Genomic DNA, 93,597 nt, shown 5'->3' on the forward strand with positions numbered 1-93,597 from the left:
ATCGCGCTCTCGCCGACCTTGGCGGTCGAACCCAGCGGCAGACCGGCGACGGCCCGCAGGTGGTTTTCGAACTGGCTGCACTCGGCGCCTTCGGTGGTCCAGTGCCCGGAGTTGTGCACGCGCGGGGCGATTTCGTTGGCCTTGAGGCCACCGTCGACTTCAAAGAACTCGAACGCCATCACACCGACATATTCCAGCTGCTTGAGCACACGGCTGGAATAATCTTCGGCCAAAGCCTGCAGCGGGTGATCGGAGCTGGCGACCGACAGCTTGAGGATGCCGCTGTCGTGGGTGTTGTGCACCAGCGGGTAGAATTTCGTCTCGCCATCGCGGGCGCGCACGGCGATCAGCGACACTTCGCCAGTGAATGGCACGAAGCCTTCCAGCAGGCAAGGCACGCTGCCCAGCTCGGCGAACGTTCCGACCACGTCCTGCGGCTTGCGCAGGACCTTCTGGCCCTTGCCGTCGTAACCCAGAGTGCGGGTTTTCAGCACGGCCGGCAGACCGATCGACGCGACGGCGGCGTCCAGGTCGGCTTGCGACTGGATGTCGGCGAATGCCGGGGTCGGAATCCCCAGGTCCTTGAACATGCTCTTTTCGAACCAGCGATCGCGAGCGATGCGCAGGGCTTCGGCGCTCGGATAGACCGGCACGAATTGCGAAAGGAAGGCTACGGTTTCCGCCGGGACGCTTTCGAACTCGAAGGTCACCAGATCGACCTCATCGGCCAACTGGCGCAGATGATCCTGATCGCCGTAATCGGCCTGCAGGTGTTCGCCCAGCGCAGCGGCGCAAGCGTCCGGCGCAGGGTCGAGGAAAGCGAAGTTCATGCCCAGCGGGGTGCCCGCCAGGGCCAACATGCGACCCAACTGGCCGCCACCGATTACACCGATCTTCATCTCAACAACCTCAGGCAATACGTGGGTCTGGATTGTCCAGGACGCTGTCTGTCTGCTCGGCACGGAAGGTTTTCAGTACCGCGTGGAATTGTGGATGCTTGGCGCCCAGGATGCTCGCCGACAACAGCGCGGCGTTGATCGCGCCGGCCTTGCCGATGGCCAGGGTGGCAACCGGAATGCCGGCCGGCATCTGCACGATCGACAGCAGCGAGTCGACGCCCGAGAGCATGGCCGACTGCACCGGCACGCCCAGCACCGGCAGGTGGGTCTTGGCTGCACACATGCCTGGCAGATGGGCTGCGCCACCGGCACCGGCGATGATCACCTCGATGCCGCGGCCTTCAGCCTCTTCGGCGTACTGGAACAGCAGATCCGGGGTGCGGTGGGCAGAGACCACCTTGACCTCGTACGGGATGCCGAGCCTTTCCAGCATATCGGCGGTGTGGCTAAGGGTGGACCAATCGGACTTGGAGCCCATGATCACGCCAACCAGTGCACTCATCGTCGCGCCTCTTCTCTCTGGGCGCCCGCAGGCGCGTCAAAAACAACAAGCCACGCAGAGTGCGTGGCTTGTTGTAGGAAAAATGGCCGGACGAACCGGCCGAAGGCCGCGCAGTATACCGCAAAGAAAGCAATAAACAGCCCCCGTAGCGACCATCTGTCATCTGCCCAGAACCACACATTTTACTGACTCGCCGTTCAAGAAAATCGCTTCGATTTTTCAGGCGAGAAGCAGGGTCAACGGGGTGAATCGAGAACGTATTCAAACCTCCGAATAACTTCATGCAATGAAATTCAAAACTTCTCTCAAAGCCATAATAAAAATCAAATGATATACAACCCACCACAGACTTAAAAACAGCAAACCGACCAAACAACAAAAATACTTATATCGCACAACAACAGACATCTATTAAAAACACTTCCGAAAAAACCCATTGGCAGGACAGTCGACAGCTTCACACCTGCCTGCTATCAACCCGTAAATTTAAAAGGATTTAAAGATGTCAGAACAACCTCTAACATTGAATGTCTTCATCCATGAAGACCTAGCGAACCACAGCAGGCTTGGCTTGTACAAAACTCATTTCTCCTGGTTCGCCGATGAAATCCAGAAACTCTCCGGCCGCAAGATATCAATCAATATGTTCACCCCTTCAGAAGCAAAGGCCTTGAGTGATTTTGATTACAAGAACGTATCTTCCGACCATTCTTTGGGCGGTTGGATAGGAAAATTAATAAACCATCTCGGCCCCGAACGACTGGGAGGCTTGCACACAAAATTCAACAAGTATTTATTGCTAACCCGCGACAATATAAACAGTGATGTAGCTGGAGTTGCCCAACCCGGGGGGTTCGCGGCTATTGCCTCGACAAGAGGTGACGGGACCGCTGCTCACGAAGCAGGCCACATGTTCGGCGCGACCCATGAAGACAGTGAAGTCCTGTACAACGGCTGGTGGAGCGAAACAATCATGAATAATGATGGGTTCTCACCGCTTCGAAGCGAAGCCAAGCGCTTCAGTGATAAAAACAGAGAGAACATTCGCAACTATCTGGACAATTGGGTTCCATTTTTTCTCGAGTTGCCGCCCCCCGAAGAAGAAGCGGACTGATGCAAACCTCCCGCCCCCACAAACGCTCGCATTTGACCATATAGGGATCATCTAAAAAAGGACTAACAAATGACGACAGTCAATAGCAAACGAAACATCAATATCTTCGCCATCGTTCACGATGACTTACCGGCGAGTACGATGAAAACCATTTATGCCGATCACTTCCATCCTTTTGTGCAGGAACTGGAAAGTTTTATCGATCGAAAATTCAACGCTGTTTTTGGCAGGGGCGCCCCCTATAGCCAGTTCAACTACAAAGGTAATGACCCGCTCCGGACCTTGAGAAGCTGGGAAACGCTGGGGCGTAAATACCTGGAAGAGGCCAAGGCTGAAGGCTTCCCGATTGGCCCCCTGGATAAGGTCGTTCTGCTGACGAAGGACAACCTGAATGGGAATACCGCAGGCGCCGCACTGCTGTGGCCTCCACTCAACACCGGTAACTTTGCAATTGCCTCACTGACCAGCCGGCTTAATGTTGGTCACGAAGTCGGACACTTGCTGGGCGCCCGCCATGAAGATTCGGAAATTCAATACAACGGCTGGTGGTGCGAAACGTATATGATCCCGCAAGTCCACCCGCTCAGATCCATTTGTTACAGCTTCAGCCAGAAAAACCGGGAGAACATAAAAAACCATTTGGCCACTAAAGGCTGACTGCGCGCCCGGCGGCTTGGCAGAGGCGAAATACAAAGTTCGCCTCTGCTTTCACTCAGTGGTTGCCACCCGCCGCACCGCCTTCCAACTTGCGCCACAACAACCGCACATTGGCCTTGCGCACCAGCGCGCAGCGATACAGGCGAATCTCCAGCGGTACATGCCACTGCGGGCCGCCGCACACCACCAGTTCGCCACGGGCCAGTTCGGCGCGCACGCTCAGTTGCGGTACCCAGGCAATGCCGAGGCCTTCCAGCGCCATGCTTTTCAGGCTGTCGGCCATGGCGGTTTCATAGATCGTGGTGAAGCGCAGCTGACGCTGGCGCAGCAAGCCATTCACCGAACGCCCGAGAAATGCCCCGGCGCTGTACGCCAGCAACGGCACACTGCCCTCGCCTTCCAGATCGAACAGCGGTTTGCCATTGGCATCCGCCGCACACACCGGCAGCATTTCGGTCTGGCCCAGGTGCAGCGACGGGAAGATTTCCGGGTCCATCTGCATGGCCGCGTCCGGGTCGTAGAACGCCAGCATCAGATCGCAGCCACCTTCACGCAGCGCGTGCACCGCATCGCCGACGTTGGTCGCCACCAGCCGCGTGGCGATGTTCAGGCCTTCGCTGCGCAGTTGCGCGATCCAGCGCGGGAAGAAACCGAGGGCCAGCGAGTGTGCAGCCGCGACCTGGATCACTTCGCCCTGCCCGCCTTCAAGGTGATGCAAATGGCGCAGCACTTCGCCGAGCTGTTCAACCACCGTGCGCGCAGTCACCAGGAACAGTTGCCCTGCCGCCGTCAGCTCGATCGGCGTGCGCGAGCGGTTGACCAGCGTCAGCCCGAGCGCCGCTTCCAGGCTGCGGATCCGCCGGCTGAAGGCCGGCTGGGTCACGAAGCGCCGTTCGGCCGCCTGCGAGAAGCTGCGGGTGGCGGCAAGAGCACTGAAGTCCTCGAGCCATTTGCTTTCCAGATTCATCACGTCCTCCCGGACACGCACCAAAACAGGTCACACGTCTGCCGCGACCGCGGCGTCACACGGGCATTATGCCGAATGTGCATAGGGCAGTGTTTAACAGCATTGGCCCAAAAATTCCTACAAGCCTAGCATTCGCAGCGTTCCGGCACAGACCGGGTCCCTATCGAGATGATTTCTATCATGTCCTCCGCTGCATCATTCCGCACAGAAAACGACCTGCTTGGCACCCTCGAAGTCCCTGCTCAAGCGTATTACGGCATCCAGACCCTGCGAGCGGTGAACAACTTCCGTCTCTCGGGCGTTCCGATTTCGCACTACCCGAAGCTGGTTGTCGGTCTGGCAATGGTCAAACAGGCCGCCGCTGACGCCAACCGCGAGCTGGGTCACCTGAGCGAAGCCAAGCACGCTGCCATCAGCGAAGCCTGTGCCCGTCTGATCCGCGGCGATTTCCACGAAGAGTTCGTGGTCGACATGATTCAAGGTGGCGCCGGTACCTCCACCAACATGAACGCCAACGAAGTGATCGCCAACATCGCGCTGGAAGCGATGGGTCACCAGAAAGGCGAGTACCAGTACCTGCACCCGAACGACGACGTGAACATGGCGCAGTCGACCAACGACGCCTACCCGACCGCGATCCGCCTGGGTCTGCTGCTGGGTCACGACGCACTGCTGGCCAGCCTCGACAGCCTGATTCAGGCGTTCGCGGCCAAGGGTGAAGAATTCAACCACGTCCTGAAGATGGGCCGTACCCAGCTGCAAGACGCCGTGCCGATGACCCTGGGTCAGGAATTCCGCGCATTCGCCACCACCATGGGCGAAGACCTGGCCCGTCTGAAGACGCTGGCCCCGGAACTGCTGACCGAAGTGAACCTGGGCGGCACCGCGATCGGTACCGGCATCAACGCCGACCCGCGCTACCAGGCCCTGGCCGTGCAGCGCCTGGCCCTGATCAGCGGTCAGCCGCTGGTTCCAGCCGCCGACCTGATCGAAGCCACCTCCGACATGGGTGCCTTCGTGCTGTTCTCCGGCATGCTCAAGCGTACCGCGGTCAAGCTGTCGAAGATCTGCAACGACCTGCGCCTGCTGTCCAGCGGCCCGCGCACCGGCATCAACGAGATCAACCTGCCGGCGCGTCAGCCAGGCAGCTCGATCATGCCAGGCAAGGTCAACCCGGTGATTCCGGAAGCCGTGAACCAGGTGGCCTTCCAGGTCATCGGTAACGATCTGGCGCTGACCATGGCGGCCGAAGGCGGCCAGCTGCAACTGAACGTGATGGAGCCGCTGATCGCCTTCAAGATCCTCGACTCGATCCGCCTGCTGCAACGCGCCATGGACATGCTGCGCGAACACTGCATCGTCGGCATCACCGCCAACGAAGCGCGCTGCCGCGAACTGGTCGAGCACTCGATCGGTCTGGTCACCGCACTGAACCCGTACATCGGCTACAAAAACGCCACCCGCATCGCCCGTATCGCCCTTGAAAGCGGCCGCGGCGTGCTGGAACTGGTGCGCGAAGAAGGCCTGCTCGACGAAGCCATGCTCGCCGACATCCTGCGCCCGGAAAACATGATTGCTCCGCGTCTGGTTCCGCTCAAAGCCTGAGCCGACGCGTGACTTGTAGCACCGCTCACCAGGTCGAGGGACTAGACACCTCTCACCTTTTGAGGGCTTGGGGATGATTCCCCGAGCCCTTTTTTTTAACTGTTTGAACCTGAGAACCGTATGTATGGAAGCTGGCCGCAAACCGGCTCCCAGACAAACCCGACGCCGGTAACGTCGGGTGTTTCAAAGCTTCGTTTCGTCGCTTGCACCACAACCGTGCAGACGGGCGCCGCACTGATCGGTATAGTGCCGCCCCTCTTCGCGTGAGCGGTCGTCGGTAACGAGGCCCTAACCCATGCGAAACCCGAACTAATAACAAACCCGCGATATGGATCCGGGACGAACCCTCGCCTCGCCTGTTGTGCCGCGCGCGCACCGGTGTAACGCGATGTTTCTGACCATCCAGCATTTGCTTACACAATAAACAGCGAGGAAAAATCCATGCTCGAAGTCATCAACGACTTCCTCTCAGGGAAAGTACTGATCGTGCTCATTGTCGGGCTCGGTAGCTACTTCACGATTCGCTCGCGTTTCGTTCAATTGCGCCACTTCTTCCACATGTTCGCGGTGTTCCGCGACAGCCTCAAGGGCAGCGCCGGGCAACTCAGCTCGTTCCAGGCCCTGATGCTCAGCCTCGCCGGCCGTGTCGGTGCAGGCAACATCGCCGGTGTTGGCATCGCCGTGACCCTGGGTGGTCCGGGTGCGGTGTTCTGGATGTGGGTGACCGCACTGGTCGGCATGTCCAGCAGCTTCTTTGAATGCACCCTGGCTCAGGTCTACAAGCGCGCCGATGGCGACGGCCTGTACCGTGGCGGCCCGGCCTACTACATCCAGCACGGCCTGAAGCTCAAAGGCATGGCGGTGGTGTTCTCGATCCTGCTGCTGGTCACCTACGGCTTCGCCTTCATCGGCCTGCAGTCCTACACCGTGACTCACTCGCTGCAGAACGCCTTTGCCTTCGACCCGCAACACACCGGTATCGTCCTGGCAGTGCTGCTGGCCATCACCTTCATCGGCGGCATCAAGCGCATCGCCTCGGTGTCCGACCTGCTGGTGCCGATCAAGACCCTGGCCTACATCGGCGTGACCCTGTACGTGATCGGCACCCAGATCGAACACGTGCCAGCCATGCTGGAAACTATCTTCAAGAGCGCCTTCGGTCTCGACCCGGCCTTTGGTGGCCTGCTCGGCAGTGCCATCGTCATGGGCGTGAAGCGTGGCGTGTTCGCCAACGAAGCGGGCCTGGGCAGTGCGCCGAACGTCGCCGCCGTGGCCGCCGTGAAGCACCCGGGCGCCCAAGGCGTGGTTCAGGCGTTCAGCGTGTTCCTCGACACCTTCCTGATCTGTACCTGCACCGCGCTGCTGATCCTGCTGTCGGGCTTCTACACCCCGGGCTTCGAAGGTGACGGTATCGTCCTGACCCAGAACTCGCTGGCCGCCGTGGTTGGTGACTGGGGCCGCATGTTCGTCAGCGTCGCACTGTCGCTGTTCGTCTTCACTTGCATCCTCTACAACTACTACCTGGGCGAGAACAGCTTGCAATTCCTCACCCGCAACCGCGCTGCGCTGATGACGTTCCGCGGCCTGGTGCTGGCACTGGTGGTCTGGGGCTCGATGCAGGACCTGTCGACCGTGTTCGCCTTCGCCGACATCACCATGACCTGCCTGGCTTTCGTCAACCTGGTGGCCCTGGCCATGCTGTTCAAGGTCGGCATGCGCGTGATGCGCGACTACGACGCGCAGCGCCGCGCCGGCGTCGACCAGCCGGTGTTCGACTCCAGCAAGTTCAGCGACCTGGATCTGGACCTGAAGGCCTGGCCTGCCAATCCGTCGGCCGACACCCAGGCCGACACTCAGCCGCAAGGCATCCCGGCAGCGCAACGCTGATCGGGTAAAAACCGGGCGCAGCTCTTGCGCCCGGCGTGACACAGGCAGCGGTCGGCGTCATGCTCGACCGCATGCTGTCCTCGTTCAGGAGAACTCCCCATGTATTCCTCGACCTACCCTGCCGCCCAGCACGTCATGGTGCTGTACACCGGTGGCACCATCGGCATGCAGGCCAGCGCCAATGGCCTGGCCCCGGCCTCCGGTTTCGAAGCGCGGATGCGCGATTACCTGCACAGCCAGCCTGAGCTGGTGGTGCCGCAGTGGCGATTTCGCGAAATGTCGCCGCTGATCGACAGCGCCAACATGACTCCCGCCTACTGGCAGCAACTGCGCGAAGCGGTGGTCGACGCCGTCGATGGGCAAGGCTGCGACAGCGTGCTGATCCTGCACGGCACCGACACCCTGGCCTACAGCGCCGCCGCCATGAGCTTCCAGCTGCTCGGCCTGCATGCCCGCGTGTGCTTCACCGGTTCGATGCTGCCGGCAGGCGTCACCGACAGCGACGCCTGGGAAAACCTCAGCGGCGCACTGGTTGCCCTCGGCCACGGCCTGGCGCCGGGCGTGCATCTGTATTTTCACGGCGAGTTGCTGGCGTCGACCCGCTGCGCGAAAGTGCGCAGCTTTGGCCGTCATCCGTTCAAACGTCTGGAGCGTCAGGGCGGCGGGGTGAAAGCCACGTCCCTGCCGGCAGCGTTGAACTACAACCAGCCCAAGCAACTGGCCAAGGTGGCGGTGTTGCCGCTGTTCCCGGGCATTGGCGCCGAGATCATCGACGGCCTGCTTGAGAGCGGCATTCAGGGGTTGGTGCTGGAGTGCTACGGCAGCGGCACCGGGCCGAGCGACAACCCGCAATTCCTCGCCAGCCTCGGTCGGGCGCGGGATAACGGCGTAGTCGTGGTTGCGGTCACGCAGTGCCATGAAGGCGGTGTGGAGCTGGACGTGTACGAAGCGGGCAGCCGATTGCGTGGTGTTGGCGTGCTGTCTGGTGGCGGCATGACGCGTGAGGCGGCGTTCGGCAAATTGAATGCTTTGCTGGGTGCAGGCCTTGAGACGGCTGAAGTGCGACGCCTGGTCGAACTCGACTTGTGCGGAGAACTGCAGTGAGTACCGAATAATTTTCATCTGATGGCCGAACAACCAGGCCCTCCTTATTACAGAAGGGCCTGGCACCATAACCAATCAATAACTCGCATCGAAAATAACATTCTTTAGCGAACGCACTGTTGTTCCATCACTGAAATCAACATTTGCGCTGCCAAACAATCGCCTGCCGATCTCATCTCTATTGAATTTTATTGTTCCACTCGTGGCGACATTCAACGCTCCACGATATAGCACCTCTAAATGACCTTCTTCAGGAACAGAAACTTCTTTCCCTTCAAGTTTTAAACTCACATAGATCGCGATTTTTTCAACAAAATGATCTGCACTGTCCAGAATTGCGAAAATGGCGAGCATGTCGTCTGAATCAGCCAGGAACGCGGGCAGACTGTAAGGCGTATTATCGAGTAATCCCTTGATTTCTCCGGCCATGGCACTTTTCAAGGAATCGGCTTTTTTACTATCCTGATGACTGGAACCATTCATGATCACTTTCCTTTATTGATTAAACCTTCAATTTTCAAGCGCGCTTGCCAATGAAGCTAGCAACAGATCGTGGCCAGGTCAAAACAAAATACGAATCAAACAATGAATAGTCATGGCACTTCAAATAACCGACAAACGGTCATTTCCAGTCGAAAAACCTGTCAACTCTGACAGTTGTCGCCAGTATTTTTCTCATCTAATCTCTAGTGCCACCTGGCCTATATCAAATTCCAGCAAAAAGAGCAGAATCGAAATATACCGGCGATTTTAATTGAATGATGGTTCATCTATTAACGTCTACGACGCGCAACTTGCGTGCATGCAGTTAGTTCAGTCGTTGGATTCGCCCATGCTCCACTCCCACCTCACCGACAGCGAATGGCTGGGAAAACCTCTGCGGCGCACTGGCTGCCCTCGGCCACGGCGAACTGCTGGCGCCGACCCGCTGCGCGAAAGTGCGCAGCCTTGGCCGGGCGCGGGACAACGGGGTCGTGGTGGTTGCGGTCACTCCGTACCATGAAGGCGGTGTGGAGCTGGATGTGCATGAAGCCGGCAGCCGCTTGCTTTGCGTGGCGTTCGGCAAGTTGCATGGCTTGCTGGGGCAAGTCTTGAGACGGATGCCGTACGGCGCGTGGTCGAACTCGACTAGTGGGGCGAGCCGAACTGACGCACTAGAGAGTCTGTGGCAGCCATGAGCATGGTCAAAAAGTCATCTCACTATGGTAGCGGTGGTTGAGGCGTCCTGATTAAATCTTAAAACATGCTAAAGGCCCATCGATAGAACTAGCCCTCCTTCCATCAGGGAGGGCCAGACAACTAAACGCCTTCCTGAATCTTAAATACTGCTTCCTCCATCGTGAACTCAAACCCAGTTCCAAAAGTAGCTGCACTCCCAGTGTAGACTTTACTCTCAGCATCAAAGCTCACAACAAGATAACCTTTACCAGCACCTATCGTGGTCGGACCAATTTTATGATATATCTGGCCATCCATAGTTGAGGAAAGATCCAAATTCAATCCGTATGCCATTTCCCTGATGTTAATTTGTACACCTCTATCACTTTCATCAATCAGACCAAAAAACAAGGAGCGCCAACCCGCATCACTCCTGAACGCCTCAATCCTATTGGCTAGGTAAACAACCCGTTCTCCCATATAATTCGTGAATTCAATCTGCCCGACCGCCTTCAACACTGCATTCGAACCATCTGCTTCTTTTATCTTCGAAATATCCATTTCTTCATCCTCAAAAATCACCAAGTATTAATTCCGCACGAAAAAAAACGTAGCACCACAAATATTGAACATCCAGAAAAATCTCAAAAAAATCAATATTTAAAAATGCATGACGAACGGTAACGAATTACTTAAAAACCTGTTATTTATGACAGTAGACGAGCAACGACAACCCGAGTAATTTAGAAAGGCGACAAGCCTGTATTAAACTTACAACAACCTTAACTAACTAATCCCCGGCAATTAAAGACAGTCAACTAAGCAAGTTGAAAACGGCACATAATCTGCATGAATTCAGAACCTCCTTAAACCGGACCGTGTCATGCTCCACTCCCACCTCACCACCCTCAACGCCGTCTCCCTGGTGCTCAACACCTTCAGGGATCAAGGTCTGTCCAGCGAAGCACTGCTGGCCGGCAGCGGTATCAGCGCGGCGGATCTGAGCCGGGCCGACACCCGCATCACCACCAACCAGGAGATGCAGGTCTGCGCCAACGCCCTCGCGCTCAAGCATGACATCGGTCTGGAACTGGGCCGGCGCATGCACGTTTCCTGCTACGGCATCCTCGGTTACGCGCTGCTGACCTGTGCCACCTTCGGTGACGCTTTGCGACTGGCGATCCGTTATCCGGCGCTGCTGGGAACACTTTTCGAACTGAGCCTGGAAGACGACGGCGAGCGCGTCTGGTTCGTCGCCGCCGATTACCGCGAAAGCCCGGCGATGGCGGTGTTCAATGCCGAGTTCTGTCTGGTATCGCTGAAAGTCATCTGCGACGACCTGCTCGGCCATCCGCTGCCATTGCTGGCCGCCCGCTTCGAACACGCCGCACCCGACTACCGCGACAGCTACGCCGAACACTTCAAGGCGCCGCTGCACTTCGGCGCCAAGGACAACGCCTTCGCCTTTGACCGTCGCTGGCTCGGTCAGCCGCTGCCGCTGGCCGACGTCATCACCCACCAGGCCATGGCCGAGCGTTGCCGCAAGCAAAACACCGAGTTCACCGGTCGCCAGGCGTGGCTGGGGCGGATCCGCCAATTGCTCAGTGCACAACTCAATGCAGCACCGGGGCTGGAAGGTCTGGCGCAGCAGATGAACTGCTCGCCGCGCACCTTGCGCCGGCATCTGAAGGACATGGGTTGCAGCTATCAGGAACTGCTCGACGAACTGCGTTTCGAGCGGGCCAAGCAGATGCTCTGCGAGGATCAGTTGCCGATCTACCGCATTGCCGAAACCCTGGGTTTCAGTGAGACCGCGAGCTTCCGCCATGCCTTCGTGCGCTGGAGCGGCGTGGCACCGAGTCAGTTCCGTCCACACGGTTAAACCGTCGAGGGGCGATATCAGGTCAGTATTTTTGGCCATATCGATCCCCTTTTGGCCTCTCTGGCCGTTCTCCGATTCGCCCCGCGCCGCAACACTGGAGCCAACCGAATCAGCCCCTGCGGAGAACAACAAATGCTGACGATCTACTCTGACGATCACCACCTGCACCATGGCCGCTGCGAATTGATCGACGGGCAACTCAAGCCTTGCTTCGAAATGCCGTCGCGCGCCGACCACGTGCTGCAACGGGTGAAAAACCAAAACCTCGGCCCGGTCGAAGCACCGAAGGATTTCGGTCTCGGGCCGATCGAGCGCATCCACAGCCGCGATTACCTCGACTTCTTCAAAGGCGCCTGGGCGCGCTGGAGCGAATTCAACACCGACGGCGATTTGCTCCCTTACACCTGGCCGGCACGCACGTTGCGTCAGGTCAAGCCGACCAGCCTGCACGGCCAGCTCGGCTATTACAGCTTCGACGGCGGCGCACCGATCACCGCCGGCACCTGGCAAGCGGCATACAGCGCGGCGCAAGTGGCACTGACCGCACAGGCGCAAATCCAGCGCGGCGCCCGTGGCGCCTTCGCCCTGTGCCGTCCACCGGGACACCACGCCGCCGGCGACTTGATGGGCGGTTATTGCTACCTCAACAATGCCGCCATCGCGGCGCAGGCATTCCTCGATCAGGGCCACAAGAAGGTCGCGATCCTCGACGTCGACTATCACCACGGCAACGGCACCCAGTCGATTTTCTACGAGCGCAGCGACGTGCTGTTCACCTCGATCCACGGCCACCCGGAAGCGGAATTCCCGTTCTTCCTCGGTTACGAGGACGAGCGCGGTGAAGGGGCTGGTGAAGGCTTCAACTTCAACTATCCGTTGCCGGCCGGTTCCGGCTGGGATGTCTGGAGCGCCGCGCTGGATCAGGCCTGCCAGGAAATCGACAACTACGGCGCCGACATCATCGTCGTGTCGCTGGGCGTCGACACTTTCAAGGACGACCCGATCTCGCAGTTCAAGCTCGACAGCCCGGACTACCTGGCCATGGGCAAGCGCATCGCCGCCCTCGGCAAGCCGACGCTGTTCGTCATGGAAGGTGGGTACGCGGTGGAAGAAATCGGCATCAACGCGGTGAACGTGCTTGAAGGTTTTGAACAATGAACAGACTCAAACACTTCATTGCGCCTGTGTTGTGCGCGGCGCTGCTGAGCGGCGGCGCCCACGCGCAAGAACGCACCCTGCGCGTCTACAACTGGTTTGACTACATCACTCCCAAGGCCCTGGACGACTTCAAGGCGCAGAACAGCCAGACCAGACTGGTCTACGACATCTTCGACACCAACGAAGCGCTGGAGGCCAAACTGCTGACCGGCAACTCCGGCTACGACGTGGTGGTCCCGTCCAATGTGTTCCTCGCCAAGCAGATCGAGGCCGGGGTGTTCCAGCCGCTGGATCGCAGCCAGCTGCCGAACTGGAACCACCTCGACCCGAAACTGATGAAGCTGATCGAGGCCAATGATCCGGGCAACCAGTTCGCCGTACCGTACATGTACGGCACCATCCTGATCGGCTTCAACCCGGCCAAGGTCAAGGCCGCGCTGGGCGACAAAGCGCCGGTGGACAGCTGGGACCTGATCTTCAAGGAAGAGAACATCAGCCAACTCAAGCAGTGCGGCGTGGCCTTGCTCGATTCGCCGTCGGAGATTCTGCCGCTGGCCCTGCAGCACCTTGGCCTGGATCCCAACAGCAAGAACCCGGCGGACTACGCCAAGGCTGAAGCGCTTCTGATGAAGATTCGCCCGTACGTGACTTACTTCCATTCGTCCAAGTACATGGCCGATATCGCCAACGGCGACATCTGCGTCGCGGTCGGTTATTCAGGCAGCTTCTCGCAAGCCGCCAACCGCGCCAGGGAAGCGAAGAACGGCGTGGTGGTCGACATGCGCCTGCCGAAGGAAGGCGCGCCGATCTGGTTCGACATGCTGGCGATCCCGAAAGGCGCGAAGAACCCGCAGGATGCCTACACCTTCATCAACTACCTGCTGCAACCGCAGGTGATTGCGCCGGTCAGCGATTTTGTCGGGTATCCAAACCCGAACAAGGACGCCACCGCGCAGGTCGACCCGGCGATTCGCAACAATCCCAATCTGTACCCGACCGATGCGGCGATGAATACGCTCTACACCCTGCAACCGTTGCCGCGTGATGCGGAACGGGCTCGCACTCGGGCCTGGACCAGGATCAAGTCCGGTACCTGAAACGTTACGCCCCCACCAGACCCGCAGCCGCGGGTCTTTTTTTGCCTGCAAGATCTATGTACTGCAACGCGCCGTGACCGGGGTTCTAGTGTCCGGGTTTTTCCCGTGGACATGACCATGACAGAATCTGCCACCATCGCTGTACCCAGTGTTTCCCCTCCCTTGTTGAAACAGAGCCTGCTGGCCGAACTGATCGGCCAGGGTTACTCGCTGCATCAGGTCGCCTCGACGTTGTTGCGAGAAGCGCTGAGCAAAAACCATCCCGAGCAACACATCGATCCGGACCGAACCCTGCTCGCGACGCCCCTGCGCGAATCCGATCCCTTGCAGAGCCCCTCCAGAGCCTTCGCCTTCGAGTCCCTGACTCACGCCTTTATCCAGCACTGCCTGCGCAAGACCAAGGCTGATTACCTTGACGGGGAGCACTTCCTGACCCGATCCCCCGAGGCCGTCCCGCCGATTCTTTTGCCGGTGAGCATGGACGACATCACTTCGCTGATGAATGATCACACCCCGTTCCTGTTCCTCGAATACCAGCAGCGCCAGCTTGATTACTGGAACGAATCACCCGGCACCCGGCCGCGCTGGCAGGAGCTGTCCGATCTGTTGTGTTCGGCCGCCAATGTGCAGACGGCCAGCGGCTGGGGCGCCGATGATTGCGCGCTGGCGCGATTTGTCGCTCAGTATCCGGACCGGAACGAACGAGCGAGGGTGAAAAGCAATTTCGTCGAGCTCAAGGCCTGCCTGTTGGATATCGACCTGGTCGAAGGCGACGACAGCACGCACCTGATCATCGCCGGCGCGCTGGTGCTGACCGCGACCGTCAACCAGCGGCAACGCGTCTTGATGTACACCGTTGCCGATGGCTATGAGTCATTCGATTCACTGGCCGAGCTGGGCGAAACACTCCCGCAGCGGATCGCCCCGGAGCTGGCCGGTCGCTCCCTGAAATGGCGCCTGATCGAGCCTGAAGGGCATATTTTCGATGCCGTGGCACAAGCGCTGATCAACAACCAGCTCGAAGCCATCGAGGCGCTGGATCCCGCCAGTCCGTCAATCAGTGCCCACGCCGGCTCCACACGACAAAGCCGTGCCCGTTTCAGTTCGCTCGAGCGAGCGCGGCTCGACAGACTGGAAGAGGCCATTCCCGACTGGTTGCAAGCCGGCTCTGCCGATGATCTGCAAGACTACAGTCGCTACATTGCCGAGCTCGGAACCTTGCGCAACGAAGCCGAGAATGGCGTGTTCAAGGAAGACGACATCCCTCTGATCAAGCCCTACGCCGAGCGCCGGATGCGCGAAGCGATCATCGCCCACAAAAGTGCCACCGGTGCTGCCGACCTGCCTTTTGAACACTTGCGGATCACCGTCACCAACAGCTTCGAAACCGGTGGCGTCACCCTGCCCAACCCGTTTGACCGGACACACGTGACCCTGGGCGAATTCGCTCTGCAAAACGCTCCGCCGTATCAAGCCACCCTCGCCTTCGACAATGGCCGGGCCGTACCTGCCTGGCTGACCGTGGATTTTCTGACTGACATCGCGCAAAAGGTCGATATCGGCGGTCACTACCCGCAAGCGATCAAAAGCGCGTTGATCGATGACCCGATCCGCTCGGCTGCCCAAAAGACCCGCTATCTGCGCCAACTGCCGACGCTCCTGCCGCTGCTCGCGCTGGAGTGCAAACTCAAGCAGCTGGGCGGCGTCGATGAACGCGGTTATGCGTATGTCTGCCAATTGATGGACGCCATCACCCGCCAACTGCCGACAACCGAACATCCGGTGACCATCCGCCCTCTGGCGTTTGTCCCACGCCGCCGTTTGAGCCGGCGTTCGGATGGGGTCGCCAACATGTTCATCATCTGCCCGCGCGTGCACACCCGGGGGCCTTGCCTGCTGTACCGACCGTTGCTGGACACTCCACTGATGCAGTTCGCGTCTTTGCAGAACCTGATGTATGCGCTGTATCAGGATGGCGAATTGCGCAGCTCGGTACTGGCCTGGCTGGACAGTGCTGCGCGGAGTTTCGAGTACTCGCAATACGCCTTCCCGGTCGGTCTGCCCTCGCCATGGATCATCACCCAACTGGGCACCGAACCTTTCATGCATCTCGACCTGACCGGTCCGATCGAACTGGAAAACGCACCTCTGGACGGAGACATTCTCGCGTCGCTGTACGCGGCAAACAGTCAAGCGCTGGTTGAACTTGCCAACCGCCAGTCACAGTCCAACAGCGAGCGACGCTGGGCGCTTCTGACGGACAGTGGATGGGCGCTCTTCAACGTCGCCGCAAACTTCATGAGCGGCGCGGCGGGCACCGCCGTCTGGGTCTGGCAGACCATCACGCAGATCCAGCAGGCGATCGATGCCCATGAACGTGACGACACCGTGGTGGCCTGGAAATCCACCGGCGATGTGCTGCTGACACTCGGCATCATCCTGACCCAGCACGTCGTGGCGCGACGCAATCACTCTTGGCTGCCGCGACCGAAAAAGCCCGGCGAAGCCAGCCGGCTGCCCGCGCAGAAAACCGAGTCCCCCCCTGTGGAGACCACGCCCTCCGTCACGCTGGATCCGACACCCCTTTTCGGTGAAGTGCCTGCCGCGCATCTCACTCAACTCGAACAAGGGGCACTGCTGCGACCGGACAACAGCACGCGCTTCATCGAGATGCTCGACCGATTCCAGATCCCCTCACCTGACCTGAGTGGCAAACACCCCTCGCCCCTCACTCATCTGTACACCCTGCAGGGCAAGACCTGCGTCCAGGTCGGCACGCGCTGGTTCCAGGTCAGCGCCGAAAAAGACGAGCCGGTGCACCTTGTCGATCCGGTCGATCCACTGCGCATCGGCATGGCCGTGAAATATGACGAGACGATCGGACAATGGCACTGGGATCCGAAGCTGCGCTTGCGCGGCGGCATGCCGAAAAGCCGGATCGAAGCCTTCCGTCGTTCCAAAAAGCAGACAATGGACGCCGCCTGGACTGAGCTGGAGCAATTCGAAGCGCGTGAAACCGAGGAGAAAACGCAACTGCTGCGAGCGCTGGTAACCCTTCCAAAAGACGCCAGCGAGGTCGGATTCGAGCGCTCTGCCTCGACTTATCTGGACAGGGCCACGAAGCTGGGCAACGACTACACCCGAGCCCTGGCCCAACTGGAGATCTGGCGCCAGGCAGGAGGCGGCGGTTCACTGCACCAGGCCAAACTGATGACTCTGACCCTGGGTCAGCATCGCTGCTTCGGCTCCTGGCTGCGGGTGAAGATGCGGATCTATGCCAAAACGACACAGATACTCGTCGACAGCGCGAACCACCGGACACCCGTACCACGCAAGCAACAGATCGAGATCGCCACCGTCGCCACCGCGCTGAGCGACCAGATGATTGTCAGCCTGGAGACGCTGAATCGCTCCCTGCAAGTCTTGAACAGCCACTCGACCAAGGCCAGAAAAGTGGCCGCGAAGCTGGAGTTTCTATTGCCGGACTTCGGCCCGCTGGACCTGAAGGCCAATGAAATAGGCATCTCCTACGAACGCTGCGTGGTGGAGCAGCCGGGGGCTGCCATGAATGCCGCCCGCGTCGCGATCGGGGTCATCACGGCCACCGCTGCCGACGCCGCTCATGAGTTGATTGTGCTGAGCAAAACAGCGGTGGACGCCGCCGGACAACCGGCCCGTATCGAGCGTTTGTCACAGCGGATCGACCTGTTCGCCAGCCTCGGCGAACGCGTCGAACAGCTGCCGGACAACCATCCCGGCCAGTTCGTCCAGGCAAGGCTCGACAGGGTCCGCGAACTGATCGGCGAATTCCATGCAGCGGCCCGCGAACGCCTGACCACGGAGTTGCCCGAGCCGGAAGAACGACCGACGCCGGTCAAGTCCCGGCCGCAGCCTTCCACGTCCCAGTCCAAAGTGAAGATCACCAAAAGTCGGCCACGCCCCGAGGTGGACGAGCAGGCTTCCACCGCCCCGGCAAGCGACGCCGACAGCGAGACCGCGTTCGTCAAGATTTCCACCCAACGGCCCGAACCGAAAGCGCCTGCGGATGACGAAGACCTTGTTTCATCAGCCATGCAGCTTGCAACAGACATCGACCGTTTCAACCGGAAAACCCGCGAGGACGCCAGGCGGCCAGGACGTATTCCCGCAGACATCCGCGACATGTTCGAGCAGCAGGTCGATCGACTCGAACAGGCAGCCAGCGACGTCGACAATGCGATCACCCGCAGAAAAAACGCCAAAAAGGATCCCTGGCCCGTCACGTCCCTCAGCGGCGATCTGCGCGAAGGCGCAACCCGCACCCGCGCTGAAGGTATTGCGACCTACGCGGCCATGCTTAAACAACGTAAACCTCGGGAAACCTATTTTCACTGGCTGTACGACCACGGGCAGGTCGAGGTCATCAAGGATCCACGCGGACGTATCCGCACCCGCCATCGCGGGGACTACTTTCAGGAGTACCGGATTCTCGACAAGACCCACGCAAGCAAGCCGTTGTGGGTGGCGCATTTCCACTACGACCAGCTCAAGGATGCGGATGAGCAATACACGATCGCCCACCTGAAACCGGCCGATGCCTATCTGCAGACGCTCGATGACAAAACCCGTCAGACACTGAACACCTTCGATGCCGTCGATAATGCTCTACGGCGCATTGTCGATCCGCAGGTACGTGATCTGTTCCTCAAACCGCAGACAGAGCCTCAACCGAAAGACGAATAACCGCGCCAGACTTCACGCAAACGGGCCAGAGCCGACTTGATCGCCGGCTCCGGCACCGCCGCAAAACCCAGCACCAGACCGGCACGCCGATCAAGCGGCGTCGTCGAGTCCGGCAGCCAGTACTTGCTCAAGCCATGGATCTCCACCTCCACACTGGCGGCCTGCTCGATCAATTGCTGTTCACGGGCTACGCTGTCAACCGCCACCGTGAGATGCAGGCCGGCCGATACCGCCGGCAGCTCACCCACCCCCGTGATTCCCTGAGGCCAGCCATCGATCAGGGCGTTACGCCGGCTCAGGGCTGCCCGACGCATCCGCCGGATATGCCGCTGGAAGTGCCCGGCCGCCATGAATTCGGCCATCACCGCTTGAGTGCTCACTTCGGAGTGCCGGACATCCACCGCCCGCCGTTGCGCAAACGCGTCCACCAGCCCCGGCGGCAACACCAGATAACCCAGGCGCAACGCCGGGAACGCGACCTTGCCGAAAGTGCCGACATACAACACGCGGCCCAGGCGGTCGAGCGCCGCCAGCGGGGCCAATGGTGCGCCGGTGTAGCGGTACTCGCCGTCGTAGTCGTCCTCGACGATCCAGCCGCCGGTGCGCTCGGCCCAGGCCAGCAATTCCAGACGTCGCGCCAGGCTCATCACCACGCCGGTCGGGTATTGATGAGACGGTGTGACATAAGCCACCCGGCAATCTTCGGCGGCCGCCAGTGCCGCGCAGTCGATACCCTCTTCGTCCACGGCAATGCCATGCAATCGACCACCGGCCAGCGCAAAGGCATGACCCGCTGCGCGGTAGCCGGGATTCTCGATGCCCACCCCGGCGCCCGGCTCCACCAGCAACTGTGCACAAAGGCTGATTGCCTGTTGCGCGCCACTGGTGATCACAATTTGCTCAGCCGAGCACTGCATGCCCCGCGAACTGCGCAAATAAGCGGCGATCAGACCGCGCAATCGCGCATCACCCGCCGGGTCGCCGTAACACAGTTGCTGCAAATCGGGCTTGCGCCAGAACGCCGCGTTCAGCTTGGCCCAGACGTCGAACGGGAACAGATCGAACGCCGGAACACCGACCCGGAAGGCCCGTGGCGGTCCACTCGGTGGCGTCGGCAAATGGTTCTGCTCAAGCCGTTGCAACGCACCGCTGTGGATAACTTTGCTGGATAAATGCCCAGTGGATTTGACCGAAATTGTGGATAAGGCTGTGGGTAAGCCTGTTGAAAACCCTGTGGATACTTTTGTGGATAATTTTTCCGCTGGCGCCACCGATTGCGGCAACTGCGCCACGTAAGTGCCGTCCCCGACCCGCCCTTCGATGAAACCTTCGGCATACAGCTGATCGTAGGCACGCACCACGCTGTTGCGCGAAATCCCCAGCGCCGCCGCCAGATCGCGGCTCGCCGGCAACCGCGTGCCGCTGGCCAGGCGCCCGTCGAGCACCCGCAGGCGCAAGGCCTGGTAGAGCTGACGGCTCAGGCCTTTGCGGCGGTCGAGTTCGATACCGGCAGGGTTGAACGGCAGCGACAGCGTGGTGGAATCAGGCATGGCAATGGACCTATGAAATTGGTCATCAATGGCTCTTACAACAGACCAATAGCCTGCCTACGATGCAGGCATTCACCAAGGAAATTTTCTCTATGTACACGCCCCGCGCCTTTGCCATCGACGACCTGTCGCAACTGCACGAATTGATCCTCGCCACCCGCCTCGCCATTCTGGTGACCCACGGCGAGCAAGGCTTGCAGGCCAGCCATGTGCCGGTGTTGCTGCATCGCGAACAAGGTCCGAACGGCACGCTCTACGGGCATCTGGCCAAGGCCAATCCACAGTGGAAAGACCTGCGTGATGGCGCCGAGGCCATGCTGATTTTTCCCGGTGCCGATGCCTACGTCAGCCCGGGCTTTTACCCGAGCAAGGCCGAGCACGGCAAAGTGGTGCCGACCTGGAACTACGTCGCCGTACACGCCTATGGCCACGCCGAAACCTTCAGTGATGGCGGTCGGCTGCTGGACATCGTCAGCACCCTCACCGATCGCCATGAAGCGGGCCGCGCCCAGCCCTGGTCGGTCGACGACGCCCCGGCCGATTACATCGACGGCATGCTCAAGGCCATCGTCGGGTTCGCCATTCCCATTGACCGCCTCGAAGGCAAGCGCAAGCTCAGCCAGAACCGCAGCCCTGAAGACATCGCCGGCGTGCGCGAAGGCCTGGCCGCCAGCCCCGACATCAACGATCAAACCCTCGCTCACTTGATGCGTTAAGGAAATCACCATGAGTCAGATCGACATCCGTCCGGTCAGCGCCGCCGATCACGCCGCCTGGCTGGCGCTGTGGCAGGCCTACCTGCGCTTCTACAACACGGAATTGCCGGACGCCGTCAGCCAAAGCACCTGGCAGCGCTTTCTCGACCCGAATGAACCGACCCACGCCGCCCTCGCCTGGGCCGACGGCAAAGCGGTGGGCATGGTGCATTTCATCTACCATCGTTCGAACTGGAGCATCGAAAACTCCTGCTACCTGCAAGACCTGCTGGTGGAGCCGCCAACCCGTGGCACCGGCGTCGGTCGCCTGCTGATCGAATACGTGTACGCCACGGCCAAGGCCGACGGTTGCTGCAAGGTCCACTGGCTGACCCACGAAACCAACGCCACGGCGATCCAGCTCTACGAGCGCATCGCCGAACGCCCGGGTTTCATCCAGTTTCGCAAAGCCATTTAAGGAGCCTGCACATGACGACTTCACTTGCTGACTGGAAAGGCGTGCCGCCGCCCTCCACCACCCTGATCGAAGGCCGCTTCATCCGTCTGGAAAAACTCAACCCGGCACGCCACGGCGATGACCTGTTCAACGCGCTGCAAGGCCCCGGCGCCGACCCGAAACTCTGGGATTACTTGCCTTACGGGCCGTTTCCGGAACGCAGCGTCTTCAATGACTGGCTGAACAACCACGCCGCCCATAGCGATCCGTACTTCTTCAGCGTCATCGACCGCGCCAGCGGCCAGGTGCAAGGCCTTCTCAGCCTGATGTCGATCGTCCCGGCCCAGGGCCGCATCGAAATCGGCCACGTCACCTTTGGCGCGCCGATGCAGCGTTCGCCGAAAAGCACCGAGGCGGTCTACCTGCTCGCGAAGGAATCATTTGCCCTCGGCTACCGCCGCCTGGAATGGAAATGCAACAACGGCAACGCCCGCTCCAAATACGCGGCCGAGCGCCTGGGCTTCAGCTTCGAAGGTGTGTTTCGCCAGCACATGGTGGTCAAGGGCCAGAACCGCGATACCGCGTGGTACTCGATTCTGGACTCGGAATGGCCGGCGATTGCGGCCGGGTTCGAGCGCTGGTTGAGCGATGAGAATCAGACGGCTGAGGGGCAGGTGAAGGGGTTGGTTGAGTGCCGCGCTTAAAGCTCAATCGAAATTAAGTATGTTGCGTTGCGGGTTCAGCTGTTATCGCGTCGAACCCGCACCACACCCATCTTCAGCCCGAACGGGCGAAACACGGCGTTCAGCGATTTAAGCGTCTGATTACCCTCTCCATGTTCGATGTGCACCAACGTACGCACCGAAATCTTGCACATCCTCGCGAACTGGGTCTGATGCAGCCCGGTCACTTCCACGCGCAAACGGCGAACGGCTTCACCGATTTCTAAGGTTCCTTGAGCCAGTGCTTCTTGAATGCTTTCGATGAGCACGGTGCGCTCGGCGACAGTCATGCTCATTTCAGATCCCACTCTTTCAATCGTTGCTCCAGGTTTTTCAGGTGGACGCCCGGATGATTCATTGTCCGGTCAGGCAAACCGCTGGCGCTCAAAATGTCCGGCAACTCGGCCAGGCACTGCGCATCTTCACGCAATCGCTCGAAAGATTCCGGCGCGTCGGACAACCCTGCCAATGGGTCATCCGGATCGGAAATATCCGCCAATGCGCGACAAACCCCTCGCCAATCGACATCTCCCGCCCTCTCCAGCTCTTTTGGCCATTTGGTCGTGCGGGTCACACCTTCGTCATCCATGACCATGGGGGCCAGATCATAAATGGGGGCCAAACGATACGAGCCCTCGTCACGAATGATTGCGGTATTGCGACCGTGGTTATCCGAGTTACCAAGAATTTTGTTGATCAGGTCCCGACGTAAATAGTCCGCCACCAGTGCCGGAATCTGATCCGCTTGCCCCGCATTGCGCCAGAGTTCGGCGAGCATGCGAATGACATCCATATGGCTCATAGCGCTTCCCGGCGTCGTCACTTCGGCCAGCGAATAAATCGACTCCACGGCAAAACGCTCTACCCCTCGGCTCGTCACCTGGCGATCAAAACGCTGCATCCACAAGCTGGGTTTGTTCGCTTCCTCTAACGCCAGACCTTCTGCCGCGACGGTTTCGATGCCCAGCGCCTGAAGCGCCTGGTAGTAGTGGAATTCGCTGCGCAGGATGTCTTGATCGGTTTGACCTCCCTTATTCCGGGCGAACTTCACGAACCAGTGCTGATGGACGTTTTCATCATCCAGCACGGCATCGGGATACAAAAGACCGGCGTGATTCTCTGCCAGAAGAATCTTGGGAGCCTCACCTCCGGCCCCTGTCGCCCCACCAATCGCCGCTCCCATTTCATAGGCATATTCAAGGAAGCGGTGGTCACGGCTGACGACCTCCTGACGCTGAAAACCGATGGGCTTGCGCTCATCGACAGCCTCGGCCGATTCTTTTATCCGCATGTTGCCGATCGGAGCTGGAGTGCAGCGACCAAGCAGATAAAGATCGGCACTGATGCCTGCAGGTTTCTCCAGCCCCAGACGTGCAAGAAGAAACCTTTTAGCGGCGCCTGCCGGCGCGATGTCATGCACGAATGCAGGCGTGATGGATCGCCGGCCTTCCCAATCAAGGGGGAACAGCGCACTCACGGCCTTGGAAAAAGGGGAGCCGATGGCCTCAATGTTCTCGACCAGATACGCCGACTCGTAGCCAAAGCTGCAGCGGCTTTCGAAGCCTTTTTCGGGCGAGTCGAAACTCAACACCATCGCGTCGTGCCATTTGCCGGCGTTGAATATCTGCAATGTCAGGTTGTGCATGCGGCTCTCATCTGCAATTAAATGCATTGCTGCGGTCGTTTGGTGAACTATAAGTGCAATATAGTGCATTTCAGAAGATCGAGAGACTCGCTAATCTGCAATAAAGTGCAGATAAAGAGTTTAAACCTCGAAATAAACGCAAAATAATGCAGATGCTGCTGAGTCCGCCACGGACATCATTCTGTAAAAACCCTCCGCTATACAGGACGCCCTGCTTATAACAAAAAGGACGTTCACCCCCATGCCCTTCCCGCCCCAGCGCCTGTCGTTTGCCATTGCCCTGCTGATCGCCACCAGTGCCGCCCACGGCAAGACCGTGAAGATCGACACCACCACGACTGCATCGCAGACATTGGGCGGCAGCGACACACTGACGATTTCGGCGCCGGGCAGCATTACCAACAGCGGCAAGGCTGTGAGCCTGAAGGACAAAACCAGCGGGGTCGGCGTGATCATCGATAACGCCGGCAAAATCATTTCCAGCGGTGGCCGGGCCATCGACAGCAGTGGCGACCTGACCCAGGCACGCAACTACACCCTCTATAACCGCAGCGGCGGGCAGATTCTCGGTTCCAACGATGCGATTCGCATCGACAGCAACTTTGTCAGCGGCAGCCTGTTGATCGACAACAGTGGCACCATTCGCTCGACCACCGGCCAAGGCCTGGATCTGGATGCGTTGCGCAGCGACGGGGTGAAAACCACCATCATCAACCGCGCGGGCGGGCTGATTCGTGGCGACGCCAGCGACGGCATGAAGACCGGCGCCAATACGACCATCAGCAACTACGGCGAGATCTCCACCGGTGACTCGCACAACGCCGACCAGAAGTTCGACGGCATCGATATCGACACCGCGGCCGGCGTCAGCGTGACCAACTACGGCGTGATTTCCGGCGGCCGGCATGGCATCACCACTGATCTGGGGGCGACGCTGGTCAATTACGGGCAGATCACCGGGCGCAACGGCTCCGGTTTCGGTTCCGATGGCGACGGCACGGTGATCAACCACGGCACCATCACTGGTGCGTATTCCGGGTTGCAAGCCAATGGCGACGGCGACGGCGTGGACATCGACAACATCGCCCACATCGAAAACTACGGCACTATTCAAGGCGTCGGTGCCGGTGGCGTGGACAAGGGCGGTTTCGCCAACGGCAGTGAAGGCATCGCGCTGGGCGGCGGGTACATTCTCAACGCCAAGGGCGCCCTGATCAGCGGTGCCAACAGCGCCATTCTGGTGGATGACGGCAGCGGCGGTTCGGGGCTGGCGGCCACCACGCTGCAGAACTACGGCACGATCCAGGGTCTCGACGGTTTCGGCGTGAAGTTCGTCGGTGAGTTCGCCGACAGCGTGATCAACGGCGGCACCATCAGCGGCAGCAACGGCCTGGCGCTGGATCTGGGCGGCGGCAATGACAGCCTGACCCTGCGCAGCGGCAGCCGCTTTGTCGGCGTGGTCGATGGCGGCAGCGGTTACGACCGCGTAGTGATGGATGACGCAACTGGCGGCAGCTTCGGTGCCAGCCGCAACTTTGAATGGCTGGAGATCAAACAAGGTGCCTGGACACTCACCGGCAGCGGCGACTTCAGCGATGGCGGCGCTGTACGCAACGGCGCCACTTTGATCAACCAGGGCGGCATCGCCGGCAATCTGACCGTGGACGCCGGTGGTGTGTATGCGGGCGGTGGTTCGGTGGGCAACCTCAACGTCAATGGCACATTGCGCACCGACACCCGTCTCGGCACCGCGACCGTCGTGCACGACTTGAACATGGGCAGCGCCTCCACCCTCGCCTACGGCGTCAACGCCGATGGCAGCAGCGCGCCGGTTCAGGTTGGCGGCACGGCCAACCTCAACGGCGCAACACTGGCGGTCAATCCCGGCAGCGGCACGTACCCGTGGCAGAGCCATTACACGGTGCTGCAGGCTGCGCGGGTCAACGGTACGTTCGGCGCGGTCACCAGTGACTACGCGTTCCTCACCCCGACCCTCGCCTACACGCCGACTCAGGTCGACCTGACCTACACCCGCAATGACGTGGCGTTCAATGAATTCGCCGCCACCGGCAACGGCAGCAACGCCGCCAACAGCCTGGCCTCGATCAGCAAGAACAACGCGCTGTACAACGCCCTGCTCAACACCACGCAATCCAGCGCCGGCGCGGCCATCGAGCAACTGGCCGGCGCCAGCAACGCCAATCTGACCAGCGCCACCCTCGGCGCCAGCAGCCAGATCGGCAACAGCATGCTCTCGGCGATGCAACAGATGGGCGGCAGTCCGGGCTTGATGGTCGGCCTCGATCCGCGCGACACACCGATCCTCGCCGCCAACGGCGTACCGTCCGAAGCGCGAAACCTGAATGATCCGAACGCCCGGGGCCGGCTCTGGCTGCAGGCCATCGGCGGCTACGGCAAGCTCGATGGCGAACACGGCAGCAGCGGCCTGGAACAACGCACCAAAGGCAGCGTACTCGGTGCCGACTGGGCACTGAATCGGCAATGGCGAGTGGGTGTGCTCGGCGGTTATTCGAAGACCGATCTGGACGCCACCGGCGTCGACGGCAATGTCGAGAGCTGGCACGCCGGTGTTTACGCGCTGCATCAAAACGGCCCGCTGGCCTTGCGCCTCGGCGCGGCGTACAGCGGCCATCAGGGCGAAAGCAAACGCACCATCGCATTCAATGGTTTCAGCGATCGCCCCAAGGGCGATTACGACGCCGACAGCCAGCAAGCCTTCGCCGAACTCGGCTACGCCATGGGCAGCGGCCGACTGAGCGCCGAACCCTTCGCCAGCCTCGGCTACCAGCGCTATCACCGCGAGCGCTACCGGGAAAAGGGCGGCGCGGCGGCCTTGCAGGTCGACAGCCAGACTCAGGACAACTTCAGCAGCACCTTCGGCGTACGCCTGGCTCATCTCGGCTCGCTGGACAATGGCATGAGCCTGACCCCACGCATGGCCGCCGGCTGGAAGCACACCTACGGCGATGTCAGCAGCTCGACCCGTCAGGCCTTCGTCGTTGGCGGCACCGCATTCAGCGTCGATGGCAGCTCGCTGGATCGTGACAGCCTCGTACTCGAAGCAGGGCTGGATCTGGGCATTTCCGCACGACATACGCTGGGGGTTGGATACAGCGGCGAGATTGGCAGCAACAGCCGTAATCACGGGTTGATCGGGCAGTGGCAGATGAGTTTTTGAGATTTCGCCAATCCAGATTTCAGCGGGCGTTGTAGGTAAAGGCGTCGGGTCGATTGGGTAATCATGGTGGATTCATTACCCGCCGGCGCCCGGGCTACAAAAGCAGACGCCATCACCTGCATCCGGCTCGGAATTGCCCGGCATCGGCGCACCGGCGTCGACTTTTACAGTTTGGCCTCACTTCACCTGAGGCGAACGGAATGCCCATTCAATGCAAATACAAGCTCCAACATCTTGTCCTGGCGGTTGCGCTGGCAGTCGGTTGCGTAGAATTTTCTCTGGCGGAGCAGTCGGAGTCCGACGCGCCCGTTATGGACGAAGTGAAACCCAAGCCTTCGCGCAAGAAGAAAGAAAAACCTGCTCCGCTTGATCTCGCCAAAGAAACCGCGCGTGAGGAAAAGGCCGCACCGACACCGGCCCCAAGCCCCGTCAGCACTGAGATTCCCGTGGTACCCGCTCACACAGCCGACAACACTCCATCCAAAAAAATCGCCACGACAGAGAGCGGCAGTGCGCTCGAAGAAAGCCTGGAAAAACCAGCGCCCTTACCGGAGCCGGTTCTGGCGGAAACGCCCGCCGCTCAACAAGCCCCAGTGGCTGACCAGGCACCGCCAACGCAGTCCCCTTCACAACCGGGCAACTCAGCCATTGCGGCACTGCTCGCCGCCGACGAGTCCACGGCCGCCCTCGCCTACGAGCAACTGGCGGGCGGCAGTAACGCCAATCTCGCCAAGGCCACTTTGAGCAGCGTCACGCCGGTCAGCGCCAGCCTGCTGTCGGCCATGCACCAACTCGATAACCTGCATGACAACCCGCCAGACGCCCCGCGCCACGCGGCCGGAAACACCGAGAGCGGCAGGGTCTGGCTGCAAGCCCTCGGTCATAGCGGCAAACTGGATCGCGATGTGGAGCCCATGCAGCACTCCACCAAAGGACTGCTGCTCGGCGCGGACTGGCGCCTCGATGAGACATGGCACCTGGGCTTGATGGGCGGCACCTCCGACACGCGCATCGACAGCAACGAGCTGGACGGCGATCTCGACAGTTGGCACCTGGGTGCCTACGCCTTGCGCCAGACCGGCCGGTTGTCACTTCGGTTCGGCGCAACCTGGAGCCGTCATGAAGGCAGTACCCGTCGCGAAGTTGCGTTCGGTCGCTTCCATGACCGACTCGAGGGCGACTATCGGGCCAGCACCCAGCAAGCGTTCATCGAGTCGGGATACAACCTGGGCCGGGGCAACATCAGCATCGAGCCGTTTGCCGGCCTCGGCTACCAACGCTACCAGCGTGACGGCTACACCGAGAAAGGCGGGGCGGCGGCGCTCCGGGTGGGGGATCAATTCCAGGGCAACTTCAACACCACCGTCGGCCTGCGCATGGCGAAAGTCAGCACGCTGGATAACGGCATGCGCCTCACGCCACGATTCAGCGCGGGATGGAAACACGTGTACGGCGAGACCGACACCAGCACCCGGCAACGTCTGCTCACCGGCGGCCATGACTACACCGTTTATGGCGCAGAGCTGGATCGCAACAGCCTGACGCTGGACACCGGGCTTGATCTCACCGTTTCGACCAACCATACACTCGGTGTTGCCTTGTCGGGTGAGGTAGGCACCGACAGCCGCCACCACGGCGTATCGGGCCAGTGGCGAATGGCGTTCTGAGTCCAGACGGGGGCTGCCGCACGTTGCGGCAGCGCCCCAAAAGCAAAAAAAGGGGAGCACATGCCCCCCCGAGGTTTAAAGCGTTGTATCGAGGCCGTTATCTCAGCCTTCGATCTCGATCAGGATTTCGCCCGGGTTGACCCGGTCGCCCTTGGCAACGTGGATGGCGGTGACCTTGCCGGCAATCGCGGCCTGGACTTCGGTTTCCATCTTCATCGCTTCGGTGATCAGCACGGCCTGGCCCGCCTTGACGGTGTCGCCTTCCTTGACCAGCACATCGACGATGTTGCCCGGCATGGTGGTGCTGACATGGCCCGGTGCCGAAGCCTGCTTGCGTTTGCTGTTGCCGCCGCCGACGAATTCGTTGAGCGGTTCGAACACCACTTCTTCCGGCATGCCATCGATGGACAGGTAGAAATGACGCTTGCCTTCAGCCTTGACGCCGACACCGGTGATGTCCACGCGGTAGGTTTCGCCGTGAACGTCGATGACGAACTCGGTCGGTACGCCTTCGCCGCCGGCCGAAGCCACCTTGCCCGCTTCCGGGATCGGCAGCAGCACTTCCGGGGTGAGGGTGCCGGCGGCACGCTCTTCGAGGAACTTGCGGCCGATGTCCGGGAACATGGCGAAGGTCAGCACGTCTTCTTCGGACTTGGCCAGTGCGCCGATATCGGCACGCAGCTTGGCCATTTCCGGTTTGAGCAGATCGGCCGGGCGTACGTCGATCACCTCTTCGCTGCCGATGGCCTGGCGACGCAGTTTCTCGTTCACAGTGCCCGGCGCCTTGCCGTAACCGCCTTGCAGGTAGAGCTTCACCTCGTTGGTGATGGTCTTGTAGCGCTCGCCGGCCAGTACGTTGAAGAACGCCTGGGTGCCGACGATCTGCGAAGTCGGGGTCACCAGCGGCGGGAAGCCAAGATCCTCACGCACACGCGGGATCTCCGCCAGCACTTCGCCCATGCGGTTCAGAGCGCCCTGCTCCTTCAACTGGTTGGCCAGGTTGGAAATCATCCCGCCCGGCACCTGGTTGACTTGGACACGGGTGTCGACGGCGGTGAATTCGCTTTCGAACTGGTGGTACTTCTTGCGCACGGCGTAGAAGTACAGACCGATTTCCTGCAACAGCTCCAGGTTCAGGCCGGTATCGAACTCGGTGCCTTTGAGCGCAGCGACCATGGACTCGGTGCCAGGGTGACTGGTGCCCGAAGCGAAGCTGGAGATCGCGGTGTCGATGTGGTCGGCACCGTTTTCAATGGCTTTGAGCTGGCACATGGCTGCCAGGCCGGCGGTGTCGTGGGAGTGGATGAACACTGGCAGCGACTGTTCGGCTTTCAGTGCACGCACCAGTTCACCGGTGGCGTACGGGGTCAGCAGACCGGCCATGTCCTTGATCGCCACCGAGTCGCAACCCATGGCTTCCATTTGCTTGGCCTGGGCGACGAACGCGTCGATGGTGTGCACCGGGCTGGTGGTGTAGGCGATGGTGCCCTGGGCATGTTTGCCGGCAGCCTTCACCGCTTCGATCGCCACGCGCAGGTTACGCACGTCATTCATCGCGTCGAAGATACGGAACACGTCGATGCCGTTGACTGCGGCCTTGGCGACGAACGCCTTGACCACGTCATCGCTGTAATGGCGGTAGCCCAGCAGGTTCTGTCCGCGCAGAAGCATTTGCAGACGGGTGTTGGGCAGCGCGGCGCGCAGTTGGCGCAGACGCTCCCACGGGTCTTCCTTCAGGAAGCGCACGCAGGCGTCGAAGGTCGCGCCGCCCCAGCACTCCAGCGACCAGTAGCCGACTTTGTCGAGCTTGTCGCAGATCGGCAGCATGTCTTCGGTGCGCATGCGGGTGGCGAGCAGCGATTGGTGAGCGTCGCGCAGGATGGTATCGGTGACAAAGATCTTCTTGCTCATTCTTGTATTCCTCACAGGCCTGCGTGGGCGGCGATGGCGGCGGCGATGGCCAGGGCCAGCTCTTCGGGTTTGCGCTTGATCGAGTAGTTGGTCAGTTCCGGGTGGCTTTCGACGAAGCTGGTATTGAACTGGCCGCTACGGAATTCCGGGTTGCGCAGGATTTCCTGGTAGTACGCGGCGGTGGTCTTCACGCCTTGCAGGCGCATGTCGTCGAGGGCGCGCAGGCCACGATCCATCGCCTCTTCCCAGGTCAGTGCCCAGACCACCAGTTTCAGGCACATCGAGTCGTAGAACGGCGGGATGGTGTAGCCGGTGTAGATCGCCGTGTCGGTGCGCACGCCAGGGCCGCCGGGGGCGTAGTAGCGCGTGATCTTGCCAAAGCTCGGCAGGAAGTTGTTTTTCGGGTCTTCGGCGTTGATCCGGAATTGCAGGGCAAAACCGCGATGCTGGATGTCTTCCTGCTTCACCGACAGCGGCAAGCCGGAGGCGATGCGGATCTGTTCGCGGACGATGTCGATCCCGGTGATTTCTTCGGTGATGGTGTGTTCCACCTGCACCCGGGTGTTCATCTCCATGAAGTACACCTCGCCCTCGGCGAGCAGGAACTCCACGGTGCCGGCGTTCTCGTAACCCACGGCCTTGGCCGCGCGCACCGACAGGTCGCCGATGTAGGCGCGCTGTTCCGGGGTCAGCTGCGGGCTCGGGGCGATTTCGATCAGCTTCTGGTTGCGGCGCTGGATCGAGCAGTCACGTTCGAACAAGTGCACGACGTTGCCGAAGCTGTCACCGAGGATCTGCGCTTCGATGTGCTTCGGATTGACGATGCATTTTTCCAGGAACACTTCCGCCGAACCGAAGGCCTTGGTGGCTTCGGAAATGACTCGAGGGAAGTTCTGTTCGAGCTCTTCGCGGCTGTTGCAGCGACGGATGCCGCGACCGCCACCACCGGAAGTGGCCTTGAGCATCACCGGGTAACCGATGCGGTCGCCTTCGCTCAACGCTTCCTCGATGCCCGAGACGTTGCCTTCGGTGCCCGGCGTGACCGGTACACCAGCCTTGATCATGCTGCGGCGCGCTTCAGTCTTGTCGCCCATGCGGCGGATGACTTCCGCCGACGGGCCGATGAATTTGATCCCGCGTTCGGCACAGATGTCTGCCAGCTCGGCATTTTCCGAGAGGAAACCGTAGCCGGGGTGCAGCGCATCGCAGCCGGTTTCCACGGCCAGGTTCACCAGCTTGCGCGGGTTCAGGTAACCGGCCAGCGGCTCGGCACCAATGCTGTGGGCCTCGTCCGCACGCTTGACATGCAAGGCATGCCGGTCGGCGTCGGAATAGATCGCGACCGAACGGATGCCCATCTCGGCGCAGGCACGCACGATTCGTACGGCAATCTCACCACGGTTGGCGATCAGGATCTTTGTTATCACTTGGAGGTTCCCTTGAGCCGGTGGCACCACGACCTGCTAGACCCAGGTCGGCACGTGACCAAATGTTTCCATGTGGTCTCGGCTCCACACTAGCGCTGACAAGGGATTAACAAAAATGAATAAAAATTGGGTCAGGCATAAGTAAAGACTTATAGTCAGTGCACCAGCCAGCGGCCAGAGTCGGTAGAAAATGCGTAAGTCATTGATGCGTATGACATTGCGTCAATTGCAGATCTTTAACGAGGTGTGTGATTTACGATCCTACAGCCGCGCCGCCGAGGAAATGTCGCTCACGCAACCGGCCGTCAGCCTACAGATTCGTCAGCTCGAAGAGCTGATCGGCCAGCCATTGTTCGATTACGTGGGCAAAAAACTCTACATGACCGAGGCGGCCGAAGCACTCCAGCGCGCCAGCCGGGACATCTTTGGCCGCCTGGAAAACCTCGACATGCAGCTGTCGGACATGCAGGGCTCGCTGCAGGGCCAGTTGAAGCTGGCGGTGGAGTCCAGCGCCAAATACTTCGTGCCGCACCTGTTCGCAGCATTCAAGCGCCAGCATCCGGAAGTGAACCTGCAACTGACGGTGGTCAACCGTGGCCAGGTGATCCGCCGCCTCTCCGACAATCGCGACGACCTGGTGATTATGTCGATGGTGCCGCAGGACATGGGCCTGGAGTTTCTGCCGTTCCTCAACAACCCGATCGTCGCCGTGGCGCGTCCCGATCATCCGCTGGCGCACCTGGGCCCGTTGCGTTTGCAGGACCTCGAACCGTACACCTTGCTGATCCGCGAACCCGGCTCGGGCACGCGACTGGCCTGCGAGGAATATTTCAAGGAGAAGCGCGTGCACTTCACCCAGACCCAGGAAGTGGCGTCGGCCGAGGCCCAGCGTGAATGCGTGGTGGCGGGTCTGGGCCTGGCGCTGTTGACGCGCCACGCCCTGAACCTGGAGCTGGCGACCGGCGGCCTGGTCGAGCTGCCGGTCGAAGAGTTGCCGCTGTTTCGCAGCTGGTGCCTGGTGCAAGCCAAGGCCAAACGGCTGTCACCGGTGGCCCACGCTTTCCTGGCGTTTATCCGCAGCGAACGGGTGCAGATCAGCGCGCTGGTTGAGCGCTTCGACGGGAAGCTGCCGGCGCGGCCTGCCAGTAGTTGAGTTTGATGTCCTCGGGAAAATCGCTGATTTCGCTTTGAAGCTGGCGCAGTTCGAAGCGATCTTCGATGGCGCGGCGAAATTCCATGCGGCGCTGGTCTTCCTGCTGACGACGGGTTTTCGCGGCGCTGTTGCGTTCTTCGTAGGGCTGAGCCATTTCGAGTCTCCCAAGGCGAGTACGGGAGTTTCACGATAGGCCCGGGGGATGACGGTTTGGCTTCGTCGGGGTTACAGGCAGATGAAGATTGCCTTCATCCCAAGACAATCAGTCATCCAGCGCTTTCACCGATTTGGGCGACAGCCGCAGACTGCGCAGACTGCGCTTGACGCTCTTGAGGTGGTTGACCAGGCTCGGTCCGCGCGCCATGGCCACGCCCATCGCCAGTACGTCGATCACCACCAGGTGAGCGATGCGCGAGGTCAGCGGGGTATAGATTTCGGTGTCTTCGTGAACGTCGATCGCCAGGTTGACGGTCGACAGCTCGGCCAACGGTGTCTGGCTCGGGCACAAGGTGATCAGCGACGCACCGCTCTCGCGAACGAGGTTGGCGGTGATCAGCAGATCCTTGGAGCGGCCGGACTGGGAAATGCAGATCGCCACATCGGTCGGCTTCAGCGTTACCGCCGACATCGCCTGCATGTGCGGATCGGAATACGCCGCCGCCGTCAGCAGCAGACGGAAGAACTTGTGCTGCGCATCCGCCGCCACCGCACCTGATGCACCAAAACCGTAGAACTCGACGCGTTGGGCCTGGGACATCAACGTCACTGCCCGCTGCAGCTCCAGCGGATCGAGCTTTTCGCGCACCTCCATCAGCGTGTGCAAGGTGGTGTCGAAAATCTTCAGGCTGTAGTCGGCAACAGAGTCATCTTCATGGATCGCGAACTGACCGAAGCTGGCGCCGGCCGCCAGGCTTTGCGCGAGCTTGAGTTTCAGATCCTGGAAACCGGAGCAACCAATGGCCCGGCAGAAGCGCACGATGGTCGGCTCGCTGATGCCGACGCTGTGGGCCAGGTCGGCCATGGAACTGTGCATCACTGCCGCAGGGTCAAGCAGCACGTGGTCGGCGACCTTGAGCTCCGACTTGCGTAACAGGTGACGTGACTGGGCGATGTGTTGCAGCAGATTCAAGGGGCTGGACTCTTGTTATGGAAAGATGTGCTTTGGCCGGATGCCGAGGATGTAGCAAGCTTGTAGTTATACTACATGAATCGGCTTTTTGCCTGCTCAATGCGTAACTGGATCCCCCCGGATCAGGCGACATGCGCTGCATGTAGCCCTTTACAGCGGTTTTTCCTGTTCACGCAGCAACGCGGCAAGGCCGACTGCCTCCACCGGACGGCTGATCAGATAACCCTGCACCTCATCGCAACCCTCAGCTTTCAGAAACGCCAGCTGCTCGGATCGCTCGACACCTTCGGCGACCACTTTCAGTGACAGCCCATGAGCCATCGCAATGATCGCCCGGGTGATCGCCGCGTCCTCGCTGCCCTCCCCCAACCCGCGGATAAAGGCCTGATCGATCTTCACGTAGTCCACCGGAATCCGCTTCAGATAGCTCAGCGACGAATAGCCGGTGCCGAAATCGTCGATGGCCAGCTTCACCCCCAGATCCCGCAACTGCTGGAACGTGGCGATGATGTGTTCGACGCTGTCGAGCAACTGGCTTTCGGTCAATTCCAGTTCGAGGTAGTGCGGCGCCAGACCGGTTTCCTCCAGCACTTGGCGCACCAGACTGACCAGTTTGCCCTGCCGCAGTTGATGCACCGACAGGTTCACCGAAACCCGGATCGGCGCCAGCCCCTGACGCTGCCATTCGCAAGCCTGCCAGCAAGCCTGGCGCAGGACGAACTCGCCGATCGGCCCGATCAGCCCCGTTTCTTCGGCCAGACCGATGAAGTCCCCCGGCGGTACCCGGCCCATGGTCGGATGATCCCAACGCACCAGCGCTTCTGCCGCGTTGAGGCGGCCGGTCGCCAGGCACAGTTTCGGTTGATAGAAGACGTTGAGCTGCTTGTCCTCGATGGCTTTGCGCAACTGGTTTTCCAGTTGCAGGCGCTCCAGCGTGCTGGCCTGGAGGCTGTCGGTGTAGAACTGGAAATTGTTGCCGCCCAGGTGCTTGGCATGTTGCATGGCCATGTTCGACTGGCTGACCAGCGCGGAAATCTCCCGGGCGTTGTCCGGCAGCATGCTGATGCCCATCGAGGCGCTGACCACCAGCTCATGCCCCTCCACGGTCAACGGCAGTCGCAGCTTGCTCGACAGGCGAGTGGCGACCCGCGCCAGGCTCGACAGGCTGCCGTAGGCGTCGAACAACACCGCGAACTCATCGCCGGACAACCGGGCAATGGTGTCGGCTTCCGGCAAGGCATTGACCAGCCGTCGAGACATTTTTTGCAGCAACTGGTCGGCGATCTCGTGACCAAGGCTGTCGTTGAGCAGCTTGAAGCGATCCAGATTGATGTGCAGCAGCGCCAGGCTCCGGCGCCCGCCCTGCCGTACGCGCTGATGGGCTTCGTGCAGGCGTTCGCGGAACAGCGAGCGATTGGCAAGGCCGGTGAGTTCGTCGTAGTGGGTCAGAAAGCGCATGCGCTCTTCGGATTCACGGCGCGCCGACAGATCGGCGAAGAAGCCGACAATATGGCTCACATTTCCCCGCCTGTCGCGCACGGCATTCAATTGCAGCCACTGCGGATACAACTCGCCATTTTTGCGGGTTTCCACCAGCTCGCCCTGCCAGCTGCCGTGCTGTTCCAGCGCGTGGCGGATCGCGACGTAATGACGGCGGGCGTCGCGACTGCACGGCAGTTCGACGACATTGCGCCCGAGCATGTCGTCGATGTCATACCCAGTGACCCGGCTGAAGGCCTGATTGATGGCGATCAGCGCGTAATTCGGGTCGAGGATCACGATGCCTTCACTGGCGGCCTCGAACACCGTCGCTGCGAGTTGCTGTTGGGCTTCCAGGCCTTTGCTGACGCTGATGTCGCGCCGGGTGCCGACCATGCGAATGACCCGCCCGTTTTCGTCGCGCTCCACCGCCCGTCCACGGTCTTCGATCCAGACCCAATGGCCGTCGCCGTGGCGTACGCGGTATTCGATCTGATAATCCTCGGTGCGCCCCTTCAAGTGCTCGATCAGTGCCCGTTTGAGCGGCGGCACATCTTCCGGGTGCAAGCGTGGCCGCAGGTGCCTGAGCAGCCCGGTAACGTATTGCGGGTCAAGACCGAACAGCTCCTGAATCTGCGTGTGGTGAACCTCGTCGGTCTGCAGATTCCAGTCCCACAGCCCCAGTTCACTGGCCTTCAACGCCAGAGCCAGGCGCGCCTCGCTTTTGCTCAGCGCCTGGTTGGCGACGTCCAGCTCCCGGCTGCGCTGGGCGACCCGGTCTTCCAGCTCGACCTGCGCCTCGCGCAGCTTGCCCTCGGCGCAGCGCCGGTGCTCGATTTCCTTCGCCAGCTCCTGATTGAGCTGTTCGCTGCGGGTTTGCGTCTGTTGCAGGTGTTCGATCAGGTGCTGGTTCTGGAAGCGCCGCAGCAAACCACGATCAATCAGCCGATTGACCTGCCACGCCACGACGCTCAAGGAGCCGAGCAGAATCAGCCCGAGCCAGCCCCAGCCGCGCGCCAGTTCGTCACCGCCCCAGAACAGGTAGCCGATGGCCGGCAGCAGGCACGGCAACGTAAAGGAAAGGAAGGCCGGAATGCTCACAGCGTAAGCCACGCTGGCCGACAGGGTCGCGGCGCCGATCAGGCCGAACACCCAGGCCTGCTGCATGAAGTTGTCGGCCGGAACCAAAGCGATGCCGGCGCCGGCCAGGGTCAGGCCGGTCATGGTCGAGCCGAGCAGGAACATCCGCCCCCAGATCGGCTGGGCCTGGCGATCGGGAATCGCCGAATCGAACGCGGCGACCTGAATCACTCGCAACGCCACCAGCGACAACAGCCACACCAGCCAGACGCTGACCACGAAGTAACGCTGCGGGCTCCAGAGCAGAGCGGCGCAGACCAGACCATTGATCAACATGAACAGGGTGGGCAACAGCGAACCCTGGTAAAGAAGGCGCGTGCGCTCGACCGCCATCTGGGTGGCGTAAAGCTTGCGGATCACCCGAGGCTCCACGGAGGGGCCCGACAGGTCGAAGCTGAGGGTCATAGGCAACGTTCTTGTTCTTATAAGTGTGAGCATGCGCCCGGAAACGTGAACGGAGCATACACAAGCCGAACCACTTGCCAAACTGCCCCAGATCATAAATTCACTGAAACTTTTCCACCGCTCGTCCCCCTCCAAAGCCCCGACGCCAGGCGGGCCAACGCCTGTAGCCGGTGACCGACCGGTCGTCACGGGCAGCACTTTCATCGGCTAATGCAAAGCTCGGTTTGCCCGGGCCTGCGGCGCACCCTAGAATGCCCCGATGCGCGATGATCTCTCCCTTCTGCTGAACTCCCTCAACGATGCCCAACGCCAGGCCGTAGCGGCTCCCGTTGGTCGTCAATTGGTCCTGGCCGGTGCCGGCTCCGGCAAAACCCGAGTGCTGGTGCACCGTATCGCCTGGTTGATCCAGGTCGAAAACGCCTCGCCCCACTCGATCCTGTCGGTGACCTTCACCAACAAGGCCGCTGCCGAGATGCGTCACCGCATCGAGCAATTGCTGGGCATCAACCCGGCCGGCATGTGGGTCGGCACCTTCCACGGCCTGGCGCACCGCCTGTTGCGGGCGCACTGGCAGGAAGCCGGGCTGAGCCAGACCTTCCAGATTCTCGACAGCGACGACCAGCAACGGCTGGTCAAGCGGGTGATCCGCGAGCTGGGACTGGACGAGCAACGCTGGCCCGCCCGTCAGGCCCAGTGGTTCATCAACGGGCAAAAAGACGAAGGTCTGCGCCCGCAACACATTCAGGCCAGCGGCGATCTGTTCCTGGCGACCATGCGCGGCATTTATGAAGCCTACGAGGCGGCATGCCAGCGGGCCGGCGTCATCGACTTCTCCGAACTGTTGCTGCGCGCCCTCGACCTGTGGCGCGACCACCCGGGCCTGCTGGCTCACTACCAGAAGCGTTTCCGACACATTCTGGTGGACGAATTCCAGGACACCAACGCCGTGCAGTACGCCTGGTTGCGTCTGCTGGGCAAGGGCGGCGACAGCCTGATGGTGGTTGGCGACGACGACCAGTCGATCTACGGCTGGCGTGGCGCGAAAATCGAGAACATCCACCAGTACTCTTCCGATTTCCCGGACTCGGTGACCATCCGTCTGGAGCAGAACTACCGCTCCACGGCCGGCATCTTGAAGGCCGCCAACGCCCTGATCGCCAACAATACCGGACGTCTGGGCAAGGAATTGTGGACTGACGGCGGCGACGGCGAAGCGATCAACCTTTACGCCGCGTTCAACGAACACGATGAAGCGCGCTACGTTGTCGAAACCATCGAAAGCGCGCTGAAAACCGGCCTGGCTCGCAGCGATATCGCGATTCTCTACCGCTCCAACGCCCAATCGCGCGTTCTGGAAGAAGCCTTGCTTCGCGAACGCATTCCGTACCGCATCTACGGCGGCCAGCGCTTCTTCGAGCGGGCTGAAATCAAGAACGCCATGGCTTACCTGCGCTTGCTGGAAGGTCGCGGCAACGATGCGGCGCTGGAGCGGGTCATCAACGTCCCGGCGCGTGGCATCGGCGAGAAAACCGTCGAAGCGATCCGCGATCATGCGCGCCACAGCGATGTGTCGATGTGGGAAGCCATGCGCCAGTTGGTGGCCAACAAAGGCCTGACCGGTCGCGCCGCCGGTGCACTGGGTGCGTTTATCGAGCTGATCGAGAACCTCGCCGCCAAGTGCGCCGAGATGCCGTTGCACCTGATGACCCAGACCGTCATCGAGCAATCCGGACTGATCGCCTACCACGAAGCGGAAAAAGGCGAGAAAGGCCAGGCCCGGGTAGAAAACCTTGAGGAACTGGTCAGCGCCGCGCGCAACTTCGAGAACACCGAAGAAGACGAAGAGCTGACGCCGCTGGCGGCATTCCTCGGCCACGCGTCGCTGGAGGCCGGCGACACCCAGGCCGACGAGCACGAAGACAGCATTCAGTTGATGACCCTGCACAGCGCCAAGGGCCTGGAATTCCCTTACGTGTTCCTGGTGGGCATGGAAGAAGGCCTGTTCCCGCACAAGATGAGCCTGGAAGAGCCGGGACGCCTTGAGGAAGAACGGCGTCTGGCCTACGTCGGGATTACCCGGGCGATGCAGAATCTGGTCATGACCTATGCTGAAACCCGACGCCTGTACGGCAGCGAAACCTACAACAAGGTGTCGCGTTTCGTACGGGAAGTGCCGAAAGGCCTGATTCAGGAAGTGCGCCTGTCCAACAGCGTCAGCCGGCCGTTCGGCGGCAACCAGTCGATGGGCGGCAGCAACCTGTTCAGTGGCAGCGAAATTCCGGAAACCGGCCTGAGCCTTGGCCAGGCTGTCCGTCACTCGATCTTCGGCGACGGCGTGATCCTCAACTTCGAAGGCGCCGGCGCCCAGGCCCGGGTGCAGGTGAACTTCGCCGAAGGCAGCAAGTGGCTGATGCTCGGGTACGCGAAGCTGGAAGCGATCTAAACGCAGCTCGTCGTTGCTCATCGTTCCCACGCTCTGCGTGGGAACGATCGGACACGAATACTGGAGGCAACATCCATGGGCTCGGGCTTCTTTTCCTCCTGGACGTTCTGGGCCCTGCTCTCGGCCACCTTCGCCGCGCTGACGGCCATCTTCGCCAAGATCGGCATCGAAAACGTCAACTCCGACTTCGCCACCCTGCTGCGCACAATTGTCGTATTGGTCAGCCTGGCCTTGATTTTGTACGCCACGGGCCAATATCAGTCCTTGGGATCGATCTCCGCCAGGAGCTACCTGTTCCTGCTGTTGTCCGGGCTGGGTACCGGCGCTTCGTGGCTGTGTTACTTCCGCGCGTTGAAAGTCGGCCCGGCGTCGCTGGTCGCCCCGGTGGACAAGCTCAGCGTGGTCTTCGTGGCGGTGCTCGGTGTGATCCTGCTGGGCGAGAAACTCGACCTGCGCCAGTGGGGCGGCATAGGCCTGATTACCGCCGGTGTGGTGATGCTGGCCTTGCGCCGCTGATCTATTTCCTGCTGAACCTATCTCCTTTTCCTACAGACAAAAGTACATGGCCTTATTGCCCCGACCGAGCTGAACGTAACCTGTCAGGCAAAAGCCCGAAACACTCTGCCGCTAGCCAGTGACACTTCAGCTGTGCAACATGGCGCGCGTGTCTCCACAAACGGGAATTCCCTTTATGAAACGTTTTCTTAGCATCGCCATGGCGTTGTGCATCGGCCTGACGATGAGCCTCGACGCCAACGCCAAGCGCTTCGGTGGTGGCAAAAGCGCCGGCGCTGCGCCGACGCACCAGACCAGCCAGATGGCTCCTTCTTCCCCAGGCATGGGCGGCGCTGCGGCGACCGCTGGTGCTGCCGGTGCCGCTGGCGCTGCGGCCAAGGCCGGCGGCGCTTCTAAATGGCTCGGCCCTCTGGCCGGCATCGCGGCCGGTGGCCTGCTCGCTTCCATGTTCATGGGCGGTGGCTTCGAAGGCATGCAGATCTTCGACATCCTGATCATGGCCGTGATCGCGTTCGTGATCTTCCGTTTCATCGCCGCCCGTCGCCGCAAGCAGCAGGAGCAGTTCGCTCCGGCCGGCGCGCCGATGCAGCGTGAAGTATTCGAACAGAAACCAGCAGCCATGGGCTCGATCTTCGGCGGTTCGGCGGCACCTGCTGCCGCCCGCCCGGTGATCAACGCACCGGCCTGGTTCAACGAACAGCGCTTCCTCGAAGCCGCCCGCAGCCACTTCCAGGCGCTGCAGCAGCACTGGGACGCCAACGAAATGGACAAGATCGCCGAGTTCGTGACCCCGCAGATGTTCGAGTTCCTCAAGCGCGAGCGCGCGGAACTGGGCGATGCCTTCCAGTCCACCTACATCGACAACCTTCAGGTGCAACTGGATGGCGTGGATGATCGGGCCGACAAGACGATCGCGACCCTGACCTTCAGCGGCGTGTCGAAAACCTCGCGTTTCGACCAGCAGGGCGAAGTGTTCAGCGAAAGCTGGAACATGGAACGTCCACAGGGCGACAACCAGCCGTGGTTCGTTGCCGGTATCCGCCAGAACGGCTGATCACCTCCAACGTTTTACCCGCTGCAATAAAAACCCCGGCTTCGGCCGGGGTTTTCTATTTCGCGGTTGCATCTATAGCGAGCTACTGTATAAACCGGCCCATATAAACCGCGCCATTCAAGCAAGAGGATCCCGGACGTGGAAGAAATCATCGAACAACTGCGCGAAGCCAACGAACCCGTACCGGTTCCTTTGGAATTGCCCGACGAAGACCAGTTGGTGGAAATCGAAGAAGAACTCTTCATCAACATCCCGTTCGTCTTCAAAGAGTTTCTGCTGACCGTCAGCGACGTGGTTTACGGCAGCCTGGAGCCGGTGACCGTCACCGACCCGCAGTCCCACACCTACCTGCCGGACGTAGCCGCCAACGCCTGGGATGCCGGCGTGCCGCGCGACCTGATCCCGATCTGCCAGGACGGTGACGACTACTACTGCGTCGAAGAAGACGGCACCGTGGTGCTGTGGTCGGGCGAAGAAGAACTGATCACCGAAGAGTCCTGGGAATCGGTCTGGCACTGGGCGCGGGACGTCTGGCTGGAAAGCTGAAACGCCACGCCTCCATGGATGCTCAGTGCCCCGATGGTTCCTTGTGGTTGTCGAGGGTTTCCAGCAAGGCGACCTGCATCCGCGTGTGTACCCGGATGAACCAGCGCCAGAGCAGCGCCGCCACGGCGGCCGCGACCACGGCGATCAGCACCAGCAACTTGTTGGTCGGCAAGATACTGGCCGACAAGGCTGCCAGCAGCAGGAAAATCACCAGCAGCGAGATGATCGGGATCACTTCGGCGATCACCCGGCGCACTCGCTGTGTGTGACGCCCGGCCATTTCCGGCTTCACGCCCATCTCCGCCAATAGCATCGACAGCGCCTTGAGCTTGCGATAGGCCGCGATCAGGAACGGCAACGACACCAGCAACGCCCCGCCCCAGATCAACGCTTTCTGCCAGCTCGGCTCGCTGATCCAGTCCTGCATCCAGATCGAGAGCCGCCCGGCAAAGAAAGCGCCGGCAAAGAAGATCGCGATCACCAGCGCCAGATTGACCCCGACCTGCAGCAGAATCCGCCGGATCATCGAGGCCAGCATCGCGCCCTCACCCTGCGGCTGAATGCTGCGCAGCCACTCGCCGTACATCCCGAACACCCGACCAAGGCGCTGCGGCATGGCGGCGGACAGCTTGATCGAGAGCGGATCGGCAGCCCGGATCAGGTACGGCGTCAGCAACGTGGTAATCACCGAAACCGCCACGGCCACCGGGTAGAGGAAGTTGCTGGTGACCTGCAGGGTCATCCCCAGGGCCGCGATGATGAAGGAGAATTCGCCAATCTGCGAAAGCCCCATCCCGACCCGCAGTGAGGTGCGTCCGTCATTGCCGGCGATAAACGCACCGAGGCCGCAGGACAGCATCTTGCCCAGCACCACGGCGACCGTGATCACCGCAATCGGCCACGCGTATTGCAGCAGGATCATCGGGTCGAGCATCAAGCCGATGGCGACGAAGAAGATCGCGCTGAACAGGTCGCGAACCGGTTCGATCAGCCGCTCGATTTTCAGCAATTGCCGCGACTCGGCCATGATTGCGCCGATCAGGAACGCGCCGAGCACCATGCTGTATTCGAGTTTGACCACCAACAGGCAGAAACCGAAACACAGGCCCAGCACCGTGATCAGCAGCATCTCGTTGCTTTCGAATTTCGCCACGTAAGCCAACAGCCGTGGTACCAGCAGAATGCCGATCACCAAGGCGACGATCATGAACAGCGAGAGCTTGCCGACCGTGGAAAACACTTCGCCGGAACTCACCGTGCCGCTGACCGCGATGCTCGACAGCAAGGCGATGATGCCGATGCCGAGAATGTCCTCGACGATCAGCACGCCGAAAATCAACTGCGCGAAACGCTCGTTTTTCATCTTCAGGTCGTTAAGCGCCTTGACGATGATGGTGGTCGAAGAAATCGCCAGGATCGCGCCGAGGAACAGCGAATCCATGGTGTTCCAGTCGAACCAGCGGCCGATTTCGTAGCCGATCCAGATCATCAGCACAATTTCGAGGAACGCTGCGATGAAGGCCGTGGCGCCGACCTTGAACAGCTTGCGCAAGCTGAACTCCAGCCCCAGGCAGAACATCAGGAAAATCACCCCCAGTTCGGCGAGGGTCTTGATCGTTTCTTCATCGTGGATCAGGCCGAACGGCGGTGTGTGCGGGCCGATGATGAAGCCGGCGACGATGTAGCCGAGCACCACCGGCTGCTTGAAGCGGTGAAACAGAACGGTCACCACACCTGCGACCAACATGATCACCGCCAGATCCTGAATAAAGCTGATGGCATGCATGGTGTGGGCTCCTTGAATAACGAGGCTCACGCAAGCATGAAAATGTCTGGGTGAGCTGAGTAAAAATCCGCTTTTGGTGTAGGAATCGCCCTTGGGGAGGCGCTTTTGCAGGGTAACACCGGGACTTCCGGCTGAAAGGCGGTGCAATATATGGAAACAGATCGATTCGGGCGTGACGGCGGCCAGTTGCCTGGCGTCCCGATAACGGTGCTTTTGAAAAGCGACCAGGCACCCGCAGAGGTGTTTCTTCCAGCAACCCTGCCTTGACCCGTGAGAACGTTATGGAACCCGGAAACGCCCAGCTGTCGATGACGGTACTGATGACCCCCGACATGGCCAACTTCTCTGGCAATGTCCACGGCGGCACCCTGCTCAAATACCTCGACGAAGTGGCCTACGCCTGCGCCAGCCGTTATGCCGGCCGCTACGTGGTGACCCTGTCGGTGGATCAGGTGATTTTCCGCGAGCCGATCCATGTCGGCGAACTGGTGACCTTCCTGGCGTCGGTGAACTACACCGGCAACACCTCGATGGAAGTCGGCATCAAAGTGGTGACCGAGAATATTCGCGAGCGCTCGGTGCGCCACACCAACAGCTGCTTCTTCACCATGGTCGCGGTGGACGATCAGCGCAAACCCGCCGCCGTACCGCCGCTGCAACCGCAGAACAGTGAAGACAAGCGCCGCTACATGCAGGCGCAACAACGCCGGCAGATTCGTCAGGAGCTGGAAAAGCGCTATCAGGAAATCAAGGGCGACGCCTGAGTGAAAGCGCGCTCGCGGACTTGGTTCGCGAGCGCCGCAATGATCAGAGGCTGATCGGCGTGGCCTCGAATTTCACCCGCGGATGCGCAATCCGGTCTTGCGCCCGCACCAGTTGCAGTTCGTAACTGGCGCAGGCCTGGGTTTCCAGCAACACCTCATGCACCGCCGCGGCGGTGAATTCGAACGCCGCCACCAGGCTGTCACCGAGCAACACGCGGGCCAGGAACAGCCCGGACGTCAGATCGCCTACTCCCACGGGCTGACGCGGAAACGCCAGCAGCGGACGACGCAGATGCCAACTGCCCTCGGCCGTCACCAGCAACATTTCAAAGCCATCCGCCGGCTTGCCCGGATAATCCAGGTGTTTGACCAGCACCGCTTTCGGCCCGCGAGCCAGCAGCGCCCGCGCCATCGCCAGGCAATCGAACAGCGACTGCGGCTTGCGCCCGGAGAAGCTGTCCAGCTCCAACTGGTTCGGGCACATGAAATCCGCAACGGCAGCGGCTTCCTCCAACAGAAAATCACTGACTTCAGCAGGAACGCTGCAACCCTTTTCCGGATGCCCCATCACCGGGTCGCACAGATATAGGGCTTTCGGGTTGGCCGCCTTGATCCGCTCGATGCCACTGAGAATCGCCCGCCCCTGCGCCGCACTGCCGAGATAGCCGGACAGCACCGCGTCGCAGTTGCCCAGCTCACCGATAGCGGCGATGCCCTCGACCAGCTCGGGGATCCGGTGCGGCGCCAGCACTTCGCCGGCCCATTGGCCGTACTGGGTGTGGTTGGAGAACTGCACCGTATTGAGCGGCCAGACATTCACCCCGACCCGCTGCATCGGAAAAACCGCAGCGCTGTTGCCGGCGTGGCCGAACACCACATGGGACTGGATGGCGAGCAGATGAGGCGTACGTTTCATTCGGGTTTTTCCGTAAAACGATTGAAATTCAAGCCGCGCAGTATGCGACGAAACGCAGCCTGTACGACAGACCGGCGACGCAGTTAAGCTGACGCCATCATTTGGAGTTTCGTGTTGATGCTCACCCTGGAAAACATTTTCGTGCTGATGCTGTTCGCCGTCGCCGCTGCGTGGCTCTGGCACAACCACGGCTTGCGCGAGCGAGCGCTGGAGCGGGTCAAACAGCATTGCGTGAATGTCGGCATCGAGTTGCTCGACGGTAACGTGGCGCTGAAGAAGATCGGTCTGATCAAGGACGCCAGCGGTCGGCGGCGCCTGGCCCGGGTCTACAATTTCGAATTTACCGTGACCGGCGAAACCCGACACAACGGCACCATCACCCAATTCGGCGCACACAGCGCGCAGATTGAACTGGCGCCCTACCCGGCACCGTTCGATGACACGCCTCCCGTGGTGGAGGTGACAAAACCGCGTGGTGAAGTGATCGAGCTGAGCCAGTGGCGTCAGGAACACACCAAGTGGAAGCCTTGAGTCAGCTGACTTGAAGCCGACACTGAGCCAGCCCGGCCTGTAATTCGCCGACAGCTTGCGGTTCGTCGAAAATCAGCTCGATCCGGGAATCCTTGCGCCATTCACTGGGTAGCCAGCTGAGCTTGGCATTGTCCAGCGCATTGGCTGACTGCCAGCCGTCCGGGCTGTGAATCACCAGTTTGGCCCGCCGCCAGTTCGGATTTTCCAGCCATCGGCCAACACCAGCGACGTCGAACACCTGGCTCGGATGCCAGCGCCAACCGATGCTCCACCCCCCCTCCTGTGCCTGACTCAAGCAGATCGGCAACGCCGGATCGCTCCAGATCGCCGGCATCTGTGCCAACCCCTGGGGCACGATCAACTTATCCACACCAGCCTGCGCCCGTACCGCCAGCCCCGGCAACTCACAGAGCGGCAACATCGCCTGTTGCGTCCAGATCAGCCGTACAGGCGGCAACTGTCGGGTGATTTGCTCACGCGTGGGCTCGTCGAGGTTTTCCGCCTTGTTCAACAGCAGCAGGCCTGCGCTGGACAAGGTTTCCTGTTGGGAGTCCGGCAGCGGTCTGCCCGCCGCCAAGGTCTGGGCGTCCAGCACCAGCACGCAAGGTTGTACGGCGAGTACGCCTTGCCACGGCGCCTCGTTCAGTTGCTTCAGCAACTGCGCCGGATGACCGAGCCCGGAGGGCTCAATGAACAACCGATCCGGCTTTGCCTTGCGCAGCAATCGGCCCAGACCGACCTGGAACGGCGCACCGTTCACGCAACACAAACACCCCCCGGCCACTTCGCCCAGTGCGATACCATCGGCGTCGCGGGTCAACAGCGCCGCGTCGAGCCCGATCTGGCCGAACTCGTTGATCAGCACCGCCCAGCGCTCGCCCGCCGGTCGCTGCGCCATGAGCTGGCGGATCAGGCTGGTCTTGCCCGCGCCCAGGGGGCCGGCGATGACGTGGGTGGGAATGTTCTGCAACATGATCAAGGTTTTCTGGAGGTCGAAGATGCGGTGGATGGGATGGTCGTTGCTGCTGACGCTGGTGTCGAGCGAGGCGTTGGCCCAGGCCTGCGTGGTGCACAGCCAGGCGGAGCGGCTCGATGTAAAAGTCTGCCAGCAGAACCGCAACATCCCGGAAAAACTGTTCAACGACGGTTTCTGCCAGCCGACCCTGGCCGGGCAGAAAGTCGAGGTTCAATACCTCGATCAGTGCCCCGCCGGCGCGTTCGGTGTGTGCAGCAACGCGCAAGTCGCCAATATGCCTTATCGCCAGGATATCCACTATTACGGCGTGGCCACCGATGCGGCGTATTTGCAGCCCTATTGCGAGGGCCGGAGCCAGGGGAAGTGGCTCAAGCCCTGACGCGCTATCCGAGCCAGTCGAGGGTCAGCATCAGTCGCCGCTCCCCCGGCGTCGGTTGTGGCGAACGATGGATCAGGCCGAAACCTTCGTTGCCGTGCCATTTTTCGCCCTTGAGCAAGGCCACTTCGCCCCGACTCAATTGCTGAATCCGTGACGTTTCCTGCGGCTCGGCTTGCGGATTTCCCAGTTGCCGACGATCCATTTCCCCTTCCCTGAGCCATTCGCTGCCGACGCCTGCGTACGTGGTGATCAACCGCACCGGCACATGATCGACGTGAAAACGCGGACACATGGCCTTGTCCAGCACCCGCAGGCGCAAGCCGATCCGCCGCGCGCCCAGCAGGCAGGCGAAGGCACTGACCAACCATTTCAGATCGGCGATAAACCCTTCGTAGCCTTCCAGATCGCGAAAGCCGCTGGCCAGTCCCGTGAGATCCGGATCTGCGTCTTCGTCCGGCAATTCCAGGCACAACGCCTCGGCGTAGGGTTCGTTCAGAGACAGCAACAAGTCCGCAAACTCGGCGATGTGCAGCGGAAGCTGCCGTTGCCAGACCGCGAGATTGATCTCATTTTCGAGAATGTCCACCAGCGCCTGCGGGGTTTCGCCGAAAGACTGATGGCGTGTGCTGCCTGGCAGCGGTTTCAGGGCGAGCATCAGGCGACCTCGTCGTGCCAGGAGCCAAAGGGATCGCGAAGTTGTAACCAGCCTTGCGTACCGAGCGCCATTTCGGCATCAGTCAGCAGGCAATCATCGAGCTCCGACGACAGCTGTGCGAAATCGATGTTCTGCCCGATAAACACCAACTCCTGGCGACAATCACCTACGCTGGCGACCCAGTTTTCCATGATCGCGGCGGTGCTTTCCTGATCCAGCGGCCACTGTTCTTTCGGTACGAAGCGCCACCAGCGCCCGGCGAAACCGTGGCGCATCAACCCGCCAGCCTGGGACCAGCTACCAGCATCAGTGGGTTTGCTGGCCAACCAGAAGAAGCCCTTGGAACGCAGCAGTTTGCCGTTTACCCATGGGCGATCGATGAAGTCGAAGAAGCGCTGTGGATGAAAGGGCCGGCGTGCCCGATAAGCCGTGGAGGCGATGCCGTACTCCTCGGTTTCCGGCACATGTTCGCCACGCAGCTCCTGCAACCAGCCGGGGGCCTGGGCCGCTTTTTCGAAATCGAAACGACCGGTGTTGAGAATCTTCTCCAGCGGTACTGCGCCCATGACCATCGGGATGATCTCGGCCTGAGGGTTGAGACGTTTGAGAATGGCCATCAGCTCTTCCCGCTCGCGACTGCTGATCAGGTCGATCTTGCTGATCAGCAGGACGTCGGCGAACTCGATCTGCTCGATCAGCAGATCGGTGATCGAGCGCTCATCTTCTTCACCGAGGAATTCGCCACGGGAGGCGAGATTTTCGGCGGCCTGGTAGTCCGGCAGAAAATTCATACCGTCGACGACAGTGACCATGGTGTCGAGGCGAGCAATGTCGGCGAGGCTTTGCCCCTGCTCATCACGGAAAGTGAAGGTTTCGGCCACCGGCAGCGGCTCGGAGATTCCCGTGGATTCGATCAGCAGATAATCGAAGCGGCGTTCGCGGGCCAACTGACTGACCTCTTCAAGCAGGTCTTCGCGTAACGTACAGCAGATACAGCCGTTGCTCATTTCCACAAGCTTCTCTTCGGCGCGGTTCAGGCTGACATCACGCTGAACTTCGCTGCCATCGATGTTGATCTCGCTCATATCATTGACGATAACGGCGACGCGCAGATCGTCCCTGTTACGTAGTACGTAATTCAAAAGTGTACTTTTTCCGGCGCCGAGAAAGCCGGACAAAACGGTCACGGGAAGTCGGTAAGACATTGGATAAACCTCATCAGACGGTCGCTGAACAGCGCTGGAATCTCTCGGGGCTCGCGTTCTTCGGCTTCAATGAGATCACCAGGGAAGCGGACGCTTGAAATGAAAGCCACGGAAAGCCTTGCCTGATGAATGTTATAGTATAACAACAAAATCAATCCACTCTCTTCTTGCCCAAAGTGACAAAGGGCCGGAAGCTGCAATCAGTTCGCCGTCGAGTGACATCATGAAAACCGCGCTGAAATACTCGTTTATCTGGCTGGCAACGCTGACGTTGAATGCCGTGGCACAAGTGCCGGGGCTCTCCAATTGCACACGCAGCGCAAACCTGTTGGCATGCGTGGACGCCAACGGCAACGCCTATAGCGTCAACACTGTCGGCAGCACGATTTACTTGCGTGGTTTTGAACAAGCGGGAAACCGCTACTGGGCACAAACCAACAGCCGCTACGGACAACTGACGTTTTTCACCGGCATCGCTTCCGATGGAGAAGCCTGGGTTGGCTACAACCGCCGCGTGGGCTGGACGACGATCAATCGGTTCTCCAGCTCAGGCGGCAGCAGCGCGAAGTTCACTTGCAGCCGGATTACCGGCTGCTAAACCCGCGCCCCTTTCTGCTCTTGTTGCCACGCCATATAGCTGTCGACAGGTGGATTTTTCTGGAAGTAGCGCTGCAAGCCCTCAAACAAACCGTCTGCCACCGCCTGCTGATGACGCACAGTTACCAACCGTTGGCTGTCCCGCGCGTTGGAAATGAATCCGGTTTCCACCAGGATTGAAGGCACATCCGGCGACTTCAGAACGGCAAATCCAGCTTGCTCCACGCGCTTTTGATGCAGCGTGGTGATGCCAGCCAGGCTGCCCAGCACTGTGCTTCCGAGTTGCAAACTGGCAGCGATGGTTGCGTTCATCGACATGTCGAGGATCACGCCAGCGAGCATCGGATCCTTGTCCTTAAGATTGAGCAGGCTGGTAGCCCCGAGCAGATCCACACCGTTCTCACGCTGCGCCATGAACCGCGCAGTGGCGGACGTAGCGCCACCTTCGGACAAGCAATACACCGACGCTCCAGAGGCTGTCAGACGCGGCGCAGCATCGGCGTGCACCGAGATGAACATGTCGGCCTTGTGCTGACGCGCGATCTCCACACGCTTGCGTAACGGAACGAAGAAGTCGTCGTTACGAACCAGCTTCACATCAAAGCCTTTCTCTCGCTTGAGCCGGCGTGCGAGCAGTTGCGCAATGGACAGAACCACATCCTTCTCACGCTCGCCCTTGGCGCCAATTGCACCCGGATCTTTTCCGCCATGCCCAGGGTCGACCACCACCATGATGTCGCGCTTGGGGTGGGATTTTTCTTGGGGTGTTTCACGTGGAACGCTCGCCGGGAGCCCTGCTGAAGCGCTCATCAGATCCAGAACCAGGCGATGCCCTTGCCCGTCCTGAGGTGCCAATAAGAATGAATTGAGCTGAACCGGACTGCTTAGATCCAGCACGATGCGGGTATTCCCCTGGCCAAAATGGCCGGAGCGAATCGAGCGAATCAGGGTGTCGGATAAAGCCAACTGGCTGAAATCGCCCTCCAGGCTGGCCCCGCTTAAATCGATGATTACCCGCTCCGGCGCGCTCAACGTAAATGTCTTGTAGCTCACAGCGCCGCTCAGGTCGAACACCAGCCGCAGCTTGTTATCCGAACGCGAAATCCGCGCATTGCGTATCTGCGTGGCGGACACCGAAAAAGGCAAAACAAAGGCCGCGCTGGCCAGCATCAGGTTGAGCAAGTGGCGTCTGTGCATATGAAAGCCTGTTCATGAAAAAGGCATCGTGGTTTGAATTGTTATAATGTAACATCAAATTCAATCACCATGATGGAACTGCTCATGAACGCGCTGACTCTGCCGGATGTCGCGGCTCAAGCCGCCCGCCAGGCCCTGCCTCTCGAATGGGTGGGGATGTGCGGCATCGCATTACCTGTGTTTATCGAAGGCCAACGCCTGGCCGCAAAAGCGGATGCGGGCGTCAGCCTGGATGATGGAGACGCACGCGGCATTCACATGTCACGGCTCTATCTTGGGCTGGAAGCGCTGGAGCAGCAGAATCTTTCTCCTGCTGTTTTACGCCAGGTCCTACAGCGTTTCCTCGACAGCCACGAAGACCTTTCCAAAGCCGCTTATCTGAATATCCACACTGACTTACTGCTCAGAAGACCGGCAATGGTCAGCCCTCTGGCCGGATGGAAAACCTATCCCGTCACTGTTTCAGCGCAGCTAAAAAACAAAGTGTTCCACGTGGAACTGAAAATCGACGTCGCGTATTCCTCAACTTGCCCATGTTCTGCAGCATTGGCGAGGCAACTGATCCAGCAACAATTCATCGACGACTTTGCCAACCAACCGCTGCAGCACGCCGACGTGTTGGCGTGGTTGGGCTCGACCCAAGGCATTTTGGCTACACCTCACAGTCAACGCAGTACCGCGCAGTTGCATTTGCACCTGGACGAATTCGTCGACGAACTGCCCCTGACGTCCATCATCAACGACGCCGAAGCAGCCCTCGGCACCGCCGTGCAAACCGCTGTGAAACGCGCCGACGAACAAGCCTTCGCCCTTGCCAACGGCCAGAACCTGATGTTCTGCGAAGACGCTGCCCGCCGCCTGAACCTGGCACTGCGTCGTTCACCCGGTATCAGCGAATTCCACGTCCGAGTCATCCACGCCGAAAGCCTTCATGCTCACGACGCCGTCGCCGAGACTCATTGGCGCCGGGAGCAGCCATGATTCGCTGCCACAAGCTGAGCTGGGGAATACCCGGCCAACCGCTCACCGCGCCGCTCGACCTTCGATTGGAAAGCGGCAGTCTGACGGCAATCATTGGCGTCAACGGCAGCGGCAAAAGCAGCCTGCTCAAAGTCATCGCCGGGTTACAGCGACCACTGGCCGGCAAGGTCGAGCTGGGTGTTCCACGTCAAAGCGGTTTGTCATTCCTGCCCCAACAACAGCATCTGGATCGGCAGTTCCCGATCAGCCTTCAGGAATTGGTCGCTGCCGGTTTCTGGGGACGCCGACTGTCGTCGCAACTCAGGGCCCAACGTCTCGAATCCGCGCTTGAAGACTGGCACCTGAGCGGACTTGAACATCGCCCCCTGATAGCCCTCTCCGGCGGAGAACTGCAGCGCGCCCTGCTCGCCCGATTGAGCCTGGCCGACACACCGTTGCTGTTGCTCGACGAACCCCACGCCGCGCTCGACGAACTGGGTCAGACCCTGCTGTGGCAACACCTGCACGCCTGGCATGAGCAGGGACGAACCCTGGTCGTGGTTTGCCATGACCTTGCCGCCGTGCGCCAACACATTCCACAAACCCTGCTGATCAAACAGAGCGGCTGCGCATTCGGCAGCAGCGTCGATCTGATCCAGCAAACGCCTCACACGCAGGTGGCCTGATGCTCACGCTCAGCCATTTATGGCTGCCGTTCCACGAGTTCGTTTTCATGCGCCGGGCCCTGCTCGGCGGCCTGGTATTGGCGTGCAGCACGGCACCGCTGGGTGTGTTTCTGATCCTGCGCCGGATGAGCCTGATCGGCGACGCCGTCGCCCACGGCATTCTCCCCGGCGCCGCACTGGGGTTCTGGTTCGCCGGGCTGAGTCTGCCAGCGCTGACCCTCGGCGGACTCGGTGCCGGCCTGAGCATGGCCGGACTCGCCGCGTGGATCACCCGACGCACCGGCCTGCGCGAAGACGCGAGCCTCGCGGCCATCTATCCCATCTCGCTGGCCAGCGGCGTGCTGATTCTCGGCATCGCCGGCAAGCGACTGGATTTGCTGCACCTGCTGTTCGGCTCCGCACTGGCGGTCGACGGGCCAACTCTCAACGGCATGTTGTGCGTTTCGGCGCTCAGCCTGATGGCCATGGCGCTGATCTACAAACCGCTGCTGCTCGACACCCTCGATCCGTTTTTCCTGCGCACGGTCAGCCGGCTCGGCCCCGTCGCCCATGGTGTGTTCCTGACGCTGGTGGTGCTCAATCTGGTGATCGGCTTCCAGGCGATCGGCGCCCTGATGGTGGTCGGCCTGATGATGCTGCCCGCCGCTGCCTCACGCTTCTGGAGCCGGCGCCTGCCGATCCTGATTGTCACCGCCGCGCTCATTGGCAGCGTCTCGGTATGGCTCGGTCTGCTGCTGTCGTTCTACTACTCGCTGCCCAGCGGCCCGGCCATCGTGCTGGTCGCCGGTGGCGGTTACTTGTTGTCCGTGGTGTTCGGGCCGGTTCACGGTCTGTTGCGCCGCCCGCCTTTGCTCACATCCCAATGAGGTGTTTCCCGATGCGCGCTCTACTCGTGCTGTTCAGCCTGATGCTGTCGATGTCGTTATCGGCGGCGGAAAAACTGCCGGTGGTCACCAGTTTCAGTATCCTGGCCGACATGGTGCATCAGGTCGGCGGCGAGCATGTCCAGATCACCAACATGGTCGGCCCTGACGCCGATGCCCACACTTACGAACCGACGCCGGATGACGCCAAGGCTTTGCTCAAGGCAAAACTGATCGTCAAGAACGGACTGGGTTTCGAGCCGTGGCTGGATCGGCTGGTCGCCAGCACCGACACCCATGCCCCGGTGATCAGCGCCAGTCGCGGCGTGATTCCGCGCTCGCTGGATGAGGACGGCGAAACCGTTCCCGATCCTCACGCCTGGCACAACCTGGCGAACGCCGAGCTGTACGTCGCCAACATCACCAAGGCGCTGATCGCCGCCGACCCGGCAAACAAAGCCGACTACGAGCGCAACAGCCAGGCCTACCTGAAACAGATCTACGCCCTCCTCGCCCAGGCGAAAGCCAAGCTCGGTTCATTGCCGCCGGGCAACCGCAAGATTGTCACCAGCCACGACGCCTTCGGTTATTTGGGTCAGGCGTACGGCATCGACTTCATGGCGCCACAGGGGCTGTCCACCGAACGCGAACCGTCCGCTGCCGAAGTCGCCGCGCTGATCACCCAGATTCGCCGGGCCAAGGTCAAAGCGGTGTTCATGGAAAACATCAAGGACGCACGCCTGCTCAAACAGATCGCCGACGAAAGCGGCGCACACATCGGCGGCACGCTGTACTCCGATGCTCTCGCCGCCAGCGGTCCGGCCAGCACCTTCACCGGGCTGTTCGAATACAACCTCAACACTCTTTACCAAGCCCTGAGCCAACCATGATCCGTAAAAATCCTTCCGGTGATTTGCCGCAGATTGCCGAGTCTGCCTACGTCGATAAAACCGCAATCATCTGCGGCAAAGTCGTCATCGGTGAAAACGTGTTCGTCGGCCCGTATGCGGTGATCCGCGCCGATGAAGTGGACGCCACAGGTGAGATGGAGCCGATCACCATCGGCGCCAATTCGAACATTCAGGACGGCGTGGTGATCCACTCCAAATCCGGCGCGGCGGTGACCATTGGCGAATTCACCTCCATCGCTCACCGCTCGATCGTGCATGGCCCGTGCGCGGTCGGCGACCGGGTGTTCATCGGCTTCAACAGCGTGCTGTTCAACTGTGTTGTGGGTAACGGTTGCGTGGTACGGCACAACTCGGTGGTCGACGGCCGGGATCTGCCGGACGCGTTCTACGTGCCCTCCACCACCCGCATCGGCCCAGGCACCGACCTCTCGCAATTCCCGCCGGTGAGCGTCAGCGCTTCGGAGTTTTCCGAAGACGTGGCGCGCACCAACGTCGACCTGGTGCGCGGCTACAAAGCCTTGCAGAACGAGTTCTGAATCATGAGCAGTGTGTTGATTCGCAATGCGCGGCTGGTGAACGAGGGGCGGGAGTTCGACGCCGATCTGTTAGTCAGCCACGGGCGCATCGTCAAGATCGCCAGCAGCATCGAAGGGGAAAACGCCACTAGGGAAATCGACGCCAACGGTCTGCTGCCGGGAATGATTGATGACCAGGTGCATTTCCGTGAGCCGGGTGCGCCGGCCAAGGGCAGCATCCACACTGAATCCCGTGCAGCGGTGGCCGGTGGCATCACCAGTTTCATGGACATGCCCAACACCCACCCTGCCACGCTTACCCTTGACGCGCTGGCCGACAAAAAGCGCCGGGCAGCGATCAATTCGGTGGCCAACTACGGTTTTCACTTCGGCGTCAGTCACGACAATCTGGACACGGTTGCAGCACTCAATCCGAGCGAAGTGGCCGGTGTGAAGGTGTTCATGGGCGCGTCCACCGGCAACATGCTGGTGGACGACCCCAACACCCTCGAGCGTCTGTTCGCTGAAGTGCCGACGATTCTGCTGGCCCACTGTGAACACACCCCGAGCATCGAAGCGAATGCCGCGAACTTGCGTGAACGGTTCGGCACCCAATTGCCACCCGATGCCCACGCGCTGATCCGCAATGCCGACACCTGCTTTCGTTCATCCTCTCTGGCGGTCGATCTGGCCAGACGTCACGGCACTCGCCTGCACGTCCTGCACCTGACCACGGCCCGGGAACTGGCGCTGTTCGAAGACAAACCGCTGACACAAAAACGCATCACCGCCGAAGTCTGCCTGCATCACTTGCTGTTTGATGACCGTGACTATCCGCACCTCGGCAACCTGATCAAATGCAATCCGGCGATCAAGTCCCAGAGCGATCGGGATGCCTTGCGTCACGCACTGCTGAGCAATCGACTGGACGTGATCGGCAGCGATCACGCGCCACACACCTGGGCGGAAAAACAGCAAGCGTATCAACAGGCACCGTCCGGACTGCCACTGGTGCAGCACGCGCTGCCGGCGTTATTCGAGCTGGTGGCGGATGGCGTGCTGCCGATCACCACGTTGGTAGCCAAGACCAGCCACCGGGTGGCGGATCTGTTTGCCATTCCGGATCGCGGTTATTTGCGTGAGGGGTATTGGGCGGATCTGGTGTTGGTTCAACCGGAGCCCGGGGGTGTCGCGGTGTCACGCCAACCGGTTCTGTCGCAATGCGGCTGGACGCCGTTCGCTCAGCGCAGCTTTCGGCATCGGGTCAGCACGACGATGGTGTCGGGGCAGATTGCTTGGCATGACCACCGGATTCATGACAACTGTCAGGGCTTACCGCTGCGGTTCATGCGCTGAAAAAAACCGCCTCCACTGACTGTGGAGGCGGTTTGATTTTTACGCTCTCGGTTTGACCGTACCGCAATCCTGCCCCAGCCAGACCGCACGGGTTTCCAGACTGCCCTTCTGGTTGATCCCGATGGCGTTGAAAGTGCCGTTGGCGACGGTGGTGAACTCGCGGTCACTGAGGAACGTCGCAACACCGGTGCCCTGGGCTTTCGGGCAACTGAAGCGGAATTTCCACTGGTTGCCGACGCGCTCGGTGATCTGCTGTTTGCAGCCCGACTGCGGATCCGCCAGCGGAATATCGTTGGTCGCCACCTGCTGCGGCGTCAGGCATGCGCGGATGCCCTTGCCGCCGATGTTGATCCCCTGCTTCTCCAGTTCCGCCCGTTGCTGCGGGGTGATCTGGCCCTGAATCTGGCCGAGTATCGATTGCACATCCATCACCTGATCATCGACTTTCACATTGCTCGACGTCATTTCCCACAACCCCGGCTGCAGCATTTGCGCCTGAGCAACCACCGGCAAGGCCAAACCCAGGCCCAGCGCCAAACCCAGCAGACGAACGTTCATTGAAAAACTCCTGATCAGTAGTGGCCGTTAGACGCCGGCCGCCGGTTTCGGTTCATGGCGCGCCGACGGCTTGAAAACAAATAGCGACAATCGCCCTGGAACATGGTCTGTTAAGCATTGAATCTTCAGGAGCAAGGTTGCCCCATGGATTATTTCGGACCGCACATTTTCGGTTATCTGATCGCCCTGATACACACCCTCGGCTCGATCGCGGCGATCCATGCCGTATTGACCGTCCGCACCGCCCAAGGCGCGATCGCCTGGGCGCTGTCGCTGATCTTCATTCCCTACCTCACCCTCATTCCGTATCTGGTGTTCGGTCGCAGCACCTTCGACGGCTACATCAAAGCTCGCCGCCAGGCCAACGAACAGATGCGCCAGGCGATTTCCGAACTCAACTGGCGGCCGTGGGTGGAAGAAGCCCTGACCGCCCGTGCCTCGAATGCTTATGACTCATTGCGGGCGATGCCGAAACTGGGACGCATGCCGTGCCTGGCCAACAATGAAGTGCGATTGCTGATCAACGGTGCCGCCACCTTCGAGGCGATTTTCCACGCAATCGACCAGGCGCGGGAAGCGGTGCTGATCCAGTTTTTCATCATTCACGACGATCGCCTGGGCCAGCGTTTGCGTGACCTGTTGCTGAAGAAAGCAGCCGAAGGCGTGGCGATTCATTTGCTCTACGACCGCATCGGCAGCCACGCCCTGCCCCACAGTTACGTGCAGGCGCTGCGCGACGGCGGCGTCGAGGTCAAGGCGTTTGCCACCCGCAGCGGCTGGCTCAATCGTTTCCAGGTGAATTTCCGCAACCACCGCAAGATCGTGGTGGTCGACGGGCTGATCGGATTTGTTGGCGGCCACAACGTCGGCGACGAGTACATGGGTGAAAAACCTCCGCTGGCGCCGTGGCGCGACACTCACGTCCAGGTGCGCGGTCCGGTGGTGGCGTGCATGCAGGAGTCATTTGCCGAAGACTGGTTCTGGGCTGCACGGACATTGCCGCCACTGATCCTGCCGGACGCGTATCCCGATGACGGCGTGCTTTGCCAATTGCTCGCCAGCGGCCCGGCGGATGCCTACGAAACCTGCTCGCTGTTCTTCGTCGAAGCCATCCACGCCGCCACCGAGCGCGTGTGGATCACCAGCCCCTACTTCATTCCCGACGAAGCCGTGTTCGCCGCATTACGCCTCGCGGTGTTGCGTGGGATTGATGTGCGTCTGTTGCTGCCTTCGCGTCCCGACCATCGCATCGTCTACGCCGCTTCCAGCCTGTATGCGTTCGAAGCGGTGCGCGCCGGCGTACGGGTATTCCGCTACGAACCGGGCTTCCTCCATCAGAAAGTGGTGTTGATCGACAGCGAGATCAGCGCCATCGGCAGCGCCAATCTGGACAACCGTTCGTTCCGGTTGAATTTCGAAGTGATGCTGCTGACCGTCGACAGTGAATTCGCCGCCAGCGTGGAACAGATGCTCAACGATGATTTCGCCCAGGCCTACGAAGTCGCCAAAGAAGAAAGCCGGGAGGTCCACCGCCTGCAACAGGTCGGTATGCGGATCGCCCGGCTGATTTCACCGATTCTCTAGTTCAAGGGTTGTAGATATCGTCCCTCGTCCATGGCAATTCATGGCTGCCGTCGGCATGGGCCTTCACGGCGAGAATTTGGTGCAGATTGATCCAGCCGCGAGCGAATGCATAAGCGCAGCCCGCGAGGTACAGACGCCAGATACGCAACGCCTGGTCCGGCACCAGTTTCGCGGCGGCTTCAAGATTGTCTTCCAGCCGTTCGCTCCAGTGGTCCAGGGTGCGTGCGTAATGCAGGCGCAGACTCTCGACGTCGACAATCTCCAGACCCGCGTCACTGATCTCGGCCGAGATCATCGCCAGGTGCGGTAGCTCGCCGTTGGGGAACACGTATTTCTCGATGAAGTCCCCGGCACCGCGTCCCACCGGACGGCCATCGGTGTGCTTGGCGGTGATGCCGTGGTTCATCACCAGGCCGCCCTCTTTCACTGCACCGAACAGGGTTTTGCAGTATTCGGAGAGATTGGCATGACCGACGTGCTCGAACATGCCGACGCTGACCACTTTGTCGAAACGCCCGTCCTGGGGTAGATCGCGGTAGTCGAGCAGTTGCAGTTCGATCTGGTCTTCCAGGCCTTCGGCTTTTACCCGCTCACGGGCCAGGGCCAGTTGCTCTTTGCTCAGGGTGATTCCGAAGACCTTGGCGCCGAACTCGCGGGCGGCATAACGCGCCAGCCCGCCCCAACCACAACCCACATCCAGCAGATAATCGCCGGGCTGCAGACGCAGCTTGCGGCACAGGTGCCGGAATTTGGCCTGCTGGGCTTGCTCCAGGGATTCGCTGCCGGTTTCGAAATACGCGCAGGAATACGCCATGTCGCTGTCCAGCCACAGCTGATAGAACGCGTTGGACAGGTCGTAATGATAGGAGATGGCCTTGGCGTCGGTTTCCTTGTCGTGCACGTTGCGCACCGGCTGGCTGTCTTCGTCCTCGTCGAGCAGTGCGGAACTCAACTCATCGCACACCCGGATGACCTCGCTGATCGAGCCCTCCAGTTCGAGTTTGCCCTCGACGAACGCCGCCCCCAGCGCATCGAGACTTGGATGGGTCAACTGGGACACCATCAACGGGTCCTTGACCACGATGGTGACGCTGGGCGTCGGGCCCAGATTGAATTCATGGCCGTCCCAGAGTCGCAGGCGAAGCGGAAGCTGCAGATTCTGTAAGGCCGGTGGAAGTTGCGCGAGCATGGAATATCCCCCTGGTTTCAGACGTCTGATCTGAGGGTAGACCATCCTTGAAAATTAGCAGGCTATCGATTTGATAGTCGCCGACTATCAGCCACATCGGCTGTCACCGCGCTGTCATCCCTGTTTCAGTGCGCCTTCTCAAGTGACTGCGAGACAGGCGCACAGTTCGAAAAATGCTCGCTCAGTCCGATGCTTTCAGCTTCAGCAGTGGCTCTTGAAACCGCAGCAGGCGTCCAGCATTGCCGAGCACCAACAACGTGCTCAGGTTGTGCAGCAACGCCGCGATCATCGCGCCCGCCGCACCGAGCCAGCCGAAGGCGGCGAACACCACGATGGCCAGCGTCCAGCCCAGGCCGATGATCACATTCACCTGTAAGGTCCGTCGGCACTGCCGGCTCAGGCGCACACAGGTGCCGAGCCGACGCAGGTCGCTGCCGATCAGCACAATGTCGGCGGACGCCAGTGCGATGTCCGCGCCGCCCGCGCCCATCGCCACCCCGACGACGCCCGCCTTGAGCGCCAGCGAATCGTTGATCCCGTCGCCGACCACCATCGGCCGGAAGCCATTGTCGATTTCCTTGAGCACTCGATTGAGTTTGTCTTCGGGCAACGCCTGGGCTTCGACTTCGTGCAGGCCGACATCCTTGGCCAGGGTTTGCGCGACGCTCTGCCGGTCACCGGTCAACAGCAGTTGGCGCCCCAGCCCGAGGTCACGCAGCTCACTCAGCGCAAATCGCGCTTCCGGTTTGACCGTGTCGGCCAGTAACAGCCAGGCAAGGAATTCGCCATTCAACGCCAACCCGGCAATCGGGCCATCGTGCTCGGGGATGGCGGTGGTCGGGATGCCCAACTGCGCAAACAGCTCCGGACGCCCGAGTGCTGCTTCGCCTTGCGCAGTCCCGGCGACTACGCCCAACCCCTGCCGCTCATGAATATCGGCCAGCACCAACACCTCTTCCGCGCTGACCAGTCCGGTCAACGCGCGGCTGACCGGATGACTGCTCGCCGCGCCCAGGCTTGCAGCCAGCGCCATCACCCTCCCGTGATCCGCTCGCGCACTGTTGATCGACTGCAAACGCAGCGTGCCGTACGTCAGGGTCCCAGTCTTGTCGACGACCAGCGAAGTGAGGTCGGCCAGCTCCTCAAGAAATGCCGAACTACGGATCAGAATCCCGTGCCGCGCCGCCACCGCCACCCCGGCAATCGCCGTGGCCGGCGCCGACAACACCAGCGCGCACGGGCATGCCGCCACCAGCACCGCGAGCATCGCCTGTGCATCGTGGGTGATAAACCAGGTGACCGCCGCGAGCAATAACACCAGCACCATGTAACTGCCGGCATAGCGTTCGAGCAAACGAGTGATCGGTGGCTTGGAGCGTTCGGCGTTTTGCATCAGCGCGATGACTTTGCCGAGGGTGGATTCATCCCCGGTACGGGTCACTTCGATTCGCAGCAACCCATCGAGGTTGATCGCACCGCCGAACACCGCCATGCCGACGCCCGCCTCCACCGGCACCGACTCACCGGTGATCGACGCCGTATCGAGGCTGGCCTGGCCTGACAAAACCCGACCGTCCGCCGGCACCCGATCCCCGGCGCGCACCTCCACCTTGTCGCCGGCCCTGAGCGTGCCGTTGTCGACTTCGATGATCGAGCCGTCCGCCTGTACCTTGCGCGCATGGCTGCGGGTCAGTTGGCCGAGGGCGTGAATCGCTTCCTGGGAGCCGATCACGCTGCGTTCTTCCAGCACGTGGCCGAAGATCATGATAATCGGCAACAACGCGGCCGTGAGCAGATCCCCCGTGGCCCAGGCCCCGATCATCGCCAGGGCGATCAACTGGTCGGTGATGCCGTGCAGGCTCGGATAACGCAGGCTGAACCACGCCGAACGCATTACCGGCACAGCCACTAATAAAGAAGCAAATCCGAGCAACAACTGACTGACGCCCGTCTGTTCCGGCATCAGCCAGCGCCAGATCAGCCCCAGACCAAGCAAGCCGAGGGCAAGCATCGCCAGGGTCAACTGGCGTGCGGCGCGGCGTTGTTCGGCCGAGGACAACAGGCTCGGTGCGGTGGTGGTGGCAGTCATTGGCTGGCTCCCTGAATGATCAGGCGTGAATCGTCTTTCGGGTCGACCGTGGTCACCGAACCGGCCTGACCGAGAATCTTCGGCATCCGCTCGCGGTACAGACGCAACAGCAGTTGCGGGTCCGTGCCCTGCTGTTGCGCCTTGGCCAAGCTCAACACCGTCGCCGTGTCGGCGGAGGCTTTGGCCAGGCGCTCACCGGCCTGGGCGTGGGCGACTTGCAGCGTGCGGTCGGCCTGCTCGTTGGCGGACTGGGTGAGTTTCTCAGCTTCCGTGCGGGCATTGGCGACCGCTTTGTCGGCTTGCTGACTGGCGGTGAGGACGGCATTGAACGCGCTCACCGCCGGCTCCGGCAGACTCGATTGCACATCGACCCGCGCTACTTCGATGCCGATGCCCTGCCCGCTCGCCTTCAACTCGGCGAGACGTCGGTTGATGCCTTGCACCAGATCACCCCGCAATCGTTCGCGACGTTCGGCCGCCTGATTATCAGCGCCGATCAACTCCGGCCGCGCTACCAGAATCGTGTCCAGATCCCGCGCCGCCGTCAGCGCCACCGCGCTGCGCGTCACCACTCGATCCAGGGCCGGCAGCACATGCTCGCCTTGCAGCACGAAGTCATAGGGATCGGTGACCTTGTAGAAGACCCGCACATCCAGTTGCACCACACCGGCGTCACCGGTGAGCAGATAACCGGAGCCGGCCAGCGCATCACTCAACGGCGTGGCGAAGGTTGCCACGCGATCCGCCTGCAAGGCCTGATCGCTGCGCAATAGATTTTCCACCCGTCGCTCGATCACCCGATCTGCCGACGGCACCACCACCACTTGCTCGATCGGCTGTGGCCACGCTAATAACAGCCCGGCATTCTGAATGCGATCCAGCGCTCCGAAATGCAAAACCACCGCCCGATTTTGCGGGTCGATCTGCCGGACATTGGAAAACCCCCAGGCCAAAGCCGCGAGCACCGTCACCGCGTACAGGGCGAAAAACGCCAGACGTCCCGCCTGAATCCACGGACTGTTCAGCGAATGTGTTCCACGTGGAACTTCATTCATGGCTGTGTTCCGCTCTTGCTGTCGAGCGTGGGTGGACCGTCGACCAACACGCGGAATGGCGCGGCGTCGGTGCGCAGGATCAGTTTGGTGTCTGGCGAAACGATGGTGCCGAGGGTGTCCAGCGAACGCAGCAGGTTGTACAGCTGCGGCGAACCGGCGTAAGCACGCCCGTAAATCTGCGCGGCTTCCACCCGCGATTGGGCTTCGATATCAGCAGCTTTCACCGTGGCATCGGCTTGCACGATACGCGCATCGCGTTCAGCGGCGGAGCGGATTTGCGCTGCCTCACGCTTGCCGATGGCGGTGCGTTCGGTGGCGATGGTTTCACGCTCGGCACGCATCCGGTCGACCGTTGCGGTCAGGGTCACCGACGGCAACGTCAGGCGCTCGATGCCCACCTGCACCACCCGCACGCCATAAGTGGCGAGCAGTTGCTGATCGATTTGCTGGCGCAACTGCGTTTCAAAATCGGCGATGCGAACCTGACTGGCATCGGTGTTCACCAGATTGGCCAGATCAAAACTGCTGGCCGTGGTTTCCAGTGCCGAGCCGACAAACGTGCGAATCTGCCGCGCCGCTTCGTCCGGCTGGTTCTGCACGGCGCGCATGAAGCGCTGCACGTTGTCGGGATCGCCCTGCACCTGCCAGGCCACGTACGCCTGCACGATGATGCGCAAACCGTCGCGGGTGCCGACGTCCTGCAAGCCGCTGGAGGTCGTGCGCAAACGCAGATCCACCGGAATCGCTGCTTCGAACGGCGCCGGCCAACGCCAGCTCAGGCCCGGTTCCAGCAATACGCGGGACGGGTTGCCGAAACGGGTGATGACCGTGGCTTCTCCGGAACGCACTTGCACCAGGCTCGCCGCCGCGACGGCGAACGCCACCAGCAGTGCCGCCCAGCCCATGCGTTTCCACGGAAAAGGCCCCGCCTCTTCCGGCGCACCGTGGTGATGGTGATGATGCCCGTGATGGCGATGACCGCCGCCATGCGCCTGATCGTGGCCGCTGTGGTCATGGTGATCGTGAGTGTGCGACTGGCTCAATGGGTGGCTCCTGGCTGAGCGGTGGTGCGCGCCGGATCTGCCGGCAGCGTGAACGTACGCAGGTCGATGGTCGGTGCGTTATTGCTGCCGCCCAGGCGATGGTCGAGTATCAACAGTTTGGCCTTGCTCAACCCCTGGCTGAGCTGGCTGAGGTAGTGCTCCAGCACGAAGGCCTGGCCGGCGCTGGCGTAGGCTTTTTGTTCGGCGCTGAACTTCAGATCCGCCGCCCGGGCCGTGGCGTTGATTTCATGGGCGTTGGCACTGGCCTGGTCCCGCGCGAGGCTGGCCTGCAACTGCGCCTGATTACTCGCTTCGGCAGCGGCGCCACGCTCGCGGGAGATCAACGCCTGAGCACCGATCTGAGCCGCCTGCACGCTGTGATAGGCATTGGCCGCCCCGGCCGGCGGGTGAATCGCTTCGACCACCGTGGCGAGAATTTCCACGCCGCTGTCGAGCTTCTGCAAATCGCTTTGCACGGCGCGGCCGATTTCTTCGGCGAGCCCGACCCTGTCCTCGCCGAGCAAACCGTCGAGGGTGCGCGAGGCAAAGTCATGCACTAGAATCCGGCTGGCAGTGCTGCGGATCAGCGTCGGCACATCGGCACTGTTGTAGGTAGCGGCGAGGGCGGCTTGATCGCTCAGGCCGATGCGATAGACGAAGCGCACGTCCATGTTGACGATCTGAAAACTCTGCTGATCGCCACGACTGCTGGCGATAACCTGGGATTTATCATTGACGTGGCTAGCGTCCCACAGACGATTGGCGGTGAGCGGCGCCGGGCCTTCTGCCGGGGCCAACTGCACGGGTGCCGGGTTTTCGCCGACGCTGGTCGCCAGTTCATGCACCACACCGTTTTCAACACTCAGCACACGCCCCAGCGGCCAGGGCAAACCCGCATGCAGCCCCGGCCCGAACACCTGCACCGGTTTGCCGAAGCGCTCGTAGATGCCACGGCTTTGCATCGGAATTTCGTGAAGACCGGTGAGCAGCCAGCCCACCGCTGCCACCAGCAGCAACACCGGCAAGAATGCGCGACGCATGTAACTGAAGGCCCAGATCTGGCGCAGATCGATGCCGAAGCGGTTGTGCAATTCATGCTGCAACGCGAGCAGAGGTTGTGGCGGCCAGCGCAGCAGGTCGGCAACAAAACTGCGCGCCAGCAGCACCGGTTCGAGTTGTTCACGACGCGGGCTGAACAACGACAGCAACGCACGCAACAGCAATTCGAGAGCGACCAGCCCCGGCAGAATGCCGATCAATACCGCCAGACGCACCGGCCAGATTGCACGGTCACTGGCGAACAACAGGCACAACGCACCCAGCACCAAACTGATGATTGCCACTCGCGTCAACTGCGCCAGCGCTTCGGCCTCGGGCCATTGCGCCGGATTTTCCTGCGCCAGCTGTCGCTCCAGCACCAGCAGAGCGAACGCCAGCAGCAAGGCGATGGCCGCGCCGACCGTGGCGGACAACCCCACACCGGCCGCCGGCAGCGTCAAATTCCACGTCTGTTCGGTGCTTAACAGCACCAGCAACGACCACCCACCCAGCCACAACGTGGGCGCGCCGATCTGCCCGAGCAGGCGCAGACTGCGCTGGCTCATTCGATCCAGCAGCCGCTCGTACCAGCCGTCCGGCACCGGTTCCTGCGCAGCGGTAACCGGCACGACGGGATTGATCACCCGCGCCCGCCATTGCGTTACCCACCCCGCCGATTGCAGCCCGGCCACCAGCACCAGCAAGGCCGCGCTTTGATTGACCAGCAACGCGGGCCACAGCGAGAGCGGCGCAAACAGCCCGACAAAAAACGCCAGCACCCACCCTGCTCCGGCCAATGCACCCAGACCGATCGCCAGGCGACGCAAACGCCGGCCCTGCGTTGCCGCTTGCTGAAAGCGCGGCAACCCGGTCACCGGCATGCCTTCATCCAGATCGACTTGCATATCCCCCCAAAACCCTTGGCTCACTGCACATATCGTTACGGTATAACGAAAGTCGTGAAATATTTGTACTCATTTGCACCATTCAAAGAGGCGCAACCTGTCGCTTGCCTGAAGCCTTGACCGAAATGTCTGGAAACGCTCATATTACGTTCGTAATTTTAAGCTCGAACTACTTTTAGTGATCCGCATCCTTCAACCAGGAGCAACAGCATGAGCAACTATGACGTGGTGATTCTGGGCGGCGGCCCCGGCGGTTATAACGCAGCAATCCGCGCTGGCCAGCTGGGCCTCAAGGCCGCATGCGTCGAGGGCCGCGCCACGCTGGGAGGCACCTGCCTGAACGTCGGCTGCATGCCGTCCAAGGCGCTTTTGCATGCCTCCGAGCTCTACGAAGCAGCACTGGGAGCGGAGTTCGCCAACCTCGGTATCGAGGTCAAACCCACGCTCAACCTCGCGCAAATGATGAAACAGAAAGACGAAAGCGTGAGCGGCCTGACCAAAGGCATCGAGTTTCTGTTTCGCAAGAACAAGGTCGACTGGATCAAGGGCTGGGGCCACATCGACGGTCCCGGGAACGTCAGCGTGACCGGCGATCAAGGCAGCCGGATCGAGCTGACCGCCAAGGACATCGTCATCGCCACCGGCTCCGAGCCCACTCCCCTGCCCGGCGTGGAGATCGACAACAAGCGCATCCTCGACTCCACCGGTGCGCTGTCCCTGAGTGAAGTGCCCAAACATCTGGTGGTGATCGGTGCGGGTGTGATCGGCCTCGAACTCGGCTCGGTATGGCGCCGGCTCGGCGCACAGGTGACGGTGGTGGAATACCTCGACCGCATCTGCCCCGGTGTCGACGGCGAAGCCGGCAAGACCCTGCAACGCTCACTGAGCAAACAGGGGATCAGCTTCAAGCTGAGCTCGAAAGTGACCAGCGCCACCTCCTCGGCCACTGGCGTACAGCTCAGCGTCGAACCCGCCGCGGGCGGCAGCGCGGAAATTCTCGAGGCCGATTACGTGCTGGTGGCCATCGGTCGTCGTCCGTACACCCAGGGTCTGGGCCTGGAAAACGTCGGCCTGAGCACCGACAAACGCGGCATGCTCGCCAATAAACAGCATCGCACCGAAGCGCCCGGCGTGTGGGTGATCGGTGACGTGACGTCCGGGCCGATGCTCGCGCACAAGGCCGAAGACGAGGCCATGGCCTGCATCGAACAGATTGCCGGCAAGGCCGGTGAGGTCAATTACGAGCTGATTCCCAACGTGATCTACACCCGCCCGGAACTGGCCAGCGTCGGCAAGACCGAAGAGCAGCTGAAGGCCGAAGGCCGGGCATACAAGGTCGGCAAATTCCCGTTCACCGCCAACAGCCGGGCGAAAATCAACCACGAGACCGAAGGCTTTGCCAAAGTCATCGCTGATGAGCGCACCGATGAAGTCCTCGGTGTGCACCTGGTCGGCCCGAGCGTCAGTGAAATGATCGGCGAATTCTGCGTGGCCATGGAATTCAGCGCCTCAGCCGAGGACATCGCGCTGACTTGCCACCCGCACCCAACCCGTTCCGAAGCGTTGCGTCAGGCGGCGATGAATGTCGAGGGGATGGCGACGCAGATGTAAGCCCTGTGCGAAGACTTCCCGCGTTATGCGGGAAGTATCAGGACGGCAGATGCCCCAGCGGCAGCGCGCCAGGCGTCTTCACCGTGTGAATCGCAAAATTGCTGCGGATGTCGCTCACCCCCGGCAACTTCAACAGGCAGCCGGTGAGAAAACGGTCATAGGCGCGCAGATCCGGCACCACCACTTGCAGCAGAAAGTCCGATTCCCCGGACACCAGAAACGCCGAAATCACCTCCGGCAATGCGGTCACCGCCCGGTGAAACGCCTCGGCCTGTTCATCGTTGTGCCGCTCGACCTTGACCCCGACAAACACTGTCAACCCCAGCCCCACTTCATCACGATCCAGATTGGCCTGATAACCGCGGATCACCCCGGCTTCTTCGAGCATCCGTACCCGACGCAGGCACGGCGAGGCCGACAGACCGATTTCGTCGGCCAACTGCACATTGCTCAGGCGCCCGTCCCGTTGCAGCGCGGCGAGAATCTTGCGGTCAAAGGCGTCCAGTTTCATGGTTGGCAGATCCTGATGGTTTTAGCGGTGAAAGCGCGCAGATTATGCCAATTCAGTCGCCTTTAGAAGCGGACTACGCAACCACCTGCCCTGCCCTTCGGCCCTAGACTGAGGCGACCGAATCGACAACGAATGGGGTGCGACATGGCAAGTCTCTGGCTGTTTTTCCTGGCGCTGGCGGTAGTCTTTCTGTTGCCCGGCCCGGACATGATCCTGCTGCTGCAGACCGGCGCTCGCCAGGGGCGCGGTGCAGCACTGGCCACGGCGGTGGGTCTGGCCATCGCCCGAGGCTGTCATGTAGCGCTCGCGGCGTTGGGGCTGGCGGCGCTGTTCAAGGCGGCACCGTGGACGTTCGATGCTGTGCGGATCGCCGGGGCGGCGTATTTGCTGTGGATCGGCATTCAGTGCCTGCGCACCACGCTGCTGCCGGATCTGAACGCCAGCACCGAGACGGACAGTCATGCGCAGTGGTACGCCGCCATCCGCCGCGGCCTGCTGACCAATCTGCTCAACCCGAAAGCACTGCTGTTCTGCTCGGTGCTGCTGCCGCAGTTCATCGTGGCACATGGCGCACCGGTGCTGACGCAATTCGCCGTGCTCGGTGCGATGCTGGTGGGCGCAGGTCTGCTGTTCGACAGCGCCTACGCCCTGACCGGCGCCGCGCTGGGCCGCTGGCTGAAACACAGCCCGACGGCCCAACGGGTGCAGCAGTGGTTGTTCGGCAGCTTGTTGATCGGCTTCGCCCTGCGCCTGACGTTCGTCCAGCAGGCTTAGGCTTTGCGGGCCTTGCGCTGGCGGCGGGTGATCAGCAGCAACGCCACCGCGCTGAAGGCCACGATCGCTCCGATCTGCACCGGCCACTTGTACGGCCGCAGTGTCGAACGCACCGAATCGGTCACCTGAGTGACGTAACGCTTGTCGGCATTTTCGAAGTCCGGGTAAGGACACTGATGGCCGAAATCCACGGCCCACGGGACGTACGGACCTTCATCGACATAGCGTTTGTACAAAGCACTCTGCTCTTCCAGGCTGCTGTTCCAGCCCGCCGCCGAACACAACACAGCAGCGAACGCCTGGCTGGTGTGCGGCAGATTATCCGCCGCACGGCTGGCCAGCGCCGTGGCGACAAAACGATAGTGATAACGCTCATCCGGTTGCGCTTCACTGGCCTTCTGACGTTGCACTTCGGCCTCGCTGACCAGCGGCCCGACTTTCAACTCGGTGTTTTCCAGGCTGTAGTTGCCGCCGAAGGTCGCGTAATCCGGGGCCATTTCGTAGCCCAGGATGTCCATGCCCCACTCACGGGCCGTCCACGCCGCATTGAACAGTGCGCTGGCACGTTTGGTCGGCCACCACGCTGAGTCGGCCTTCAGGCGTTGCTCGCCATAGAGCCGGGCCTTGTTCTGCAGATCAGCATTGTCGAAATAACCGACCGCTTCTTCGTAATGCCCCTCACGCAACAGGCGCCGACCCAGCAGATTGCGCAGGCTGGCGGCCACCGGCAACGGCACGTAATGGTCGCGCTCCTGCTGGCTCAGCGCGGGCGGTGCCGGCACGTTGGTATCGACATAGTTTTTCAACTCCTCGACCGTCAGCACTCGCTCGGCCACGGTCGCCGCGTCGAACCAGTAAATGTGCTGGCTGCGATACAACTGGTCGAAGGCCTGCAGGTACTCGCCACGTTGCAGCGCAAGAATGGCGCTTTCACCTTCGACCCGGCATTTCGGCTGCACGGTTTCGAGATTCCAGTCGGCGGTGCGCCGCTCGCCCCAGGACTCGTCCTGCGGGAACGCTTGCGCGGCCTTCGCGTAGGCCGCAGCTGCCGCATTCTTGTCGCCATCGCGCACCGCCAGTTTCGCCCGCAGCCACCACGCCAGGCCGCTGTCGCCCGCGTGTTCGAGGAACGCCTTGGCGCTGGCGTAATCGCCCTGCTGATAATTCATCGCTGCCAGACGATCAGCGTTGTCGAGGCTGCCGCGGGTACTCGCTTGCAGCGCCTTGACCAGCTTTTTCTCGTTCGGCGGCTCATCGCCGAACGACCAGCCGATCCGGCTGATCAGCGAGGCGGTCACCAGTTGCTGCACCGCTTCGCCGCGCAGCAGTTTCGTGAGCCGGTCTTCGGGCTCTTCGGCCAGTTCGTTCATCAACTGTTTGAGCGAGGTGTAACCGACGTTCGAGCCGTGCAGGTTCTGCGCGGCATAGAGCTTGATGGCGTTGTTCCAGTCACCCGCCGTGCGCAGCGCCCGCGCCTCTTCACCGAGGCTGGCCACGCCCAGCTCGAGCGGATCGCTGAAACCGTCGATGCTCAGTTGCCGCGCCTGGCGGAAGGCGTCGATGGCGTTTTCCAAGGCTTCGATCGCGTCGCCTGCTTCACTGCTCATGGCAAAGAATGACCGGCCCAGCGAATAAGCGGCCCAGGTGCTGCGCAACGCACGCTGATCGGCCGGCAGGGCCAGCAATTGCTGGAAGTATTCGACCGCCAGTTGATGGTCACCGGCGCCGAACGCCACGGCGCCCGCCACATACAGACGCAGTTCCGCCGGCAGGCTCGCGCCCTGCGCTTCGACCTGACGGGCGTCGGTCAGGCTGCGCAGGTGTTTGACCAGCGCTTGCTGTTCAGGGGTCAGGCCGATCTGCTCGGCCTTCTCGCGCACCTCGGCGGGTTCTGGCGCCTCGGCATAGATGTCATCCGGATGGTGGGTGGCGGCGGTGACGTTCTTCAGCCCGGCGATGGTTTTGCCGAGGCGGCTGATCTCGAATCTGAAGTTGCCCTCCGGCATTTGCGCCAGCGATTGCCCGCGATCATCAAGCAGACGCATCGGGAAGTCCGGGCCGCAGGCCAGCGCCGAGCCCAGCGGCAGGCTGAGGCTCAGGCAAAGCAGGTGGCGGGGCCAGTTACGGGTCAACATGCGAACCTCCTTGATCAATATTTGCGCAGCGTGCCCAACCGATCGCACGCTGCCCGCCCGCCGGCAATCGGCCGTCGCGCAGGCGGGTGAAGGTAAGCAGATCCGCCGTCTGTTGCAACGCATAACCGGCGAGCGCGTCAGCGCCTTCGCAGCCCCGGGCCTTGAGGGTGATGCGGGCGGGCCAGGCGCTGTCGAGGTTACCGACGTTACGCAGGGCAATGTCTTGCAGGCCATTCTGTTCGGTAAACACCACGCCGAGCTGGCTGCTCAACGCATCGCCTCGGGCCACCGCGCGCAGCGTGTTCAGGCTCCAGGCTCTGCGGTCGCCGGCCAACGGCAGCCGAAACCAGATCAGGCCGGCCAGATGCGCCGGGCGATCCTCGCGTAACGCCTTGGCCAGTCGGCCGAGTTGTTGCGGATCGGCGAGCAGTTCGCGTCGCTGACCACCGCGCTCGAGCGGCACTTCGCTTTCCACCACCGGGGCGCCATCGACATCCGCCAACAGCGCCACGCCATAGGCCGGCAGCGCCAGATAAAACGGTTTGTCGGTCACCCGCCCCCAGGCCTTGGCCCAGCGCCGCGCCTGCTCGGGATCGAACAGACCGCGACGCGGATCGCTGACGGCGTGCACCTGCAACACACTGCTGTCGACGGTCGCCAGCAGCGCCGGCAATTGCGGGCTGTCGAGCCAGGCAGGTAACGCAGTGATGCTCAGGGGCAGGTTGGCCGGCAATACGCCGCGCAAGTGAGTGAGGAATTCGGTGTAAGCAGGCAGGCGGGCATTGCCGGCGTCATGGTCGATCTCGATGCCGGCCAGCGTGAGTCCCTGACCTTGCCAATCGGCGAGCAATTGAAGGATCTGCGCCGTGACCGCTGGCGGGTCGAGCGCCTTGAGCTGGCCGTCGAGGCGAATCACCGCAATCAACGGCCGGGCATCGCGTTTCAGCAGCGCAGAATCGACGCGTGCCCGACTCCATCCGGCATTCGGGAAGACCTGCAACGCCAAGACCCGCAACGTCGAAAAGTCGTTGCGACTGTCGTTCAGGGCGGGTTCATGGGCCGCGGTCCATTGCCGTTGCCAGACGTAAAGCTGCTGATCGAGCGGCGCTGCGTCCTGTCGCTCACAAGCACACAGCAGCAACACAGCCACCAGGGCAGACCAGCCGATGATAAAGCGCATACCTTGCAGATCCCTGAGACATCAGGCTGCAAGGTTACACAAAAGCATTCAGGGCTTGCGGGCGATGATGACCTGACTTTTCGCCACCACCGCATCCAGCGCCTGCTTGATCTGCGCGCCGCGCGGCGAGTCGAGCACCGCTTGCCAGGTCTCGGCCCAATGGTTGAGCAGCGGATGATCCGGGTTGCTGAACTCGACCTTGGCCTCCCAGAACAGCATCATCCACATCGACCAGTAAAAGCCGTACTGGCTGTGGCTGATGATCTCGAGTCCCGCTTCGCTGACCATCGCCTTGAACTGCTCCTCGCTGATGATGCGAATGTGGTTGGGCTTCTGAAAATACTCCGGCGCGGCGATGTCCTTTTGCAGGTCTTCGGAGCTGGGATGCGGCACGCTCAGCAAGTACAGCGCGCCCGACTGACCGACGCGCACCAGTTCGGCAAGGAACTGCGCCGGGTCGTCGACGTGCTCGATGACTTCAGTGGACACCACGCGAGTGGCGGTGCCATCGGCGATCGGCAGCGGATTGCAGTCGGTCACATGGCATTCGACGCCACGCGCCGGCGTATCGCTCAGGCGCTGACGAGTGGCTTCGACCTTGGCACCGTCGATGTCGGCGATGATGATCTTCGCCCCGCGCATGCCGCAGAAATGCACGTTGCCACCGTCGCCGCAGCCAACGTCGAGCAAGGTGTCATCGGCGGTCACCGGGAAGCCTTTGAACAACTCACCGGTTTCCTGGTTGAACCAGCCGCTGAGCATCGCGTCGTGCAGGCCGAGCATGTAAGGGTCCACCTTGTCGGCGACCGGTGCGACAGCTTGTGCGGGGGCCGGAGCCGCCGTGAGTTTTTTCAAAAGGCTCAGCATGAGGTGGCTCCAGAGGACGAGACGACAGTTCGCGAGGTGCCGAGGCGTTTCACCAGAGCGGCGCCTCGATTGCGCATGGGCATTTCAATCAAACGGTAATTGAGTTCGCTGAGCAGCACGATCAGGCCACCGGCAATCAGCAGCGTCACGATCGGATGCCCCGCCGGGCTCGGCAGACCGGCGCTTTGCAAACGGAAGATCAGCTCTCGCACCAGTTGATAGGCCGGGATGTGGATCAGGTAAATGCCGTAGGAGCGGCTGCCGATCCAGGCCATCAGTCGTTGCAGACCACCGGCCGGCAGCAGGTAGTCGCGGTTGTACGAAGCGATCCATACCAGCACGGCACTGAGCACGGCGATGGACCCGATGCGGTAAGCGGCAAAGGTGAATCGGTCGGTGGCCATGAAGCTCAGCAACGCGCCGAGCCCGACCAGCGCCAACAATCCGGCCCATGGCCGACGCAGGAATACCGGCTCCCAGCGGCGATAACCCGGTTGCACGCTGCACATGGCCAACAGCACACCCAGCGCCAGCGCATCGGTGCGAATCACCATCAGCAGCGGCGTGCGTACCGTAAACAGCTGCACCGCCACCAGCGCCAGCAATGCCCACACCAGATGCTTGCGGCACAGCAGGATCAACAACGGGAACAACAGGTAGAACTGCTCCTCCAGTGCCAGACTCCAGTAGACGAAACTGCTGCCGTATTCGTAATGAAAGAACGCATCGGCAAAGCGGAAGTTGGCGTACTGCAGCACCCCGGCCAACGTGGCCTGGACGTTGGCGGACCAGGTGCCGAACGCGCCTGATCGATTCAGAAACACGCACGCCAGCAGCATCAGCGCCAGCCACAGCCAGGCCGACGGCAACAGACGAAACGCCCGGCGCAGCCAGAAATTGCGCGTCTGCTCCCAGTATTCCTGGCGATTGCTGCAACCGCGCAGCGCCGGGATCAGGCTGCGGGCGATGACAAAACCCGAGATCGCAAAAAACAGGTCAACGCCCCACCACGGCTGCGCCCAGGCATGGATCCTTTCAAGCAGCGGCACCGGGTCGGTGAACAGACTTCCCTGCAAGTGATGAAACAGTACGCCGAGTACCGCGATAGCTCGCAGCACTTCGATGTCCATGATGCGTTTCCCGCTCATGACACAGGTCCTGCATCGAGCGGTTTGCGGGCAATGATCACCTGACTCTTGGGCATGAACCGGTCGAGCATCTGCTTGATCGCCAGGCCATCGGGCTGCGCCAGCAAGTCCTGCCAGGTCCTGGCCCAGCTCTCCATCAACGGTGGATACGGCGCCTGGATCCGGTCGCGCACGGCACCGCCGAGGTCACGTCCGGCAGCCCGTTCGCTGGCCCAGAAAAAGATCATGCCCATGACCCAGAAAAACCCCGTGGCCTGGCGATGCTCGATCACCAGACCGGCCTCCTCCACCAGCGCCGCGAAGCGTTCCGGGGTAAAGATCTGCACATGGTTGGGTGACTGGTAATAACTCGCCGGGGCGATGCCCTGCTGCAAATGCTCCCCCACCGGTGCCGGCACGCTGAGCAGGTACAACGCACCGGGCCGTCCCATGCGCACCAGTTCGGCCATGAACGGCTCGGGCTGGTCGATGTGTTCCAGCACCTCCATGCACACGACCTTGCTCGCACAGCCATCGCTCAGCGGTAGTGGCAGGCTGTTGCTGACCAGACCGAGACTGGCCTTGCGGCTCTGCGCGTCGACTTGCCGGGCGAGGTCGCGCACCTTGTCGTGTTCGCTGTCGGTGAAGATCACCGAGGCGCCCTGGCGTACGGCGAACAATGTCGCCACACCCTCACCGCAACCCACGTCGAGCAGGGTGTCGTGCGCGTCAATGGCAAAGCCCTTGAGCAACTCGCCACTGTCGCCGTGAAACCAGCCGTCGAGCATGGCGTCGTGCAGACCGACGTCCCGCGGCGACACGCTGGCAGCCAGCGGCTCTGGCGCAGCAACCGGCAATGAGACGGGCACTGATTGCGCAACCGGACGCCAGCGCTTCAGCCATTCGCGGATCATGCGTCTGTGGCTTCCGTTGCAGTCACAGTGCGCAGCTCGTGCACTTGAGCAAGAAAATCGCGCAAACGCTGTTCGGCCACGGCTTGGCAGCAGAACGCCTGCAGGCTGGCAACGGCCTGCGCCGACATCTGCGCATAGCGCCGGGGATCGTTCTTCGCCACCTCATAGCTGTTGCGATAGGCCACACAGACCGACGCCCAGTTGGTCATATAGCGCAACGTGCGGAACGCCTTGCGCGGATCGTGAGGCCAGGCGGTGAGTTCATCGGTGGACTCCACCACGAATGCGTTATCGGTGCTCAGGTAATCGATCATCGCCGTGGTCCGCGGCGCCACGGCCGGCTTGCCGCAGGACATGAACTCCATCAGCGGCAGACACTGGCCCTCGCCGTAGGACGTGTTGACCACATACCGGGTGGCCTGCACCAGCCGCTCGTAGTCCGCATCTGCGAGGTAGCCGTAAATCAGCACGATGCGACAGCGGTAGGACTGGTTCTTGTACAGGTGATGAAGAATGTCGCTGAGCGCCTCTTCGGCATCGTGGTGCGTGAGCTTGAGCACCAGCGTCGCGTCTTCGACATCGCGAAACGTCACGCAGAAGGCGCTGAGCATGTCTTCCCAGTTCTTGCGTCCGTCACCTGGATTGAATACCGAGGTGTAGACGACACCGTCCAGCAGCAACGCCTGCTCGCGCACCGGTGCCCGGAAATCGATACCCTGGCCACGGCGCAGGTGCTTCGGGCCGAACGCATTGAGATTGAGCTGACGACTGTCGGCGACCAGCCCCTTGATCGTCAGGCGCACCGGCCCTGTCGAGGGTTGGCCCTGTAGTTGCGCGCCACGGGCCGCAAAGCGATCCCACACCGGCGCCGGGACCGCGACGATCGGGTAGTCGGCGCCCATGGCCTCGCGCACAGCATTGACCGTATAGCTGGAATGGGTGATCGCCGCGCCGCAGGCCTGGAGCACCGTGCGCCAGTCATTGCGCGGCTCGTTGTCAAAGGGTTCGTTGGGGATAGTGCTGAATTCCCAGGCGAACACCGGCAACGTCGGGCACGCCAGATGAATCGGCGTGCGGTGCGGCGGCGAAAACGACAGAAACACACAAGGTTCGCCACGGGCCAGGCATTCCAGATACAGCGCATCGACTTCGCGCGCCGGGTCGACGACTTCCACCACACGCCCAAGACGTTCGAGCACTGGCCGGTATTCCTTGAGCACGAAGTAATAGCTGTACTCCGAACGGCCCAGGTTTTGCGCGATGGTGTGCTGGTTGGTTTCCGAATGAATGATGATCAGCATGAGGCGTTGTCCGTCACAGGGGCGGCATCGGCGGCCAATGGCTCGAGACCGAAAAAGTCCGCCATGCGTCGCTGCACCGGGGCGAAAGCGCAGTAGTCGTGCATGCGTTCGACAGCGGCGGCGGACATGCGCACGTAATCCTGCGGCTGCGCCTTGGCCATCCGGTAGCTGTTTTCATAGGCGCTTTTGAGCGAAGCCCAGTCCGGCCGATAGCGCAGCGTGCGGTAAATGATCCGGGTGTCCTGAGGCCAGATCGTCAGTTCTTCGCTGGACCCGACGACGAAGGCCACCGTGTCGTCGATGTAGTCTTCCATGGCCGTGTGATCCGGGGCGATCACCGGTTTGCCGCTGGACATGAACTCCATCAACGGCAGGCACAGCCCCTCGCAGCGTGAAGCGTTGACGTAAAAACTGGCGGCCTGGTAGAGCCGCGCGTATTGCGCGTCGTCCAGATAGCCGTGCATCACCAGCACCCGGCAGGCGAACGGTGTCAGTTGCGCGAGCAGGGTCATCAGTTCGCTGTAGTAGGACGCCAGATCGTTCTGGGTGATCTTCAGCACCAGCGTCGCGTCAGGTGTTTCGCGAAAGGCCCAGCAGAAGGCGGTAACCAGATGATGCCAGTTCTTGCGGCCGTCCCTGGGGTTGAACACGGTCACGTAGATCACGCCTTCTACCGTGGTCTCGACCACCGAGGATGTGTCCGGCAGATCCAGCGGCGGTGGCTCGGCCACGGCCACCGCATGCGGAGCGGCAATGGCCGGCAGGCGTTTCTCGAGCCAGGCGTGTGTGCGATCCGACAACAGATCCTGCACACCTTCCCAGTACCAGTGATGCAGGTACTTCACCCGTTCTTCACCTGCCCCCAGCCACCACAGACGCAGATAATGGCGGGCAATGACCAGGCGGCGTTTGAACGTCAGCGGTGGCGGGCGCAGCGCTTCGATTTCAGCCAGTTGTTCGGCAGTCAGCGGCTTGGGCAACAGATCGTCGGCAGATAACGCCAGCGTGCGACTGTCGAAAATGCAGCCCTTGATCGCCAGGGTCGCGCCGGGATTGATCGGCGCACTGACATGTTGCTCACGAATGGCGGCGAAGTTTTCCCACAAGGGCGTCGGCAGCACGAGTACCGGAAAGTCCTCGCCCATGGCGCGGCGAATCGCGCGGGCGGTGTGGCTCGACAGCGTGATGGCCCGGCCCTGTCGGGCGAGCATTTGCGTCCAGTCGTGGCGCGGATCAGCGTCCCATGACTCATCGGGGATCGAATCGAATTCCCATGCGATCACGCAGATCGTCGGGCATTCAAGGTCGGTCGGGGTATTTTGCGGCGGAGTGAACGACAGGAACACGCTGGGCTCGCCGGTGGCGAGCAGCCGTCGATAGAGCGGATCGACCTCGGCGCTGGTGGACACCACATGCACCTGCCCGAGGCTTTCGAGCACCGGGCGATAGGCCTTGAGCACGAAGTAATAGCTGTATTCGGGACGCCCGAGACTCTGGCTGATGGAGCGGTCGTTGACGTCCGAGTAGAGAATGAAATTCATGGCATCTCACGGTGAAATCGCCATCCCGGCAACTTCACGCTATGACGGCCTGACATTGGATCAAGTCGGCAGGGCCGATGCTCGTCCAGTGTTCCGGGACACGTCTTCGTTCTTGTTTTATTGGTCAGATTCACCCGGTTGCACACCCACTCCGGCAGCGTTCGGGGAACCGCGACGAGGGGCATTCTAAACACATCCGTCGCGCATTCGGGAACCGCCCGGCGAGAAAAACCCGACTACGCTGACGAGAACTGACCAGTCACGATTTGCCCTGTTGAAATTGCTGCGCAATTGGCACAGATTGGCAACCAAACAACTACAACAACGACTTCACCCGTCGTCTTGTCTGGATTTTCTCTCGGTCTGACAGACATTCCCTTAAAGCCTGTGGGAAGCGGTGAAAGTTAAAGACCAAGGGGTCGCTGTTTGAAAAAAAGTCTGTTCATCACGGGCCTCAGTGGATTCGTGGGACAACACATCCAGTCACGTCTGCACAGGGAAGACGCGTCGTGGGAACTGCTGCCTGCCGCCTCACCCTACGACCTGACCAACCCGGACAGCCTCTTTGACCTGTGGCCGCAACTGCCCGATGCGGTCATTCATCTGGCCGGCCAGACCTTTGTCCCTGAAGCTTTCCGCGATCCGGCACGTACCTTCGACATCAACCTGCTCGGCACCCTGAACCTGTTGCAGGCCCTCAAGGCCCGCGGCTTCAAGGGCACGTTCCTGTATGTCAGCTCGGGCGACGTCTACGGCCAGGTCGATGAGTCCGCCCTGCCGATCACCGAACAGCAACCCCCCTGCCCACGCAATCCCTATGCGGTGAGCAAGCTGTCGGCCGAATTCCTCAGCCTGCAATGGGGATTGAGCGAGGGCTGGCCGGTGCTGGTGGCGCGCCCGTTCAATCACATTGGCACCGGGCAGAAAGAAAGCTTCGTCATCGCCAGTGCCGCGCGGCAGATCAACCGCATCAAGCAAGGCCTGCAGACGTCGCAACTGGAAGTCGGCGACATTGATGTCACCCGCGATTTCCTCGACGTCGACGACGTGGTCTCGGCCTATTTCGCGCTGCTGGAAAAAGGCACGCCGGGACAGGTCTACAACATTTGCTCGGGTCGTGAGCAAAGCATCCGCAGCCTCATCGAACAGATGGGCGACCTGGCCGAGGTCGAACTGCAACTGGTTCAGGATCCGGCGCGCATGCGCCGCGCTGATCAGCGTCGCGTCTGCGGCAGCCATCAACGGCTCGCCAGGACCACAGGCTGGGCGCCGCAAACCACTACACAACAATCCCTGCGGGCGATCCTGTCCGACTGGGAGACGCGAGTACGACAAGAATGACAAAAAGTGCATTGATCACAGGGATCACCGGCCAGGACGGCGCCTATCTGGCCAGACTGCTGCTCGACAAGGGTTACAAGGTTCACGGCCTGGTGGCGCGACGCAGCAGCGATTCGCGCTGGCGCCTGCGCGAGATGGGCGTTGAAGCCGACATCGTCTACCTGGACGGCGACATGGCCGATGCCTGCTCGGTGCAGCGCGCGGTGATCAAATCGGCGCCGGACGAGGTGTACAACCTGGCGGCCCAGAGCTTCGTCGCCGCCTCCTGGGATCAACCGGTGACCACCGGCATCGTCGATGGCCTGGGCGTGACTCACCTGCTCGAAGCGATCCGTCAGTTCAGCCCGCACACCCGTTTCTATCAGGCGTCCACCAGTGAGATGTTCGGTCTGATCCAGGCCGAGCAACAGGACGAGAACACCCCGTTCTATCCGCGCAGCCCTTACGGCGTGGCCAAACTCTATGGCCACTGGATCACCGTCAACTACCGCGAAAGCTTCAATCTGCACGCCAGCAGCGGCATTCTGTTCAATCACGAGTCACCGCTGCGCGGCATCGAATTCGTGACCCGCAAGGTCACCGACGCGGCCGCCCGGATCAAGCAGGGCAAACAGCAGGAGCTGGCCCTGGGCAACATCGACGCCAAGCGCGACTGGGGCTTTGCCGGTGACTACGTCGAAGCCATGTGGCTGATGCTGCAACAGGACAAGCCCGACGACTTCGTGGTTGCCACCGGCGTCACCACCACCGTGCGCGAGATGTGCCGTATCGCCTTCGATCACGTCGGCCTCAATTACCGGGATTACGTGAAGATCGACCCGGCATTCTTCCGCCCGGCGGAAGTCGAAGTGCTGCTCGGCAACCCGGCCAAGGCCCAGCGCGTGCTCGGCTGGAAACCCAGGACCGATCTCGACACCCTGATCCGCATGATGATGGATGCGGACATGAAACGCGTCGCCAAGGAGTAGGCCATGCTGATCCCCGTGATTCTGTCCGGCGGTGCCGGCACCCGTTTGTGGCCGGTGTCCCGCGAGGGCCATCCCAAGCCGTTCATGACCCTGCCCGACGGCCAGTCACTGCTGGGCAAGACCTACCGGCGCGCCGCTGCGCTGCTGGACGGCTGGGGCGACATTGTCACGGTGACCAACCGCGAGTACTACTTCCAGAGCAAGGATCACTATCAGGCCGCACATCTGTCACGGCATCGCGGGCATTTCCTGCTCGAGCCCACCGGACGCAACACCGCACCGGCCATCGCGGCGGCCGCTCTGTCGCTGCAAGCGCTGCACGGTGATGCCGCGATCATGGTGGTGATGCCCGCCGACCATTTGATCGTCAATGAAGAGGCGCTCAAAAGCGCGGTCGAACACGCGGTCAATCTGGCGAAGGACGGTTATCTGGTGACCTTCGGCGTGGTGCCGACCGCCCCGGAAACCGGCTTCGGCTACATCGAGACCGGCGCCCCGCTGAATGATCGGGGCGCAGCCAAGGTCCAGCGTTTCGTGGAAAAGCCCGATCTGCAAACCGCTACCCATTATCTGGAGAGCGGCAATTTCCTGTGGAATTCGGGGATGTTCTGTTTCTCCACCGCAACGGTGATTGCCGAACTGGCGCTGCACGCCCCCGAGCTGCTGGAACAGGCGCGCGCCTGCATGGCCGCCAGCGAACCGGTGGAAACCGCCGGTTGCCTGCAACAGGAATTGTCCGCGCAGCTGTTCGCCGAAATCACCGACATCTCCATCGACTACGCACTGATGGAGCGCTCGGAAAAAGTTGTGGTGGTGCCCGCCGGTTTCGACTGGAGCGATATCGGTTCGTGGGGCGCGGTGGCCGCGCTGGTGCCGGCCGACGCCGATAACAACCGTGCCAGCGGCGAGGCGATCTTCATCGACAGCCGCAACAACTTCGTTCAAAGCGAAGGCCGGCTGGTGGCCGCAGTAGGCGTTGAAGACCTGATCGTCATCGACACCGCCGACGCGGTGCTGGTAGCCCACGCCGACCGTGCGCAGGATGTGCGGCGCGTGGCCAGGCAACTCAAGGACAAATCCCACGAAGCCTATCGCCTGCATCGTACGGTCAGCCGTCCGTGGGGCACCTACACCGTGCTCGAGGAAGGCCCGCGCTTCAAGATCAAGCGCATCGTGGTCAAGCCCGGCGGCAAGCTGTCGTTGCAGATGCACCATCACCGCAATGAACACTGGGTGGTGGTCGAAGGCATGGCCAAGGTCACCAACAACGGCAGCGGCACGACCCTGGTGGCGAAGAACGAATCGACGTTCATCGCCGCCGGTCACAAGCACCGTCTGGAAAACCCCGGCGTGATCGACCTGGTGATCATCGAAGTGCAAAGTGGCGAATACCTGGGAGAGGACGACATCGTCCGCTTCGAAGACCTATACGGCAGGACGGTGTGAATGCTGCTTTCCCTGTACCGCTCGCTGCACGACTACCGGGGTTTCATCCTCGGTAGCGTCAAGCGGGAGTTCCAAGCGCGGTATCGCAATTCGCTGTTCGGCGCGCTGTGGACGGTACTCAACCCGCTGTCGATGATCGTCGTGTACACGGTGATCTTTTCCCACATCATGCGCGCCCGTCTGCCCGGCGTGGACGACGGCATGGCCTACAGCGTCTACCTGTGCGCCGGGCTGCTGACCTGGGGCCTGTTCTCGGAAATCACCCTGCGCAGCCAGAACATGTTTCTGGAAAACGCCAACCTGCTGAAGAAAATCAGCTTCCCGCGCCTCTGTCTGCCAGTGATCGTGCTGCTCAATGCCGGAATCAACTTCGCGATCATCATCGGCCTGTTCCTCGGGTTTCTGTTGATCAGCGGACGCTGGCCGGGCATGGCCCTGTTGGCACTGTTGCCGCTGCTGGCGCTGCAAGTGCTGTTCTGCGCCGGACTGGGGATGATCCTCGGCGTGCTCAACGTGTTCTTTCGCGATGTCGGGCAATTGTTCGCCATCTGCCTGCAATTCTGGTTCTGGCTGACGCCGATCGTGTACCCACTGAGCATCCTGCCCGAGTGGGTGCAGCGTCTGCTGCAACTCAATCCGCTGACCAACCTGATCGGCAGCTACCAGAACCTGTTTCTCTACGGTCAGTGGCCGGTGTGGAGTTCGCTGCTGCCGATCTTCGTGATCGGCCTGTTGTTGTGCGCAGTCGGCCTGCGTCTGTTTCGCCGGCGGGTCGGCGAAATGGTGGATGAACTCTGATGGGGCACATACGCGTCACAGGCCTGGGCAAGGCTTACAAGCAGTACCCCACCCGCTGGAGCCGCCTGGCCGAATGGCTGATCCCGTTTTCGCCGATGCGCCATCGCCAGCACTGGGTGCTGCAGGACGTGAATTTCGAGATCGCCCCCGGTGAAGCGGTGGGCATTGTCGGGGTCAACGGCGCCGGCAAAAGCACCCTGCTGAAAATGATCACCGGCACCACTCAACCGACCTGCGGCCAGATCCAACTCGAGGGCCGGGTCGCGGCGTTGCTGGAACTGGGCATGGGCTTTCACCCGGACTTCACCGGCCGACAGAACGCATTCATGGCCGGGCAACTGCTGGGCATGCAGGTCGAGGACATCGAAGCACTGATGCCGGACATCGAACGCTTCGCGGAAATCGGCGAGGCCATCGATCACCCGGTACGCACCTACTCCAGCGGCATGCAGATGCGCCTGGCCTTCAGCGTCGCCACTGCGCGCCGCCCGGACATTCTGATCGTCGACGAAGCGCTGTCGGTGGGCGATGCCTACTTCCAGCACAAGAGCTTCGACCGCATCCGCAGCTTCCGCAAGGCCGGCACCACGCTGTTGATCGTGTCCCACGACCGCTCCGCGATCCAGTCGATCTGCGACTCGGCGATCCTGCTCGAAGGCGGCCACATGGTGATGCACGACAAGCCCGAAGCGGTCATGGATTACTACAACGCCCTGCTCGCCGAACGCGAAGGCCAGACCGTGCGCCAGGAACTGCTCGACGGCGGCCAGGTGCGCACCGTGTCCGGCACCGGCGAGGCCGGGATCCTCAGCGTACGCCTGCTCGATGAGCGCGAACGCTCCATCGACGCCGCCGAAGTCGGTCAGCCGGTGACACTGGAAGTCGAGGTGGAGATTCGTCAGGACATCGAACGGCTGGTGCTCGGCTTCATGATCAAGGATCGCCTGGGCCAGGCCATGTACGGCATCAATACCCATCGCCAGAACCAGGCGCTGGAAGACCTGCGTGCGGGTGAACGCATCACCTATCGCTTTGCGTTCGTCATGGGTTTGGGCAAGGGCAATTACTCCGTGGCCCTGAGTCTGTCGCGACTGGACTCGCACCTGGACCGCAACTTCGAATGGCGTGACTACGGCCTGGTGTTCCACGTGATCAACAACCGTCAGGAAGATTTCGTCGGCTGTTCCTGGCTGGGCGCCAGCACCTCGATCACCCGCCACGCGGACAGCCTCGCGGAGCGTGCGCCATGACCCGCCTGCTGGTCGAATGCACCCACGTGTTCAAACACCCGAAGGTCAATTCGGGGATTCAGCGGGTGGTGCGCAACGTCATCAAACAGCTTCCGCCAAGTGCTGAAGGGGTCGAATGCGTGCCGGTGGTTCTGCTCAAGGGCCAGCTATACCGCGTGACACGTCTGGCGCCGCTGGATTCGCCGCTGTTCAATGCCATCGTCACGTTTGGCGAACGCCTGGAACGGCTGGCTCATCGTTTCTGGCAGCTGCATCAACGGCTGGACACTCGTTGCCGTACTAAACTGGCACGACGCGTGTTGTACGTCGGCTATCGCCTGACCTCGTTCGGTGCATTCGGGCTACCGCTGCGGCTGGTCGAGCAGGTCAATCGCTATCAATTGCCTCAACGCTGCGCGCCGCTGCAACACCAAGCGGGCGATCATCTGGTGCTGCTGGATTCGTCCTGGCATTCGGACTTTTTCCTGCATGCCGAGCGCCTCAAACAGGAAGGCCTGGGCATCGTTGCGGTGATCTACGACCTGATTCCCCTGTCCCACCCGCAGTTTTACGACACGCGGCTGGTCCAGGTGTACAGCGAGTGGTTCGACTGGATCGCCCGTCATGCCGACGGCTTCATGGCCATTTCCGCCACGGTGCGCGATCAGCTGCGTGCAGAACTGCAACGTCGTCTCGGATCGACCCAGGCTGACAAACGCTGGTTCGACTACTTTCATCTCGGCTCGGAGCTGGATCTGCAAAGCGTCGAAGCCACCGTCGAACCGCGTTTGCTCCAGCTGTTCGCCGCACCGGAGCCGGTGTTCCTGATGGTCAGCACCATCGAGCCGCGCAAGAACCACGACTACCTGCTGGATGCCTTTGATCTTGCCTGGACGAACGGCTCGAGCGCCCGGTTGTGCATTGCCGGGCGCATCGGCTGGAAGTGCGACGCGCTGCTGGCCCGGATTCGCCATCATCCGGAGCTGAACCGGCGCCTGTTCATGTTCAACGACTTGAGCGACACCAGCCTCGAACACGCCTACGCCCATGCCAGCGCGCTGGTGTTTCCGTCGTTCGTCGAAGGCTTTGGCTTGCCGCTGGTGGAAGCCATGCAGCGCGGGCTGCCGGCGATGGGCAGCGACATCCCGGTGTTTCGCGAGATCGGCGGTGAGTTCATGGCGTATTTCGATCTGCGATCGCCGCACAGCCTTGCCGATCTGGTGCAGTCCTTTGAGCGCAGCGGTCGATTCCCCGCCGCCCGCGATGTCAGCGACTGGCAATGGATCGGCTGGCGTGAGGCCAGCGCGCAACTGGCCGAGCGTACCGCGCGCCATGTGCTGGAGGCGCCTCAGGTGCCAGCGAGGCAACATGCGCATAGCCCTTAACGCCCGAATCCTCCAGGCGCCGCGCACCGGCATCGGCCATTACGTGGCTGAGCTGGTGAACGCCCTGCAATCGGAAACTGATATCGAGTTGGCGCTGTTCCACGGCTGGGGCTGGAGCTCGCAACTGCCGGAAGCGGCGGTGCCCGGTTATTCGCGCCTGACGCCGCTGTTGCGGCAGATCCCCGGCGCCTATCAGGCCCGCCGGTGGCTTGAGCAGAAGCGCTTCGATCAGGGCCCTGCGCAACCGGTCGATCTGTATCACGAACCGAGCCTGTGGCCGCTGGCCTTCGATGGCCCGACCGTGATGACCCTGCACGATCTCACGCACCTGCATTTCCCCGAGACCCAGCCGCCAGCGCGGCTGCGGGAAATCGAGCGACGGCTCGCCGATGGCGTACGCCAGGCGCGGATCATTCTGACCGACTCGCAAGCCATCGCTGACGAGGCCCGGGACTATTTCGGACTGCCTGCCGAGCGTTTCGTGGTCGCGCCGCTGGGGGTCGCCGAGCGTTTCCAGCCGCGTGAACCGCAAGACATCGATGCGGTGCTCAAGGCCCATGCGGTCGAGTATCGGGAATATTTCCTGTGCGTCGGCACACTCGAGCCGCGCAAGAACCTGAACCTGGCCCTGCGCGCCCACGCGCTGTTACCGGATCGGGTGCGCCAGCGTTTCCCGCTGTTGATCGTCGGCATGGCCGGCTGGCAGCGCGACCAGTTCAGTGATGAATTGCGCCAGGCACTGGCTTGCGGGCACCTGTGCCTGCTCGGCTACTTGCCCGATGAGCAAGTCGCGCAATTGCTGGCCGGTGCCCGGGCGCTGATTTTTCCGTCGCTGTATGAAGGTTTCGGCCTGCCGGTGCTGGAGGCGATGGCCAGCGGCACGCCGGTGGTGCTCACCCGCTCTTCGGCCATGCCGGAAGTGGCGGGAAACGCCGGCAACTATATTGAAGCTGACGATGCAGGCGGTTTGCATGATGCGATGAGCCGACTGATCGATGATCAAGCGCACTGGCAGGCATGCCGGGAAGCCGGATTGCAGCAGGCACGGCTTTTTTCCTGGAAGCGTTGCGCGCAGGCCACGGCCGGCGCCTACCACCAGGCCATGGGAGGTTGAATGCGAGTTCTTCATTTCTTCAAGACGTACCTGCCTGACTCGGTCGGCGGTATCGAGCAAGTGATCTTTCAACTCTGCGAGAGTGGCGCCCCGCACGGCATCGACGGCCAGGTGTTGACCCTCAGCGCCAATCCCGAGCCTGCGGTGGTGCGTCTCGGCCAGCATGAGGTGCATCGGGCGAAACTGGATATCCAGTTCGCCTCTACGGGGTTTTCCTGGAGCGTGTTCAAGCAATTTCGCGAACTGGCCGCCGAAGCCGACGTCATCAACTACCACTTCCCGTGGCCATTCATGGATCTGGTGCATTTCGCCAGCGGTGTGAACAAACCGACGGTGGTGACGTACCACTCGGACATCATTCGCCAGAAGCACCTGCTCAAACTCTATCGCCCGCTGATGAACCGCTTTCTCGCCAGCGCCGACCGGATCGTCGCGGCTTCGCCGAACTATCTGCACACCAGCGACGTGTTGCAGCAGTTCCAGGACAAGACCCGGGTCATCCCCTATGGCTTGAACAAGGCCGGTTATCCACAGCCTGACGTCGAGCGCATGAATCGCTGGCGGCAGCAGCTTGGGGACAAGTTTTTCCTGTTCGTCGGGGTGATGCGCTATTACAAAGGCTTGCACATCCTGCTCGAAGCCTTGAAAGACGTGGACTATCCGGTGGTGATCGTCGGCGCCGGCCCGCTGGAGCGGGAACTGCACGCCCAGGCCGCGGCGCTGGGCCTGCGTAACATTCATTTCCTCGGGCGGCTGAGCGATGAAGACAAGGTCGCCCTGCTGCAACTGAGCTACGCCATCGTCTTCCCGTCGCACCTGCGCTCGGAAGCGTTCGGCATTTCGCTGCTCGAAGGCGCGATGTACGGCAAACCGATGATCTCCAGCGAAATCGGCACCGGCACCAGCTACATCAATATCCACAACGAGACGGGGCTGGTGGTGCCACCGAGTCATCCACAGGCGTTTCGCGAAGCGATGCGCACCCTGTGGGAAAACCCGGCCCGCGCCGCCGAAATGGGCCTCAAGGCTGAGGCCCGCTATCGGCAGTTATTCACAGCCGATGAAATGGGCCGCAAATGGACCGAGCTGTATCAGGAACTGCTGGAGGAAAAGGCGTTGTCCTACGCCTGATCCGTTACAGATCCAGCACCAGTGGCTCGGCACTTTGCGCCGGTACCGCGCAACAAATCAGCACTTGCCCCTCCTCCGGCACTTCCGCCGGAGGCTGTGGATAATTCACCGCGCCGCTGATCAGCCGCGTCCTGCAGGTGCCGCACGAACCCCCTCGGCAACTGAATTCCGGACGCAGGCCGCGACTTTCCGCCAGCTCCAGCAAACTGCCACCCTCGGGCTGCCAGCGCGCTTCCTTGGCCGAACGCTCGAACACTACCGGTACCGACGTGGTCGCAGCCGGCGGTTGTTCGATCACGACCGCGTCCGGATCGGCTTGGCGCTTGAGGGTCGAAGGGCCGAAGGTTTCCGCGTGGATCTGCCCATCCCGCACATCCCGTTCTCGCAAGGTGTCGTAAATACCTTGGGTAAACCCGCCGGGACCGCAGAGCACAAAATCGACCTGATCAAAGTCCTCATCGGTCAGCAGATTGCGCAACAGATCGCCATCGATGCGGCCACGCAGGTCGAAGTCCTTTCCTTCGATCAGATCGTCCTCCGGCTGGCTGAGCACCCGCAACACCTTCACCGCATCACCGGCCTCCTCCAGCAACCGATCCACCTCTGCGCGGAACGGCTGGTCGGCGAGGCTGCGGGAACTCTGAACAAACAAGGTCGGACGAATCCGTCGGGTCCGCAGGCCCTGATACACCACCTCACGCAGCATCGACAGCAACGGCGTAATGCCGACCCCGGCCGCCAACAACACCAATGGACGGCGCTCCAGCGCCGCTACGGTGAAATGCCCCTGGGGCAAGCGCGCCTCCAGCACATCGCCCACGCGAATCTGCTCGTGCAGGTGCGTCGACACCCGTCCTTCGCGTTTGACGCTGATCCGGAAAAAATCATCCGATGGCGCGCCCGACAGGCTGTAGGTGCGGATGTGCACCTCGCCATCGAGGGTGAAACGCAACGGCAGATGCTGCCCGGCGAGAAACACCGGCAATCCCGCCCCATCATCCGGCTCCAGATAGATCGACCGTATATGACGGCTTTCCATTTCGATCCTGGCCACCCGCAATGGCCGCCAGCTGTCACCCAATGCCTTGGCCTGCAACCGTGCATCGGCCTGGGCCCAGTTACCGGTCAGCAGGCTGGTGGGTGACATGCCGTCAAAGCGCCAGCGCAGAGCCAGCGCTGCCGGACGCCGCACCAGTTTCTCAACCTCGAATGTCCACAGGCGCTCGGCGCCCTGGAAAGCCTCGATCTGTGGACCTTCGAGAATGATCTCGGTGCGGCCGCTGAGCTGCAACACATCGCCTGTGGAAAAGTCGATGAACAGCAATCCGGCCAAAGGATTGATGAGCAGATTGCCGAGCGTGTTGAAGTGCAGGTTGCCGGCAAAATCCGGGATCGTCAGGCGATTGCCCTCGATCCGCACAAAACCGGGCTGACCGCCGCGGTGCGAAACATCCACCGAACGCTCGCCGTCGACATCGACGTAACTGGCGACAAAGAAGGTGTCGGCGCTTTCGATCAGCGCAATGGCGGCGGCATCGAGGCTGTCACGGTGTTCGGCTTTGCGGGTCTGCGGATCCGTCAGCGGCACCCGCTGAAACTGACGCAATTGAATGTATTGCGGGCAGTTGCCGAACGACTGATCCACCGTCAGCCCGAAGCCGTTCGCGTCGAGATTATCGATGTGGCCATTGAGCCGATTGCGCCGACGGGTGTGCAGCTCGATGCCAAGCAGACCGATCGCGGCGCCAGCCTGTAACTGTGCAGGATCATCAGCAGCCGGCAGGCTTGCGAACTGCAGTTGCGTCGGCTCGGGAGAGTGAGCAAAGCCCGGCTCTCCCTCCAGCACACTGGCCCAGGGCCGACCTTCGGCATCCACCGCGCCGTACAGCATGAAAGGCAATTGCTGATAGAACTGGCGGTGTTGATCCGGCATCCAGGTGCGAATCACCTTACGGCCGAATTCCTCCATGCGCTCGGCAACGCCGACATGGGCCTGCAACTGTTGCTCGCCAGCGTGCCACGGTGAACGTTCCATCACGGTCTCTCCCCTGCGCCGCCGGCGCAGATTGAATGTCAGACGGTGGTTTGCAGGCCGGCAACGGTGCGCGGCATGCCGACAAAACCGGGCAGCGCCTCGATGCGCGAGAGCCAGGCGCGAACGTTAGCGTAGTCATCCAGCGACACATTGCCTTCCGGCGCATGGGCGATGTAACTGTAGGCCGAGACGTCGGCGATGGTCGGTTCGCGACCCACCAGGTAAGGAGTTTTTCCCAGTTCCAGGTCCATTACCTTGAGAAAATTGTGCGCACGGGTGATGACTTCCTCGGCGTTGAACTTCGCCCCGAACACCGTGATCAGGCGGGCGGCGGCAGGACCGAAAGCAATCGGCCCGGCGGCTGCCGACAACCAGCGCTGCACCTGCGCGGCGCCGACCGGATCGCTTGGCAGCCAGCGGCCATTGCCGTATTTCTGTGCCAGATAAACGAGAATCGCGTTGGAATCGGCCAGTACCACGCCATTGTCATCAATGGCCGGAACCTGGCCAAAGCTGTTGATGGCCAGGTACGGCGCCTGTTTATGCTCACCCTTGGCCAGATCGACGAAGATCAGCTCGGTCGGCAGTTGTAACAGTGACAACATCAGTTCGACGCGATGGGCGTGGCCGGAACGCGGGAAGTTGTAGAGTTTGATCGCTTGCATGGTCGACTCCGCTGGATGATGGCGCCGTTCAGGATGGACGGTGGCCGTGGGAGCCATATTCCCCTCATCGCGAAAACAACAGAATCACCAGCAAATGCAATCCATTATTTCTCTGGATGAAATAAAGCGGCATCTTTCAAGGCAGTATGCTCACGCAACGCTGTGACCATGAAGTCGACAAAACTACGCACACGCGCCGGCGCCTTGCGCCCGCCCTGATACACCACGTGGATCGGCAGTGCAGGCAGTTCGAACTCGGCGAGGACGATTTCCAGTTCGCCGGAAGCGACCTTGCTGGCCACCTGATAAGACAGCACCCGGGTCAGACCCAGGCCCAGCGACGCCGCTGTGATCGCAGCCTGATTGGCCGTGACCACCAGGCGCGGCTCCGGTTTTACCCCGATGAGTTCACCGTGCTCCATGAATGGCCAACTGCGCTGCTGGCCGATGGCCGAAGTCGCCACCACCGGCGCCCCGGCCAATGCCTGTGGATGGGTAGGCCGACCATGAACCGCGAAGTATTCCGGCGAGCCGCAAATCACCCGTCGTACCTCACCGACCCGGATCGCATGCTGATTGCTGTCCGGCAACTCGCCAATACGCACCGCGACGTCGATGCCCTCCTCGACCATGCTGACCACTCGATCAAGCAACAGGGCGTTGATGGAAACATCCGGATATTGCGTCAGATAACGCGCCATTACCGGCGTGACAAACAGTTCGCCGAATAAAACAGGCGCCGTCACCGTTAACTGCCCACGGGGCTGAGTATGACTCCCGGCAGCGGAATCCTCCGCTTCCTGCACTTCGGCGAGAATTCTCCGACAGTCTTCCAGATAACGCAGACCCGCTTCGCTCAAATGCACGCTGCGGGTGGTACGGATCAACAACTGCGTGCCGATCCGCTGCTCCAGCGCCGCCACCGCCCGGGTCACGCTGGCTGCCGACAGACCCAAGCGCCGCGCGGCCGCGGAAAAGCCCTGTTCCTGGGCAACGATGGCGAAAACCTGCATTTCCTGGAAGCGATCCATGGTGCCCTCGATCCGGATAAAAAAATCGCAGCCGGAGCTGCGATTTTATGGGGTCATCAACTGTGGATAACTTATTCCACCGTCACCGACTTCGCCAGGTTGCGCGGCTGATCCACGTCGGTGCCCTTGAGCACGGCGACGTAGTACGACAGCAATTGCAGCGGAATGGTGTAGAGGATCGGCGACAGGATGTCGTGGATGTGCGGCATCTGCACCACGTGGGTGCCTTCGCCGTTGGTCATCCCGGCCTTTTCGTCGGCGAACACGATCAGTTCACCACCGCGGGCGCGGACTTCCTGCAGGTTGGACTTGAGCTTCTCAAGAAGCTCGTTATTCGGTGCAACGGTGACCACCGGCATGTCGTTATCCACAAGCGCCAGCGGCCCGTGTTTCAATTCGCCGGCCGGGTAAGCTTCGGCGTGGATATAAGAGATTTCCTTGAGTTTCAGGGCCCCTTCCATCGCCACCGGGAATTGCGCGCCACGGCCCAGGAACAGGGTGTGGTTCTTCTCGGCGAACAGCTCTGCGATTTTTTCCACGGTGCTGTCCATCGCCAGGGCTTCGCCCAGACGGGTTGGCAAGCGGCGCAGTTCTTCGACCAGCGTGGCTTCAACGCCTTCACCCAAAGTACCGCGCACCTGACCCAGAGACAGGGTCAGCAGTAGCAGACCGACCAGCTGCGTGGTGAACGCCTTGGTCGAGGCCACGCCGATTTCACGACCAGCCTGGGTCAGCAGGGTCAGGTCGGATTCGCGCACCAGCGAGCTGATGCCGACGTTGCAGATCGCCAGGCTGCCCAGGAAACCCAGTTCCTTGGCGTTGCGCAGGGCGGCCAGGGTGTCGGCGGTTTCGCCGGACTGGGAGATGGTGACGAACAGGGTGTCCGGCTGCACCACCACCTTGCGGTAGCGGAACTCGCTGGCAACCTCGACCTGGCACGGGATCCCGGCCAGCTCTTCGAGCCAGTAACGGGCAACCATGCCGGCGTGATAGCTGGTGCCACACGCCACGATCTGCACGTTGCGCACTTTGGCGAACAATTCCGCCGCTTGCGGGCCAAACGCCTGCACCAGCACCTGGTCCGCACTCAACCGACCTTCCAGGGTGCGCTGCACCACGGATGGCTGCTCGTGAATTTCCTTGAGCATGTAATGCCGGAACTCGCCTTTGTCGGCGGCTTCCGCACCGTCGGTGTACTGCACGGTCTGGCGCTCGACGGCTTTGCCGGTCACGTCCCAGATCTGCACCTTGTCACGCTGGATTTCGGCGATATCGCCCTCTTCCAGGTACATGAAGCGGTCGGTGACCTGACGCAGGGCCAGTTGGTCGGAAGCAAGGAAGTTTTCGCCCAGGCCCAGACCGATCACCAGCGGACTGCCGCTGCGAGCAGCAACCAGTCGATCCGGTTGCTGTGCGTGGATGACCGCTAGACCGTAAGCGCCATGCAGCTCCTTGACCGCAGCCTTCAGAGCGTCAGTGAGGTCGGGCAACGACTTGAGTTTTTCGGTCAGCAGATGGGCGATGACTTCGGTGTCGGTGTCCGAGGTGAACACATAACCCAGCGCCTTGAGTTGTTCGCGCAGCGCTTCGTGGTTTTCGATGATGCCGTTGTGCACGACAGCGACGTCACCGGAGATATGCGGGTGGGCATTGCGCTCGCTCGGCGCACCGTGGGTGGCCCAGCGGGTATGGGCAATACCGAGACGGCCAACCAGCGGATGTTCGGCCAGCGCCGCGTCGAGTTCGCTGACTTTGCCGACACGACGGGTGCGTTCCAGCGCGCCGTCATTGGTGTACACCGCAACACCGGCGCTGTCATAGCCCCGGTATTCCAGGCGCTTGAGGCCTTCGACCAGAATGGCGGTGATGTTACGTTCAGCTACCGCGCCGACAATTCCACACATGCTTATTTCTCCTGACTGACAGTCGCGCAAATCAAGTTGATACCGCGAGCCTGAATCTGATCGCGCGCATCAAGGGGCAGGCGATCATCGGTAATTAGGGTATGGACGCTGCTCCATGGCAGCTCCAGGTTGGGAATCTTGCGGCCAATCTTGTCGGCCTCGACCATCACGATCACTTCCCGCGCCACTTCCGCCATCACCCGGCTCAGGCCGAGCAATTCATTGAAGGTGGTGGTGCCACGCACCAGGTCGATGCCATCGGCACCGATAAACAACTGGTCGAAGTCGTAAGAGCGTAGTACCTGCTCGGCGACCTGGCCCTGAAAGGATTCCGAGTGCGGATCCCAGGTGCCACCGGTCATCAGCAGCACAGGCTCGTGTTCGAGTTCGCTCAGGGCATTGGCCACGTGCAGGGAGTTGGTCATCACCACCAGGCCCGGCTGCAGGCCAAGCTCAGGGATCATCGCGGCGGTGGTGCTGCCGCTGTCGATGATGATGCGGGCGTGCTCGCGGATGCGTGTGACGGCAGCGCGGGCAATCGCCTGTTTGTATTTGGAAACGTTAAGGCTGGTGTCTGCCACCAGCTCCTGCGGCATGGTGATCGCGCCACCATAGCGACGCAGCAGCAAGCCATGACTTTCCAGGGCGGCGAGATCCTTGCGAATCGTAACTTCCGAAGTTTCGAAGCGCTTGGCCAGTTCATCCACACTCACCTCGCCCTGCTCATTGAGCAAAGCCAGAATGTTGTGACGGCGCTGAGGTGTGTTGCGTTTCGACATGGCTGATTAAGTTTCGATTCGAAAGATAACGGAAGCAATCAAAACCTATCAACTGCAAATCGTCAAGCCGACGCCCATAAAAAAGGGTTCTTCACGGAATCCCGGGAAACATAGAAACAAGAACGCCGATTTGGTTGATGATGTTCGTGCGAGCAAACACAT

The 93,597-nt window shown here is 61.3% G+C and carries 78 protein-coding genes and 1 pseudogene (1 of these 79 running past the window's edge); 41 read left to right on the top strand and 38 right to left on the bottom strand.

Annotated elements, in window-relative coordinates; all coding sequences use genetic code 11:
* Positions 1-899: the 5' portion of a 5-(carboxyamino)imidazole ribonucleotide synthase gene (locus ACKJSM_RS18015; RefSeq protein WP_236179803.1), read on the bottom strand. Its footprint begins 184 nt before the window's first position; the window shows 899 of its 1,083 coding nt (coding positions 1-899); the start codon lies at positions 897-899; its stop codon lies beyond the left edge, outside the window.
* Between the two features lie 10 nt (positions 900-909).
* Positions 910-1,401: a 5-(carboxyamino)imidazole ribonucleotide mutase gene (gene purE / locus ACKJSM_RS18020; RefSeq protein ID WP_236179805.1), complete on the bottom strand. Its 492-nt coding sequence runs from the start codon at positions 1,399-1,401 to the stop codon at positions 910-912.
* A gap of 502 nt (positions 1,402-1,903) precedes the next feature.
* Here purE and ACKJSM_RS18025 point away from each other — a divergent pair.
* Together ACKJSM_RS18025 and ACKJSM_RS18030 are read left to right on the top strand one after the other, a co-directional pair.
* The gene (locus ACKJSM_RS18025) at positions 1,904-2,515 is read left to right on the top strand and encodes a hypothetical protein (RefSeq protein WP_410238459.1); all 612 of its coding nucleotides are present in this window, start codon (positions 1,904-1,906) and stop codon (positions 2,513-2,515) included.
* A 69-nt stretch (positions 2,516-2,584) separates the two neighbouring features.
* Positions 2,585-3,172 carry a hypothetical protein gene (locus ACKJSM_RS18030; protein ID WP_410238460.1) on the top strand — a complete coding sequence of 196 codons (588 nt, stop codon included), beginning with the start codon at positions 2,585-2,587 and terminating at the stop codon, positions 3,170-3,172.
* 55 nt (positions 3,173-3,227) lie between these two features.
* On the opposite strand, the gene ACKJSM_RS18035 is transcribed toward ACKJSM_RS18030, so the two are convergent.
* The gene (locus tag ACKJSM_RS18035) at positions 3,228-4,139 is read right to left on the bottom strand and encodes a LysR substrate-binding domain-containing protein (protein ID WP_236179810.1); all 912 of its coding nucleotides are present in this window, start codon (positions 4,137-4,139) and stop codon (positions 3,228-3,230) included.
* Positions 4,140-4,319: 180 nt separating this feature from the next.
* Here ACKJSM_RS18035 and aspA point away from each other — a divergent pair, with 180 nt between their 5' ends.
* From aspA to ACKJSM_RS18050, 3 genes are all read left to right on the top strand, one after another.
* On the top strand, positions 4,320-5,744 hold the full coding sequence (aspA, locus tag ACKJSM_RS18040; RefSeq protein WP_039765095.1) for an aspartate ammonia-lyase: 1,425 nt from the start codon (positions 4,320-4,322) through the stop codon (positions 5,742-5,744).
* Positions 5,745-6,185: 441 nt separating this feature from the next.
* Entirely contained in the window at positions 6,186-7,631 is a 1,446-nt protein-coding gene (locus tag ACKJSM_RS18045) for an alanine/glycine:cation symporter family protein (RefSeq protein WP_410238461.1), read from the top strand.
* 99 nt (positions 7,632-7,730) lie between these two features.
* Positions 7,731-8,735 (top strand): asparaginase, encoded by a 1,005-nt coding sequence (locus tag ACKJSM_RS18050; RefSeq protein ID WP_410238462.1) that lies wholly within the window; start codon positions 7,731-7,733, stop codon positions 8,733-8,735.
* A 75-nt stretch (positions 8,736-8,810) separates the two neighbouring features.
* Here ACKJSM_RS18050 and ACKJSM_RS18055 read toward each other — a convergent pair whose 3' ends face one another.
* A complete protein-coding gene (locus ACKJSM_RS18055) occupies positions 8,811-9,218 on the bottom strand; it encodes a hypothetical protein (protein WP_410238463.1) in 408 nt (135 codons plus the stop codon).
* A gap of 374 nt (positions 9,219-9,592) precedes the next feature.
* On the opposite strand from ACKJSM_RS18055, the pseudogene ACKJSM_RS18060 reads away from it, so the two are divergent.
* Positions 9,593-9,867, top strand: a pseudogene (locus ACKJSM_RS18060) (hypothetical protein); the annotation flags it as partial.
* Positions 9,868-10,034: 167 nt separating this feature from the next.
* Here ACKJSM_RS18060 and ACKJSM_RS18065 read toward each other — a convergent pair.
* Positions 10,035-10,454 carry a hypothetical protein gene (locus tag ACKJSM_RS18065; RefSeq protein WP_410238464.1) on the bottom strand — a complete coding sequence of 140 codons (420 nt, stop codon included), beginning with the start codon at positions 10,452-10,454 and terminating at the stop codon, positions 10,035-10,037.
* A 322-nt stretch (positions 10,455-10,776) separates the two neighbouring features.
* Between ACKJSM_RS18065 and ACKJSM_RS18070 the strand changes: the two genes are divergently transcribed.
* The 4 genes from ACKJSM_RS18070 (at position 10,777) to ACKJSM_RS18085 (ending at position 18,752) form a co-directional block, all read left to right on the top strand.
* Positions 10,777-11,775, top strand: coding sequence for an AraC family transcriptional regulator (locus ACKJSM_RS18070; RefSeq protein WP_410238465.1), 999 nt, complete (start codon positions 10,777-10,779; stop codon positions 11,773-11,775).
* 132 nt (positions 11,776-11,907) lie between these two features.
* The gene (locus tag ACKJSM_RS18075) at positions 11,908-12,933 is read left to right on the top strand and encodes a histone deacetylase family protein (protein WP_236179821.1); all 1,026 of its coding nucleotides are present in this window, start codon (positions 11,908-11,910) and stop codon (positions 12,931-12,933) included.
* On the top strand, positions 12,930-14,030 hold the full coding sequence (locus ACKJSM_RS18080; protein ID WP_410238466.1) for a polyamine ABC transporter substrate-binding protein: 1,101 nt from the start codon (positions 12,930-12,932) through the stop codon (positions 14,028-14,030). The genes ACKJSM_RS18075 and ACKJSM_RS18080 overlap by 4 nt, the downstream gene beginning before the upstream one ends.
* 117 nt (positions 14,031-14,147) lie before the next feature.
* Entirely contained in the window at positions 14,148-18,752 is a 4,605-nt protein-coding gene (locus ACKJSM_RS18085; RefSeq protein WP_410238467.1) for a dermonecrotic toxin domain-containing protein, read from the top strand.
* Here the strand turns inward: ACKJSM_RS18085 and ACKJSM_RS18090 are convergent.
* Positions 18,734-20,302, bottom strand: a complete 1,569-nt coding sequence (locus ACKJSM_RS18090; RefSeq protein ID WP_339486311.1) for a PLP-dependent aminotransferase family protein — start codon at positions 20,300-20,302, stop codon at positions 18,734-18,736. The genes ACKJSM_RS18085 and ACKJSM_RS18090 overlap by 19 nt on opposite strands.
* A 92-nt stretch (positions 20,303-20,394) precedes the next feature.
* Between ACKJSM_RS18090 and ACKJSM_RS18095 the strand changes: the two genes are divergently transcribed.
* Genes ACKJSM_RS18095 through ACKJSM_RS18105 form a run of 3 tightly spaced genes read left to right on the top strand, consistent with a single transcriptional unit; the run spans position 20,395 to position 22,158 of the window.
* The gene (locus tag ACKJSM_RS18095; protein ID WP_230734329.1) at positions 20,395-21,018 is read left to right on the top strand and encodes an FMN-binding negative transcriptional regulator; all 624 of its coding nucleotides are present in this window, start codon (positions 20,395-20,397) and stop codon (positions 21,016-21,018) included.
* 10 nt (positions 21,019-21,028) lie between these two features.
* A complete protein-coding gene (locus ACKJSM_RS18100; protein ID WP_236179827.1) occupies positions 21,029-21,475 on the top strand; it encodes a GNAT family N-acetyltransferase in 447 nt (148 codons plus the stop codon).
* An 11-nt stretch (positions 21,476-21,486) separates the two neighbouring features.
* Positions 21,487-22,158, top strand: a complete 672-nt coding sequence (locus ACKJSM_RS18105; RefSeq protein WP_236179829.1) for a GNAT family N-acetyltransferase — start codon at positions 21,487-21,489, stop codon at positions 22,156-22,158.
* A gap of 35 nt (positions 22,159-22,193) precedes the next feature.
* Here the strand turns inward: ACKJSM_RS18105 and ACKJSM_RS18110 are convergent, their stop codons facing one another.
* Positions 22,194-22,472 (bottom strand): helix-turn-helix domain-containing protein, encoded by a 279-nt coding sequence (locus tag ACKJSM_RS18110; protein WP_236179831.1) that lies wholly within the window; start codon positions 22,470-22,472, stop codon positions 22,194-22,196.
* Positions 22,469-23,821, bottom strand: a complete 1,353-nt coding sequence (locus ACKJSM_RS18115; protein ID WP_236179833.1) for a HipA domain-containing protein — start codon at positions 23,819-23,821, stop codon at positions 22,469-22,471. Before ACKJSM_RS18115 ends, ACKJSM_RS18110 begins: the two co-directional genes overlap by 4 nt.
* Positions 23,822-24,062: 241 nt before the next feature.
* On the opposite strand from ACKJSM_RS18115, the gene ACKJSM_RS18120 reads away from it, so the two are divergent.
* Together ACKJSM_RS18120 and ACKJSM_RS18125 are read left to right on the top strand one after the other, a co-directional pair.
* On the top strand, positions 24,063-27,020 hold the full coding sequence (locus ACKJSM_RS18120) for an autotransporter domain-containing protein (protein ID WP_410238468.1): 2,958 nt from the start codon (positions 24,063-24,065) through the stop codon (positions 27,018-27,020).
* Between the two features lie 311 nt (positions 27,021-27,331).
* Positions 27,332-28,687, top strand: a complete 1,356-nt coding sequence (locus ACKJSM_RS18125; protein ID WP_410238469.1) for an autotransporter domain-containing protein — start codon at positions 27,332-27,334, stop codon at positions 28,685-28,687.
* Between the two features lie 102 nt (positions 28,688-28,789).
* Here ACKJSM_RS18125 and oadA read toward each other — a convergent pair whose 3' ends face one another.
* Complete coding sequence (gene oadA, locus ACKJSM_RS18130) at positions 28,790-30,598, bottom strand: sodium-extruding oxaloacetate decarboxylase subunit alpha (protein ID WP_236179836.1); 1,809 nt, start codon at positions 30,596-30,598, stop codon at positions 28,790-28,792.
* Between the two features lie 11 nt (positions 30,599-30,609).
* On the bottom strand, positions 30,610-32,025 hold the full coding sequence (locus ACKJSM_RS18135; RefSeq protein WP_007954255.1) for an acetyl-CoA carboxylase biotin carboxylase subunit: 1,416 nt from the start codon (positions 32,023-32,025) through the stop codon (positions 30,610-30,612).
* A gap of 190 nt (positions 32,026-32,215) precedes the next feature.
* Between ACKJSM_RS18135 and ACKJSM_RS18140 the strand changes: the two genes are divergently transcribed.
* Positions 32,216-33,178, top strand: coding sequence for a LysR family transcriptional regulator (locus ACKJSM_RS18140; RefSeq protein ID WP_236179838.1), 963 nt, complete (start codon positions 32,216-32,218; stop codon positions 33,176-33,178).
* On the opposite strand, the gene ACKJSM_RS18145 is transcribed toward ACKJSM_RS18140, so the two are convergent.
* The 3 genes from ACKJSM_RS18145 to ACKJSM_RS18155 all read right to left on the bottom strand — a co-directional run bounded on the left by ACKJSM_RS18145 (position 33,120) and on the right by ACKJSM_RS18155 (position 37,331).
* On the bottom strand, positions 33,120-33,332 hold the full coding sequence (locus tag ACKJSM_RS18145; protein WP_410238470.1) for a PA3496 family putative envelope integrity protein: 213 nt from the start codon (positions 33,330-33,332) through the stop codon (positions 33,120-33,122). The genes ACKJSM_RS18140 and ACKJSM_RS18145 overlap by 59 nt on opposite strands.
* A gap of 108 nt (positions 33,333-33,440) precedes the next feature.
* On the bottom strand, positions 33,441-34,307 hold the full coding sequence (hexR, locus tag ACKJSM_RS18150) for a transcriptional regulator HexR (RefSeq protein WP_007954250.1): 867 nt from the start codon (positions 34,305-34,307) through the stop codon (positions 33,441-33,443).
* Positions 34,308-34,457: 150 nt separating this feature from the next.
* On the bottom strand, positions 34,458-37,331 hold the full coding sequence (locus tag ACKJSM_RS18155; protein ID WP_410238471.1) for a putative bifunctional diguanylate cyclase/phosphodiesterase: 2,874 nt from the start codon (positions 37,329-37,331) through the stop codon (positions 34,458-34,460).
* Between the two features lie 259 nt (positions 37,332-37,590).
* On the opposite strand from ACKJSM_RS18155, the gene uvrD reads away from it, so the two are divergent.
* From uvrD to ACKJSM_RS18175, 4 genes are all read left to right on the top strand, one after another.
* Positions 37,591-39,774, top strand: a complete 2,184-nt coding sequence (gene uvrD, locus ACKJSM_RS18160; RefSeq protein WP_007954248.1) for a DNA helicase II — start codon at positions 37,591-37,593, stop codon at positions 39,772-39,774.
* Positions 39,775-39,849: 75 nt separating this feature from the next.
* Complete coding sequence (locus tag ACKJSM_RS18165; RefSeq protein ID WP_179693210.1) at positions 39,850-40,290, top strand: EamA family transporter; 441 nt, start codon at positions 39,850-39,852, stop codon at positions 40,288-40,290.
* Positions 40,291-40,465: 175 nt separating this feature from the next.
* Positions 40,466-41,344: a Tim44 domain-containing protein gene (locus tag ACKJSM_RS18170; RefSeq protein WP_236179843.1), complete on the top strand. Its 879-nt coding sequence runs from the start codon at positions 40,466-40,468 to the stop codon at positions 41,342-41,344.
* A 138-nt stretch (positions 41,345-41,482) separates the two neighbouring features.
* Entirely contained in the window at positions 41,483-41,890 is a 408-nt protein-coding gene (locus ACKJSM_RS18175) for an SMI1/KNR4 family protein (protein ID WP_007954245.1), read from the top strand.
* Positions 41,891-41,912: 22 nt separating this feature from the next.
* On the opposite strand, the gene ACKJSM_RS18180 is transcribed toward ACKJSM_RS18175, so the two are convergent.
* Entirely contained in the window at positions 41,913-43,676 is a 1,764-nt protein-coding gene (locus ACKJSM_RS18180; protein WP_410238472.1) for a cation:proton antiporter, read from the bottom strand.
* A 281-nt stretch (positions 43,677-43,957) separates the two neighbouring features.
* Between ACKJSM_RS18180 and ACKJSM_RS18185 the strand changes: the two genes are divergently transcribed.
* On the top strand, positions 43,958-44,440 hold the full coding sequence (locus ACKJSM_RS18185; RefSeq protein WP_003229693.1) for an acyl-CoA thioesterase: 483 nt from the start codon (positions 43,958-43,960) through the stop codon (positions 44,438-44,440).
* Between the two features lie 43 nt (positions 44,441-44,483).
* On the opposite strand, the gene pdxY is transcribed toward ACKJSM_RS18185, so the two are convergent.
* Positions 44,484-45,356, bottom strand: a complete 873-nt coding sequence (gene pdxY / locus ACKJSM_RS18190; RefSeq protein ID WP_039765058.1) for a pyridoxal kinase PdxY — start codon at positions 45,354-45,356, stop codon at positions 44,484-44,486.
* Positions 45,357-45,473: 117 nt separating this feature from the next.
* On the opposite strand from pdxY, the gene ACKJSM_RS18195 reads away from it, so the two are divergent.
* Positions 45,474-45,887, top strand: coding sequence for a DUF3301 domain-containing protein (locus ACKJSM_RS18195; protein ID WP_236179845.1), 414 nt, complete (start codon positions 45,474-45,476; stop codon positions 45,885-45,887).
* Position 45,888: 1 nt separating this feature from the next.
* Here ACKJSM_RS18195 and ACKJSM_RS18200 read toward each other — a convergent pair whose 3' ends face one another.
* Entirely contained in the window at positions 45,889-46,860 is a 972-nt protein-coding gene (locus ACKJSM_RS18200; RefSeq protein WP_410238473.1) for a CobW family GTP-binding protein, read from the bottom strand.
* 25 nt (positions 46,861-46,885) lie between these two features.
* Between ACKJSM_RS18200 and ACKJSM_RS18205 the strand changes: the two genes are divergently transcribed.
* On the top strand, positions 46,886-47,242 hold the full coding sequence (locus ACKJSM_RS18205) for an NADH:ubiquinone oxidoreductase (RefSeq protein WP_410238474.1): 357 nt from the start codon (positions 46,886-46,888) through the stop codon (positions 47,240-47,242).
* A 4-nt stretch (positions 47,243-47,246) separates the two neighbouring features.
* On the opposite strand, the gene ACKJSM_RS18210 is transcribed toward ACKJSM_RS18205, so the two are convergent.
* Together ACKJSM_RS18210 and zigA are read right to left on the bottom strand one after the other, a co-directional pair.
* Positions 47,247-47,897 carry a DUF1826 domain-containing protein gene (locus ACKJSM_RS18210; protein ID WP_236179851.1) on the bottom strand — a complete coding sequence of 217 codons (651 nt, stop codon included), beginning with the start codon at positions 47,895-47,897 and terminating at the stop codon, positions 47,247-47,249.
* Positions 47,897-49,102, bottom strand: coding sequence for a zinc metallochaperone GTPase ZigA (gene zigA / locus ACKJSM_RS18215; RefSeq protein ID WP_410238475.1), 1,206 nt, complete (start codon positions 49,100-49,102; stop codon positions 47,897-47,899). The genes ACKJSM_RS18210 and zigA overlap by 1 nt, the downstream gene beginning before the upstream one ends.
* Before the next feature lie 223 nt (positions 49,103-49,325).
* Between zigA and ACKJSM_RS18220 the strand changes: the two genes are divergently transcribed.
* Positions 49,326-49,700: a glutamine synthetase gene (locus ACKJSM_RS18220; RefSeq protein WP_410238476.1), complete on the top strand. Its 375-nt coding sequence runs from the start codon at positions 49,326-49,328 to the stop codon at positions 49,698-49,700.
* On the opposite strand, the gene ACKJSM_RS18225 is transcribed toward ACKJSM_RS18220, so the two are convergent.
* Entirely contained in the window at positions 49,697-50,896 is a 1,200-nt protein-coding gene (locus tag ACKJSM_RS18225) for an N-acetylmuramoyl-L-alanine amidase (RefSeq protein ID WP_410238477.1), read from the bottom strand. The two genes, ACKJSM_RS18220 and ACKJSM_RS18225, sit on opposite strands and share 4 nt — an antisense overlap.
* An 84-nt stretch (positions 50,897-50,980) precedes the next feature.
* Here ACKJSM_RS18225 and folE2 point away from each other — a divergent pair, with 84 nt between their 5' ends.
* From folE2 to ACKJSM_RS18255, 6 genes are read left to right on the top strand one after another with little or no spacing between them, the layout of a single operon-like run.
* On the top strand, positions 50,981-51,877 hold the full coding sequence (gene folE2, locus ACKJSM_RS18230; protein ID WP_410238478.1) for a GTP cyclohydrolase FolE2: 897 nt from the start codon (positions 50,981-50,983) through the stop codon (positions 51,875-51,877).
* Positions 51,874-52,542 (top strand): metal ABC transporter ATP-binding protein, encoded by a 669-nt coding sequence (locus ACKJSM_RS18235; RefSeq protein WP_339486282.1) that lies wholly within the window; start codon positions 51,874-51,876, stop codon positions 52,540-52,542. The genes folE2 and ACKJSM_RS18235 overlap by 4 nt, the downstream gene beginning before the upstream one ends.
* A complete protein-coding gene (locus tag ACKJSM_RS18240) occupies positions 52,542-53,408 on the top strand; it encodes a metal ABC transporter permease (RefSeq protein WP_410238479.1) in 867 nt (288 codons plus the stop codon). Before ACKJSM_RS18235 ends, ACKJSM_RS18240 begins: the two co-directional genes overlap by 1 nt.
* An 11-nt stretch (positions 53,409-53,419) precedes the next feature.
* Complete coding sequence (locus ACKJSM_RS18245) at positions 53,420-54,295, top strand: metal ABC transporter substrate-binding protein (protein ID WP_410238480.1); 876 nt, start codon at positions 53,420-53,422, stop codon at positions 54,293-54,295.
* A complete protein-coding gene (locus tag ACKJSM_RS18250; RefSeq protein WP_236179866.1) occupies positions 54,292-54,852 on the top strand; it encodes a carbonate dehydratase in 561 nt (186 codons plus the stop codon). The genes ACKJSM_RS18245 and ACKJSM_RS18250 overlap by 4 nt, the downstream gene beginning before the upstream one ends.
* Before the next feature lie 3 nt (positions 54,853-54,855).
* The gene (locus ACKJSM_RS18255) at positions 54,856-56,187 is read left to right on the top strand and encodes a dihydroorotase (RefSeq protein WP_410238481.1); all 1,332 of its coding nucleotides are present in this window, start codon (positions 54,856-54,858) and stop codon (positions 56,185-56,187) included.
* Positions 56,188-56,226: 39 nt separating this feature from the next.
* Here ACKJSM_RS18255 and ACKJSM_RS18260 read toward each other — a convergent pair whose 3' ends face one another.
* Positions 56,227-56,745 carry a DUF3617 domain-containing protein gene (locus ACKJSM_RS18260; RefSeq protein WP_007954220.1) on the bottom strand — a complete coding sequence of 173 codons (519 nt, stop codon included), beginning with the start codon at positions 56,743-56,745 and terminating at the stop codon, positions 56,227-56,229.
* Positions 56,746-56,889: 144 nt separating this feature from the next.
* Between ACKJSM_RS18260 and cls the strand changes: the two genes are divergently transcribed.
* Entirely contained in the window at positions 56,890-58,329 is a 1,440-nt protein-coding gene (gene cls, locus ACKJSM_RS18265) for a cardiolipin synthase (protein WP_410238482.1), read from the top strand.
* A gap of 1 nt (position 58,330) precedes the next feature.
* On the opposite strand, the gene cfaB is transcribed toward cls, so the two are convergent.
* The 5 genes from cfaB to hflK (ACKJSM_RS18290) form a co-directional block, all read right to left on the bottom strand.
* Positions 58,331-59,518, bottom strand: a complete 1,188-nt coding sequence (gene cfaB, locus ACKJSM_RS18270; protein WP_236179871.1) for a C17 cyclopropane fatty acid synthase CfaB — start codon at positions 59,516-59,518, stop codon at positions 58,331-58,333.
* 181 nt (positions 59,519-59,699) lie between these two features.
* On the bottom strand, positions 59,700-61,607 hold the full coding sequence (locus ACKJSM_RS18275) for a heavy metal translocating P-type ATPase (protein WP_410238483.1): 1,908 nt from the start codon (positions 61,605-61,607) through the stop codon (positions 59,700-59,702).
* On the bottom strand, positions 61,604-62,662 hold the full coding sequence (hflK, locus tag ACKJSM_RS18280) for a protease modulator HflK (protein ID WP_410238484.1): 1,059 nt from the start codon (positions 62,660-62,662) through the stop codon (positions 61,604-61,606). The genes ACKJSM_RS18275 and hflK (ACKJSM_RS18280) overlap by 4 nt, the downstream gene beginning before the upstream one ends.
* On the bottom strand, positions 62,659-63,705 hold the full coding sequence (gene hflC, locus ACKJSM_RS18285; protein ID WP_410238485.1) for a protease modulator HflC: 1,047 nt from the start codon (positions 63,703-63,705) through the stop codon (positions 62,659-62,661). The genes hflK (ACKJSM_RS18280) and hflC overlap by 4 nt, the downstream gene beginning before the upstream one ends.
* Entirely contained in the window at positions 63,702-65,648 is a 1,947-nt protein-coding gene (gene hflK, locus ACKJSM_RS18290; protein ID WP_410238486.1) for a protease modulator HflK, read from the bottom strand. The genes hflC and hflK (ACKJSM_RS18290) overlap by 4 nt, the downstream gene beginning before the upstream one ends.
* 210 nt (positions 65,649-65,858) lie before the next feature.
* Between hflK (ACKJSM_RS18290) and lpdA the strand changes: the two genes are divergently transcribed.
* A complete protein-coding gene (gene lpdA / locus ACKJSM_RS18295) occupies positions 65,859-67,259 on the top strand; it encodes a dihydrolipoyl dehydrogenase (protein ID WP_410238487.1) in 1,401 nt (466 codons plus the stop codon).
* 37 nt (positions 67,260-67,296) lie between these two features.
* On the opposite strand, the gene ACKJSM_RS18300 is transcribed toward lpdA, so the two are convergent.
* On the bottom strand, positions 67,297-67,770 hold the full coding sequence (locus ACKJSM_RS18300; RefSeq protein ID WP_007954205.1) for an Lrp/AsnC family transcriptional regulator: 474 nt from the start codon (positions 67,768-67,770) through the stop codon (positions 67,297-67,299).
* 144 nt (positions 67,771-67,914) lie between these two features.
* Between ACKJSM_RS18300 and ACKJSM_RS18305 the strand changes: the two genes are divergently transcribed.
* Complete coding sequence (locus tag ACKJSM_RS18305) at positions 67,915-68,544, top strand: LysE family translocator (protein WP_410238488.1); 630 nt, start codon at positions 67,915-67,917, stop codon at positions 68,542-68,544.
* On the opposite strand, the gene ACKJSM_RS18310 is transcribed toward ACKJSM_RS18305, so the two are convergent.
* The 7 genes from ACKJSM_RS18310 to ACKJSM_RS18340 are packed head-to-tail and all read right to left on the bottom strand — an operon-like array spanning position 68,541 to position 77,609.
* Positions 68,541-70,679 carry a hypothetical protein gene (locus ACKJSM_RS18310; protein WP_410238489.1) on the bottom strand — a complete coding sequence of 713 codons (2,139 nt, stop codon included), beginning with the start codon at positions 70,677-70,679 and terminating at the stop codon, positions 68,541-68,543. The two genes, ACKJSM_RS18305 and ACKJSM_RS18310, sit on opposite strands and share 4 nt — an antisense overlap.
* Complete coding sequence (locus ACKJSM_RS18315; RefSeq protein WP_410238490.1) at positions 70,666-71,859, bottom strand: DUF3142 domain-containing protein; 1,194 nt, start codon at positions 71,857-71,859, stop codon at positions 70,666-70,668. Before ACKJSM_RS18315 ends, ACKJSM_RS18310 begins: the two co-directional genes overlap by 14 nt.
* A 48-nt stretch (positions 71,860-71,907) precedes the next feature.
* The gene (locus ACKJSM_RS18320; protein ID WP_115079773.1) at positions 71,908-72,726 is read right to left on the bottom strand and encodes a class I SAM-dependent methyltransferase; all 819 of its coding nucleotides are present in this window, start codon (positions 72,724-72,726) and stop codon (positions 71,908-71,910) included.
* The gene (locus tag ACKJSM_RS18325) at positions 72,720-73,874 is read right to left on the bottom strand and encodes an acyltransferase family protein (RefSeq protein ID WP_410238491.1); all 1,155 of its coding nucleotides are present in this window, start codon (positions 73,872-73,874) and stop codon (positions 72,720-72,722) included. Before ACKJSM_RS18325 ends, ACKJSM_RS18320 begins: the two co-directional genes overlap by 7 nt.
* Positions 73,871-74,767 (bottom strand): class I SAM-dependent methyltransferase, encoded by an 897-nt coding sequence (locus ACKJSM_RS18330; RefSeq protein WP_410238492.1) that lies wholly within the window; start codon positions 74,765-74,767, stop codon positions 73,871-73,873. The genes ACKJSM_RS18325 and ACKJSM_RS18330 overlap by 4 nt, the downstream gene beginning before the upstream one ends.
* Positions 74,764-76,068, bottom strand: a complete 1,305-nt coding sequence (locus tag ACKJSM_RS18335; protein WP_410238493.1) for a glycosyltransferase — start codon at positions 76,066-76,068, stop codon at positions 74,764-74,766. Before ACKJSM_RS18335 ends, ACKJSM_RS18330 begins: the two co-directional genes overlap by 4 nt.
* Positions 76,062-77,609 carry a glycosyltransferase gene (locus ACKJSM_RS18340; RefSeq protein WP_410238494.1) on the bottom strand — a complete coding sequence of 516 codons (1,548 nt, stop codon included), beginning with the start codon at positions 77,607-77,609 and terminating at the stop codon, positions 76,062-76,064. Before ACKJSM_RS18340 ends, ACKJSM_RS18335 begins: the two co-directional genes overlap by 7 nt.
* 426 nt (positions 77,610-78,035) lie before the next feature.
* Between ACKJSM_RS18340 and ACKJSM_RS18345 the strand changes: the two genes are divergently transcribed.
* The 8 genes from ACKJSM_RS18345 to ACKJSM_RS18380 are packed head-to-tail and all read left to right on the top strand — an operon-like array spanning position 78,036 to position 87,021.
* Complete coding sequence (locus ACKJSM_RS18345) at positions 78,036-78,950, top strand: GDP-mannose 4,6-dehydratase (RefSeq protein WP_410238495.1); 915 nt, start codon at positions 78,036-78,038, stop codon at positions 78,948-78,950.
* Positions 78,947-79,918: a GDP-mannose 4,6-dehydratase gene (gene gmd / locus ACKJSM_RS18350; RefSeq protein WP_085747992.1), complete on the top strand. Its 972-nt coding sequence runs from the start codon at positions 78,947-78,949 to the stop codon at positions 79,916-79,918. Before ACKJSM_RS18345 ends, gmd begins: the two co-directional genes overlap by 4 nt.
* 3 nt (positions 79,919-79,921) lie before the next feature.
* Positions 79,922-81,364 (top strand): mannose-1-phosphate guanylyltransferase/mannose-6-phosphate isomerase, encoded by a 1,443-nt coding sequence (locus tag ACKJSM_RS18355; RefSeq protein ID WP_410238496.1) that lies wholly within the window; start codon positions 79,922-79,924, stop codon positions 81,362-81,364.
* Positions 81,365-82,162: an ABC transporter permease gene (locus ACKJSM_RS18360; RefSeq protein ID WP_410238497.1), complete on the top strand. Its 798-nt coding sequence runs from the start codon at positions 81,365-81,367 to the stop codon at positions 82,160-82,162.
* On the top strand, positions 82,162-83,412 hold the full coding sequence (locus ACKJSM_RS18365) for an ABC transporter ATP-binding protein (RefSeq protein WP_410238498.1): 1,251 nt from the start codon (positions 82,162-82,164) through the stop codon (positions 83,410-83,412). The genes ACKJSM_RS18360 and ACKJSM_RS18365 overlap by 1 nt, the downstream gene beginning before the upstream one ends.
* Complete coding sequence (locus ACKJSM_RS18370; RefSeq protein WP_410238499.1) at positions 83,409-84,776, top strand: glycosyltransferase family 4 protein; 1,368 nt, start codon at positions 83,409-83,411, stop codon at positions 84,774-84,776. The genes ACKJSM_RS18365 and ACKJSM_RS18370 overlap by 4 nt, the downstream gene beginning before the upstream one ends.
* Positions 84,760-85,890 (top strand): glycosyltransferase family 4 protein, encoded by a 1,131-nt coding sequence (locus ACKJSM_RS18375; RefSeq protein WP_410238500.1) that lies wholly within the window; start codon positions 84,760-84,762, stop codon positions 85,888-85,890. The genes ACKJSM_RS18370 and ACKJSM_RS18375 overlap by 17 nt, the downstream gene beginning before the upstream one ends.
* Positions 85,891-87,021 carry a glycosyltransferase family 4 protein gene (locus ACKJSM_RS18380; RefSeq protein ID WP_236179902.1) on the top strand — a complete coding sequence of 377 codons (1,131 nt, stop codon included), beginning with the start codon at positions 85,891-85,893 and terminating at the stop codon, positions 87,019-87,021. It abuts the gene before it with no gap.
* A gap of 4 nt (positions 87,022-87,025) precedes the next feature.
* On the opposite strand, the gene ACKJSM_RS18385 is transcribed toward ACKJSM_RS18380, so the two are convergent.
* From ACKJSM_RS18385 to ACKJSM_RS18405, 5 genes are all read right to left on the bottom strand, one after another.
* Positions 87,026-89,056 (bottom strand): pyridoxamine 5'-phosphate oxidase family protein, encoded by a 2,031-nt coding sequence (locus tag ACKJSM_RS18385; RefSeq protein WP_410238501.1) that lies wholly within the window; start codon positions 89,054-89,056, stop codon positions 87,026-87,028.
* A 38-nt stretch (positions 89,057-89,094) separates the two neighbouring features.
* Positions 89,095-89,721 carry a glutathione S-transferase family protein gene (locus ACKJSM_RS18390; RefSeq protein ID WP_236179906.1) on the bottom strand — a complete coding sequence of 209 codons (627 nt, stop codon included), beginning with the start codon at positions 89,719-89,721 and terminating at the stop codon, positions 89,095-89,097.
* Positions 89,722-89,825: 104 nt separating this feature from the next.
* Positions 89,826-90,752, bottom strand: a complete 927-nt coding sequence (locus ACKJSM_RS18395) for a LysR family transcriptional regulator (protein ID WP_410238502.1) — start codon at positions 90,750-90,752, stop codon at positions 89,826-89,828.
* 71 nt (positions 90,753-90,823) lie between these two features.
* The gene (gene glmS, locus ACKJSM_RS18400; RefSeq protein WP_410238503.1) at positions 90,824-92,656 is read right to left on the bottom strand and encodes a glutamine--fructose-6-phosphate transaminase (isomerizing); all 1,833 of its coding nucleotides are present in this window, start codon (positions 92,654-92,656) and stop codon (positions 90,824-90,826) included.
* A gap of 2 nt (positions 92,657-92,658) precedes the next feature.
* Positions 92,659-93,435: a DeoR/GlpR family DNA-binding transcription regulator gene (locus ACKJSM_RS18405; protein WP_236179912.1), complete on the bottom strand. Its 777-nt coding sequence runs from the start codon at positions 93,433-93,435 to the stop codon at positions 92,659-92,661.
* Positions 93,436-93,597: the final 162 nt, after the last annotated feature.

It is taken from the genome of Pseudomonas sp. PHC1 (assembly GCF_046487845.1).
Classification (GTDB): Bacteria; Pseudomonadota; Gammaproteobacteria; order Pseudomonadales; family Pseudomonadaceae; genus Aquipseudomonas; species Aquipseudomonas sputi.

Bases quoted from the DNA above. Each gene is read 5' to 3' on its own strand.
- purE (WP_236179805.1), bottom strand. From the start codon at position 1,401: ATGAGTGCACTGGTTGGCGTGATCATGGGCTCCAAGTCCGATTGGTCC.
- ACKJSM_RS18100 (WP_236179827.1), top strand. From the start codon at position 21,029: ATGAGTCAGATCGACATCCGTCCGGTCAGCGCCGCCGATCACGCCGCC.
- ACKJSM_RS18260 (WP_007954220.1), bottom strand. From the start codon at position 56,745: ATGAACGTTCGTCTGCTGGGTTTGGCGCTGGGCCTGGGTTTGGCCTTG.
- ACKJSM_RS18305 (WP_410238488.1), top strand. From the start codon at position 67,915: ATGGCAAGTCTCTGGCTGTTTTTCCTGGCGCTGGCGGTAGTCTTTCTG.
- ACKJSM_RS18250 (WP_236179866.1), top strand. From the start codon at position 54,292: ATGATCCGTAAAAATCCTTCCGGTGATTTGCCGCAGATTGCCGAGTCT.
- ACKJSM_RS18085 (WP_410238467.1), top strand. From the start codon at position 14,148: ATGACAGAATCTGCCACCATCGCTGTACCCAGTGTTTCCCCTCCCTTG.
- ACKJSM_RS18330 (WP_410238492.1), bottom strand. From the start codon at position 74,767: ATGATCCGCGAATGGCTGAAGCGCTGGCGTCCGGTTGCGCAATCAGTG.
- ACKJSM_RS18395 (WP_410238502.1), bottom strand. From the start codon at position 90,752: ATGGATCGCTTCCAGGAAATGCAGGTTTTCGCCATCGTTGCCCAGGAA.
- ACKJSM_RS18325 (WP_410238491.1), bottom strand. From the start codon at position 73,874: ATGAGCGGGAAACGCATCATGGACATCGAAGTGCTGCGAGCTATCGCG.
- ACKJSM_RS18195 (WP_236179845.1), top strand. From the start codon at position 45,474: ATGCTCACCCTGGAAAACATTTTCGTGCTGATGCTGTTCGCCGTCGCC.
- ACKJSM_RS18180 (WP_410238472.1), bottom strand. From the start codon at position 43,676: ATGCATGCCATCAGCTTTATTCAGGATCTGGCGGTGATCATGTTGGTC.
- ACKJSM_RS18140 (WP_236179838.1), top strand. From the start codon at position 32,216: ATGCGTAAGTCATTGATGCGTATGACATTGCGTCAATTGCAGATCTTT.
- ACKJSM_RS18255 (WP_410238481.1), top strand. From the start codon at position 54,856: ATGAGCAGTGTGTTGATTCGCAATGCGCGGCTGGTGAACGAGGGGCGG.
- ACKJSM_RS18110 (WP_236179831.1), bottom strand. From the start codon at position 22,472: ATGAGCATGACTGTCGCCGAGCGCACCGTGCTCATCGAAAGCATTCAA.
- folE2 (WP_410238478.1), top strand. From the start codon at position 50,981: ATGAACGCGCTGACTCTGCCGGATGTCGCGGCTCAAGCCGCCCGCCAG.
- ACKJSM_RS18200 (WP_410238473.1), bottom strand. From the start codon at position 46,860: ATGTTGCAGAACATTCCCACCCACGTCATCGCCGGCCCCCTGGGCGCG.
- ACKJSM_RS18125 (WP_410238469.1), top strand. From the start codon at position 27,332: ATGGACGAAGTGAAACCCAAGCCTTCGCGCAAGAAGAAAGAAAAACCT.
- ACKJSM_RS18170 (WP_236179843.1), top strand. From the start codon at position 40,466: ATGAAACGTTTTCTTAGCATCGCCATGGCGTTGTGCATCGGCCTGACG.
- ACKJSM_RS18220 (WP_410238476.1), top strand. From the start codon at position 49,326: ATGAAAACCGCGCTGAAATACTCGTTTATCTGGCTGGCAACGCTGACG.
- glmS (WP_410238503.1), bottom strand. From the start codon at position 92,656: ATGTGTGGAATTGTCGGCGCGGTAGCTGAACGTAACATCACCGCCATT.
- aspA (WP_039765095.1), top strand. From the start codon at position 4,320: ATGTCCTCCGCTGCATCATTCCGCACAGAAAACGACCTGCTTGGCACC.
- cfaB (WP_236179871.1), bottom strand. From the start codon at position 59,518: ATGCTCGCGCAACTTCCACCGGCCTTACAGAATCTGCAGCTTCCGCTT.
- ACKJSM_RS18115 (WP_236179833.1), bottom strand. From the start codon at position 23,821: ATGCACAACCTGACATTGCAGATATTCAACGCCGGCAAATGGCACGAC.
- ACKJSM_RS18385 (WP_410238501.1), bottom strand. From the start codon at position 89,056: ATGGAACGTTCACCGTGGCACGCTGGCGAGCAACAGTTGCAGGCCCAT.
- ACKJSM_RS18315 (WP_410238490.1), bottom strand. From the start codon at position 71,859: ATGCGCTTTATCATCGGCTGGTCTGCCCTGGTGGCTGTGTTGCTGCTG.
- ACKJSM_RS18360 (WP_410238497.1), top strand. From the start codon at position 81,365: ATGCTGCTTTCCCTGTACCGCTCGCTGCACGACTACCGGGGTTTCATC.
- lpdA (WP_410238487.1), top strand. From the start codon at position 65,859: ATGAGCAACTATGACGTGGTGATTCTGGGCGGCGGCCCCGGCGGTTAT.
- ACKJSM_RS18095 (WP_230734329.1), top strand. From the start codon at position 20,395: ATGTACACGCCCCGCGCCTTTGCCATCGACGACCTGTCGCAACTGCAC.
- ACKJSM_RS18275 (WP_410238483.1), bottom strand. From the start codon at position 61,607: ATGACTGCCACCACCACCGCACCGAGCCTGTTGTCCTCGGCCGAACAA.
- ACKJSM_RS18210 (WP_236179851.1), bottom strand. From the start codon at position 47,897: ATGCTCGCCCTGAAACCGCTGCCAGGCAGCACACGCCATCAGTCTTTC.
- ACKJSM_RS18375 (WP_410238500.1), top strand. From the start codon at position 84,760: ATGCGCATAGCCCTTAACGCCCGAATCCTCCAGGCGCCGCGCACCGGC.
- oadA (WP_236179836.1), bottom strand. From the start codon at position 30,598: ATGAGCAAGAAGATCTTTGTCACCGATACCATCCTGCGCGACGCTCAC.
- ACKJSM_RS18235 (WP_339486282.1), top strand. From the start codon at position 51,874: ATGATTCGCTGCCACAAGCTGAGCTGGGGAATACCCGGCCAACCGCTC.
- cls (WP_410238482.1), top strand. From the start codon at position 56,890: ATGGATTATTTCGGACCGCACATTTTCGGTTATCTGATCGCCCTGATA.
- ACKJSM_RS18300 (WP_007954205.1), bottom strand. From the start codon at position 67,770: ATGAAACTGGACGCCTTTGACCGCAAGATTCTCGCCGCGCTGCAACGG.
- ACKJSM_RS18055 (WP_410238463.1), bottom strand. From the start codon at position 9,218: ATGAATGGTTCCAGTCATCAGGATAGTAAAAAAGCCGATTCCTTGAAA.
- ACKJSM_RS18145 (WP_410238470.1), bottom strand. From the start codon at position 33,332: ATGGCTCAGCCCTACGAAGAACGCAACAGCGCCGCGAAAACCCGTCGT.
- zigA (WP_410238475.1), bottom strand. From the start codon at position 49,102: ATGTCTTACCGACTTCCCGTGACCGTTTTGTCCGGCTTTCTCGGCGCC.
- ACKJSM_RS18185 (WP_003229693.1), top strand. From the start codon at position 43,958: ATGGAACCCGGAAACGCCCAGCTGTCGATGACGGTACTGATGACCCCC.
- ACKJSM_RS18030 (WP_410238460.1), top strand. From the start codon at position 2,585: ATGACGACAGTCAATAGCAAACGAAACATCAATATCTTCGCCATCGTT.
- ACKJSM_RS18050 (WP_410238462.1), top strand. From the start codon at position 7,731: ATGTATTCCTCGACCTACCCTGCCGCCCAGCACGTCATGGTGCTGTAC.
- ACKJSM_RS18080 (WP_410238466.1), top strand. From the start codon at position 12,930: ATGAACAGACTCAAACACTTCATTGCGCCTGTGTTGTGCGCGGCGCTG.
- ACKJSM_RS18240 (WP_410238479.1), top strand. From the start codon at position 52,542: ATGCTCACGCTCAGCCATTTATGGCTGCCGTTCCACGAGTTCGTTTTC.
- ACKJSM_RS18155 (WP_410238471.1), bottom strand. From the start codon at position 37,331: ATGACCCTCAGCTTCGACCTGTCGGGCCCCTCCGTGGAGCCTCGGGTG.
- ACKJSM_RS18090 (WP_339486311.1), bottom strand. From the start codon at position 20,302: ATGCCTGATTCCACCACGCTGTCGCTGCCGTTCAACCCTGCCGGTATC.
- gmd (WP_085747992.1), top strand. From the start codon at position 78,947: ATGACAAAAAGTGCATTGATCACAGGGATCACCGGCCAGGACGGCGCC.
- ACKJSM_RS18225 (WP_410238477.1), bottom strand. From the start codon at position 50,896: ATGCACAGACGCCACTTGCTCAACCTGATGCTGGCCAGCGCGGCCTTT.
- ACKJSM_RS18390 (WP_236179906.1), bottom strand. From the start codon at position 89,721: ATGCAAGCGATCAAACTCTACAACTTCCCGCGTTCCGGCCACGCCCAT.
- ACKJSM_RS18105 (WP_236179829.1), top strand. From the start codon at position 21,487: ATGACGACTTCACTTGCTGACTGGAAAGGCGTGCCGCCGCCCTCCACC.
- ACKJSM_RS18355 (WP_410238496.1), top strand. From the start codon at position 79,922: ATGCTGATCCCCGTGATTCTGTCCGGCGGTGCCGGCACCCGTTTGTGG.
- ACKJSM_RS18365 (WP_410238498.1), top strand. From the start codon at position 82,162: ATGGGGCACATACGCGTCACAGGCCTGGGCAAGGCTTACAAGCAGTAC.
- ACKJSM_RS18370 (WP_410238499.1), top strand. From the start codon at position 83,409: ATGACCCGCCTGCTGGTCGAATGCACCCACGTGTTCAAACACCCGAAG.
- ACKJSM_RS18380 (WP_236179902.1), top strand. From the start codon at position 85,891: ATGCGAGTTCTTCATTTCTTCAAGACGTACCTGCCTGACTCGGTCGGC.
- ACKJSM_RS18035 (WP_236179810.1), bottom strand. From the start codon at position 4,139: ATGAATCTGGAAAGCAAATGGCTCGAGGACTTCAGTGCTCTTGCCGCC.
- ACKJSM_RS18045 (WP_410238461.1), top strand. From the start codon at position 6,186: ATGCTCGAAGTCATCAACGACTTCCTCTCAGGGAAAGTACTGATCGTG.
- uvrD (WP_007954248.1), top strand. From the start codon at position 37,591: ATGCGCGATGATCTCTCCCTTCTGCTGAACTCCCTCAACGATGCCCAA.
- hflK (WP_410238486.1), bottom strand. From the start codon at position 65,648: ATGCAAGTCGATCTGGATGAAGGCATGCCGGTGACCGGGTTGCCGCGC.
- ACKJSM_RS18075 (WP_236179821.1), top strand. From the start codon at position 11,908: ATGCTGACGATCTACTCTGACGATCACCACCTGCACCATGGCCGCTGC.
- ACKJSM_RS18340 (WP_410238494.1), bottom strand. From the start codon at position 77,609: ATGAATTTCATTCTCTACTCGGACGTCAACGACCGCTCCATCAGCCAG.
- ACKJSM_RS18120 (WP_410238468.1), top strand. From the start codon at position 24,063: ATGCCCTTCCCGCCCCAGCGCCTGTCGTTTGCCATTGCCCTGCTGATC.
- ACKJSM_RS18205 (WP_410238474.1), top strand. From the start codon at position 46,886: ATGCGGTGGATGGGATGGTCGTTGCTGCTGACGCTGGTGTCGAGCGAG.
- ACKJSM_RS18320 (WP_115079773.1), bottom strand. From the start codon at position 72,726: ATGCTGAGCCTTTTGAAAAAACTCACGGCGGCTCCGGCCCCCGCACAA.
- ACKJSM_RS18025 (WP_410238459.1), top strand. From the start codon at position 1,904: ATGTCAGAACAACCTCTAACATTGAATGTCTTCATCCATGAAGACCTA.
- ACKJSM_RS18065 (WP_410238464.1), bottom strand. From the start codon at position 10,454: ATGGATATTTCGAAGATAAAAGAAGCAGATGGTTCGAATGCAGTGTTG.
- ACKJSM_RS18165 (WP_179693210.1), top strand. From the start codon at position 39,850: ATGGGCTCGGGCTTCTTTTCCTCCTGGACGTTCTGGGCCCTGCTCTCG.
- ACKJSM_RS18070 (WP_410238465.1), top strand. From the start codon at position 10,777: ATGCTCCACTCCCACCTCACCACCCTCAACGCCGTCTCCCTGGTGCTC.
- hflK (WP_410238484.1), bottom strand. From the start codon at position 62,662: ATGAATGAAGTTCCACGTGGAACACATTCGCTGAACAGTCCGTGGATT.
- pdxY (WP_039765058.1), bottom strand. From the start codon at position 45,356: ATGAAACGTACGCCTCATCTGCTCGCCATCCAGTCCCATGTGGTGTTC.
- ACKJSM_RS18245 (WP_410238480.1), top strand. From the start codon at position 53,420: ATGCGCGCTCTACTCGTGCTGTTCAGCCTGATGCTGTCGATGTCGTTA.
- ACKJSM_RS18310 (WP_410238489.1), bottom strand. From the start codon at position 70,679: ATGTTGACCCGTAACTGGCCCCGCCACCTGCTTTGCCTGAGCCTCAGC.
- ACKJSM_RS18335 (WP_410238493.1), bottom strand. From the start codon at position 76,068: ATGCTGATCATCATTCATTCGGAAACCAACCAGCACACCATCGCGCAA.
- ACKJSM_RS18405 (WP_236179912.1), bottom strand. From the start codon at position 93,435: ATGTCGAAACGCAACACACCTCAGCGCCGTCACAACATTCTGGCTTTG.